This window comes from Mesorhizobium sp. WSM4816 (assembly GCF_055811535.1).
On the sequence record NZ_JBVVQR010000009.1, the window covers coordinates 9,880 to 118,220 of the forward strand.

Here is a 108,341-nt window from a genome sequence, read left to right on the forward strand (position 1 = left end):
ATTTTCGGAAAGCACGATGCGACGATTAAAGCTGCTAGAGCGTACTTTGCGCGTCCAAGTGGACGCGCGTCGCTCTATCGCATCGGCGCGAAAATCGGAATCGATTTTCGGAAAGCACGATGCGACGATTAAAGCTGCTAGAGCGTACTTTGCGCGTCCAAGTGGACGCGCGTCGCTCTAGACGTTTCAATGTGGAGTTTCAAAGCCCTTCCGCGCTTGCCCACATGCCATGCCGACCTGCCGGGCCAGTCTGGACAGCGACGTTCCGATCGGGCAGGAGATCGCCCATGCGCAAGCTTCTCGTCATCGGCATCGGCGCCGGCAATCCCGACCACATGACCGTGCAGGCGGTCGACGGCTTGAACCGCGCCGACGTGCTGTTCATTCCCGACAAGGGCGCAAAAAAGAACGATCTCGCAGAACTGCGCCGCCAGATCTGCGATCGATTCGTCACCAATCCAGACTCGCGCCGGGTCGAATTCGACGTGCCGGTGCGGGCGGAGCCAGCGCCCTCCTATCGCTCGGCCGTCGATGACTGGCACGAGGCGATCGCCGCGATCTATGAAAGCCTGATCCGCGACGAGCTTTCGCAAGATGGCTGCGGTGCGTTCCTGATCTGGGGCGATCCCTCGCTCTACGACAGCGCGCTACGCATCCTGGAGCGGGTGCACATGAGCGGCAATGTCGCGTTCGAGCTCGAGGTGATCCCCGGCATCACTGCCGTCCAGGCGCTCGCCGCCAGCCACAAGATGGCGCTGAACCGCATCGGCGATGCGGTTCAGATCACCACCGGCCGCCGGCTCACCGAGGAAGGTTTGCCCGACAATGCCGGCAGCACCGTCGTCATGCTGGACGGCAAATGCGCCTTCAACACGCTGGACGACAACGACCTCCTTATCCACTGGGGCGCTTATCTCGGCACGCCCGACGAGATCCTCATTTCCGGCCGCCTTGGCGACGTCGGCGACGAGATCGTCAGGACCCGCGACGAGGCGCGTCGGAAAAAAGGCTGGATCATGGACACTTATCTGCTGCGCAAGCCCGGCGAGCCGGAGGAGTAGGCTCCGCCGATACAGGTTCCACCAACCTCACCCGGCGAGGAGTAGGCTCCGCCGATACAGGTTCCACCGCCTCACCCGGCATCGATCTCCGCCTGTAAAGCTTCCAGATGCGCCGCCGCCGCGGAAGCCGCAGCCCGTTCGATGGCGCGAAAGCGGCTGACCACCGCAAGCCCCGCCGGCGTCAACTGGGCGCCGCCGCCCTTTTTGCCACCGGTCTGCGCCGCGACCAGCGGCTTGCCGAACACCCGGTTCATGTCCTCGACCAGATCCCATGCGTGTTTGTAGGACATTTCCATGCCGCGCGCCGCCGCCGAGATCGAGCCGAAAGCGGCGATCTGCTCCAGAAGCTCGATCTTGCCCGGCCCGATGCGCCCTTCTGGATCGAGGTTTATCCGCAAGCTCAGCGACGGCATTCTCTCCTCCACAGTCCCGCCATCCATCCTAGAAGCTCTCCGGCGCTACCGCTATTCCAAAATGATATAGCGACGATCATCCGCGGGTCATCCATCCGCCTCGACTGGCAGGCCGGCGCTCAGGTTCGCCGGGTCGAAGCTAACCGTCTTGACCACCGCGAAGACCTCTCGACCAAGCCGGAGTTTCAGCGCCTGTCGCGATTGCTCGGTGATCCGGGCAAGCACGGTTGCGCCATGGCAGTCGATGCCGATCTCGACTGCGGGACCCTCGCCCGGCGCCATCGTCACGATCATGCCCTGCAAGATGTTGAGCGCGCTGAGACCCGTCGGCTGTTCGGTGGCGATCATCACATCGCGGGCACGGATGCGAATGCGCATCGGCGCACCGACCGGCACCGCCAGAAGCGGCACGCAGATCTCGCCCGCCACCGAGCCGAGCACGGTCATGCCAAAGACATTGTCGTGGCGCAGCACCGCGGTATCCAGCACGGCGCCGCCCTCGCCGCGCTCCTCCGCCGGCAACAGGTCGAGCCGCTGCATGATCGCCCCGGTCGGGCCGCAAGCAGCGACTTTGCCTTGCGCCAGCACAACGACGTTGCTTGCCAGCCGCGCGACCTCTGAAATCGAATGGCTGACATAGACGATCGGGATTTTCGTCTCGTCGCGCAGCCGCTCGATATAAGGCAGGATTTCTGCCTTGCGGGCCTCGTCGAGCGAAGCCAGCGGCTCGTCCATCAGCAACAGTTTCGGGCTGGCGAGCAGCGCCCGGCCGATCGCCACGCGCTGTTTCTCGCCGCCGGAAAGCTTTGCCGGCCGCCGGTCCAGCAAAGCACCGATGCCGAGAAGGTCGACCACCGCATTGATGTTCGCATAGCGTTCGGCCGTCGGCGTGAACCAGCGGCCGTAGCGCAGATTGCTGGCCACGCTCATATGCGGAAACAGCCGCGCGTCCTGGAACACCATGCCGATGCGGCGCTTGTGCTTCGGCACGAACCGACCCGCATCCGTATCGACCAGCACGCGGCCGTCGGCCTCGATCCGCCCCTTGTCCGGCCGGATCAGGCCGGCAATCATGTTGATCAGCGTCGTCTTGCCGGAGCCCGAGGGCCCGAACAGCGCGGTCAGCCGCCCGGCGCTCTCGAAGCGGGCGTCGACCTCGAAGTCGCCAAGCCGATGGCTGATGTCGACCACAACCGTCATTCGATATCCATCCGCCTGCCGACGCGCCGCGCCAGCACCTCCGATGCGACAAGTGCTGCCATCGAGATGACGATCGAGATCAGCGTCAGCCTGAGCGCGCCGGCATCGCCGCCCGGCACTTGCGTGAACGTGTAGATCGCCGACGGCAGCGTCTGTGTCTGGTTGGGGATGTTGGAAACGAAAGTGATCGTTGCGCCGAATTCGCCCATCGCCTTGGCGAAAGACAGGATCGCGCCGGTAATCAGGCCGGGCAGGATCAGCGGCAGCGTGATCGTCCCGAATACCCACAACGGATTGGCGCCAAGCGTCCCGGCCGCCGCCTCGATTCTGCGGTCGACCGCCTCGATCGACAACCGGATCGCCCGCACCATCAGGGGAAAGCCCATGACAGCGCAGGCCAATGCGGCACCCGTCCAGCGAAAGGAGAAGACAATGCCGAAATGCTCGGCCAGAAACGCCCCGACCGGGCCGCGCCTGCCGAAGGAGAGCAGCAGCAGATAGCCGATAACCACCGGCGGCAGGATCAACGGCAGATGCACCAGCCCGTTGAGCAGCGTCTTGCCCCAGAATTGGCCACGGGCAAGCACAAGCGCGATCAATATGCCGGGCGGCAGGCTGGCGACCATCGCCACTGTCGCCACCTTGATCGACAGCCGGACCGCGTTCCATTCGTCGGGAGTGAGGTCCAGCAACCAATCCATCTTTTGGCGTGCCTCAGTTGCTCGGCGTGAGGACCGTAAAACCTTGCGCCTTGAAGAGGTCGCCTGCCTTGGCGGATTGCAGGCACTTTAGGAATGCCGACGCATGCTTGTCCTTCGAATTCGCGATCTGGGCAACCGGGTAGACGATCGGCGGGTGCGAATCCTGCGGGAAGGTGCCGATCACCTCGACGCCGGGCTCGGCATGCGCGTCGGTGGCGTAGACGATGCCGAGCGCTGCCTCACCTGTGGAGACCAGCTTGAGTGCGGCACGCACGTTCTCGCCCTGCGCCAACTTGTCTTCGACCGAGGACCAGACGCCGAGCGATTCAAGCGCCGCCTTGCCATATTTGCCGGCCGGCACCGCCTTGAAATCGCCCATCGCAAGCCTGCCGTCACCGATCAGCCCGGCAAGATCAAAACCCTTTTCGATCCTGGTTTCGACCGTCGAATCCTTCGGCGCCACCAGCACGATCTGGTTGCCGAGCAATTTCACCTCGGAACCCGGCTTGGTCAGCTTCTTGTCGGACAGATAGTTCATCCAGTCGCGATCGGCCGAGATGAAGACGTCGGCCGGCGCGCCGCCCTCGATCTGCTTGGCCAATGCGGAGCTTGCCGCATAGGAAATGGTCGCCGCCTCGCCGACATCGGCGGCGCAGGCGGTGTTCACTGCATCCAGTGCGTTCTTCATGCTTGCGGCGGCAAAGACGATCAGCCTGTCATCGGCATGGGCAACCGGCATGGCGGCGATCAATATCGCAAGACCGCCAATGGCGGCCGCCTTCAATCCGAAACCCTTGCGCACCAGCATGAAACTCTCCCGGGGCTTGAAATCCGATCGGCGCGACCCTGCCAGTCGATATATCCACCTGAATATAACAAGGGAAGTTTTTTTGCCAGACTTTGGCCCAATGGCCCGCCGACGGCATTGCATGGCACCGCCACCGCTCGCGGGCGGACGACACAGCACCGGCAAGCAATTTGAGACAAAGCAAGAAGCCCGATGTTGCGGCTCACACCGCGATGGGCGCCTTGATCGTCGCATCGGCGAGGTAGTTTTCCAGCCGGAAATCTTCGAAGTGGAAGGCAAAAAGGTCCTTCACCTCCGGATTGATCCATAGCGTCGGCAACGCCTTGGGCGTGCGCTGCAACTGTTCGCGCGCCTGCTCGAAATGGTTTGCATAAAGATGCGCATCGCCCAGCGTATGGACGAAATCGCCGGGCTTCAGCCCCGTCACCTGCGCCACCATCATGGTGAGCAGCGCATAGGAAGCAATGTTGAACGGCACGCCGAGGAAGATATCGGCGGAACGCTGGTAGAGCTGGCAGGAGAGCCTGCCTTCCGAGACATAGAACTGGAACAGGCAATGACAGGGCGGCAGCGCCATGGCTTCCACTTCGGCCGGGTTCCACGCCGAAACGATCAGCCGTCTGGAATTAGGATTCTTGCGTATCTCCCTCAAGAGATTGGCAATCTGGTCGATGGCGCCGCCATGGCCGTCCGGCCAGGAGCGCCATTGCTTGCCGTAGACCGGGCCGAGATCGCCATTCTCGTCGGCCCATTCGTCCCAGATCGAGACGCCGTGGTCGTTGAGATATTTGATATTGGTGTCGCCGGCCAGGAACCACAGAAGTTCATGCACGATCGACTTCAGGTGAAGCTTCTTGGTGGTGGTGACCGGGAAGCCGCGCGCGAGGTCGAAGCGCATCTGGTAGCCGAACACCGAGCGCGTTCCGGTGCCGGTGCGGTCACCGCGATCGGCGCCGTTTTCCAGCACGTGCTTCAACAGGTCGAGATATTGGCGCATCGGCGATTCGGGGGCTCGATTCGGGTTAGGCAATCATAACCGACTGGCTGCCGGCCGAATATGTCAAAACGGCACCAGAGTCGCTTTCTCTTACCGGTCGTTTGCGCCGCCCCTCATTGCCCTGCCGGGCATTTCTCCCCGTATAGTGACGGGGAGAAAGAGCTGCCCGCGTCAGCATCCGCAAATTGACATGCGATCCTCAGAGGCTGGCGAGCTTGCCCAGCTCCTTGGCGACCAGGTAATAAAAGGTCACCCGGCTCTTGGTGTTATCGGCCTCCATCGCCTTGCAGGTCTTTTCGATGGCCGCGTCCGTCTTGCTGCCGTCGTCGACGCCGAGCTTTTTGGCAACCCAGCTGGCCTTGACGCGACCGAGTTCGTCGGGATCCGTGCAGGAGACCAGCGAGGAATCACGATTCCTGAGCGCAATGCCCAAATGCTTCACGATCTTGGCGACCGCGTCGGCATCCGCCGCGGCGTCGTACTTCTTCACGTCTGCGAGATAATCGGCCATCGAATTTTCCCCTCGTCGGCGCCACGGGATCCAGTCGATGAGGGTTGTGGCGCGCTGCCGCAAAATGTGCGCTAGTCGGTAACTCCTCACCGCCGCAAAGCTTCGGTTGAGAGCGTTGACAAGTCAAGCCTTTGGCGATGCTGTTTGAGACAGCGGACAAAGCATCATTGAGGCCTTTCATTTTTCACGATCGGTCCCTATATCTGTATCGTCGGCTCGACCGACTATGGCGATAAACAGGCGATGAAATAAGCCGTTCGGACCCGGGGGCGGTACCCGGCGCCTCCACCAAAAACCGCTCTGCGAAGAGCGGCTTTTGCTGGGGGCGAAATAGGATCGACGAAGGTGTAAAGATCGTACTTTTGCCCGGCATTGTACCACCGTTATCGGGCTGAACTTATAGTTGCCAACGACAACTATGCGGAAGCACGTCTCGCCGCGTAAGCGGTGCGATAGCTTCAAATCAAGCCCTAGTGGTTCGCACTTCTAGGCGGGGTTCGGAGGTACCTGGCAACAGAAACCTCCACTTCTCGTGCTTCGATTCCAACTTTCCCTCCGATCCCCATCTCACCTCGATACTGTGACGGCAGCAGGCTTGCTGGCCGCGCCGGCGCGCCCAGACGTGAAAAAGGCCGGACTGACCCGGCTTTTTTCATTGCTCTCACTGGAAAGCATCTATTCTGCCGGCGCTTCGACAACCTGCCGTCCGCGGCCGAGCGTCACCTTGGCCAGCGTGAACGAGATCACCGCGCAAAGCATGATGCCGGCCACCATAGGCAGCGGCGTGCCGTCGAAGAACACCCCGGCGATGCCCATGGCGACCGCGCCGATGGCGAAGTGCAGGGTGCCCATCAATGCCGAGGCCGTGCCGGCGATCGCGCCATGCTCCTCCATGGCGAGCACCGAAGTCGCAGGGATCACCAGGCCGAGGAACCCGTAGCCGACGAACAGCAGCGCCGCCATGACGTCGAGCCGATCGACGCCGGACGCCATCACCGCGAACAGCACCACCATCGTCGTCGCATAGCCGGCCACCGCGACCCGCACCACCGGCCTCAGCCCGAACCTTTCGGACAGCGTTCCCGTCAATTGCGACATGCCGATGAAGGCGACCGCGTTGATCGAGAAGAACACGCTGTAGACCGACGGCGACAGCCCGTAATGTTCTATCAGGATGAAGGAGGAGCTCGACAGATAGACGAAGAAGCTCGCCAGCCCGAAGCCGCCGATGGCCGCCAGGCCAAGGAAGTTGCGGTCGCCGATCAGGAAGCGATAGGCCGACAGCGCGGTGCCGAACGAACTGCCTGCACGCGCCTCGACCGGCCGCGTCTCCTTCAGCGAGGTCGCCAGCAGGATGGTGGCGAGCACCGCCCCACCGGTCACCGTCCAGAACACGGCACGCCAGCCGAAATTCTCGATAATGACGCTGCCGGTCAGCGGCGCCAGGATCGGCGACACCGAAAACACCAGCATCAGGAGCGACATCAGCTTGGCAGCTTCGGTGCCGGTGTGCAGGTCACGCACGATGGCGCGCGGCACCGCCATGCCTGCACTGGCGCCGAGCCCTTGCAGGAAACGGAAGGCGATCAGCCATTCGACCGAGGGCGCCAGCGCCGAGCCGATGCCGCCGACCATGAACAGGGCGAGGCCGCCATAGAGCGGCAGCTTGCGCCCGACCATGTCGGAGATCGGTCCGACGACGATCTGGCCAAAACCCATGGACAGAAAGAAGATCAGCAAGCTCATCTGCACGGCTGCGGTGCTGGCCTGCAGATCTGCGCCGATCGAAGGCAGTGCGGGAAGATACATGTCGATGGCGAACGGACCGATGGCCGACAACAGGCCGAGCACAACCGCGATGCGGAGGAATTGGGGATTCATGATAGCGGGCTTCTTTCAATCTGGTTTGCCGACCGGCGTGTAATCCTGGGACGTCCCATCCCATGGAATTCCTGCAGGGGAATTCCTCTAAATCTAAGTCCATAAATTTAGACACTCTTGTCTAATTCGTCAATCACCTCTATATAGTTTTCATGAAGCACGACGTTTCTCCTGACAGCATCCCGCCACGCGGCCATGAGGCAAAGCGCGCCTCGATCATGGACGCTGCCGGCGAGGTGTTCTGCCGCGAAAGCTTCGCCGGCGCCAATATCGACATGATTGCCGCCGAGGCCGGTGTGTCGCGCCAGACGATCTACAATCACCATGGCGACAAGGAGAAACTCTTCGTCGCCATCGTCCGCGACCTCACCGAGCGCTGCAATGCCGGCATCTTCGCCACCATTTCAACCTTTCCCGACCAGCCGAAGGATCTCGAGGCCGATCTGATCGCCTTCGCCGTGCGCATGACCCGCAACTGTATCTGCAGCCGCGACGGAAAGTTCCTGCGCAAGCTGATCCAGACCGAGGGCGAGCGCTATCCCGAGCTGTTTGCCGAATGGCGCGAACTGGGACCGGGCAGGACATGGCCGGCGATCGCCGGCCGTTTCGCCCGCCTCGCCCATGCCGGTTTCCTCGACATCGAGGACCCCGATGTCGCGGCGCGCCAGTTCCAGGCCCTCGCCAATGCCGAATTGCAGACGACCTTCATGCTCGGCGGCACGCCGACCGATGATGAAGTGCTGCAATCCGCGACACATGGCGTGCGCACCTTCCTGCGCGCCTTCGCCAAGCGGCAGCCGGCGGCCGATGCGCAAAAGCACAGCGCGCTCGCTGGCGCCTGAGCGATAAAATCTGAGGCATGCCCTCTCGCATCTGTGCTGCCGGCATCTATATCCGGTTTACGCCGCGCTCAAGCTTGATTACAGCTATGCGGACGATTCAACGGAACCCGACAGCGACATGGCCGACGACCACATTCGCTACGACATTCTGGCCCAGGAGGCACTGCGCGGCGTCATGCGCAAGGTCCTGGCCGAAGTCGCGCGCACCGGCCTCCCCGGCAACCATCATTTCTTCATCACTTTCCTGACCGGCGCCCCCGGCGTGCGCGTGTCTTCCCGCTTGCGGGAGCGCTATCCCGAACAGATGACCATCGTCATCCAGTTCCAGTATTGGGACCTGAAGGTGACCGACACCGGCTTCGAGGTCGGGCTGTCTTTCTCCGACGTGCCGGAAAAGCTGGAAATCCCGTTCTCGGCCGTGCGCGGCTTTTACGACCCGTCCGTCAATTTCGAGCTCGAATTCGACGTGAAGACGGAAACCTCGGCAGAAGGGGAATTGACCGGCAAGCCCGCTTCCGAACCGCTGGCCGTCGTCGCCGAGAAAAAGCCCGAGAAGAAGAAGAACGCTGAGGCCGAAACGAAGCCGGCGGCAGCCGACGCCGCCGCCAAGGGCGCCGAAGTGGTGTCGCTCGACGCCTTCCGCAAGAAGTGATCCGACGGGCCGCGCGACATGGCCGACATCGTCAACCTCCGCCAGGCCCGCAAGCAGAAGGCACGAGCCGAGCAGGAGCGCCTGGCCGAACAGAACCGGGCGCTGCACGGCCGCTCCAAGGCCGACCGGGAGCGTGACCGTTCGATCGCCGACAAGGCAGAACGATTTGTCGCCGGCCATCGCCGCGAAACCTCGGGCGATGCGGATTGCCCTGAAGTCAGACCGAAAAATGCGGCAGGGTTTTCGGACAAGTCCGATGCCTGAAGTGAAATGAGTCAGGTCCGGTGAGCCCGGTCGAGAAACGCTCGGTGACCATTCGCGGCCATCGCACCAGCTATTCGCTCGAAAAGCCGTTTTTCGACGATCTCGTCGCCATCGCCGCCGCGCGCAAACTGACTCTCGCAGCCCTCGTCGCCGAAATCGACGAGGCCCGGCCGCGCGATGCCAACCTGTCCTCGGCGCTCAGGCTCTACGTCCTGGATTGGGCGAAGCGAGGGATGAAACCGGTCTAGCCCGGATGGTTAGCTAGGGGCTATCCGCCGCCCAGCGACTTCAGCAGATTGTCGATCGACGAAGGTTCAAGCGTGGGTTTTGGCGCGGGTCCTGATGGCGGCGGGTTGTCATTGGCCGGCGGCTGACGCGCCCGCTCGATCTTCTGCGCCTGTTCGGCGGCAGCCCTGCGCTCGGCGTCGAGCCTTGCCTTTTGTTCCGCAGCGATCCGCCTCGCCTCTTCCGCCCGCCTCGCCTCTTCCGCTTTCCGACGTCGCTGTTCCTCGGCCTTCGCCGCCTCGTCCGCCGCTTTTTGCGCCGCCCTGGCTCTCGCTTCGGCATCCGCCTTAGCCTTGGCCTCGGCTTCAGCCTTGGCTTTAACCTCCTCTTCAGCCTTCGCCTGCGCCTCGGCTTCGGCTTTAGCCTCGGCTTCAGCCCTCGCCTGCGCATCCGCCTTGGCCTTCGCCTCCGCATTGGCTTGAGCTCTTGCCTCGGCTTCGGCTTTCGCCCTGGCATCCGCCTCGGCTTTCAGCCGCGCCGCCTCCTGCTGCCTGCGCAATTCTTCGGCTGCCCTGTCGCGCTCGGCTTGCACGGCCGCGTAGTAACGCACCTCGCGCCGCAACCGCTGTTTTTCAAGCAGCGCCGCCTGCATCGCCTCGACCCGCTGCTGCTCCTTTTCCAGCGCGCGCTGGGTCAGGAACTGCGCCAGCGGCTCACTGTCGAATCGCCGCTTCGCGGCGCCGAACGGCCCGTCGACGCTGAAATTCACGGTCGGATCGGAGCCGACCAGCGCTTCGTCGCCCGGCCGATAAGTGATCGAACCAATGGCAGCGACCATGCTGGCCTTCAGGTCCGCCGCGATGTCGGCCGACAGCGTCGCCGCCGGATTTTCAAGATTGACCGGCGGCGCCCTCAGCGTGCCACCGGCGATTGTGAAGGCGATGTCGGCATCCCCAGCCGGAAAACTGCCATCCGCGGCGATCTGCGGCGCGAAGCCGGCGGTCTTGGCCGCGTCGATATCACGCCCAATGGCGTCAGCCTTGGCGATGACGGCGCCAAAGGCGTCGGGATTGACGCCGGCAATGGTCAAACCTTTCAGCGCCGCCGTGCCGGAACCGGACAGCGCCGCAACCATCGCATCGACCGATTTGCCACTGGTCGAGAGCGCCGCCGAGAAATCGCCGGTTCCGCTGATGCCAGTCTCGGGCAGCACTGTGGCCAGATCGGCGCCGGCAAGTTTCAGCTGGCCGGAGAAAAACCCGGTGCCGTCATTGTTCTTCAGCTCGAACAGTCCGGAAAGCGCGCCGCCGGCGAACTTTGCCTTGAGGTCGGAAACGCGGATGCCTTCGTGGTCGAGCTTCAGCGAAAGCGCCGCGTCATAGGCCGTGGCCAACGGGCCGGCGACCAGCGACGCCGTGGTCAACTCGAGTTCAGCGGTGAACGGCAGGATGGGTTTCTGGCTGAATGGGGCGGCCGGCCAAGCCTTGCCGGAGCCCAGAAAGGCCTGGTCGCCAAACAGTGCCACCGCCATCGGGTCGAGATCCAGATCATCGAGCGCCAGCGCGCCGGCAAGATGCGGCAGCCCGTCGGTGACGCCGACATTGAGATCACCGGAAACCGCAGCCTCGTTGATGGCGCCGCTGAGGCTGGACAGCACCAGACGGCCGTTGCCGAAGTCGGCGTCGGCCGCAAGCCAAGTCGACATGCCTGTCCCCAGGCCCGGCAGTCCGATGCCTGTCGTCATCAGCCACGGCTCGATGTCGGCGGCTTCCAGGCTGATCTTGCCCTTGGCGGTGGCGCCTTGTGGCGCGCTGGCGATCGTCCCGTCGAAACCGGCTTTGAAATCGTCGCCGGTCAGGTTGAAGCTCGTCGCCATGCCGCCGCCAAGCGTGCCTTTCGCCGAAACATCAGTGGTCGCCTCGCCAAGCATGCCGAGCGGCAGCGCCGGCAGGCCGTAAAGCGCCAGAAGCGCGGTGGCGTCGGTATTCCTGGCGTTGAGGGTCACCGACACCGGCGCCTCGAGAAGCCGATCGGCCAGTCCTTTGCCGGACAGCGATGCTGAAAACGCCGAGCCGCCTGCCCTGCCTTGCGCGCTGATCGCCAGTCCCGTCGTGCCGTCGCCATTGGCGGCGGCACTTGTCACCAGATCGATGCGCGCATTCTGCAACAGCTCGGGATAGGCGGCGACACGCCCCGCCAGCCCTTTCAGCACGGCATTGTCGGGATAGTGCTTCGCCGCGACATCGACCAACGGCTTGAGATCGACGGCGACCACCGAGGCATCGAGCTTGCCGGTCGGGCTCGCTGGGAAATCCTTGATCCGGCCGGTGGCGCTGATCGAGGCGCCGGCAAGTCCGCCGACCGAGAGCCGGTCGATTTCAAGCAGCCCGTCGCGCAGCCTGAGCGCCGTATCGACCGTATCGGCGGTCAGTCCGCCGGCGCTGACCGGCCCGGCCTTGATCTGGAAATCGAGGTCGCGGTCGGAAAATCGGTTGGCGCCCTTGTCGCTGATGAAGATCGAGGCGAAGGCGGCGAGCCCGTCGACGTCGAGCTCGCCGCCGTCGAGCCGCATCAGCACCGACGGCCTGGCGTCGTCGCCCTGGCTGGAATCGATGCGGCCGGAAAATTTCGCCTTGCCGAGAACGAGTTCGAGGTCGCTGAAGGCCTGGCGGTTCCCGGACAGGTCGACCCTGGCCTTGAAGCCGGCGGCCGGAAGCCGGCGGATCGCCTCGTCGACATCCTTCGACAGCCAAGCGGCGAAGCCGGAAGGCTGCCCCACGGCCAGAAGCAGCGAACCGCTGAAGCCGAACTGATCCTCGAGACTGAGCATGCCGTTTGCTTCCAGCCTGGCGCGGCCCGGGAGCGTCGCGCCCAGCGACTTCACCGACCAGCCGGCATCGGCCGGCTCGGCCGAAAGGCGCACGTCACGAACCGTCGTGTCGCCGGCCACCACCGCCGGCAGCTTCACCTCGACGGTGCCCGGTATGGTCGGCTTGGGCAGGGCGAGCAGCGCCTGCTCCAACGCCGCGACGCGCTCGGACAGCGTCAGTCCGGTCGCGGCGCCGACGGCTTCATCGAACTGCACCTGAGCGCCATCGGCCTCGATTGAAAAGCGAGGGTTCGGCCCAAGGTCGACGGCAGCCTTGCCGTCGGCGGTGTAGGGATTGTCGAGTGGCCCGGTCTCGAAGCGGAATTCGTCGACGCCAAGCTTCCGGTGGTCGAGCGAGAACTTGCCGTTCAGCCTGAACCCCGGTTCCGGCTTGCCGGCGTTGGCCTTCTCACCGTCGGTGTCGTCAAGCTGTGGCAAACGCTTGTCGGCGCCATTCCTGTCAGAGCTTGTGACCCTGAACTGGCCCGAATAGATCGCGGCCCCGTCGACAATGCCGGCATTGCCATCCGCTTCGATGACCAGCGGATAGGCGTCTGGGTCGGCCTTGAGCCTGAGCCGCAATTGTCCGTCGCCACTGGCCTTGCCGGTGGAGACGACGACCATGCTGCGCAGGCCGTCGAGCCGCAGCGAACCATCCATCCGCCAGGGTCCGGCCAGCGATCTGGCAGAGATTGTCGAATTGATCTCGGAAAGACGATGGCTGCGGCCGCCGGCGGCATGGCGCAGCGCGATCTCTCCGTCGGTCACCGTCAGCTTCTCGATCGAGATCTGGCTGGGATCGTAGGGCGAGGACGGGCGTATCGCCCAGTCGACCGTGCCGTCGGCGGCAATGTCGATCGTCGCCTTCGGCCGCACCAGCCGCATGTCGAAGATCAGCACCTCGCCGCTCAGGAAGGGCGCCAGTTCGGCATCCATCGAAAAGGTCTCGACGGTCATTGCCGGCCGGCCGCCGGGGCCGCCGGCGACAGTGACATTCGAGAAGGTCACCGAGGGAAACGGCAGCAATTTCGCCGTTGCATCGCCCTGAACGGTGACCTTGCGGCCCAGAATGGCGCTCGCCTCGCGCTCGAAATCGGCCCGGTAGCCCGTCCAGTCGATAAAATACGGCACCACCAGCGCCGCACACAGCACCAGCACGAAAAAGCCACCGAAGATCACGAACAAGCGTGCGAGCATCAACCCCCAAGCAGTTGATTGAAAATCAGCCGCACTCTACCCGCATCAGCGTGTCGATAAAGAGGCAAATCGATCGCCCCAAAAGCAAAAGACTTTAGTCGGCCGGCAGTATCTTCCCAGGGTTCATAATGTTCTGCGGATCGAGCGCCTGCTTGATCGTGCGCATGATGTCGACGCTGTGGCCGAGTTCATGGCGCAGGAAGCCGATCTTGCCTTGTCCGATGCCGTGCTCGCCGGTGCAGGTTCCATCCATGCCGATCGCCCGCATGTTCAGCCGCGCGACAAACTCCTCCGTCCGCTCGATTTCCTTCGGATCGTCCGCGTCCATCAGCACCAGCACGTGGAAATTGCCATCACCGGCATGGCCGACAATCGGCGCGATCAGCCCCATCTCGGCGATGTCGGCCTCGGTTTGCGTGACGCATTCGGCAAAGCGCGAGATCGGCACGCAGACGTCGGTCGACAGCCCCTTGGCGCCCGGCCGCAGCGTCAGCGACGACCAATAGGCGTCGTGCCTGGCCTTCCACAGCTTCGTCCGCTCCTCGGCGACGCTGGTCCACAGGAATGGTCCGCCGCCATAGTCTTCGGCGATCGTGCCGAAGGTTTCGGCCTGCTCGGCAACGCCGGCATCGCTGCCATGGAATTCGACGAACAGGCACGGGCTTTCGGGATAGTCAAGTTTCGAATAGCTCTTCATCGCCCGCATCTGCAGCGCATTGACCAGTTCGATGCGCGCCACCGGAATGCCCATCTGGATTGTCGCGATCACCGCGTTGCAGGCCGCCTCGACGCTTGGAAACGGACAGACGCCGCCGGAAATCGCCTGCGGAATGCCCTGCAGCTTAAGCGTCAGCTGGGTGATGATGCCGAGCGTGCCTTCGGAGCCGATCAGGAGCCGCGTCAGATCGTAGCCGGCCGAGCTCTTTTTTGCGCGCTTGCCGGTCGTCACCGTCTCGCCGTCGGCCATCACCGCCGTCAGCGACAATACATTCTCGCGCATCGTGCCGTAACGCACCGCATTGGTGCCCGACGCCCGCGTCGCCGCCATGCCGCCGAGCGATGCATTGGCGCCCGGATCGATCGGAAAGAACAGGCCGGTGTCGCGCAGGTGCCGGTTGAGATCCTCGCGCGTCACACCGGGCTCAACCGTGCAATCGAGATCCTGCGGGTTGACCGCTAGGATGCGGTTCATCCGCGACGTATCGACAGAAATGCCGCCGCCCGGCGCGTTGGTGTGGCCCTCCAGCGAGGAGCCGACGCCGAAGGCGATCACCGGCACGCGGTGCGCGGCGCAGGCCGACACGATCTCCTGCACTTCCGCCGTCGTCTCCGGAAATGCCACGCCATCCGGCGCTTGGGTCGGAATGTAGGTGGTGGTATGCGCGTGCTGGGCGCGGATCGCCTGGCCGGTCTGGAACCGCTCGCCGAGCCGCTGCTTGAGGATGCCGAGCACCGCGGCAATGCCTTCTTCGTTGCGCTCGACCGGATTGAGGTCGCTCAGAGCCATCTATTCCTCCGCGAATGGACCAGCGTCCACCCTTGTTATGGACTTATGGTTGCCTATTGCATCGGCCCGAAAATCGAAATCGATTTTCGGAAAGCACGATGCGAAGATTCAATGTGCTAGAGCGTACTTTGTGCGTCCAATTCGACGCACGTCGCTCTAGTCTCCCCGACCACGTCCTGTCCAACCAGAAGGAAGTTTTCGATGTCCACCGCCGCCCCCTTCGCCTCTGCTCCCATGGCGATCGAAAAAGACTGGATCGACTATAACGGCCATCTCAACATGGCCTATTACAACGTGCTGTTCGACCGCTGTTCCGACCAAGCGTTCGAAATGATGGGGATGGGGCCGGACTATGCGAAGCAGCGCCGGCTGACCATCTACACGGCGGAAGTCCATGTCTGCTATATCAGGGAGCTACATCTCGACCACAAGGTCGATGTCTCGTTCCAGCTGCTCGACCATGACGACAAGCGGCTGAGAGCCTACCAGGAAATCCGCCATGTCGACGGCTGGCTCGCTGCCACGTCAGAATCGTTGTCGCTGCATGTCGACATGTCCGGACCGAAGGTGGCGCCCTTCCCGGCCGATGTCCTGGCCAAGGTCGAAGTCATGCGCGCCGCCCATGCGGCGCTGCCGATGCCTGAGCGCGCCGGCCGTTCGATCGGCATCAAGGCGCGCCGCGTTTGAAGAGGTTTTTGCGGCGCTCGACTTAAGTCATTGTTTTTAATCATACTGTTGCCCCAAAGCCACTACGCCCTGGTAAGCAATTGGCACTAGCCCGCAAGATCGCTTGAACCGCGACCCGGCCGCCGTTAACCTTACCAAGGTTTTAACGTGAACAAGCCGGATTGAGGCGTTGAACGACTCAGCGCGGCGGTCGAAAACCGTCCCCATCGAGTTGCGATACGGGCGGCTGGGCGGAAGCGGTTCGGGGAACGTGCATGAAAACCGACATAAAGGTCGAGGCGGACAAGCTGGCGGCCGACCCACGCATCAGCGATTATGATTTCTGGCGCTCGCTGAAGAACCTCAACTACGAAATTTTTACCATCGCCAACAGCAACGAGCCGATCCCTTTCGCCATGATCCGCTGGCGCGCCATCCTGAAACAAGCGCGGATAAAGCGCGGCCACGCCTGATCGGTGCGGAAAGAAGTAGGCTCGTTGTTCGATTGCTTTTTCTGGGGCGTTTGCGCCGCCCCTCATCCGGCTGCCGCCACCTTCTCCCCGTATAGAGACGGGGAGAAGGGAGCTTGCCGCAGCCTTGTCGCTCTTCCTGCAACACTGGAGAATAGCGAATTCCCGTCGTGAAGGCGTCCTTCTCCCCGTCTCTATGCGGGGAGAAGTGCCCGGCAGGGCGATGAGGGGCGGCGCGACGGTTCCAGTCAAGATGATGGACTGACGAGCGACCACCTCAACCATCAGGGCGGCTGCTTCACCGCCGCCAGCGGCGAGCGCGCCACCACCGGCGACGACTGGATGATCGCGGTATTGGTCATCGCAAACGGAATGATGCGGTCGATCACCTGTTCGAGTGCGGCCACCGAGCCGACATGTGCCAGCGCGATGAAACAGTCCTCGCCGGTCACCCGGTCGCACTGGGCGATTTCCGGCAAGTCGCGGATGATCTCGGCCACCACAGCCAGTTGCCCGGGCACCGGCCTGATCCGCAGCCATGCCGACAGTTTCATGCCGAGCGCAGCCGGATTGATCCGCACCGTGTAGGCCTCGATCACACCGCTCTCCTGCAGCCGCTTGATGCGCTCGGCCACACTCGGCGCCGACAGGCCGACCGAACGCGCCAGTTCGGCCGTGCTGGTGCGCGCATCCTTTTCCAGCAGCCGCAGGATTTTCAGATCAGCCGCATCCAGGTCGGTATTTTCGTTTCGAAGGCGTTTCAGACGAAACTCCATGGTTTTGGGGAAGAGATTATCTATTCGGCCGACTATCAGCCATATAAATCCAACAAACTGCCTGCGATAATGATCGCATGGATGATCCAGTGCAAGCCCCGGCTGCAATCCCTGCCCTCGCCGGGCCTGTCGTTGGCAAGCTGGCGACCTCGCTGCCGCCGCATGTCTGGTTCGGCGTCAGCGCCGTGTTCCATTATCTCGGGCCGGCTTTCGCCGTGCTGCTTTTCCCGCATGTCGGCGTGCTCGGCATGGCTTGGCTGCGCATCGTCACGGCCGCCCTCGTCTTCGCGCCGCTGATCCGGCCCTGGACGGTCTTCGCCCGCGCCGACCGGCCGACACGGCTGCTGCTTCTCGCCTTCGGCGCCTGCCTCGGCGTGATGAATTGCTCCTTTTACCTGGCACTCTATCGCTTGCCGATCTCGCTGGTCGCGGCGATCGAATTCGTCGGCACCATCGGCGTTGCGCTGATCGGCGTCAGAAGCCCGCGCAACCTCGCAGCGCTTGCCGTTGCCGTCACCGGCACCTTGCTGCTGATCGACGTCAAATGGTCAAGCGACCCGGTCGGGCTGTTCTGGGCCTTCCTCAACGGCGCGCTGTTCGTCGGCTACATCATGCTTGGCCATCGCGTTGCCCGCGCCGGCGCTGGCGACGGCATCGCCGGCCTGGGCGCTGCCATGGCGGTCGCCTGCCTCATCGTGCTGCCGATCGGCTTCACCGATGCGCTGCCGGCTTTCTCGGCGCCGCCACTGCTCATCGCCGCCATCGGCGTCGGCATCTGCTCCTCGGTCATCCCCTATATCTGCGACCAGCTTGCCATGTCGCGGCTGCCGCGATCGAGCTTCGCGCTGATGCTGTCGTTGCTGCCGGTCACCGCCACGCTGATCGGCGTCATTGTGCTCCGCCAGATACCCAGCCTTACCGATTGCATCGGCATCGCGCTGGTGGTGGCCGGCGTCGCTTTTCACAAACCGGCAAATGCCTGATCAGGCAAGCTTCTCCTTGAGAAAGGCGATCGTCCGGCCCCAGGCGAGGTCCGCCGCGTTCTTGTCGTAGCGAGCCGCCGACGTGTCAATGTTGAAAGCATGATTGGCGCCTTCATAGACATGGATCGTGTACTCGACTTCGGCTGCATCGAGCTCCTTCCTGAAGGCGTCGATACCGGCATTGATGCGGGTGTCGAGCCCGGCATAATGCAGCAGCAGCGCCGCCTTGATCTTCGGCACATCCTCGGCCTTCGGCTGCATGCCGTAATAGGCGACAGCGGCAGCCAGATCCGGCGCATTGGCAGCCAGTGTGTTCACCGTGGCGCCGCCCCAGCAGAAGCCGACCGCGCCGACCTTGCCGTTGCCATCCTCGCTGCCCCTAAGGAAAGCGACCGTTGCGACCGCATTGGCAGTGGTTTGCGCCGGATCGAGCTTGGAAAACTGCTCGCGCGCCTTGTCTTCGTCGGCCGGCGTGCCGCCGAGCGGCGACAGGAAATCCGGGGCCAGCGCAACGAAGCCTTCCAGCGCCACGCGCCGCGTCACATCGCGTATATGCGGGTTGAGCCCCCTGTTCTCATGCACGACGATGACGATGCCGAGCTTGCCGGACTGGCCGGCCGGCTTGACCAGATAGCCCTTCATCTCGCCACCGCTGCCGGGATAGCTGATGTCCTCGCCCGTCACGCGTGAATCGTCCTCGGCAACAATCGCCGCCCGGGCTGAATTCGCCGCCAGCAGCGGCGCGATTGCGGCGGCCGCCGCACCTGATCCGGCAAGCCTGGTCAATTGTTCCATGAAGCGCCGCCGGTCGAGCGTCAGATGCGTGTATTCGTCATAGGCGTCGATCATCGCCTGAGTAATGGCGGGTCTGTTGACGGCGGGGCTGGCAGGGCTCGGTTTTGTCATGGCGCTCTCCTCGGCTTCGGGAATATGTCCGCCGCGCAAGATAGGGTAGAAGCCCGCACGGTCCAGTCACGGATCGGTGAGGCGCTGCTGACGCGAGCGCAGGTCCGCCAGACCGGCGGCTGGTCCAGGATAACACCGTTCGACTGGTGCGCTGTCCCACTTTCTCCGACCCGCCGTGCCGGCGAGCAGGCCGGCGCTATTGGCTGGCGTGCCATAGGATTTGCAACTCCCCCGCCTGGACAGAGAACAAAACGGAGACACTTCTGGCCTTTCGCTGCCGAATCACTACATTCGGGGGAGATGTCCGGCTTTTCGGAAGATATGCCTTTTTTTGATGAACCGAACGCGCGGCCCGTGGCCCCGTCGGGCATTGCTGCGCGCGCCATGGCCGCCCGCAGCGGCCATGCCAATGCGCCCGATTATCTGAACGGGCTCAACCCCGAGCAGCGGCTGGCGGTGGAAACCACCGAGGGTCCGGTTCTGGTGCTGGCCGGCGCCGGCACCGGCAAGACGCGCGTGCTGACCACCCGCATCGCTCACATCCTCGCCACCGGCAAGGCCTTCCCGTCGCAGATCCTCGCCGTCACCTTCACCAACAAGGCGGCGCGCGAGATGAAGCAGCGCATCGGCCTGCTGATCGGCGAAGGCAATGTCGAAGGCATGCCGTGGCTCGGCACCTTCCACTCGATTGGAGTGAAGCTGCTGCGCCGCCACGCCGAACTTGCCGGGCTCAGATCCGACTTCACCATTCTCGACACCGACGACGTCGTGCGCCTGATCAAGCAGCTCATCCAGGCCGAAGGACTGGATGACAAACGCTGGCCGGCCAAGCAGTTCGCCCAGATGATCGACGGCTGGAAGAACAAGGGGCTTGGCCCCGCCGAGATTGCCGAGGGCGACGCCCGCGCCTTCGCCAACGGCAAGGGGCGTGAACTCTACAAGGCTTACCAGGAGCGGCTGAAGACGCTGAACGCCTGCGACTTCGGCGATCTCCTGTGCCACCCGATCCGTATCTTCCGGGCCAATCCGGACGTGCTGAAGGAATACCACAAGCGCTTCAAGTACATCCTCGTCGACGAGTACCAGGACACCAACACCGCCCAATACATGTGGCTGCGGCTGCTGGCCCAGCGGCCGGACGCCAAGCCGATCTCCCCCCTTGAGGGGGAGATGTCCGGCAGGACAGAGGGGGGTGCCTCGCGCCGACAGGCTGGAGGGACAGCGCCCCCCTCTGTCGCCTCCGGCGACATCTCCCCCTCTAGGGGGGAGATTGGGCGCTCTTCATCCGAAGGCCGAGCTAGGTCCACCATAAACATCTGCTGCGTCGGCGACGACGACCAGTCGATCTATGGCTGGCGCGGGGCCGAAGTCGACAACATCCTGCGCTTCGACAAGGATTTCCCCGGCGCCACGATCATCCGGCTGGAACGCAACTACCGCTCCACCGCGCACATCCTCGGCACCGCCTCCCACCTCATCGCCCACAATGAAAGCCGCTTCGGCAAGACGCTGTTCACCGAAAAGATCGCCGAGGACGACGAGAAGGTGCATGTCCATGCCGCCTGGGATTCCGAGGAAGAGGCCCGCGCCGTTGGCGAAACCATCGAGGCCTACCAGCGGCAGAAGCACAATCTCAACGACATGGCCATTCTTGTCCGCGCGTCCTTCCAGATGCGCGAGTTCGAGGACCGCTTCGTCACCCTCGGCCTCAACTATCGCGTCATCGGCGGCCCGCGCTTTTACGAGCGCCTCGAAATCCGCGATGCGCTGGCCTTCTTCCGCGTCGTCGCGCAAGGCGCAGACGACCTCGCCTTCGAGCGCATCGTCAACGTGCCGAAGCGCGGGCTGGGCGAAGCCACCATCCGCCAGATCCACGACACCGCCAGGGCGCTGCGCATCCCGATGCTGGAGGCTGCGGAAAAACTCGCTGAGAGCGACGAGCTGAAGCCAAAGCCGCGCGCAGCGCTGCGCGAAGTCGCCGCCAATTTCGAGCGCTGGCAGAAGGCGCTGGAGACCACGCCGCACACCGAGCTGGCCGAGACCATCCTGGAGGAGAGCGGCTACACCGACATGTGGAAGAACGACCGCTCGGTAGAAGCGCCCGGCCGGCTGGAAAACCTCAAGGAACTGATCCGCTCCATGGAGGAGTACGAATCGCTGCGCTCCTTCCTCGAACATGTCGCGCTGGTGATGGACGCCGAGCAGAACGCCGAGCTCGACGCCGTCAACATCATGACGCTGCATTCGGCCAAGGGCCTCGAATTCGAGACGGTTTTTCTGCCCGGCTGGGAGGAAGGACTGTTCCCGCATCAGCGCGCGCTCGACGAGGGCGGCCGCTCCGGGCTGGAGGAAGAGCGGCGGCTGGCCTATGTCGGGCTGACCCGCGCCAAGAAGAACCTGCATTTGTGGTTCGTCTCCAACCGCCGCATCCACGGCCTGTGGCAATCGACGATCCCGTCGCGCTTCCTCGATGAATTGCCGGAAGCCCATGTCGAGGTCGCCGAGAGCGGCAACTCCTATGGCGGCTACGGCAATGCCTATGGCGGTGGCTCCTTCGCCTCCGGACGGGGCGGCCAGGCGGCAGGACGGCAGAATCCTTACGGCGCTTCGCGCTTCGACAATGTCGGCGCAGAAAAATCCGGCGCCTTCTCCAGCACCTATGCAACGCCGGGCTGGCAGCGCGCGCAGCAGAACCGCACCGAGGCGACCGACCGCAACTGGGGCTCGCGCTCCGGCCACCAGGTCGAGCGCATCGGCTATGGCGAGACCGACAGTGGCTATGGCGCCGGCCGCACCTCGATCAAGGGCCGCACCATCGACGGCGAGCTGGTCGCCAAGTCCGTCGCCGACACGCCATCCCGCTTCAGCGTCGGCGATCGCGTCTTCCACCAGAAATTCGGCAACGGCAACATTTCTGCCATCGACGGCAACAAGCTGACCATCGACTTCGACAAGGCCGGCCAGAAACGCGTGCTGGACGGGTTTGTCACCGGGGTGTGAGTCTCCCCCTCACCGATACCGCGCCTGGTTCCATTTGTGGCCGAGCAACGACAGGATGATGATCAGCCCGTTGAAGAACTGGACATAGAAGCCGCTCAGGCCTGCCGCGACGACGCCGGTCTGGATGAAGGACACAGTGATGGCGCCGATGGCGCCGCCGACCACGGTACCGACGCCGCCCCAGGTCGGCGTGCCGCCAACGAACACCGATGCCAGCACCGGCAGCAAATAGCCGTCGCCAGCCGTCGGCCACCAGGTGAAGTTGATCATCACCGAGAAGGTGCCGGCGATCGCCGCCCCGATGCCGACGAAGACGAATACTTTCACCCGCACGCGCTTGACGTCGATGCCCATCTGCTGGGCGCTGTCGGGATTGTCGCCGACCACCTTCACCTGCGCGCCGAAACGATGCCTGTTGTAGAGCAGCGCCGACAGCACGACAAAGCCAATGACCCAGAAGATCTGCACCGGGATGCCGTAAAGCTGGCTGGAGAAGATCTTGTAGGCCCAGCTGTCGGCAAGGCTGGTCAGCGCCGTCGACCTGCCTTCGTTGATGATCTGGATCAGGCCGCGCAGCAGGAAATTCATGCCGAGCGTGGCGATCAGAGACGACAGCCCGCCATAGACGACCAGCGACCCGACCAGGAAGCCGAGCAACGTGCCCGTTGCAATGGCGGCGGCGATGCAGAGAAACGGGTCGTAGCCGGCTTGCACCACCAGCGCGAAGACCCATGAGGCAAAACCCATCGTCGCCGGAAACGACAGGTCGATCTCGCCGCAGGTGACGACGAAGACCAGCGGCACCACCACGAACAGCGCTACCGGCAGCGTGGTGAGCACGGAACTGTAGAGATACCAGGTGGTGAAGACGGTCGGGTTGGCGATCATGAACACCGTCATCATCACCACGAACACGGCAAGCGTGCCGAGTGCGGCGCGGTTGTCGAGGATGAAGCCGCGCATCCAGTGATTGGATGGGTGTCTCCACTCTTTCCGGGGATTGCCGGGACGGGAGATGCCTGCGGACGGCTCGTGCAGATCGGGCTCCATCGTCTTGCTCATCGTGCTCTCTGCTCCGGGTCGCCGGCGTCGTGCAGTCCCGGCAATCCGCCCGGATGCGCGACGTCTTCCATGAAGTTGATGAGGTCTTCGGCCGACTTGACCTGGCTGCGGTCGGCGGTGAGCGCGACCTTGCCGCGGTCCAGCACGACGAAACGATCGGCGATGTCGAAGACGTGGTGGATGTTGTGGCCGATGAACAGGATCGACCGTCCGCTCGCCCGCACCTGGCGCACGAAATGGAAGACTTTGGCGGTCTCGGTCAGCGACAGCGCCGTCGTCGGCTCGTCAAGGATGATCAGGTCGGCCTGCTTGTAGATGGCCCGCGCGATCGCCACGCCCTGGCGTTCGCCGCCGGAGAGCTGGCCGACGATAGACTGCGGCGTGAACACTTTCGAGGTGAAGCCGATCTCGCGCATCAGCCGGCTCGCCTCTTCGATTTCCTTGTTGACCTTCAGCCAGCCGAGAAAGCCGGTGAGTTCGCGGCCCATGAAGATGTTGCGCACGATCGTCTGCTGCACGGCCAGCGCCCGGTCCTGGAATACCGTCTCGATGCCGGCGTCGCGCGAGCGCGCGGCGCTCCAGCCGGTCACCGGCTGGCCGCGGATGAGGATCTCGCCGCCGGTCGGCTTGACCACGCCGGAGAGAATCTTGATCAGCGTCGACTTGCCGGCGCCGTTGTCGCCGATCAGGCCGACCACCTCGCCGCGGTCGACGCTGAGATTGACCCCGCCCAGCGCATAGACCTGGCCATAGGACTTGCTGATGTCGCGCAGCTCTATAAGGCGTTCTGCCATGGCGATCCTCACTTGGTTCCGGCTGCGGTCGGAAGACCGGCAGCCGTGTCAAAAGGTCAGCGCAGCGCCTGCTTGGCGAGTTCGGCGACGATCTCGTAATTGTCAGGCGTGACGAAGCCGGCGCCGGTGTCGACAGTCATTGGCGCCAGGCCCAGCACCACCTGCTGGCAGAGGCTGAGGATCGGCAGATAACCCTGCAGGAACGGCTGCTGGTCGGCCGTCAGCTGGACCCAGCCGCCCTTGAAGCCCTCGACGATCTGCGGGCTGGTGTCGAAGCCGAAATTGAAGATATCGCCAGCCTTCCTGCCTGCCGCCTGCATGTAGGTCGGGACGTTGCCCAGCATCTGTCCGCCGGGATAGCCAACCGCCTTGACATCGGGATTGTTGAGGAGTGCTGCGGTAATCACCGGAATGGCCAGATTAGGGTCGGAAGCCCATTCGCCGCTCGGCGGCGAGGAGAGCTGGATGACCTCGACGCCCGCCTCTTTCAGGGCGGCCACCGTGCCGCGCTCGCGCGCGCCGCGGCTCTCGTTCTCGAACGGGCCGATCATGATCGCCTTGTCGCCGGCCTTGAGCCCGGCCAGCTTGAACGCCTCGGCGCCAAGCGCGCGGCCCTGCTCTTCCTGCTGGGCGCCGACATAGCCGCCGCCGAACGCTGCCGTGACCTTCGGCACCGGCACGTTCTGGTACATCATCCTGATGCCGTCCTTGTGCGCCTGTTCGGCCAGCGGCATGATCGAAGCATCGCCCGGGTGGCCCATCATGGCGATGCCGCCGGGCTTGACCGCGACGGCCTCGCGCAATTGCTGCACCATCTTCTCGACATCCCACTGGGAGAAGATGTAGTCGACCTTTGGCCCAAGATCGGCCTCGGCCTGCTTGGCGCCATTGTAGACGATGGTGCCGAAGGCGTCGCCCTCGGCGCCGCCGACGAAGAAGCGGATGTGGACGTCCTTGCACCACTGGGCATCGAGCGCCTGGGCAGGCAAGGTGGAGATTGCGGCGGCGAACGCCGTGGCGGCCGCCATGACGGTCGAGCGCAGAACTGTCCTTCTCATCGTGATGCTCATGCACGTTCCTCCCTTTGTTCCCTCGCAAGCCGAGGGGTCTTCGACGAATGCTCCGGCTTCTCGCCGCAATGCTTCGCTGTCCGGCTCCTCGCCAGCCGGATCCTCACGCCGGGTTCGGCAGATACGTCGCACCTCCCCGGCATTGCTTGAGGTAGTCCAGCGCCCGAAGTTGCCCTGTGATCTCAAGGTCGCCGCGATAGACCGGGTCGTGCCAGCCTTCGATGTCGATGGCGCCCCTGTATCCGGCCAGCCGCAATTCGCTGATCACCCGCGTCCAGTCGCTGTCGCCGAAGCCAGGCGTGCGCATTTGCACGAACGGCAGCCGGCCGAACACGCCATGCTCGCGGATCACGTCCCAGCGCACCGTCGCGTCCTTGCCGTGGACATGAAAAATGCGCGGCGCCCATTTGCGGATCTGCGGGATCGGATCGATCAGGTAGACGAGCTGGTGGCAGGGCTCCCATTCCAGGCCGAGATTGTCGTCTGGCAATTCGTTGAACATCAGCTCCCAGGCGTCCGGATTGTGGGCGATGTTCCAGTCTCCATCGGCCCAGTTGCCGTCCATCGCGCAATTCTCGAAGGCGATGCGCACGCCCTTGTCGGCGGCGCGCCGGGCCAGTGGTCCCCAGACCTCGCGGAAGCGCGGCAGGCTGTCGGGCAGCGACTTGCCGCGGAGGCGGCCGGTGAAGCCGCTGACCATCGCGGTGCCGAACAGATGCGCATGGTCGATGGCCGTTTCCCAGGCATCAAGGACGCCGCGATCGACATCGCCGCTTTCCAGCGGATTGCCGAAGACGCCGAGCGAGGAGACGACGACATCGGCGTCACCGATCGCCTCGCGGATCTGGCCGGCCAGCCGTGGAATATCCTTGCCGCCCAGCGTCTGCCAGAAGAAGGGCTGGATGCTTTCGAAGCCGAGCGGCAGGATGGCCTTGATATAGGCGGCCGGGTCATCGAGATTGGCCCGCACCATGGTGCCGATCCTGATGTCGAGAAGCGGGTTCGGCATCGTCACCCTTCCCAGAGCAAGATGAGGTTAGTTTTGGTCATTCTGCCGGGCTGGTTTGGGCCAAATCCTTCGAGCTCTGGCTCGGGTGTAGCACCACTACGCCCTTCGCCAGACCCCTCGACCTTGTCCCAAACCATCACCGGCAGAATGACCAAAACTAACCTCGTCTTGCTCTATGCGATCGCGACCCGGCGCCCGGTTTCGGCGCTTTCGATCGCGGCAAAGACCATGGCCAGGCTCTTGATGTTGTCGGCGCCGCGCGTCTCCGGCTCGCTGCCGGTTTCGACGGCACGCACAAAATCCTGGATGATGCCGAGATGGCCGCCGATGCGGTCTCTCGGATCGAGCGGCGGCACGGCGAGCGGCTCAGTGCGATCGAACAGGCCTTCACGGATAGGCCGCGCGACTTCCGCCATCAGTCCGTCCTCACCGTCCCAGACCAGGCTGCCGTGCTCGGCGACGATGCGCCATGTGCTCTCCCAACTGGTGCGGAACCCGTCGGCGCACCAGGAGCCGGCATAGGTGAACAGCTTGCCGCCGCCGAGCTCGAAGATTGCGGTGGCCGACGATCCCTGCCGGTACCAGGAATTGACCGGCTCCCATTCCTGGCAGTAGACGCTGGCCGGCGCGCCGCCGACCATGTAGCGGGCGGCGTCGAAAGTATGGATCGCCATGTCGAGCAGCAGGACATGGCGCATCTCCTCGCGAAACCCGCCGAAATGCGGCGCGACGAAGAATTCGGCGTGGATGCTGGTTGGCGCACCGATGGCGCCGGAATCGAGAAAACGCCTGATGCGCCTGACGTTGGCGACATAGCGGCGGTTCTGGACGACGGCGTGCACGCGCCTGGCGCGTCGGGCAGCCTCGACGATGGCGCGCGCGTTCTCCGGGCTGTCAGCCAGCGGCTTCTCCGTCAGGAGATGGCAATGATGGGCAAAGGCCGAAAGCGCGACATCGCGCCGGGCCGCGGGAACCACGACGTCGAACACAGCGTCGGGCCTGGTCTGGTCGAGCACGGCGTCAAGATTGGTCCCGACAATGGCGCCGGCAAGCTCGTATTCGCGCGCCCTTGCCGTCGCCCTGTCGGCGTCGAGATCGACAAGGCCGACAATAGCCAACCCGTCGATCTGCCTCGCCGCATCGAGCCAGTGCTTGCTCATCGCTCCGCAGCCGACCAGGACGACATTCATCATCCAGCGCTCCTCCTCCGCTCGGCCCCTCCAGACCGGTCGTCACGCATTCACGGCATGACCGTAAACGTTTTTCCGTAAACGTTTACGACAACACACCGGAAGGCGTAGAATGTCAATTGGCCGCTCGCGAAAATCACCTAGATCACCTTGGCCTGAAGAGCGGTCGATGATAGCCAGGCAAGGGGGAGAACTGTCCTTTGGCGTCCAGCATTCACGACCTTGCGCGTCACCTGAACATTTCGATCGGCACCGTGTCGCGCGCGCTCAACGGCCGTGCCGACGTCAATGCCGACACCCGCCAGCGCGTGCTCGATGCGGCGGCAAAGCTGAACTATTCGCCGAACCAGTCCGGCCGCAGCCTGCGCCGCGGCGCCACCCACTCGATCGCCTTCATGCTGCAGCCGCACCCGGGCGACCAGCAATATGGCGAGCCGTTCTTCATTCCGTTCCTGACCGGGCTGCAGGCGAAACTCGCCGAAAGCGGGCTCGACCTGATCGTGGTGATGGGCGCGCCGGGCGACTACCAGCAGGAGCGCCTGCGCCGGGTGGTCGAGACGCGCCGGGCCGACGCCGTGGTGCTGGCCTACACGCGTCGCGAGGACGAGCGCATCGATTACCTGACCAGGGTCGGCTTTCCGTTCGCGACGCTCGGCCGCAGCCGCTCTGGCGGCAAGACCTATCCGTCGCTCGACCTCGATTTCGAAAAGGCCGGGGCCGACGCGGTCGACCGCCTGGTGGCGCGCGGCCACCGCCGCATCGCCGCCATCCGCCCGTCTCTCAACCTCAATTTCGGCTATCTGTTCCTGGCCGGCTATCGCAAGGCCTTGCGGCGGCACGGCATCGAGGTCGACCCCGGGCTGATCGCGAAAGGCTTCATCAACGAGGCCGGCGGCGACGCGGTGACGCCGCAGGTCATGCGCTCCAAGGACCCGCCGACCGCCATCATCTTCAACAATGACGCGATGGCACTCGGCGGCTGTAAGGCGCTGGCCGAGATGGGCATAAAGCCGGGCCATGACATTGCGGTGATCGTCATCGTCGACACGCCGCTCTGCCGCTATTTTTCACCGGCACTGACCGGCTTCCGCCCTCGCCTGGAGCCGATGGGACGGCGGCTTGCCGAAATGTTGCTGGCGTCGATCCCTGCCTTCGCCGGCCCCGAAGGTACGCGGATCATCCGTGAGGTCTGGCCGCTGGAGCTGATCGCGCGCGACAGCGATTGATGATGGCGTATTTGTCTTCTCCTGTGGGATCTAGGCCCCCGATTGGGTGAGACGCAGCGGTCCCACACCGTGCAACGTGTCGACGGCCGCGTGTCGTGGTCGCCGCAATCGCGCTGAACCTTCGTCAATCAACGGATTAGCGTCGCGCTCTATGTGCGGATTGCCATGATCCGGTGCGTCCAGACAGAAGATTCGAAAAGCAGATCGAAAAACAGGTACCGCCCTATCCCCGCATTGCTTTCAGCTTTTCGGCCACCGAGGCGGCGAGGTCGGCATAGCGTTCCTCCAGCCGCTCGGCCGCCTTGATCACCGAAAAATCATGGCCGAATTTTTCCAGCGCCATGCGCAGCTTCTCGACGAATTCCGCTTGTTTTTCGAGCGCCGAAAACAGCGTTCTCACCTGCGCTTCGCTGATGTCGGGATTGGCAAGCATTTGCGGCACCTCACGGCTCATCTGGTCACCGGCGGCGGTCTGTTCTTTCAGGATCTCGATCCAGTCGGTCAATCGGTAATCTCCTTCTTACGCGGACAGCATGCGCAGCGCCTCCCGATGTGGTCAACCCAAGGGCGCCCAAACGGGGCTTGCGCGAGCCTGTCGCCGCGTTAAGTTCGGCGCAACCTGAACGAGGACACTATCGATGACCACCGACGCCGAAATCCAGAGCGCTTTGCCTGCCCTTGGCTCCGGCAACGTTGCCGTCATCACCGGCGGCGCCAGCGGCATCGGCCTTGCCGCGGCCAGGCGGCTGGCGGCAATGGGCCTGAAAATCGTGCTTGCCGACATCGGCGGCGCGCGGCTCGACGAGGCTGCCGGCGCGGTTGCAACCATTGCCGGCGACAGCGCGGTACTCGCGGTCGCCACCGACGTCTCGAAAGCCGACGAAGTCGACCGGCTGGCCGAAAAGGCATTCGATGCCTTCGGCGGCGTGTCGCTGTTGATGAACAATGCCGGCGTCGGCAACAATCCCGGCAAACCCTGGGAGAACCGCGACGCCTGGAAGCGGCTGCTGGACATCAATTTCTGGGGCGTCGTCCATGGCGTCGAGGCCTTCGTACCACGCATGCTGGCTGCAGGAAAACCGGGCCTGATCGTCAACACCGGCTCCAAGCAAGGCATCACCACGCCGCCCGGCAACCTTGCCTACAACGTCTCCAAATCGGGCGTGAAGAGCTTTACCGAAGGCTTGGCGCATGCGCTGCGCAACGAGCCCGGCGGAAAGATTGCTGCGCATCTGCTCATTCCGGGGTTCACTTTTACCGGCCTGACCGAGGGTGCAACCGAAAAGCCCGCCGGCGCCTGGACCGGCGAGCAGGTGATCGACTTCATGCTGGCCGCGCTGGTGCGTGGCGACTTCTACATCCTGTGCCCCGACAACGAGGCGACGCGGCCTATGGACGAAAAGCGCATGGCCTGGGCGATCGGCGATATCATCGAAAATCGCCCTGCTCTGTCGCGCTGGCACCCGGACCACAAGGACGCTTTCGCGACGTTCATGGAAAGCTGACGCTCACGCCGCATGCGTCTTCGAGCCGCGCTTTTGTGCAGTGGCTTTCATGCCCGCCGTATCATGCCGTTTCGCCGCCTGTTCACATTTTCTACGGATCTCCTCGACCTCGGATTCGGTCAGGTGCTCGATGCCGATAAAGGTATTGTGAGCTTTGCCGACCCGGATCAACTCGTCGAGTTTCGTCTGAATCGCCGTGCCATCGCGGTTCTGGGTATTCTGGATGAGGAACACCATCAGGAAGGTGACGATCGTCGTGCCGGTGTTGATGATGAGCTGCCACGTATCGGAAAACCCGAACATCGGTCCGCTTGCCGCCCAGACGACGATGATCAGAAAACAGACGGCGAATGTCGCCGGCAGACCGGCAAGATGGGCAACGTAGGTGGCGATCCTGGTGAAAAGCTTCTCCATCATGGCAGGAGAAACAACCAGCATCCGCTCCGGGTTCCCTCCTTTCACCGACGTAGCCGTTCAGAGACCCGCAAGGATCAGGGGATTTCGTGCTCCCAGCGGTCGAGAAAGGCCTCGATGGAAAGCGCCTGCATGTCGGGAATGGCCCTGGCGAGTTTTTCGACCGACCAGTCCCACCAGCCGAGGCTTTCAATCCGCGCAGCGGTTTTCTCGGCAAAACGCTGGCGCAGCGGCTTGGCCGGAACGCCGGCGACGATCGCATAGGCAGGTACATCGCGCGTCACCACCGCATTGGCGCCGACGATCGCGCCATTGCCGATGGTCACATCAGGCATGATTACCGCGCCATGGCCGATCCAGACGTCGTGGCCGATGGTGACGGACGTCGCCCGCCGCCGTTCGCGGAACGCCGCGTCGACGCCCAGCCAGCGAAAATACTCGTTTGGCCGGTAGCTGACCTTGTGCTGGGTCAACCGCTCGATCGGATGCTCGAGCGCGTTGATACGGCTGTTGGCGGCGATCGAACAGAACTTGCCTGTTGTCGTGTAGATCGCCTCGGCATGGCGCTCGAAATAGGAGAAGTCACCGACTATGACTTCGCGCAGGATGACCCGCTCGCCGATCGAGGCGTAGCGCCCAAGCTTGCATGCCTTCAATTCCGCGGTCGGATGAATGCGCGGCTCGGGGTCTTTCAGGACAAGATTTTCGGGAGGGTCCATGCCGGCGGCTTTACGCCCGAGCGATTAGTCCCGCAAGCGGGGACCAATCGTTGTCACCTGTTTCCAGAGCCTATTTCGGCTTGCCGTTGGTCCACACCACGTTCTGGCCATAGAGCGGCACCGTGGTGACCGACATTTTCGCCGAACCGTCCTGCACCTGGCGCGAATGCGACAGATAGATCAGGGTCTCGTTGGTCTTGTCGTAGATGCGGTTCACCACCTGTTTCTTCCAGATCAGGCTGATGCCTTGCTTGAACACCTCCTCGCCGGCCTCGCTCATGTCGATGTCGCCGATGGTGATCGGCCCGGTTTGGCGGCAGGCGATCGAGGAATCGGATGGGTCCTCGAACCAGTTGCCCTTTTGCAGGCGGTCGATCACGCCACGGTCGAAATAAGAGACATGGCAGGTCACGCCTTCGACCTTCGGGTCCTTGATCGCCTCAACGATGATGTCGTTGCCGAGCCAGTCGACGCCGACTTTGCCGACCTCCTGGGCGACAGCCGCACCAGCACCGACGACAAGGCACGCGGCCAGAGCGCCGCCGATCAGTTTTCGCCCAATCAGTCCTGGCCCAATCAACCTTTGCAAACGAAGCCTCCTGCCGTTCGAGTTTTGCCGACCTCAGGTGGGACGGCGGGCAGCACTTTGCAAGCGGATCATTTTTTAAGAGAAAGCCGGTTGCGGCAACGCGACATCTTTGCGCGAGCGAGATCAAACCGTTAAGAGTGTTCGCCCAACAAGCTCCAAAGGCGCCGACACGGCGCCAATGAAAATCGCGACGGACAGCCAATTGATGATGCGTTCAATACTGGTCGGCATTCTCGTCCTGATGGCGGCGGGCATCGGCTGGCTCACCTTTGAATGGTACCGCGGGCATTATGGCGGCGAGCCGTTCGGCGCGCCGTTCACGCTGGTCGACCAGAAGGGCGCTCCAATCACCGAGGCTGCCTTTCGCGGCCAGCCCAGCGTCGTCTTCTTCGGCTTCACCCACTGCCCGGAAGTCTGCCCGACCACGCTGTTCGAACTGGCCGGCTGGCTGAAGACGATGGGCGACGATGGCAAGAACCTGCGCGCCTATTTCGTGACGGTCGACCCGGAGCGCGACACGCCCGAAATCATGAACGCCTATATCAGCAACTTCTCCGATCGCATCCTCGGCATCACCGGCGACCCGGACAAGGTCCGCGCCATGGCCAAATCCTTCGGCATCTATTCGAAAAAGGTCGATACCGGCAACGGCGACTACACGATGGACCACACTGCTTCGGTGCTGCTGCTCAACGCCAGGGGCGATTTCGCCGGCACCATCGCCTATGGCGAAAGCCCGGACGCCGCCATCGCCAAGCTCAAGCGGCTGGCGGCAGGTTAGTGCATGGTCCCGAACCGACGGTCCGCGCCAGCGAAAAGTGGGAACCGGTTTTCGGACAAGATCATGCGCACGAAGAAAATCGTTTGATGACCCAAACGCGGCTTTATTTCAGCACTGGAAAGATCGAGGCCGACCGTATCTTCGCGGCGTTCGAAGCGGCATTCGAAGATGAGGGCCTGCCGATTGGCTTGGTCGAAGTCGACGAGGACCGCGACATCCACGAAGTGTCACTCTATGCCGACGGCGATGTCGATTCCGTCGAGGCGCGCTTGAAGGAGATCCTTGCCGGGCTGGCCCTGTCGAGGCCGATTGCGCGCGAGCCCGTGCCGGATATCGACTGGGTGACGCGTTCATTGGAGGGACTGAAGCCGGTACGCGCCGGCCGTTTCTTCGTCCACGGCGCGCATGACCGCAGGAAGCGCCACAGCGGCGAACTCGCCATCGAGATCGAAGCGGGCCTGGCTTTCGGCACCGGCCATCACGGCACCACCGCCGGATGCCTCGAAATGTTGGAACAGGTCGTGCGGCGCGAGCGCCCGCGCAACGCGCTCGACCTCGGCACTGGCAGCGCGGTGCTGGCCATCGCGCTGGTCAAGCTCGCCCATATCCCGGTGCTGGCGACCGACATCGATCCGGTCGCCACAAAAGTCGCCGCCGCCAACGCGCGGCTCAACCACGTCAAGGCGCTCGTCGAAACGGTGACGGCGCCGGGCTTCCACCATCCGATTTTTGCCGCGCGCGGGCCTTTTGGCCTCATCGTCGCCAATATACTGGCGCGGCCGCTGATGCGGCTGGCGCCCGAAATGGCCAGGCATGTCGGTTTAGGCGGCTCGATCGTGCTGTCGGGCATCCTCGACCGGCAGCGCGACGCGGTGATCTCCGCCTATGTCGGCCAGCGGTTCCGTCACGTCAGGACGTTGCATCGCGAAGGCTGGGTGACAATCCACCTCAAGCGGTGACGCGCAGCGCCTTCAACCGCACGCCGCAAATTCGCTCAGACATAGCGCGACCTTGCCGCCTTCTTCAGTTCTTCGCGATCGTAGCCGTTGGCTTTCAGCGTTTCGTCGTCAAAACCAAGCAGAACGCCGCTCACATAGCGGCTCGCTTCGCGCTGGCGCGCTTCGATGAGAGCGTTCACGGCGCTTCTGAAAAATCCGCGTCTGGCTGAAATCGTGGACATGATGGTCTCCTTTGCAGGGCAGTAAGACTCGTTCCTCCACGCCAAAAAGGTAAGCTCTGCTGACCTTTTTTTAAATCGCTGATTCTGCATGGCGTCCATGCGCAAAAGCGCACGTCGATGACCACTGTCGATGCCGGCGCCGCCCCTCATCCGCCTGCCGGTACCTTCTCCCGTCACTATACGGGGAGAGTCCGGTCCATCCTCCGCAGCTGCTGCGGAGGACGGGCAGGGCAATGAGGGGCAGCGCAGACCTGAAGCGATTGCCCTGCTGGACCGAATCCGGCCTGCGCCTGGCGCAGCAAAAGTCGATTCCGATTTCCGGGGTCATGCGCTACGGTCGCGCCAAAGCATCGGGCCCAAAAGTGGAAACCGGTTTTGGGAAAACCCGATGCTCAAACAAAAAAGCTAGATGTGAGCGGCGGCACGGTTCGACTTGAAAGTCCGCCGCTCACATCTAGCATCCGAGGAGAGGCCATGATGTTCCAGACCTTTGAATCCGCAGGCGACCCCGCCGTCGGCAAGCCGCGTGTGGCGTTGCTGCGTCAATGGCTGGCGGCCAACGGGCTGGACGGCTTCATCGTGCCTCGTGCCGACGAGCATCAGGGCGAATATGTCGCCGACCGCTCGGCGCGGCTGAAATGGCTGACCGGCTTCAGCGGCTCGGCCGGCGTCGCCATCGTGCTCGGCGACCGTGCCATCATGTTCGTCGACGGCCGCTACACGCTGCAGGTGCGCCACGAGGTCGATCTCGACATCTTTTCGATCGAAAGCCTGGTCGACAATCCGCCCGGCACCTGGATCAAGGACAATCTCGGCAAGGGCGTGCGGCTTGGCTTCGACCCGTGGCTGCAGACGATCGGCGACGTGAAAGCGCTGAAAGCGTCGGCCGAAAAATCGGGAGCGACATTGGTGCCGCTCGAGAGGAATCCGATCGACGCCATTTGGGAGAACCAGCCCGAACCGCCGCTGGCGCCGGTCGAGCTTCATCCTATCGGCTTTGCCGGCGAATTGGCCAAGGACAAGCTGGCGCGGCTGGCCGAGTCGATCGGCAAGGACGGCGCCACCCATGCCGTGCTGACCGACCCGTCCTCCATCGCCTGGGCCTTCGACATCCGCGGCAGCGATGTGCCGCACACACCGCTGGCGCTCGGCTTCGCTGTGCTCGCCGCCGATCGATCGCACCTGCTTTTCATGGATCAGCGCAAGTTTTCACGCACTGTCGCGGCCTACCTGACGCAGCTCGCCGAATTGCACGAACCCGGTGAATTCGAAGCTGCGATCGCAGCCCTGGCCAAGGGCGGCGCGAAGATCGCGCTGGATCCGGTGCTGGCGGCGGAGAGACTGAGAATGCTGGTCGAGGACAATGGCGGCACCGTCATCACCGCGCCAGACCCTGCCCGCATTCCACGCGCGACGAAAAACCAGGCCGAAATCAACGGCGCCCGCGCCGCGCACCGCCGCGATGGCGCCGCGGTCGCCAAGCTGCTTTGCTGGCTCGACCGCCAGGAACCCGGCAAGCTCGACGAGATCGCGGTCGTCACCAAGCTCGAGGAGTGCCGCCGCAGCACCGGCGAGGAAACGCAGATGCCGCTGCGCGACGTGTCCTTCGATACCATCGCCGGCGCCGGCCCGAACGGCGCCATCATGCACTACCGCGTTTCCCGCGCCACCAGCCGAAAGCTTCAGTCTGGCGAACTGTTCCTGCTCGATTCGGGCGGGCAGTATCAGGACGGCACCACCGACATCACCCGCACCGTGCCGATCGGCACACCGACCGAGGAAATGCGCGAACGCTTCACGCTGGTGCTGAAGGGCATGATCGGCATTTCCATGCTGCGCTTTCCCCCGGGCACGCGCGGCTCCGAGATCGACGCCGTGGCGCGCCTTGCCCTGTGGAAACACGGTTGCGATTTCGCCCACGGCACCGGCCACGGCGTCGGCTCCTATCTGGCCGTGCACGAGGGCCCGCAACGCATCGCCAGGACCGGCACCGAAAAGCTGCTGGCGGGCATGATCGTCTCCAACGAGCCGGGCTACTACAAGGAGGGTTCTTACGGCATCCGCATCGAGAATCTCATCCTGGTGACGCCGGCCGAGCCGATAGAGGGCGGCGACATCGCCATGCACGGCGTCGAGACGCTAACCTTGGCGCCGATCGACATCAGGCTGGTGCGGTCTGACCTTTTGACGCGCGATGAGCTGCATTGGCTCGACCAATACCACGCCCGCGTGCTGGCCGAGATCGGACCGATGCTCGACGGCGAGACGCTGGCCTGGCTGGAGAAGGCAACCGCACCGCTGCCGCACGACCAGAAGATTTGATTTCTCGGAAAGACTGGTGGCTCAGCTAGGGACCCAGGATGCCGGTCCGCAGGCAATGGCCTGCGGCCTTATCGCTGCCTTCTACCTCCAAGGGTCGCCGACGGATTTCATAGCGAAACTCGTTGAAGACACATGGCGGGTGCAGGGTGACGGTCGTGTCGGCACAAGGTCTGGCGTGGTGGAACGAGAAGGCAGAGCGTGGGCGAAACCGACGAGCGGCTGCTGGCGCTGATCGCTCAGAACAATGCGGCTGCGGTGGAAGCCATGGTCGAGCGCAAGCCGCCGCGGCTGATCCGTCTCGCCACGCGAATGCTGGGCGACCGCGGCGAGGCCGAGGATGTCGCGCAGGAGACGTTCTTGCGCATCTGGCGGGCGGCTCCGGGCTGGCGCGCCGGCGAGGCGAAGTTCGACACCTGGCTGCATCGCGTCGCACTCAATCTCTGCTACGACCGGCTGCGCAGGCGGCGGGAGACGCCGGTGGCGGAACTTCCCGATCGCCCCGACGAACGCCCGGGCGTGGAAGCGGATATGCTCGCGGCCGACGATCAGCACAAGGTGCGGCGCGCGCTGGCCGAGTTGCCGGAGCGCCAGCGCGAGGCGATCGTGCTGCAGTATTATCAGGAGCTTTCGAACAGCGATGCGGCAGAGGTCATGGGGATCAGCATCGAGGCATTGGAAAGCCTGTTGTCGCGGGCGCGGCGGCAGCTGCGCTCCAGGCTCGGACGAGACAGGGACGAAATGACATGACTCCAGATAGGTTTTCCGAGCTCGTTGCCGCCTATGGCGGGTCGCCGCAGCGCTGGCCTGAAAACGAGCGCACGGCAGCGCTGGACTTCATCGCCGCCAATCCGGCTCAAGCCGAAGCCGCACTTGCACCGGCGGTGGAGCTCGACGATCTGCTGTCGCGCCATCGCGTGGCAGCTCCGGACGACGCGCTCGCGCGAAGGATCATCGCCACGGCGCCGTCTGCGCTTTGGCGCCGCACCCAACTCGTCTGGCGGTGTGCCGGATTGGCCGGCATCGGACTGGCGGGCGCGCTGGCCGGGGCGCTGACAGTCGCCGTGCTGCTGCCGCCCGACAGCGCCCCTGACGATGGCGACACCTATGCGCTGACCGCATTCGGCGACATGCAGGGGGACGTGCAATGAGCGAACGCAGCATCAGGATCCTGCTTGCCGTCTCGCTGGCACTGAACGTCTTCGTGCTCGGCGCCGCCGCCGGCGCTGGCTATATATGGCAGGCGCAGCAGGGGCAGCGCGACAGAGCGGGCGACCAGCGCGGCCTGCGCTTCGCCGCGGCCGGCCTGCCGCCCGACCAGCGCAAGGCGTTCCGCCAGGCGCTCGCAGAGGCGCGGCGCCAGTCGGCTGCCGACATCGAAGCGGCTCGGGTCGGCCGCGAGGCGGTGGCGCGCCTGATCGAGGCTGAGCCGATCGACGCAGCGGCGGTCAATGAGACGCTCGCCTCGGTCCGGCAAGCCGATATGGCGCTGCGCGGCCGGCTCGAACAGGCAATCGTGACCTTCGCGACGGGACTGACGCCAGCCGACAGGGCGCGACTTGTCGACGGCCTGCGCGGCCGCAGCAACATGCTGCGCCGAGCGGGCGAAAAATAGAGCTGGAAACAGCGACGGATTCCAGTCGCTGCCGCGTTGAAGCCTCCAAAAGCAATGCTGACGGAGGCACCATTGGCAAGTCCGAGCGATGTCGCGGTTGCGCTTAACCGCTTCGGCCTGGGCGCCCGGCCCGACGACGAGGCGCCGGCCGACCCGAAATCCTGGCTGATAGCGCAGTTCGAAAGCTACGACGCAAACCCGGCGGTCTTTTCCGGCGCGCAGGACTCGGCCACACTCGGCGCCGGCTATGCCGAAGCGATGCTCGAGGCCAAAGACGCCGACGCGGCCGCAAAGATGGCCGCCCGCAAGGCGGCACGCCAGGAGGCTCAAGCGCTTTATCGCGACGAGGTCGACATGCGAGCACGCGCAGCGCTCGAAACATCGACCCCCTTCGTCGAACGGCTCGTGCATTTCTGGTCGAACCATTTCGCCATCTCGGCGGAGAAACCGCAGGCGACCCTGATCGCCGGCGCCTTCGAGCGCGAGGCGATCCGCCCACATGTGCTCGGCCGCTTCGAAGATATGCTGCTCGCCGCCGAGCGCCACCCGGCGATGCTGTTCTATCTCGACCAGGTGCGCTCGATCGGTCCCAACTCGAAAGTTGCCAAACGCGCCGCAAAACGCAGCGCCAAGCGCAAACCCGGCATCAACGAGAACCTGGCCCGCGAAATCATGGAACTGCACACACTCGGTGCACGCTCCGGCTACAGCCAGGCCGACGTGACCGAATTCGCACTGGCGCTGACCGGTTTCAGCACCGGACGCGCTAAAGGGCGAGGCCAGGCCGGCGCTTTCACCTTTCGACCCGGGCTGCACGAACCGGGCCAACGCACGATCATCGGCCAGACCTACGACCAGCGCGGCGACAAACAGGCGCTCGCCGTGCTCGGCGACCTCGCGGCGGCCGAGGCAACCGCAACGCACATCGCAACCAAGCTGGCGCGCCACTTCATCGCCGACGAGCCGCCGGCCGCGGTCGTGACGCGGCTCGCCGAAGCCTTTCGCCGGTCAAAGGGCGATCTCGTCGCGGTCTACCGCGCGCTCCTCGACAGTCCAGAAGCCTGGCAACCAGCAGCGGCGAAGTTCAAGACGCCGTGGGAATGGACGATCTCGGCGCTGCGCGGCCTGGGCCGCAGCGAACTCGGCAAGCCGCGTCTGGCGCAACTGCTCAACCAACTCGGCCAACCGGCATGGCGGCCGAGTTCGCCGGCCGGCTATGACGATGTTGCCGGGAGCTGGGCAGCACCCGACGCACTGGTCCGCCGGGTCGAGGTGGCGCAGCGCCTCGCCGCGCAGGTTGGCGATATCCATCCGCGAGATCTCGCGCGAAAACTCTTTGCCGGCTCACTCAGCGACCTGACGATGGCCGAGATCGAGCGCGCCGAGAGCCGGCGCACCGGCATCGCGCTGCTGCTCGTGTCGCCCGAATTCCAACGAAGATGACTTTCAGCGAAGATGATTTCCAGAGGAGATGACCAAGATGGAACGCCGTCAATTCCTTACTCTCGCCGGCGCCGGCCTCGGCTCGATGCTGATCGCGCCGCGCATCGTCTTCGCCAATGTGGAAACCGATCGCCGCTTCGTTTTCATCATCCAGCGCGGCGCCGCGGACGGGCTGGACACCATCGTTCCCTATGCCGACCTCGCCTACCGCGCACTGCGCGGCCCATTGGCCATCGACGATCCGATAAAGCTTGACGGCACGTTTGGCCTGCATCCTTCGCTCACCGGTCTCCGCAAGCTGCATCAGGACAAGCAGGCGCTGTTCGTCCACGCGGTCGCTTCGCCCTATCGCGAGCGCTCGCATTTCGATGGTCAAAATGTGCTCGAAAGCGGCGGCAGCTCGCCCTATGAGCGCAAGGACGGTTGGCTGAACCGGCTGGTCGGCATGCTGCCGAAGTCTCGCGGCGAAGCAATCGCTTTTGCACCGATCATCCCGCTGGCGCTGCGAGGCGAGGCAGACGTCACCTCCTATGCGCCGTCCGCCCTGCCGGAGGCGCCGGACGACCTGATGATGCGCGTCGGCAAGCTCTATGACGCCGACGAACAGCTGCATGCGCTGTGGAGCAGCGCGATGGAGACACGGGCGTTGGGCGCGGTGAACGCGCAGCGCAAGGATGCAGCGAGCGTCGGCCGCACCGCTGCGGGCTTCCTCTCCAAGGCCGACGGCCCGCGCGTTGCCATGATCGAAACCAGCGGCTGGGACACCCATAGTGGCCAGCAAGCCAGGCTGGCCAACCAACTCAGAGCGCTCGACGCGCTCATCGATGGGTTGCACGTTGGCCTCAGCGATATCTGGAAGGATACGACCGTGCTGGTCGCCACCGAGTTCGGCCGCACTGTCGCCGTCAACGGCACTGGCGGCACCGACCACGGTACGGCATCGGCTGCGATGATCGCTGGCGGAGCGGTGAATGGCGGGCGGGTGCTGGCCGACTGGCCGGGACTGTCTACCGGTGCACTCTACCAAGGACGCGACCTCGCCCCGACGCTCGACCTCGACGCGCTGATTGCGGTGACATCAGCCGAAACGTTTGGTCTCGATCCGCAAGAGACGATGCGCAGGCTCTTTGCAGGAGGTCGATTCGATCCCGCGATCTCCAACATCGTGCGCAAATAGGACTGGCGTACTCAGCCGGTCCGGTTATCCGACGAATTGCCGGGCCAGCACCAGCACGACGGCGCCGGCCAAAAACATCGCCATAAGCCCGCCGCGCAGCGAGACCAGCCCGGCGACGATCAATGCCGCCCATTCCGCCGGCCCGCCGCCAAGTGCTGCCGGCGCCACCAGCGTCGTCAGCACTGCGGCAGGCACGGCGTTCAGCCCGGCCTCGACGCGCGGATGGATGTTTTCGAAGCGCGAGATCACCAGATGGCCGCCGATGCGGGTCAGATAGGTCGCGATCGCGCCGGCGATGATGATCCACAAGGTCGTGCTCATGGCCGCGCCTCCACGCCGCTGTGGCGCGGCGGCAGGATGACCGCGAGCAGCACGCCAGCCACGGCGCCAATCGAGACGTGCCAGGGCGAGCCCACCGTCTCGTAGGCGATGATGGAAGCAGCAGCACTGGCGACGACCACCGGCAGCCACAGCGGCCGTTTGCGAAAGCCCATGACCAGTCCGAGGAAATAGATCGGCAGCAGAAAATCGATGCCCAGCGCATGGGTATCGGGAATAAGCCTGCCGAATACCGCGCCAAGCGCGCTTTCGGTCACCCAGAACACATAGACCGGCAGGCCAAGCCCCATATACCAGGCGAAGCCGACCGTCTCGCCAGCCTCCACCTTGCGCTCGGCCACGGCGAACTGCGGATCGGTGAGCAGGAAATAGCCGACCGCCTGCTGCAGCGGCGGCCAGTGCGCGATGCGCCGGCCGATGCCCGCGGAGTAAAGTACATGGCGGAAATTCACGGCGAAGATCGACAGCACGATCAGCCATGGCGCGACATGCTGCCCGAACAATTCGATGCCGACCATCTGGCTGGCGCCGCCGAAAACCATGGCGCTCATCAGCAAGGCTTCAAGCACCGAAAATCCGTTGTCGACGGCGAGCGCCCCGAACAGCAGTCCAAACGGCGCCGCCGCCACCACGACGGGCATGCTGAGCCGCACGCCTTGCCAGAAATCGCTTTTTGCGCGGTTTTCGGAGATTGCTTCCGCCGACATCAGCCACTCCTTAGAGCGCCGCTCGTCCTTTTGGACGAGCAAAGGACGCTCTAACACCCACAGAGCGCCGCTCGTCCTTTTGGACGAGCAAAGGACGCTCTAACACTTTGAATCCACAGAGCGCCGCTCGTCCTTTTGGACGATCAAAGGACGCTCTAACACTTTGAATCCACGCGTCGGGCCATCCGAAAATCGATCCCGATTTTCGGGCCGATGCGGGGGAAAGCTGGTATGTAGGGAGCGCTGTCAGCCTTGTCACACCAATTCGCTTGAGCCAACGATCAGCGGAAGTGATCCTCGTCGCAGGTTCAGGCGTGCGCGTTTCGGCCAGTGCTCAGTCCACCGGGACCTTGGCTTCGATCGCCCTGCCCCAGTCGAGCAGCGGCTTGGCCCGCAAGGCGAAATCGACCAGCTCGTCGACCAGCGCCGGCCCGTGGATTCCCGCAGGGTCGATTTCGTGCCGGACGGCGAAATGCCGGTTGCGGATGGCCGCCGCGAGATCGGCCGCCGTGACATGCTCGAAGCCGCGTGGCGCGCGCTTCATGCAGCCTTCCGCATCGAGTTCGAGGCGGTTTTGCTTCAGCGCCTCGATCAGCGCCCGGAATTCACCCGGCCGCGTCGCGATGGCGTTGCGCATTGCCAGCAGCAGCGCCGGTCCGGGCTGCCACCAGGCGACGCCGGCAAAACAGCGCTCAAGCCCGATATGGATGAAGAACACGCCCTGTTCCATCTTGGTGCCATCAGGCGAGAGGATTGCCGACAGATGCCGGTTGTAGGGCCGCTTGTCCCTGGCGAAGCGCACGTCGCGATTGATCCGGAACAGCGACTTCTTGCGATCGCCGCGCAAGCCCAGCCCCGCTGCCGCGAAGCGCTCGGAGAGCGTTTCGACCAGATCGCCGAAGGGGTCGCGCAGCTCGCTTTCGAAGAGGTCGCGGTTTTCCAGAAACCACTCCCGGCTCTGATGAAAATCGAGCGCCTTGAGGAAGGGAATGGCCTTTTGGCCGAAACCGCTGAACGCCACCGTCACGCCTTGCCGATCCGCGCCAACCAAGCGTCTTCGTCAATCACCTCGATGTCGAGTTCGGTGGCAAGCTTGAGCTTGGAGCCAGCACCTGGCCCGGCAACGACGAGATCGGTGTTCGCAGAAACCGAGCCCGCGACCTTCGCGCCGAGACGTTCCGCCATCGCCTTGGCTTCGGGGCGTGTCATCTTTTCCAGCGTGCCTGTAAACACGATCGTCTTGCCGGCGACCGCGCTGTCGGCCGAGACGTTTACAATGTACGGTTTCGGGTGGACCTGCGCGAGCAGCGCTTCAAGCACGTCGTCGTTGCGTTCATTGCCGAAGAAATCGCGAAGCGCACCTATCACCGTGTCGCCGATGCCGTTGATAGATGGGAAAACGGTGTGTGGATCGGCAGCCGCTGCTGTGTCCTTGCCGATGCGGATCAGCTCCTCAATGGTCGAGAAGGATCGGGCAAGCACAGCGGCCGTCGTTTCACCGATATGGCGGATGCCCAGCGCGAAGATGAAGCGATCTAGTTCTGGTTCGCGGCGAGCGTCGATGGCGGCGAAGAGCTTGTCGAGACCTTCGTAGTTGCGTTCCTCGACACCGCGTACATTCTTGCGCGTCTTGCCCGATGCGGCCTCGCGCTGTCTGGCCTGCTCCTCGCGCCGCTCAGCCAGAGCCTTGGTGACTGCGGGACGGCGATCCCTGAGAGTAAAGATATCGGCGGCTGTTTTGATCAACCCCGCATTGAAGAACAGGTCTATGTATTCGGCGCCCAGGCCTTCGATATCCATGGCGCCGCGTGACACAAAGTGGCGCAATCCTTCGACGGCCTGCGCGGGACAGATCAGTTCGCCGGTGCAGCGTCGGCGGGAATCTTCCTTGCCGGTCTTTTCGTTGATCTCGCGCGTCGCCGGTGAGCCGCAGATCGGACATTTGTGCGGGAATTCGTAGGGCACGGCATCAGGCGGACGCTTGTCGATAACGACGCTGACGATCTGCGGAATAACGTCCCCTGCCCGCTGGATCACGACTGTGTCGCCGATACGTACGTCATAACCGTCGCGGATCGGCTGGCCGTTGCTGTCCAGACCCTTGATGTAGTCTTCGTTGTGAAGCGTGACATTTTCGACCACCACGCCGCCAACGGTGACGGGAGCTAGCCGTGCAACGGGCGCCAGCGTGCCGGTACGGCCAACCTGAATGTCGATCCTAAGCACGGTCGTCATCGCCTGTTCAGCCGGAAATTTGTGGGCGATGGCCCAGCGTGGTTCGCCGGTGACGAAACCCCATCTACGCTGCAACTCCAACTGGTCGATCTTGTAGACGACGCCGTCGATGTCGTAGCCAAGCGATGAGCGCTGGGCCTCGATAAGGTGATAGTGCGCGACCAGTTCCTCGACCGACTTCGCCCGCACCATCAGCGGACTGATCTTGAACCCCCACTCCGCGAATCTTTGCACTGAATCGTATTGGGTCGGAGCTGGGTCCTCGGATGTATAGCCCCATGCGTAGGCAAAGAAGTTGAGTTTGCGGCTGGCGGTAACGGACGGATCCTTCTGGCGCAAGGATCCGGCCGCCGTATTGCGCGGATTGACGTAGTCCTGGCCGCCGACCGCTGCCGACCGTTCCTTCAACGCCTTGAATTCTGCATAGGTCATATAGACCTCACCGCGTATTTCGATGATATCAGGCCAGCCTGAGCCCTTCAGTGTCTTGGGAATGTCGGCGATTGTCCTGAGATTGGCGGTGATGTCCTCCCCAACGGAGCCGTTGCCGCGCGTTGCTCCCTGCACGAACACACCACCTTCATAACGCAAAGAAGCCGATAGCCCGTCGATCTTCGGCTCAGCCGTGAAGGCGATATCGAGATCCTTGTCGCGATCAAAGAATCGCCGGCCACGTTCGATGAAGTCGGTGACGTCCTGGTCGGTATAGGCCTTGGCGAGACTGAGCATCGGCACCGCATGGCGCACCTTGGCAAAGCCTTCCGCCGGTGGCGCGCCCACTTGGCGCGATGGCGAATCCTCTAGCACCAAAGCGGGGAAGCGCTGTTCGATGGCGAGGTTGCGCCGCGTTAGCGCGTCATACTCCGCGTCCGTTATAATCGGTGCATCCTCGGTGTGGTAGCGCCGGTCATGCTCGGCGATCTCAGCCGCCAGCCGCTTTAGCTCGCTTGCGGCCTCGCTTTCGCTGAGCGAATCAACTGGTTTTTCGGCCATGCATTGCTCCCTTCCCGATGGCGCGACACAATAGAACAGGATTCTCTCATGAGGGAGAGACCGGGCACGAAAAAATCATTGCTGAACAGCGGGATGGAGCCACATCCTGACTCGATCCACGACGCCGAGCATGAGCTCCGCTATGCTGCGGTGTTCTCTCGCAGCAGCCGCTCGGCGGCCGCGCGCGCCTCGTCGGTGATGGTCGCCCCGGCAAGCATCCGCGCGATCTCTTCCTGGCGCGCCGCCCGGTCCATCTCGGCGATGCCGGTGGCGACGCGATCGGCGCCGCCGGATTTGGAGATCAGGAAATGCGTCGCCGCGCGTGCCGCCACTTGCGGCGCGTGCGTGACCGAAAGCACCTGCACGCGCTTCGACAGCCGCGCCAGCCTTTGCCCGATGGCGTCAGCCACCGCGCCGCCAACGCCGGTGTCGATTTCATCGAACACCAAGGTCGGCGCCGAGCCGCGGTCGGCCAGCGCCACCTTCAGCGCCAGCAGGAACCGCGAAAGTTCGCCACCGGAGGCGACTTTCATCATCGGGCCCGGTCTTGTGCCGGGATTGGTGCGCACCCAGAACTCGACCTGATCGATGCCGTCTTCCATGCGGCTCTCGGCCTCGCTTGTCATTTCGACGATGAAGGCTGCCCGTTCGAGCTTCAGCGCCGGCAGTTCGGCCATCACCGCCCTGGTCAACCCGACTGCCGCCGCATGGCGAAGCGACGAAAGCTGGGCAGCGGAAATGTCATAGGTCTCGCACGCGGCGGCGGCCTGCTTCTGCAGCCCGTGCAGGCGCTCCTCGCCGGCGTCGAGATCGGCGAGATCGGCGGCCATCGTGTCGCGCAATTGCGCCAGATCGTCGACCGCCACACTGTGCTTGCGTGAGGCGGCGCGCAGCGAAAACAGCCGCTCCTCGGCCTGTTCCAGCCGCCGCGGATCGTATTCGGTGGCGCGAAGTGCCGCTTCCACGCCCGATTGCGCTGCGTCGAGCGACAGCATCGCCTCATCGAGCGATTTGACCACGTCGTCGAGCAGGCCGGGCGCCTCGGTCACCTTGCGCTGCAGCCGTCGCAACAGGCTGGCGAGTTGCGGCAGGGGCGAAGACGGGCCCGAGAGCACATCTTGCGCATCGTGGATTTCCGAGGCGATCTTTTCCGCCCGCATCATCGAGGCGCGCAACTCGGCGAGGTCGGCTTCCTCGCCTGGCTGGGGATCGAGCTTCGTCAATTCGGCGACCGCGGCGCGCAGATAGTCGGCCTCGCGGGCCGCCGCTTCCACCTTGGCACGATGCCGCGAAAGTTCCAGTTCGCAGGCCCGCCAGTACCGCCATGCCTCGCCGGTCGCCCGCACAGCGCCGAGATGACCGCCAAAACTGTCGAGCAATTCGCGATGGGCGCCGGGATCGACCAGGGCACGCTCGTCATGCTGGCCGTGGATCTCGACCAGCGCGTGACCGACATCGCGCATCAGTGTCACGCTGGAAGGCTGGTCGTTGACGAAGACGCGGGTACGGCCATCCGCCGTCTGCACGCGGCGCAGGATGATGTCGCCATCGTCCTCGATAGCGTTGTCGGCAAGCAGCATGCGGGCAGGATGGTTGCGCGGCACGTCGAACACGGCGATGACCTGGCCCTGTGCCGCGCCATGCCGCACCAACGAGGCGTCACCGCGGGCGCCAAGCGCCAGCGACAGCGCGTCGAGCAGGATGGATTTTCCAGCACCGGTTTCGCCGGTCAGCACCGAAAGACCGGACGAGAAGTCGATGTCCAGCTTCTCGATCAGAACGATATCGCGGATCGACAGTCTGGAAAGCATGCTGACGCGCCGCTCAGGCGCCGGTGATCAGCTTCCCGGCCTTGGCGATCCACGAGCCCGCATTCTCGCGCGGCTCGAGCCCACCAGTCTGCAGGAGCTTGTAGGAATCCTTGTACCACACGCTGTCGGGATAGTTGGTGCCGAGCACAGCAGCGGCAGTCTGCGCTTCCGATGTCAGCCCCATCGCGTAATAGGTTTCGGTAAGACGCGCGAGCGCTTCCTCGACATGGCGCGTGTTGGAATAGGTCTCCACCACGACGCGGAACCGCTTGACGGCGGCGATGTACTCACGGCGCTCGAGATAGTAGCGGCCGATCTGCATCTCCTTGCCGGCGAGCTGGTCGTTGGCGAAGCGGATCTTTTCCTTGGCGTCGTCGACATATTCGGAATCGGGCCAGCGCGTCACCAGATCCTGCATCGTCTGCACGGTCTGACGCGCTTCCTTCTGATCCTGGGTGACATCCCTGATTTGCCGGTAATAGCTCAGCCCGATGATATACTGGGCATAGGCAGCGTCGTCGGTCGACGGATAGAGCGTGAGATAGCGCTTGGCCGAACCGATCGCCTCGGTATAGTTGCCCTGGCGATAGTCGGCAAAGGCGCCCATCACCATCGATTTGCGGGCGTATTCGGAATAGGGATGCTGGCGGTCGACCGCACCGAATTTGCGGCTCGCCTCCTGCAGGCGCCCGGCATTCAGATTGGCGAGGCCCTGATTGTAGAGAACGTCTGCCGGCTCGGTCTGCTCGACATAGGTCGACAGGTCGACATCCTTTTCGGACGACATGCAGGCCGACAGGAACAGCGATGGAACAACCACCGAAAGCGCCAGGAAAACAGCCCGATGCGGCGCTTTCGATTGACCAATTCGCTTGAAGAACATGATTGGATTCCGCCCTTTCGGCGTCATTTCAGTCGACATCTCGCCCTGGGGCAGCAGGCATAACCATAATCGCCGTGCCCGGCAACGCTATCTCCGGCCATTCGCACATTTTTGTGGCAGCCTGGCGCAGCCCGCACACTTGCGTGATTTCGCCGGCCGATGGTGCATTCATGCAACACAGGCCGGCGGCCATAAAACCCGAGAAACGTTAAGAATCAGATCATCCAGGGCGCGTAGACAGGTGCATAGACGGCGCTCTTTTCGACGATGCGACCGCGCTCGCGGCGTGTCGTCTCGACGATCTCGAACGCCGAACGGTCCGACAAAAGGCGGCGCAGCGCTGCTGCATTCAGCCTGTGGCCGCCGCGATAGGAACGGAAGCAGCCAATGAACCGGGCGCCGGCCAGCGCCAGATCGCCCATGGCATCCATCGTCTTGTGGCGCACGAATTCGTTGGGATAGCGCAAGCCTCCGATGTTGATCACGCGGTTGTCGTCGCCGATCACCAGGGAGTTTTCCAGCGAGGAGCCGAGCGCGTAGCCGGCTGCCCACAGCCGCTCGACGTCCTTCATGAAACCAAAGGTGCGCGCCCGCGCGATATCGCGGCGAAAAATGTCGGCGTTCATGTCGGATGCAAACAGCTGACGGCCGATCGCCGGGCTTTCGAAATCGATCTCGATTTCGAAGCGCGTGCCGTCATAGGGCCTGAACTCCGCCCAGGAGGCACCGTTCTCGATGCGAACCGGCTTCACCACCCTGATGTAGCGGCGCTTGACCGGCAGCGTATCGATACCCGCCTGGTCGATGGCCTCGACGAACGCCATGGCGCTGCCGTCGAGGATCGGAACCTCTCGGCCGTCGATCTCGATGACGACATTGTCGATGCCGAGCCCGAAAACCGTGGCCATCAGATGTTCGACTGTGGCGATGTGCTCGCCTGCCGGATCGCCGAGCATGGTGCACAGATCGGTGGCGCCGACCTCGGAAACCAGCGCGCGGAACTCCCGGACTTCGCTTCCATTCGAAAGCTGGAACACGACACCCGTATCAGCGTCTGCCGGCAGGAAATGAACGGTAACGGAATTGCCGCTGTGAACGCCGGTGCCGGTCAGCGTCGCACGCGATCTAAGTGTCGTCTGATAGTCGTGCAAAACAAACCCCATAGCCCATACTGCCTACGTCCGCTTCATAAGCCCAAGGGCGCGGCTCTTTGATCGGCAGGCAGGGCCACTTCCCCGAATCCCAGCAAACCGAAATTGATCGCGGCGAAGATAGTGGTCCGGCAGGAAGTCTCCAAATCACGGTTTCTTACTCTGTGTAACCGCGATCCGAAGCGGATGCAGTCTCCTAACTCCTTGTTTTACACGCACTTTTAACATTAACAGGCAAACAATTTCTTGTCTGCCTGTTAACAACTATTACGGACCGTTAACAGGTCAGTTGGCCTGGCGGCGCAGGAATGCCGGAATCTCCAGTTGATCGTCTTCCTGGACAGCCCTGCTCTGCGGCGTCAGCCGGCCCTGGTCGTCCAACTGGCCGCGGCGTGGCGCGTAAAGCTGCGGATCCTGGCTGGCAAGGCGGCGCACTTCGGGTGCCGCCTGGCGCAGTTTCGGCTCGCGCGGCTGCGCCGGCTGCAGCCGTGCAGGCTCTTCTTCGCGACGGGTAAGGCCGTTGGTCAGGCGCTTGAGCAGTCCCATCGGTCCGCTGTTCTCGTGGTCGGCCGGACGGCTTTTGGCTTCCACCTCGGCTTTCACCACCGGCGGAAAGTCCTCGACGCGCGGCATGCGCTGGGGCGCTGCCGGCTGAAGCACTTCACGCTGAGGCGCGGGCTGCATCGTTTGCTGGACCATTGGCTGCAGCATCGGCTGCGGCTGGGCCGGCGGCGCCTGGAAGATCTTGCTCTGCGGGCGGAAATCTTCCGCCTGGGAGGCCGGCGCGGAACGCGCCATCGCCGCCGCATTCGCCTCGGCGAGCTGGATTGCCTCGGCGACAGGGTCGGCGGCGCGCGGCTCGTAGCCTCCCTGCTGGACAGGCGCCGGACGGCTTTCCGTGACCGGAGCGGCCGGGCGGCTGACCGGCTTTGGCGGAGCCGTGCGGATGGCGATCGGCGCGGCAGCGATTTCTGCCGCCGATTTGTCGATGCCGGTAGCAACCACCGAGACGCGGATGACGCCTTCGAGATCCTCGTCGAACGTCGCACCCAGGATGATGTTGGCTTCCTGGTCGACCTCCTCGCGAATTCGGGTCGCCGCCTCGTCGACTTCGAACAGGGTCAGGTCGCGGCCGCCGGTGATCGAGATCAACAGCCCCTTGGCGCCCTTCATCGAGGTCTCGTCGAGCAGCGGGTTGGCGATCGCGGCTTCGGCGGCGGCCATGGCGCGACCCTCGCCGGAAGCTTCGCCCGTCCCCATCATCGCCTTGCCCATCTCGCGCATGACCGAGCGGACGTCGGCAAAGTCGAGGTTGATCAGTCCTTCCTTGACCATCAGGTCGGTGATGCAGGCGACGCCGGAATAGAGCACCTGGTCGGCCATGGCGAAAGCGTCGGCAAAGGTCGTCTTGTCATTGGCCAGCCGGAACAGGTTCTGGTTGGGGATGACGATGAGGGTATCGACGCATTTCTGCAATTCCTCGATGCCCAGATCCGCCGTCTTCATGCGGCGCTGGCCTTCGAAATGGAACGGCTTGGTGACGACGCCGACGGTGAGAATCCCCTTCTCGCGCGCCGCACGTGCAACGACCGGCGCGGCCCCCGTGCCGGTGCCGCCGCCCATGCCGGCAGTGACGAAGCACATATGGGTGTTGGAGAGATGATCGACGATCTCGTCGATGCATTCCTCCGCCGCGGCGCGTCCGACTTCCGGCTGCGACCCCGCACCCAGGCCCTCGGTGACATGCGCGCCGAGCTGGATCAGGCGATCCGCCTTGGACATGGTCAGCGCCTGCGCATCGGTATTGGCCACCACGAACTCGACGCCGCGCAAGCCGGCGGTGATCATGTTGTTGACGGCATTGCCGCCGCCGCCGCCGACACCGAACACGGTGATACGCGGCTTCAGCTCGGTGATGTCCGGCTTTTGCAGATTGATGGTCATTGTCTCCGTCCTTTGCCTTTCCCGCCGCTTCGCCGCTGCGGCCGCCTATGGGGCTGTCCCCGTCAATTTAAAAACTGTCTCTCAACCACTGACTCATTCGATGCAGTTTTCCGCCTGTCCCGGTCATCCTGAGACCAGAAATTCCTTTCGCCGGATGGCTCTCGAAATTCGCCATCTGCGGGTAGATCAGAAGCCCGACCGGCGTCGAGAAAGCCGGCCCCTTGGCCGCCTCTGGCAGGCCCGCTACACCGAGCGGACGGCCGATGCGCACATTGCGTCCGAGAATGCGGCGCGCTGCCTCGGGCAGGCCGGAAAGCTGGCTGGCCCCGCCGGTCAGCACGACGCGCTTGCCGGCGGCGTTGCCGTAGCCGGACCTGTTCAGCCGGTCGCGCAACAGTTCGAGCGTCTCGTCGATGCGCGCCCGGATGATACGCGTCATCACCGAACGCGGGATCTGAAGCGGCACCTCACCGTCCTCGCCGATCGGCTGTATCGAGACCAAGTCGCGGTCGTCGGCACTGCCGGGCAATGCCGAGCCATGCATCACTTTCAGCCTCTCGGCGGCGTCGAGCGAGGTTGACAGGCCCTTGGCCATGTCCAGCGTGACGTGGTTGCCGCCGATGGCGATGGCGTCGCCATGAACGAACTTGCCTTCCGAAAACATCGAGATCGTCGTGGTGCCGCCGCCCATGTCGATGCAGGCTGCGCCCATCTCGAGTTCGTCGTCGACCAGTGCGGCAAGCCCGCTGGCATAGGGCGTCGCCACCATGCGCTCGACCGACAGGTGCGAACGGTTGATGCAAAGCTCCAGATTGCGCAACGGTGCCGCGTCACCCGTCAGCACGTGCATGTCGACGCCGAGCTGGTCGCCGACCATGCCGCGCGGATCACGCACGCCGCGCTCGGCGTCCAGCGAAAAGCCGACGGGAAGCGAATGAATCACTTCGCGCTCGGCCCGCAGCGCCTGCTTGGCGCCGGCGGCAAGCACGCGCTTGATGTCGGCCTCGTCCGCCTCATGGCCGCCAAGGTTGATGGTTGCCGAGAAGCTTTCGCTCTTCAGCCGGCCGGCCGTCATGTTGACGATCAGCGAATCGACGGTCAGCCCGGCCATGCGCTCGGCGGCATCGACGGCAAGGCGGATGGCGTGCTCGGCCCTGTCGAGATCGATGACGACACCCGATTTCACGCCTTGCGATTTCTGGTGGCCGATGCCGATCACCTGTATGCGATGCGATCGCCCGCGCAGCAGCATGCCGTCCTCGCGCGGCTTGAGCTTGGCCACCACGCAGCAGACCTTGCTCGAGCCGACATCCAGCACCGTCATGATGCCGGACCGGCGCGACGAGGCATCGCTGTTGCCGCCAAGCCAGCTCATATCTTCGTCTCCGGCTTGCGCTTCGGCATTTTCGGCTTTTCATTGAGCGCGGCCTGACGCTGCGTCGCCGCCTCCGGCGTCAACTGGACGACGAGGCGATCGGAAAGGCGCATGTCGACGGCGGCGATATCGCGCGTCAAAAGCCCGTTCTCTCGGTCCATCCTGAGCAGATCGGCGATCGCCTGGTCCTCGCCATCCTCGGGGAGCTTGACCGTGATGCCGTTTTCCAGCTTCAGGTCCCAACGCCGTTCGCCGATGCGGATGTAGCCTTTGATCCGTGCGGCAAGCTCTGGGTATTTCTTGATCCTGGCCAGGAAATCCGGCGCCTTGGCCGGGGCGCCGGTGCCGACGATCAGCGGCAGCAGCGACTGCTTGCCGCCGGAGAATGGCGCGATCACGGCGCCGGAGCGCTCGATGACCGAAAGCTCGCTGCCCTGCTGCCAGAGCGCGAACGGCTCACGCTCCTCGATGCGCACCTCCAGCGTGTGCGGATAGACCTTGCGCACCGCCGCAACCTCGACCCAGGGCAGCGTGGCGATGCGTTCCCGCGCGGCTTCGGCATCGAAGCCGATCAGCGACGTCCAGCCATCGAGCTGCATCCTGTCGAGAATATCGATCTCGGAGGTTGCGCGGTTGCCGACGACCTTGATCTGGTCGACGGCAAAGCCGGTGCGGGCGGTGATGCCCTGGACGATAGCGTCGACATGCCCGCCGAGATAGGCGCCATAGGCACTGCCCGATACGAGCAGCGCCGCCGACAGCACGGCTGCGGAAAACGGCGGCACCTCGAAGTCGTCCTCGCCCAGACGCGCCAGCATGCGCGCCGGCCGGCGAAGCAGGCGCGGCAGCACGAAATGGTCGAACGACAACGCCACACCGAACAGCGTCGGCCCGGCCGCGCCCTTCCCCTTGCCCTGTCCCCACCTCAACGCAGACACGAAGCGTCCTCCACCATCCAACTCAACAAATCGCCGAACGAGTGTCCCGCCTGCGCGGCGATCTCAGGCACCAAGGATGTCGGCGTCATGCCGGGCTGAGTGTTGACCTCGAGCCAGACAATTTCGCCGTTCTCGGAGTGTCGATCATCATAACGGAAGTCCGACCGGGAAACGCCCCGGCAGCCGATAGCTTGGTGAGCCCTGAGCGTCAGTGTCTGTATTTTTTGGTAAATATTCGGTGAAATTTTTGCAGGGCATTCGTGTTTTGATCCGCCCGCGACGTATTTTGAATCATAGTCGTAGAAGGAATGGCCGGTCGGGATGATCTCGCAGACGCCAAGCGCCACATCGCCCATCACCGCGCAGGTCAACTCCCGCCCGTGCACATAGCGCTCCGCCATGACGGTATCGCCATACTTCCAGTCGGACGAACCGATGACCTGCGGCGGATGCGACTGCCCTTCGTGCACGATGACGACACCGAAGCTCGACCCCTCATTGACCGGCTTGACGACGTAGGGCGGCTTCATCGGGTGCTTGTTCTGGATGGCGAAGCGATTGACCACCTTCGATTCGGCAACCGGTATGCCGACAGACTTGGCGATCTTCTTGGCTTGCTCCTTGTTCATGGCAAGCGCGGAGGCGAGCACGCCGGAATGGGTGTAGGGGATGGCAAGATATTCGAGGATGCCCTGGATGGTGCCGTCCTCGCCGAAAGGACCATGCAGCGCATTGAAGGCAACATCAGGCTTGAGCTCGGCAAGCACCGACCCAACATCGCGCGAGACGTCGACGCGAGTGACCTGGTAGCCTTCCGTCTCGAGCGCATCGGCACAGGCTTTTCCCGAAGACAAGGACACGGGCCGCTCGGACGAGAATCCACCCAGAAGGACGGCCACGTGCTTGCTTTTCATTTCCCGTCATTCCCTATCACGGCGGGCCCTTTCACTGCGGGTCTGCATCTCACACGCCCCGGAAAGGGCCATACACTCAAACGCTCGGAGCAGTCCCTGCTCTGATGATTTCTGCACCATCGAGTCCCCGAGTTTCCCGGCAGGCAGCCCCTGACGGAAAAACGCTGGTGACGCGTCGAAACGACTCAAATCAGGAAACGCTTCAGGCAGAGAATCAGAGAGTTGAATCGCTGGCAAGTCCTTACGATTCCGCGAGATTCACTTTCCGCAAAAACGGCCGCGAAAACTGTGTTGTTGGGTCCTTACAGCAACTGTCCGAGGAATTCCTGGACCTCGTGCCCCGGCCGGAACTTGCCGATGCGCTTGATTTCCCAATGCAGCCGGATGCCCGACCGTTCGAGCACGCGCGCGCGCACCGTCTCGCCAAGATATTCAAGGTCGTAGCCGGTCGCGGTTCCCGTGTTGATCATGAAGTTGCAATGCATCGGCGACATCTGCGCGCCGCCGATCATCAGCCCCCGACAGCCCGCTCTGTCGATCTCCTTCCAGGCCGAGGTGCCCTCCGGATTCTTGAAGGTCGAGCCGCCGGTCTTTTCGCGGATCGGCTGCACGGTCTCGCGATGGTGCTGGACGGCGTCCATTGCCGCCTTGATCGCGGCCTTGTCTGCCAAAACGCCTTCGAATACCGCTGACGTGAAGATCAGCCCGGCAGGTGCTGCCGAATGGCGATAGGCGTAGCCCATATCGGCGTTGCTCAGCGTATGCACATTGCCCTTGCGGTCGAGCGCCCGCACCTCGACAACGCGCTCGCGCGTCTCGACGCCATTGGCGCCGGCATTCATCCTCAGCGCACCGCCGATGGCGCCCGGAATGCCGTGGTAGAACTCAAAGCCGCCTATGCCAGCCTGATAGGCGACAGCGGCAAGGCGTTTGTCGGGCGTCGCCGCACCCGCCTTGATTGTGGTTGGCGCAATCACTTCGGCTTCGCCAAAGCCCTTGGCCGAAAGCCGGATGACGAAGCCCGCAATACCGCCGTCACGGACAAGCAGGTTCGAGCCGATACCGACGGTGGTCAGTGGTATCTCTTCGGGCACTGCTCCCAGGAACGCAACGAGATCGTCTTCGTCGGCCGGCTGGAACAGCGCGTCGGCCAGCCCGCCGGCGCGGAACCAGGTGATCTTGTCCATCTCGGCATTGGGCGTGATGCGGCCGCGCAGGCCGGCAAGCCGGCCGCCAAGCTTGTCGATCAATGCCTGGCCACGCATCATGAGGCAGTACCGCCGAGTTCCCTGGGCAGCGCGTAGGCCCATTGCGTGATATTGCCGGCACCGAGGAAGACGATGAAATCGCCTGGTTTGGCCAGGTCGCGGATAACCGGCGCAATCGCCGCGGGGCCTTCGATGTAGCGCGCGTCGCGATGGCCGCCGGAGCGGATGCGCGACACCAATGCCTCGGACGTCACGCCGTCGATCGGCTCTTCGCCTGCCGCATAGACCGGCGCCACCATCACCGTGTCGGCATCGTTGAAGCAGACGGAAAACTCGTCGAACAGGTCGTGAAGCCGGGTGAAGCGGTGTGGCTGGGCAATGGCGATGACGCGGCCCTTGGTGGCATCGCGCGCCGCCTTGAGAACCGCCGTGATCTCGACCGGATGGTGGCCGTAATCATCGAACACATCGACGCCGTTCCACGAACCGGTACGGGTGAAGCGCCGCTTGACGCCGGCGAAGGACGACAGGCCCTTCCTGATCGCCTCGGCCGAAAGGCCGAGTTCATGCGCGACGGCGATCGCCGCCGTCGCATTCGCGACGTTGTGACGGCCGGGCATCGGCAGGCGCAGGCCTGATATCGTCGACTGGCCGCCGGTCTTGCGGTCGCGGATCACCACGTCGAATTCCGAGGTCGGGCCATCCATGCGGTGATTGATGAAACGCACGTCGGCCTGTGCGTTCTCGCCATAGGTGATGACGCGCCGGTCCTCGATGCGGCTGACCAGCGCCTGCACCTCGGGATGGTCGGTGCACATGACGCCGAAGCCGTAGAACGGTACGTTTTCGACGAACTGGCGAAAGGCCTCGCGCACCTTGTCGAAGGAGCCGTAATGGTCGAGATGCTCGGGATCGATGTTGGTGACGACGGCAATCTCGGCCGGCAGCTTCAGGAACGTACCGTCGCTCTCATCGGCCTCCACCACCATCCATTCGCCATCGCCCATGCGGGCGTTGGTGCCGTAGGCATTGATGATGCCGCCATTGATCACGGTCGGATCGAGCCCGCCGGCCTCGAGCAGCGTCGCCACCATCGAGGTCGTCGTCGTCTTGCCATGCGTGCCGCCGATGGCCACCGCCTGCCGGAAGCGCATCAGTTCCGCCAGCATCTCGGCGCGACGGACAATGGGGAGCAGTTTCTCGCGTGCGGCCTTCAGCTCCGGATTGGATTTCTTGATCGCCGTCGAGACGACGACCACTTCGGCATCGCCGATATTGTCGGCATGATGACCGACAAAGCACTCGATGCCCTTGTCGCGCAGCCGCTGCACATTGGCGCTGTCGGCCTGGTCGGACCCTTGCACCTGGTAGCCGAGATTATGCAGCACCTCGGCGATGCCGCTCATGCCGATACCGCCGATGCCGATGAAATGCACGAGGCCGATCGTCTGCGGCATCTTCATACGTGCGTCTCCTTCCTGAATTCCGATACGCTTTTCTTCGACGCAATAGCCTCTGTCAGATCAGCGAGCAACCGTGCCGCGTCCGGTTTTCCGGCCGATTTGGCCGCCGCTGCCATTGTGGTCAGCCGCTCCGGATTGTCCATCAGCGCTCCGACGAGCGCGGCGATGCGCTCGGGCGAAAGCGTCGATTGCGGATGCACTTCGGCGCCGCCTGCCGCCGCCAATGCCGCGGCATTGGCTGCCTGGTCGTGGTCGAGCGCATGCGGATAGGGCACCAGCAGCGCCGGCCGGCCGATCACCGCGATTTCCGATACGGTCGATGCGCCGGACCGCGACATCACCAGATGCGCCGCAGCCAGGCGCGCCGCCATGTCGGTGAAGAAGGGCGACACCTCAGCCTCGACGCCAAGGGCGGCATAGGCCGCCTTCACCCGCCCGACATCGTCGGCACGCGCCTGCTGGGTGATATCAAGCCGCCCGCGTTGTGCATCGGAAAGCTGTCGAACCGCCGCCGGCACCGCATCGGAAAAGAATTGTGCGCCCTGACTGCCGCCGAACACCAGGAAGCGGAACCGCTGCTCCCCGGTCGACGCCGCATAGGGCGTCTTTGCCGCCTCCAGCACTTGCGGCCTGACCGGATTGCCGGTCGTCACCGTCTTGGCGCCTGCAGCGCTTGAATCTTCCGGCAAGAACCCGCCGGCGATGGCATCGACACGGCCGGCGAGCGCCCGGTTCGCGCGCCCCATCACCGCGTTCTGCTCGTGGATCAGCGTCGGCACCTTGCGCCGCGTCGCCGCGTAGAGCGGCGGCAGCGTCGGATAGCCGCCGAAACCGACCACGACGGCTGGCTTGACCCGACCGATCACGGCCGACGCCTGCCGCACGCCGCCCCAGATCTTCCAGAAGGCGGCGAGCACGGCGAACGGGTTTTTCGAGCCGATGGTCGCCGACTGGATCGGATGGATGCCCGCCGCCGGGAACTGGCCGGCAAAACGCTCGGCACGATCATCGGCGGCCAGATGCACCGTCCAGCCGCGCCTGATCAACTCGTGCGCCAGCGCCTCGGCCGGGAAGAGATGCCCGCCCGTGCCGCCGGCCGCCAGAAGGATCGCGCCCCTCGACATTTCACTCCGCCGGCATGGCGCGCCGCGACGGCGCGAAGCCCAATTGCTTGCGCTTTTCCGGCCGCTTGCGCGTCAGCGCCAGCACCATGCCCATCGAGATGGCGATGGCGATCTGCGAGGAGCCGCCATAGGAGATGAACGGCAAGGTCATGCCCTTGGCCGGCATCAGCTGCAGATTGACGGCCATGTTGATGACCGACTGCAGACCGAAGACCGTGACCAGGCCGCCGACCGCATAGCGTGTGAAATCGTCCTGCTCCTTGAGCGCGGTGCCGAGGCCGCGCAGCACGATGAAGGCGAAGATGGTCATGATGAAGAAGCACATGATCAGTCCGAACTCCTCGCCGGCCACCGAGTAGACGAAATCGGCATGGCTGTCGGGTATCACCCGCTTGACGGTGCCCTCGCCCGGCCCGACGCCGAACCAGCCGCCATTGATCAGCGCATCGCGGCCCATATCGACCTGGAACGTGTCGCCCTCGCCGGTCATGAAGCGATCGATGCGGCCGGCGACATGCGGGAACACGGTGTAGGCGGCAAACACGCCGCCGACGCCGACAGCGCCCAGCGCGATGATCCACAGCCATGGCAGCCCGGCCATGAAGAACATCACCCCCCAGGTGCCGAGCACCAGCATGGTCTGGCCGAAATCGGGCTGCGCCACCAGCAGCGAGATGACGAGGGCCAGCAGCAGCATGGCGAACAGATTGCCTGGAATGTCGGGCTGGCGCTTGTGTTCGGCAAACAGCCAGGCGCAGATGACGACGAAGGCAGGCTTCAGGAATTCCGACGGCTGCAGCGACACTCCGGCGAGCGACACCCAGCGACGCGCGCCCTTCACCTCGACGCCGATGTAGAGCACCGCCACCATCAGCACCAGCGTGATGCACAGCATCGCCAGGGCCATGCGCCTGATCTGCCGCGATTCCAGGAAGGAGACGGCCAGCATCACGCCAAGTGCGGGAATGGTGAAGATGATCTGCCTCGTGGCGAAGTGGAAACTGTCCAGGCCGATGCGCTGGGCCACCGCCGGGCTTGCCGCGAAAGACAGCACTATGCCGAGCCCCATCAGCGACAGGAACGCGGCCAGGAACCAGCGATCGATCGTCCACCACCAGGTGGCAACCGGGCTTTTGTCGAGACGGCTTTGCATTATCGTGCCCCTCCGATGAGCTTCACGCCATCAATAGTGCTCGCAGCTTGCCTGAAGGCTTCGCCGCGCACTTCGAAATTCTTGAACTGGTCGAAACTGGCGCAGGCCGGCGAAAGCAGCACCACCACCTCGCCATCGCCATCGTCCCTGGCCGCATCGCTTGCCGCATGCTCGACTGCTGCGGCCAGCGTGCCGGAGATCTCGTAGGGCACCGCCTCGCCGAGCGTCGCCGAGAAGGCTGGTGCGGCCTCGCCGATCAGATAGGCCTTGGCGATGCGCGGAAAGAGGCCGCGCAACGGCTCGATGCCACCCTCTTTCGGCAACCCGCCGGCGATCCAGTAGATGCGCGGAAAGGAGGACAATGCGGGCGCTGCCGCATCGGCATTGGTCGCCTTGGAATCGTTGATGAACAGCACATGGCCCTTGCGGCCGACCTGCTCCATGCGGTGCGCCAGCCCGGGAAAGCTCTCCAGCCCCGACTGGATCTCGCCCAGCTCGAGCCCGACCTTGAGGCAGGCGGCGAGAGCGGCCAGCGCATTCTGCGCATTGTGCTGGCCGCGCAGCGAGCCGACGCCCTCGAGAAAGGCAACCCGGCTGTAACGGCCGTGCACCGCCTCCATCAGATCGGTGCCGTCGGCGAAATAGCCGTCGGTCAGCGGCAGGCGCTTCGAAATGCGGATGACGTGCCGGCCTGCCCGCTCCAGCCGGTCGGCGAGCTGGGCGCACCAGGAATCGTCGACGCCGACGACGGCCGTTTCGCTGCCGGCCGCCAGCCGTTCCTTGATCGCGGCGTAGTGCTGCATCGTGCCATGACGGTCGAGATGATCGGGCGTCAGGTTGAGCAGGACGCCGGCGGTCGGATTGATCGAGGGCGCCAGGTCTATCTGGTAGGACGAGCATTCCACGACATAGTGCCGCCCCGGTTCCGGCGGATCGAGGGTCATCACCGCGCGGCCGATATTGCCACCCATCTGCGTGTCGCGTCCGGCCGATTTCAGGATATGCGCCGTCAGCGCCGTGGTCGTCGATTTGCCGTTGGTGCCGGTTATGGCGATGAAGGGTGCAGCCGGCGCCAGCAAGGTCCGCTGCCGGCAGAACAGCTCGATGTCGCCAATGATCTCGACGCCTGAAGCGCGCGCCAGTTCCACCGTCCAGTGCGGCTTCGGATGCGTCAGCGGCACGCCGGGCGACAGCACGAAGGCCGAGAACTTCGCCCAGTCGGCGCCACGCAGGTCGCCGGTTCCGATACCGACCGCCGCGGCATTGGCGACACTGCCGGGATTGTCGTCCCAGGCGAGCACCTCCGCCCCGCCCTCGATCAACGCGCGCGCAGTGGCGATCCCCGAGCCGCCGAGCCCGAAGAGCGAAACGCGCTTGCCTGCGAAGGATGCGGCGGGGATCAAGCGGCCTCCTATCGGAGCTTGAGGGTCGACAAGCCGACCAGCGCCAGGATGACGGCGATGATCCAGAAGCGGATCACCACCTGGCTTTCGGTCCAGCCGAGCTTTTCGAAATGATGGTGGATCGGCGCCATCAGGAACACCCGCTTGCCGGTCATCTTGAAGTAGCCGACCTGGATGATGACCGACAGGATCTCGACGACGAACAGGCCGCCGACGATGACCAGCACGATTTCGTGCTTGGTGGCAACCGCAACCGTGCCGATCAGCCCGCCAAGCGCCAGCGAGCCGGTATCGCCCATGAAGATCGCCGCCGGCGGTGCGTTGAACCACAGGAAGCCGAGGCCGGCGCCGATCACTGCGCCGAGGACCACCGCCAATTCACCGGTGCCGGGCACGAAATGGATCTGCAGATACTCGGCGAACACCGCATTGCCGGACAGGTAGGCGATGACGCCGAAGGACGCCGCCGCGATCATGATCGGCACGATCGCCAGGCCGTCGAGGCCATCGGTCAGGTTCACCGCGTTGCCGGCGCCAACGATGACGAAGCACGAGAACGGGATGAAGAACCAGCCGAGATTGATGAGGAACTCCTTGGCGAAGGGGAAGGTCAGCGACGACGAGAACGGCGCCTGGCCGTTGTGCATGATCACCCAGGCGGCGATGCCGGCGATGACGAACTCAAGCCCCAGCCGCGCCTTGCCGGAAAAGCCGAGATGCGATTGCTTCGTCACCTTGAGATAATCGTCGTAGAACCCGATCGAGCCGAAACCCAGGGTCACCAGCAGCACCACCCAGACATAGATGCTGGATAGGTTCGCCCACAGCAGCGACGAGCCGATGATGCCGCACAGGATCATCAGCCCGCCCATGGTCGGCGTGCCGGCTTTCTTGAAATGCGTCTGCGGCCCGTCGGCACGGATCGGCTGGCCCTTGCCCTGCCGCAGCCTCAGCGAATTGATGATGGCCGGGCCGAAGATGAAGACGATCAGCGCCGCGGTGATCAGCGCGCCGCCGGTGCGGAAGGTTATGTAGCGGAAGACGTTGAAGACCGAGATCTTGTCCGCGAATTCGACGAGCAGTGTGAACATGCGATTCGGTCCCCGGACCTGGCTCTAGGTCTGTTTGGCGGTTGCGGCTGCCGCCGGAAATTTGCTGAGCAGTGCGTCGACCAGTTTGGAAAACCCGATGCCTTTCGACGATTTGATCATCACCACGTCGCCCGGCTTCAGCGCCGACAGAAGCACCAGTTTCAGATCCTCTGCGCCGGCGCGATACTCTGTCTCGATCTCATCAGGCAGGATGTCAGCCAGCGCCCGCATTTGCGGGCCGGCGAGAAACACCGTGCGCGTCTCGGTGCCGATGATGAGATCGGCAAGGGCAGCGTGCAGCTTCGCCGAATGATCGCCGAGCTCGAGCATGTCGCCGAGCACCGCGATGCGCCTGCCTTCGCCTGACACCGGCGTCGCATTGAGCAGCGCCATCGCTGCGCTCATCGACGCCGGATTGGCGTTGTAGCTCTCGTCGATCAGCGTGATCGGACCTTTCGGGTGGCGCAGCACATGGCGCTTGCCGCGTCCGCGTTCGGCCGAAAGATCGGCCAGCGCCAGCGCCACCCTGGCGATGTCGGCGCCGACCAGGTGCGCGGCGCCCAGCACAGCCAGCACATTCTGCACCATGTGTCGGCCCGGCGCGCCGACCCTGACGGTGATCTCCTGACCGCCGATCTTGGCGGTGATGACGGAATGATCGGCATGCAGCGCGCATGTCAGCAGCTTGAAGGTTGCACGGGCATTCTCGCCAAAGCCGTAGATGTGCTCGACGCCGGCGGCTCTCGCCATCTTGTCCAGAAGCTTCCAGCGCGGGTCGTCGCGGTTGAGAAGGACGGCGCCGTCCGGTTCCAGCCCTTCGAAAATCTCGGCCTTGGCCTTGGCGATCTCGTCCAGATTGCGGAAGAAGCCGAGATGTGCCGCCGCGATCAGCGTGACGATGGCGACATGCGGTCGGACCATTCTGGCCAGTGGCCGGACCTCGTCGGGATGATTCATGCCGATCTCGAACACGGCATAGTCGCAATCCACAGGCATCCGCGCCAGCGTCAGCGGCACGCCCCAGTGGTTGTTGAAAGACTGCGCCGATGCGTGCACCTTGCCGGCCACGGACAGCACATGGCGCAGCGCTTCCTTGGTGGTGGTCTTGCCCGCCGAACCGGTCACCGCGATGATCTTGGCATTCGAGCGCGCGCGGGCGGCCAGCCCCAGCTTTTCCAGCGCGGCCAAGACGTCCTGCACGACGATCATCGGCGCCGTCAGCCGCCCGAGCGACGGCAGCTTGCCCTCGGCGACGACCAGCACGCCGGCGCCGGCCTTGATGGCGGCGGTCGCGAAATCATGGCCGTCCATCGCCTCGCCCTTGATCGCGAAGAAAGCATCGCCCGGCTCAAGGCTGCGGCTGTCGATCGAGATGCCGCTGATACCCTCCGGCATCGGACCGAGCGGTCGTCCGCCCATGGCGGCGACGAGATCCTCTGAGGTCCACAGGAAGCTCATGCGGCGTGCTCCTGGAGCGCGGCGCGGACTTCCTCATGGTCGGAAAAATGCAGCGTTTCGGCGCCGACGGTCTGGCCTTCCTCATGCCCCTTGCCGGCCACGATCAGCGTATCGCCGGCATGGAGCATGGCGACTGCCTGGTGGATCGCCTTGCGCCGGTCACCGATCTCGATGGCGCCGGGTGCAGCGGCAAGAATCGCGGCACGGATCGTTTCGGGCACTTCCGAGCGCGGATTGTCGTCGGTGACGATGACGACATCGGCGAGCCGCGTGGCGATCTCGCCCATGATCGGACGCTTGCCACGGTCGCGGTCGCCGCCGCAGCCGAACACGACGATGACGCGGCCGGTGGTGAACGGCCGGACCGAAGCCAACACGTTTTCCAGCGCGTCCGGCTTGTGCGCGTAATCGACATAGACGGGCGCACCGTTGGCAGCGGTGCCAACAAGGTCCAGCCGGCCCGGGGCGCCCTTCAATTTCTCCAACGCCATCAGGGCTTTGGCGGCAGGTGTTCCAGTAGAAATGGCGAGGCCCGCCGAAACCAGGGCATTGGCGATCTGGAAATCGCCGGCCAGCGGCAGATCGATCTCGTGGAGAACGCCATCGACTTCCACCTCGGCACGCTGGCGGTGGCGCTCGTGCTCGACCCGCTTCAGTGTCAGGAACCCGCCGTGGCGGCCGACCGTCAGCACATCCAGTCCCGCGGCCCTTGCCGCCTGGATCGTCGGCTCCGACCAGGGATCGTCGGCAAAGATGACGGCCGGCGCGCCCTTCGGCAGCAGCGCGTCGAACAGGCGCAGCTTGGCGCGATGATAGTCCTCGACTGTCGGATGATAGTCCATATGATCGCGGCCGAGATTGGTGAACCCGCCGGCTGCGAGTTTGACGCCGTCAAGCCGGCGCTGATCGAGACCATGGCTGGAGGCCTCCATCGATGCGTGGGTGACGCCGGCATCCGCCAGTTCGCGCAGCAGCCTGTGCAGGTCGACCGGGTCGGGGGTGGTCAGCGAGCCGTACTCGTTGCGGCCCGGCGCCACCACGCCGGTCGTGCCGATCGAAGCAGCGGCAAAGCCTGACTGCTCCCAGATCTGCCTGGTGAAAGCCGCAACCGATGTCTTGCCGCTAGTGCCGGTCACCGCGACCATGGTTTGCGGCTGCCTGCCGAAGTAGCGGGCCGCACTCAGCGCCAGCGCCAGGCGCGGATCGTCGACAGCGAAAACCGGCACCGGCAGTCCGGTGACGGCGCCGCTGCCCTTGCCGGTCACGATCGCCGCGGCGCCGCGCTTGGCGGCATCGGCGGCATAGGCCGCGCCATCGGTCTTGGTGCCAGCGAGCGCGAAGAAGACCACGCCCGGTCCTACCTGGCGGGAATCCGAAGAAATCCCGGTAACCTCCGCATCGAAGGACGCTGTCCCCTCGACAGGCAGGATACCGGCTAGGTCTTTCAGCTTCATCGAACCCCGTTCATAGCAACAAAATAGCGCGCAGTTGCCGGCGCGCCCTCAGAATCACTGATAGGAAACCAGCGTTGCGCCATTTTCATGGCTGAAATCTGGCTTCACGCCAAGCATGGAAGCCGAACGTCGGATAATGTTTGCAGCCATGGCGCCAGCATTCGAGGCGGCCGTCGCACCCATGCCGGGTTTTTCCGGCTTCGGTTCGTCGGCGATGGTAAGCACGATGTATTGCGGATCGTCCATCGGGAACGCCGCGACGAAGGCATTGAAGTTCTTGTCCTTTGAGTAGCGGCCGTTGACAACCTTCTCGGCCGTTCCCGTCTTGCCGCCGACGCGATAACCTGGAACCCTGGCGTTCCTGCCTGAGCCTTTCTCGGCATTGAGTGCATAGAGATAGCGCATGTTCTCGGAGGTCTTGTCGCTAACGACTTTCTTGGCCACCGACATCGCCTGTTCCTGCGCTCGTCTCAGGAATGTCGGCTGGATCAGATAGCCGCCGTTCATCAGCGCGGCACAGCCAACCGCCGTCTGCAGCGGCGTCGTCGACACACCGTGACCAAAGGCGATGGTGATCGAATGGACCTGTTTCCAGACCTTTGGCTCGGTCGGGCGGGCGACCTCAGGCAGTTCCGTCTGCATTCTCTCGAGGATGCCCAGGCGATGCAGGAATTCGCGGTGCCCCTCGATGCCAACCGCTTCGGCTTCCTTGGCCGAACCGATGTTGGACGAATAGATGAACACTTCGGGCACCGACAGCACCCGGGACTTGCCATGAAAATCATGGATGGTCTGGCGGCCGATCCTGATCGGGCGCGTAGCGTCGAAACGGCTTTCCAGCGTCACTTTGCCGGAATCGAGCGCCATGGCGGTGGTAAAGCTCTTCAAGGTCGAGCCCATCTCGTAGAGCCCGGCCGACATGCGGTTCAAGCGGTCCTTGTCGTGCGCATTATAGGGGTTGTTCGGATCGAAGTCCGGAACCGAGGCCATCGCGACCACTTCGCCGGTCTTGACGTTGAGAACGACGGCGCCCGCCGCGATTGCGCGGTATTTTTCCATCCCGGTGGCGACCTCGTCACGCACGATATGCTGGACGCGCAGGTCGATCGAGAGCTGCACCGGCCTCAGATCCTTGGCCACCGCCAGGCCGGACGCCTGAAGATCGCTCAGCCCCTGTTCGTCGATGTATTTCTCCATGCCGGAGATGCCCTGGTTGTCGATGTTGGTGAGGCCGACAATGTAGGACGAGGTTTCGCCGGCCGGATAGAAACGGCGCTTTTCGGTGCGGAAGCCGATGCCGGGAATGCCGAGCTGCAGAATCTCAGATTGTTGCTTGGGCGTCAGTTGCCGCTGCAGCCAGACGAAGCCGGCGCCGCTCTTCAGCTTGTGATAGGTCTGCTCGTAGTCGATTTCGGGAAGCACCGTCGCCAGTTTTTCGATCGCCTCGTCGGCGTCGACAATGCGGCGCGGTTCGGCAAACAGCGACGCCGTCTTGATGTCGGTCGCGAGAACTTCGCCGTTGCGGTCGACGATGTCGGGCCGCGACGCCGTCACCCGGCTCTGCGGACCGCCGGACAGGTCGGGGTTCTGGAAACCGAGATAGACCAGCCGCCCGGTGATGGTCAGATAGATGCCGAAAAACACCGCCATCGTCATCACGACGCGGGTCCTGCCCTTGCCGCCTGTCGCCTTGCGGGCGCCTTCGACCACAATCGATCCGTCGTCGCCGGACTTGGCGCGGCGCGTCAGCAGACTGGTGATCACTGGAAGTCTGGCGATCATTGGACGATGCCTCCGGTGACCACGGGGTCGTTGCCCATCGGTTCCTTGCTGGAACTGTCGGCCATGCCGCCCAGCCGCTCGGACGAAAGGTCCTCGATGGTGAGGGGTTTTGCCGGCAGATCGTCCAGCCCGATGATCTGGCGGGCGCTGACCGGCTCGAGCTCGAGTTGCGATTTATAGGTCTCGGCCAGCTTTTGCAGGCGCGACGGTTGGGTAAGCAGGCTCCAGTCCGCCTTGAGGAGATCGATCGTGTCCTCCTCGTAGCGGATCTGCGCCTGGATTTTGTGCACCGCCGCCAATTGTTCCTCGGCCTCGCGCTTGGTCTTGAAGGTCAAGGCCGCGGCCGAAACCATGACGGCGATAAGGACTATGTCGCTGGTACGAAACACGTGCTCACCTCTCTCCCGGCCGCTCGGCACCGGGAAGTTTTGGGTCAGGAAGTTTTGGAAGACCGAAAATCGAAAAATCGCCGGCGCGCGCCGGCGCGTCGGTGCGGATCGCAGCGCGCAGCCTTGCCGAGCGTGCCCGCGGATTGGCCGATATCTCGGCCTCACCGGGCGTCACGCCGCTGCCCACCTTTTTGAATGTGGCGCTGCGCGCCTGCGCCTCGGGCAGGTGCCGCGATCCGGTCGCCGCATCGGCGCGATCGGCGATGAAGCGCTTGACGATGCGGTCTTCCAGGGAATGGAACGTCACCACGGCCAGCCGTCCGCCCGGTTTCAGCACGCGTTCAGCCGCAAACAGCGCTTTGGCCAGTTCGCCGAGTTCGTCATTGACGAAAATGCGCAGCGCCTGGAAGACGCGGGTCGCTGGATGGATCTTGTCCTTCGGCGCGCGGCCGATATGCGTCTCAATGGCGTCTGCAAGGTCGAGCGTGCGCTCGAACGGATGTTTTTCGCGACGGCTTTCAATCATGCGGGCGATGCGGCCGGCATGGCGCTCTTCGCCAAGAAACCCGAAGATGCGGGCAAGATCGCCCACCTTGAAAGAGTTGACGACATCGGCGGCGCTGAGGCCAGCCTGCGCCATGCGCATATCGAGCGGTCCGTCGGCACGGAACGAAAAACCGCGCTCCGCCTGATCGATCTGCATGGAGGAGATGCCGATGTCGAGCACGACGCCGTCAGCGCTTTCGACATGCTCGTCCAATGTCGAGAACGGCGCCTGAACAAGCCGGAGCCTGCCGCCCGATTGTTGCTCGAGAACACGACCGGCAGCAATCGCATCCGGATCGCGGTCGATCGCGACAACCGAGGCGCCGCTCGCCAGAATGGCTTTGGAGTAGCCGCCGGCGCCGAATGTGCCGTCGACGACCACCTCGCCCGTCTTGGGCGAAAGCGCCTCCAGCACTTCGGCAAGGAGGACCGGAATGTGACGGGCTGGTCCGCCAACGGCGTGAGGGTCATCGCCGTAGCCCGCCATCATTCCGGCCGCTCCCCAGGCTTCGTCCCCTGCCGAAGCTGCAGAAGCCGGGCGCGTGCTTCCACCCCATAGGCGGTGAGCCGTCCAGGTTCCCAGATCTGAAAGAAATTGCCGCGGCCGACAAAAGCCGCTTCTGCGGAAATGCCGGTATGCTCGCGGATGAAATCGGTCATCGAGATGCGGCCGTCCTGATCGAGCTTGAGAAAGGTTCCATCGCCATGGCAGAAGAACGACATGTCGTCCGAGGTCTGCAGGAAGGGGTCTTCCTGCGCGATGCGCTGCTCGTAGCGGTCGAGCAGGTCGAGCCCGCCGACATCCATCGCCGGACGGTCCAGGCAGCGCAGCGCATAGAGTTCCGAATAACCGCGCTTCTGCACAACCGCACGGAAATGCGCTGGAACGGACACCCGCCCCTTCGCATCGATCCTGTTCACCGCGCTTGACAGAAACCGGTCCATTACGCGTTACGGCCGCTTGCGCCGCCGCACCCCTCTGCATCTTCCCGCCCGCGCCGCCGCAGCGCGGTCCCTGCCCAAAACTCACTTCGTTCCAGACGGCAAAAACAGGCGAACGCGCAGCCGCCGCGGCTGCCCGATTGGCGTACGCTTCACCCTGACGCGGAACGAAGGCTTGAATATCTGAATGGGATATCATGGGGTACTATGGGCGTCAACGGGAATAGGCTTCACAAAAACGCGCGCCACAACCGATGAGGGCAGCTTTGACGGCACTCCCGCGTTTATGCTCCATTAAGCCTAACGAACCGTTTAGAGCCGATTGGCCTGACCGGAGGCGGCTTGCCGCGGAGCGCCACCACGCATAGCGTTGGCCTGTCTTTTCTCGGTCAGAAACAGGTTCTTTTCTCGGTCAGAAGGTGGAAAATACATGTCCGAAACAGCCAAGTCGCGCGCGGCCACCCTCGCCCATTTGCGTGGCGTCAAGCTCGCCAAGGGCGACCCGGTCTCGCTGCCGCTGACAATGACGACCACTTTCCATCTGCCCGGCAATCCGGCCGGCGTCAGCCAGTACGGGCGCTACGACAATCCGACATGGGAAGCGGTGGAAGACATGCTCGGCCACCTCGAGGACGCGCCGACCGTAGCGTTCCCGTCGGGCATGGCCGCGATCGCTGCGGTCTTCTTCGCGCTGCTCAAGGCGGGCGATCGCATCCTGTTGCCGTCCGATGGTTACTACACGCCGCGCCTGCTTGCCGAGCGCTTCCTCAAACCTTTCGACCTCCCGTTCGACACACGACCGACCAAGTCCTTTGTGGACGGCGGTTTTTCCGGCTACCGGCTGGTGTTCGTCGAGACCCCATCCAATCCTGGGCTGGACATTTGCGACCTGGCCGGCGTGGCGCGCCTTGCGCACGAGGCCGGCGCGCTGGTCGTCGCCGACAACACCACGATGACGCCTTACGGTCAGCGCCCGCTCGACCTCGGCGCCGATATCGTCGTTGCCGCTGACACCAAGGCTCCCAATGGCCATTCCGACGCGCTGTTCGGCCATGTCGCCAGCCGTGACGCCGGGATCATCTCCGCCATCCGCGAGTGGCGCAAACTGTCGGGCTCGATCCCCGGGCCATTCGAAGCCTGGCTGGTCCATCGAGGCCTCGAGACGCTGGAAGTCCGCTTCGAGCGCATGTGCAAATCGGCCGAACTGATCGCCCGACGCCTGACAAATCATCGGGCCGTGAAATCCGTCCGCTTTCCTGGACTGGAGGATGACCCTTCGCACAATCTGGCGACCACCCAGATGCAACGTTTCGGCTTCCTTGTCGGCCTCGACCTGGGGAGTGAAGCCAGGGCCGAAGCGTTCATCGGCGCCTGCGCGCTGATCCAGCCGGCGACCTCCTTCGGCGGCGTCCACTCTTCGGCCGAGCGGCGCGCCCGCTGGGGTGATGCGGTGCCGCCCGGCTTTGTTCGCCTGTCGGTCGGCTGCGAGCCGGTGGAAGCGCTTTGGCAGGCGATCGATGCGTCGCTGGCCCGGGGGCTAGACGGCGTCGACGGTTGAGCGAACCGATCACGAAGCCAGATCGTCGGCTTCGATATTGCGCCGGCCATGCAGCACACGCAGGATCTCGACTGCATCCTCGCCGACACGGTACAAGGTGAGGTATTCGCCGACGACCAGATGCCGGATGCCGGGCGCAATGTCTTCGCGCGGTGCGCCCGAGAAAGGATAAGTCGTCAGTTGCTGCCAGCGCGCTTCGATCCGGTCGAGCAGCCGGTCCGCTGCAGCCTCGTCGCCTCGCGCGATATGAAGCCAGATCGCGATCAAATCCTCTTCTGCATTTGCAGTTCGGACGATGGGCAGCAAATTCATGCTGCGTTATCGGATTTCAATCGTCTACGTGCTTCGGCCTTGATTTCATCGATCAACGCAAATCGTCCCGGTCCGCTGTCGATCCCCTCCTGCACCAGCTTGCGCAACTCCTCGACCGTGTAGCCGTGCAAGTCACGGCGGTCCTTCCATTGCCTGAGTGCGTCGCGGATCACCTCGCTCGCCGAAGCATATTCGCCTGCGGCGACCACATCGTCGACCGCCGCCGCCAATTCCGGCGAAAGCGTGATGCTGCGCTTGTCGACCTGACCCATGGTGCGCTCCTGATACTGCCCGTACTAATGCATGTCGCGCAAAAGTGTGCAGCGGTTCTGCGATAACGACATGCATAAACAACAACCCAAAGCGCGTCGCGAGAGGACGGTCGAACGCGACGCGCTTTAAGAAAGTACGATTTAATCGCACCAGTTTCAAGAAACGCTTGCTCCATGCACAGCCCAGTAAAAGCTGATTCAGTCAATGAAGCGCCTGAACCAGCAAGCGCGCCCGAAGACGCAACCTGCTGATATCAGGGAGTTTCCCCCAAGAACCTGGACGAAAACGTAGAATTTGGACGAAAATTGCCAGCTGGCCTGTAAGCCGGGTTCTGTATGGCCCTCGCCCCTTGCGGCGCGAGAACGTGGCGGCCATTCATCTTGGGCGCATATTGCCATGCGCCTCACGCAACCTACCCGGGCGGTGAGCCGGAAACAGCCCTCGAGGGTTTCCCCTCGCACCGCCCCTATTCGGTCTTGCTCCCGGTGGGGTTTACCGTGCCGCTCCTGTTGCCAGTCGCGCGGTGGGCTCTTACCCCACCCTTTCACCCTTACCACGACGGATCGTGGCGGTTTGCTTTCTGTGGCACTTTCCCTAGGGTCGCCCCCGCCGGCCATTAACCGGCACCGTGTCTCCATGGAGCCCGGACTTTCCTCACCCGCAGCCTTTCGGCTTCGCGGGTGCGGCCGCCCGGCCAGCTGGCAAGGCGTATAAAGGGATTCACATTCGAAAACGCAAACAAAAAAGCAGGTCCCAGTCTATTACGATCTATTACGCCGGCGCTCCAAGCGCGGCCAGCTGCACTTTGACCTTGCCGCAATAGGCCGCGGAAATCGGGTTCATCCGCTTGGCGCCATGGCCGGCATTGTACTTCAGGATCGTGCCGCAGGTCGTGCCGTCGCCGAGGTTGCGCGCCATGGCGAGGTATTTCATGCCGTATTTGATGTTGGTCTCGGGATCGTGGAGACCCTTGATCGAGCCGCTGTAACCCATCATCCGCGCCGTCGACGGCTTGATCTGCATCAGGCCGATCTCACCGGCGCGGCCGACCTGGTTCGGCTGAAACCTGCTCTCGATCATGATGACGGCCTTGGCGAGCGAGACCGGCACACCATTGCTGGCCGCATGACGCTCGATGATCGTCGAATACTGGCCGCTATCGCCAGCGGCCGCCGGCTTCGGCGCCGCCGCCCGGCTTTGCCGGCCGATCGACGCCGTCGTCGCCTGGTCGATGCGGGTCCTGTTGCGCTTCACATGCCGCTTGGAGACTGACTTCTTTGCAACGGCTGCCTTCTTTGCAACGACTGCCTTCTTTGCAACGACTGCCTTCTTTGCAACGACTGCCTTCTTTGCAGAGACCTTTTCCGCCTTTGCGGATGCTGGCTTTTTCGCTTTCACCACAGCAACTTTTTTCGCCTTTGCGGAGGCTGTCCTTTTTTCTCCGGCATCTTGCCCGGCTTTCGGCGTGGCAGTCTTATCGGACGCGGTCATGAAACCCTGGTCGGCCCGCTGGCTCAAAGGCGCGCCATTGGCCGCACCGATGGCAAAAGTCATTACGCCGGCAGCAACAGCTGCCGTTAAAACGGTCAATTTCTGCATGGGATCCTGTTCTGTTTGAACCGCGCGAAGAACTTCACGCAGCTACGCCAATCAACGTCGGAACATTTGGGAGGCTGTAGGTCCGACAACTTGCACGGATCGCCTTTGACGGTCGAATTGGCGGCAAAAAAGGCGGGGCAAGTCACTTTAAATGACAGGCTGTAACTTACAGCCAGGAAAAGACTACTTGGACGGAACTGCCCTCACCGAGCCAAGCAGCCGTTCCAGCGTGCGAATTGTCGATCCGTCGGCCACGCCATCCACTTTGCGTTGCCGGAAATGCCTCTGGAAAGCCTCGACCACGATTTCGGTTTGCCGGTCGAAAGCGCCTGATATCTCCACGCCATAACCGTAGAGCGCCAGCATCGACTGCAGCGCCTCGACCTCGGCAGATGCGTCGCCGGCCTTCAGCACCGCGCCGCGCCTGACGGATGCCGCTTCGACAAGATGGCCGACACCGGCCTCGAACAGGGCCTTCCATGGGAATCTCTCGCCCGGGTCGATCTTGCGTCCTGGCGCCACGTCGGAATGCGCGAGCACCCGTTGAGCCGGGATGGAATGGCGCTGAACAATCCCCTTGCACAGGCCGATCAGGGCATCGATCTGCCGTTTCGGAAAATTCCGGTAGCCCAGCGAATGTCCCGGATTGACGATCTCGATGCCGACCGAACAGGAGTTGATGTCGCTACGTCCGAACCAGGAACTCTTGCCGGCATGCCAGGCACGGTCGCTTTCCCTGACCATCTGGACGATGCGACCGTCCTCATGGACGAGGTAGTGCGACGAAACCTCGCTGGCTGGATCGCACAGCCAGGCTTCGGCGCCGGCGCCGGTCTCCATGCCGGTGTAGTGCAGCACGATCATGTCGACTGTCTCGCGTCGTGGACCGAAATTCGGCGATACCCTGACCTCGGCGCTCGGCTCGTCGGGCAGGAAGCCGCTCATGCGTGCCGCAGGCCCCGTTCGATCATCTCATAGGCCGCGTTGATCGCCGCTATCCTGCTGGTTGCGATCTTGATGAATTCCTGCGGCAGGCCGCGTGCGATCAGCCGGTCGGGATGGTTGTCCGAAACCAGCTTGCGGTAACGCTTCCTGACCTCCTCGAAGGTTTTTCCCCGCTCGATGCCGAGCACGACATAGGGATCGGCCGCACCCAGATCGACGTGCCGGGCCAGAATGCTCTGGTAATGCGCCTCCTCGATCCGGAAGATCTCGGCGATGCGATGCAGGAACTGACCTTCGCGCTCGTGGACCAGCCCGTCGGCCTTGGCGATATGGAACAGCCCGTCGAGAATGTCCTCCAGCATCGCGCAGTTCGAATGGCCGGAGCCGCAAAGCTGCGCCATGCGCGCGGCATAGGTCTCGAAGCCGGCGATGTCGCGCTTGGCCAGATCGTAGAGCCGCGCCACATTGCGCGTCTGCTCCTTCGGCACTTCGAATATCTGCTGGAAGGCGCGCACCTCGTCCTGGGTGACGATGCCGTCGGCCTTGGCCATCTTGGCCGACAGCGCGATCATCGCCACCGAGAAGGCGACGCGCCGGCGCAGGTCGGGGTCGCCGGAGAAAACCGTGCGCACAGCCTCGACCACGTCGGCGACGCCGGACGAGGTTGAGGACGAAACGCGGGTGATGAAGTCGCCGAGGCGATCCCAAATCGACATGGGCACCTATTAGGGCTAACTGGCCGCCGCTATCAAGCCCACCGCTATCAAGCTGAAGACAATGCCGCAGGGCCGGCCCAGCCGATTTCGCGCCCTCCTGAGCAGGCGGCCTCCCTGAGCAGCTGGCGCAACCGTCAATCATGGAAATTAGCAGGCAGCAACGGCCATGGCGCGCGAAACTGCAAGCCTTCGTCACCTCGCCATTTCGGCCCCTTCTGCTGGGCCAAAAAGTGACACGCGAAACCGAGCTTGCGGCGGCTGCCCGCAAGAAGACTGTCCTGAAGTCAGAAGGCCGGCAGGATGCCGGCCTTCCGTTCATCACATAAGAATTACTGCGCCGGCGCAGATGGCTGTGCCGGAGCCGGCTCGGCCGGCTTGGTCGCGTCGGGAGCCGGCTGCATCGGCTGTTCGTTCGCCGGCGGATTGGTGCTCTGCGTGGTGGTAGCGTCCCCGCCCGTGCCGCTGTCGCTGCAAGCCGCAACGCCAAGCAGGGCAAGCGCCGAAACCGACGCAAGAATGAGTTTCTTCATGACATCTCTCCTCTAATCACGCCTCCGCTACCGGTGACGATCGAGGACAGAATGCACCAAATGCCCCATGGGTTTCATAACGTTGCATTTCCGTATGTAACATCATCTGCTTTTGCGTTGCCGGCGAAGCCATGGCGAATTAACACCAGACCATGGCGAATTAGCACATTTGAATCAATAAAATGCCCGGGAGAGCTGCCGTGACCGTCAAATGGGATTTCTGGATCGACCGCGGCGGCACCTTCACCGATGTCATCGGCCGGGACCCGCAAGGCGGGCTGCACCCGCGCAAGCTGCTATCCGAAAATCCCGAAGCCTATGCCGACGCCGCCATCCAGGGCATTCGCGATCTGCTCGGGCTAAAATCCGGCGCGCCGATCCCATCCGGCCTGATCGGCGACATCAAGATGGGCACCACCGTTGCCACCAACGCGCTTCTGGAGCGCAAGGGCGACCGTGTGCTGCTGCTCATCACCAGGGGATTTCGCGACGCGCTGAGGATCGCCTATCAGGCGCGGCCCGATATCTTCGCCAAGCAGATCATCCTTCCCGAACAGCTCAACGAGCGCGTCATCGAGGTCGACGAGCGCGTGCGCGCCGACGGCCGCGTCGAAAGGCTGCTCGACATCGCCGCCATGCGCCCGGCCATCGAACAAGCCAGGGCCGACGGCATCGACGCGGTGGCGATCGTGTTCATGCATGCCTGGAAATATCCCGACCACGAAAAGGCGGTTGCAAAAGTCTGCAGGAAACTGGGGTTTTCGCAGATCTCGGTCAGTCATGAGATCTCGCCGCTCATCAAGCTGGTCGGCCGCGGCGACACGACCGTGGTCGACGCCTATTTGTCGCCGATTCTGGCAAGGTATGTGCAGAGGGTGGCGGAAGAGCTGGGCGTCCTCTCCCCCCTCGAGGGGGGTGAGGAGCGGTCGGCCAAAGGCCGAGAAAAAGCCAACGATTTGGCTTTTTCAGCGACGAACGCCCGGAGCCATAGCGAAGGGCAGGCTGCGCAGCAGCCAGAGAGTGTCATCTCAGAAGGCACCGCCAGAGCGTCGAACCCAGTCGAACCGACCCCTCCCGGCGGCTTCACCGCCACCCTCCCCACGAGGGGGAGGGAATCCCCTCGCCTGATGTTCATGATGTCATCCGGCGGCCTTACCGCCGCCGATATGTTCCAGGGCAAGGACGCGTTGCTGTCCGGTCCGGCCGGCGGCGTCGTCGGCATGGTCGAGACAGCAAAGCTCGCCGGTTTCGACAAGGTCATCGGCTTCGACATGGGCGGCACCTCAACCGACGTCGCCCATTATGACGGCGACTATGAGCGCGCCTTCGACACCGAGGTTGCCGGCGTGCGCATCCGCGCGCCGATGATGCGCATTCACACCGTCGCCGCCGGCGGCGGCTCCATCCTGCACTTCGAGGCCGGCCGTTTTCGCGCCGGGCCGGATTCGGCCGGCGCCAATCCCGGCCCGGCCGCCTACCGACGCGGCGGCCCGCTGGCCGTCACCGACGCCAATGTCATGCTGGGCAAGCTGCAGCCCGACTTCTTCCCGGCCATTTTTGGACCCGGCCAGGACGAGCCGCTCGACGTGCAAATCGTGCGCGAGAAATTCGCCGCACTCGCCGCCGAAATCGGCGACGGCCGCGCGCCGGAGGCGGTCGCCGAAGGGTTCGTCACCATCGCCGTCGAAAACATGGCCAACGCCATCAAGAAGATTTCCGTGCAGCGCGGCTACGACGTCACCAAGTATCTCCTGAACTGTTTTGGCGGCGCCGGCGGCCAGCACGCCTGCCTCGTTGCCGACGCACTCGGCATGGAGGCGGTGCTGATCCATCCCTTCTCCGGCCTGCTGTCGGCCTATGGCATTGGATTGTCCTCGATTTTTTCGTCGCGCCAGCAGGCGCTGCTGAAACTGCTGGCGGAAGTGTCCAGGCCGGCAATCGACGAGCTCATCGCGACGCTGCGCAACGCCGTCATCGACGAGCTTGCCGCGCAAGGCATTGCCGAGGACGCCGTCGCCTCGAAACCGGTGCTGCAGATCCGCTACGACGGCACCGACACCGCGCTGCCGGTGAATTTCGGGCACGGTTCGATCGCACGGGCCAAGGCGGATTTCGAAGCCGCCCACAAGGCGCAGTTCGGCTTCGTCTATGACGACAAGCCGATGATCGTGGAATCGGTCGGCGTCGAAGGAATCGACAGCGGCGACGCCCGCCGTGAGGAAAGTGATTCAATCCTTGAGGACATCGCCGCAAGCCCTTCGGAAAATCGGCAAATCTTCATCGACGGCACCTGGCGAGACGCCGGCATTTTCCGCCGCGAGGCGCTTAAACCGGGGCACAAGCTAGGCGGCCCTGCCCTGGTCATCGAACCGAACCAGACCATCGTCGTCGAGCCGGGCTGGCAGGCCGAAATCACCGCCAGGAACCACGTGCTCCTGCGTCGCATCGAGAAAAAGCGCCGGCTGGCGGCGCTCGGCACCGAGGCCGATCCGGTCATGCTGGAGGTGTTCAACAACCTGTTCATGTCGATCGCCGAACAGATGGGCGTGACGCTGCAAAACACCGCCTATTCGGTCAACATCAAGGAACGGCTGGATTTCTCCTGTGCCGTCTTCGACCGCAATGGCGCGCTGGTCGCCAATGCGCCGCACATGCCGGTGCATCTCGGCTCCATGGACCGTTCGGTGGAAACCATCATCCGGCTGAACTCCGGCGACATCCACCCCGGCGACGTCTTTGCACTGAATGCGCCTTATAATGGCGGCACGCATCTGCCTGACATCACCGTGGTGACGCCGGTCTTTGAGGATGGGCGCCCAATCTCCCCCCATGTGGGGGAGATGTCGGCGAAGCCGGCAGAGGGGGGCGCTGTCCCGCCAACGCCTCCAATTGGCGAGCCGGCATACCGCGAAGCTGAGCGCTCGACGTTGCCCCCCTCTGCCCTGCCCTCTTTGTCACCACTTGGCATCTCCCCCACAAGGGGGGAGATCGGCCAATCGCCAAAGATCCTCTTCTACGTCGCCTCGCGCGGCCATCATGCCGACATTGGCGGCACGGCGCCCGGCTCGATGACGCCGCTCGCCACCACCGTCGACGAGGAAGGCGTGCTGTTCGACAATTTCCGCATCGTCGATCGCGGCCGGTTCCGCGAGAAGGAGCTGGAGACGCTGCTCACCGGCCACCCCTACCCGGCGCGCAATCCGCACCAGAACATCGCCGACCTCAAGGCGCAGATTGCCGCCAATGAAAAGGGCGTTGCCGAGTTGCGCGAGATGGTCGCGCATTTCGGCCTTGGCGTGGTCGAGGCCTATATGGGCCATGTCCAGGACAATGCCGCCGAAAGCGTGCGCCGCGTGCTGGAGCGGCTGCCCGACAGCTCCGTATACGAGTATCCGACCGACACCGGCCAAATCATCAAGGTGAAGATATCGGTCGACCGGCAAAAGCGCGAGGCAACCGTCGACTTCACCGGCACATCGCCGGTCATGAAGAACAACTTCAACGCCCCCGAGCCGGTCGCCCGCGCAGCCGTGCTCTATGCGTTCCGCGTCATGGTCGAGGACATGATCCCGATGAATGCCGGGTGTCTGAGACCGATCAACATCATCATTCCCGAAGGTTGCATGCTGAAGCCGACCTACCCGGCCGCGGTCGTCGCCGGCAATGTCGAGACCTCGCAGCATGTCACCAATGCGCTGTTCGGCGCCATGGGCGCGATGGCCAATGCGCAAGGCACGATGAACAACCTCACCTTCGGCAACAAAAAGTACCAGTATTACGAGACGATCTGCTCCGGCTCGCCGGCAGGCCGGATGAACAGCGGTCGCGGCTTTGCCGGCACCTCCGGCGTCCACACCCACATGACCAATTCGCGCCTGACCGACCCGGAAGTGCTGGAGTTGCGGTTCCCCGTCCTGCTCGAGGATTTCCACATCCGCGAAGGCTCCGGCGGCAAAGGCAAATGGAGTGCCGGCGACGGCACCGAGCGCACCATCCGTTTCCTCGAAAAGATGGAATGCGCGATCCTGTCCTCACATCGCAACCGCCCGCCGCAAGGCCTGGACGGCGGCGGCGATGGCGAGGTCGGCTCGACCAAGGTCCGTCGCAAGGATGGCCGCATCGAAGTTTTGAAGGCTTGCGACCAGACGCTGCTCAAGGCCGGCGAGGCCGTCATCGTGACGACGCCGACGCCGGGCGGATTTGGCAAGACCTGAACTCGCCTCAACAGACTGTCACCGGCCTGTCATTCACCTGCGCTACCCGCTTGCGGCAAAGCAAACGGGGAATCGCCTTGCCATGACCGACATTTCCGGAGAACTGGTTTTTCGCCGCGGCAAGCAAGTTGGCAAGGCCGTCTACCAGAACCGCCCGCTGTCGAAGGCCGGCCTCTCCGAGCGGCTCTTCGCCTTGCTGTTTTCCGGCCTCGTCTATCCGCAGATCTGGGAAGACCCCGACGTCGACATGGAGGCGATGCAGCTTGGCCAGGGCCACCGCGTCGTCACCATCGCCTCGGGCGGCTGTAACATCCTTGCCTATCTCACCCGGTCACCGGAACGGATCGACGCCGTCGATCTCAACGCCGCCCATATCGCGCTGAACCGCATGAAGCTCGAAGCGGTGCGCCATCTGCCGTCGCAGGGTGACCTGTTCCGTTTCTTCGGCGCTGCCGAGACCCGTCACAATTCGCAAGCCTACGACCGTTTCATCGCGCCGCATCTCGACCCGGTCAGCCGTCATTACTGGGAACATCGCAACTGGCGCCGGCGTCGCCGCATCGCCGTCTTCGACAGCAATTTTTACCAGACCGGGCTGCTCGGCCTGTTCATTGCCATGGGCCATCGCACCGCCAAATTCTTCGGCGTCGATCCGGCCGGCATCATGGAAGCCAAAAGCCTCGTCGACCAGCGCCGCTTCTTCGACGAGGAACTGGCGCCGGTTTTCGAAAAACCGCTGCTGAAATGGGCAACATCGCGAAAAGCCTCGCTGTTCGGCCTCGGCATTCCGCCGGCGCAGTACGATTCGCTGATCACCTCGGGCGACGGCACCATGGCCAGCGTGCTGAAGTCCCGGCTGGAAAAGCTCGCCTGCGACTTTCCGCTGGAGAACAACTATTTCGCCTGGCAGGCTTTTGCCCGCCGCTACCCCAATCCCGGCGAGGCGGCGCTGCCTGCCTATCTCGAAAAGCGCAACTACCAGGCGATCCGCAACAATGTCGACCGCGTCGCCATCCACCATGCCAATCTGATCGAATTCCTTGCCGGTAGGGAGGCCGGTTCAGTCGACCGCTTCGTCCTGCTCGACGCGCAGGACTGGATGACCGACGACCAGCTCAATGCGCTGTGGGCCGAGATCACCCGCACCGCGTCGACCGCTGCTCGCGTCATCTTCCGCACGGCGGCCGAACCCAGCCTGTTGCCCGGCCGGGTCTCGAAGTCGCTGCTCGACGAGTGGAGCTATGCGGACGAGGCCTCGCGCGAATTCTCGGCCCGCGACCGTTCGGCCATCTATGGCGGCTTCCACCTCTATGTGAAGCAAGCCGCATGAGCGCGACCGACCTGCCGGCCAGGCACGGCGAACCGCCGGCCGGGCACGGCGAACTGATGGACGGCGTCTACCGCTGGCAGCGCCACGTCTACGACCTGACCCGCAAATACTACCTGCTCGGCCGCGACCGGCTGATCGCGGGGCTGAATGTGCCCGCCGGCGGCACCGTGCTCGAGCTTGGCTGCGGCACCGGCCGCAACATCGTCCTCGCCGCCCGGCTTTATCCCGACGCGCGCTTCTTCGGTCTCGATATTTCAGCCGAGATGCTGGAAACGGCCACCGCTGCCATTGCCCGCGAAGGTCTCTCCGGCCGCGCCAAGCTGGCGCGCGGCGACGCCACTGATTTCGACGCGAAGGCGCTATTTTCCGTCGAAAGCTTTGACCGCATTTTTGTCTCCTATTCGCTGTCAATGATCCCCGGCTGGGAGAAGACGATTTGCGCGGCACTTGCGGCCCTGTCACCCGGCGGTTCGCTGCACGTCGTCGATTTCGGCCAGCAGGAAGCCCTGCCCCGCTGGTTCCGCACGCTGCTGCGCGGCTGGCTGAGAAAATTCCACGTCGAGCCGCGCGAGGCCCTGCGGGACGTCCTGGAATCGGAATCTGCAAAGATCGGCGGAACCCTTCGGTTTAGAACGCTTTTTCGCGGTTACGCCTGGCTGGCTGTGATCAAGATCGCCGTCTAGCTCCTCAGCACGGAGGATTTGGCTTTTGACTGACGGGCGCTGACGACCGGCCTGCAACCGCCAATCTCCAACGTCTGCGAATAGCCATAAGCCCCCGCGCCTTCGTCATCCTAGGTCAAGCAAGGAGCGAAGCGACACGGCGCAGAACCTGGGATCCATCCCGTGACATCAGCCGAAGAATGCAGCGGCTCAGAACGAAAACAGCAGTGATCCGTCGCGCCCCCCTCTGTCCTGCCGGACATCTCCCCCACTTGGGGGGAGATCAGATGTCGCGTCCGGCTTCGCCAATCTTCAACGTTGAAAGAAGGGTGAGGCGCGCGAGCTGCCAATCTCCCTCCTTGTGGGGGAGATGTCCGGCAGGACAGAGGGGGGCGCCTCGCTCCGCGATCGAAGGTTCTGCACCTCAGCAGCGCTCCAAGGTCACGGAATCCCAAGATCGGTCGCGTCGCTTCGCTCCTCGCCCGACGGGCGGGCGCGTGTTGATCGTGCACGGCCTTTGGCGACAGCTGCATAGACCCTGCGGCGAGCGATCGCCGCATTCCTCTAATGCAGCGCCTTCACCAGCGCTGCCACCATCTTCTGCGGCCGGTAGCCGAGCTTGGCCGGCGTCAGGCCGAGCCGCACCACCACAAGCTGCTCCGAGGGGATGATGGCGACCGTCTGCCCGTCATGGCCTTCCATCCAATAGCTATCCCTTGGCAGGCCCGCAGCGGTGCCGGCGCCCGGGCTCTCCTCGTCGCCCGGACCCTCGATCCACACCTGGCCCCTGCCATAGACTTTCGAGGCGGGTGCGGCTTCCCGCATCCAGGCGACGAAGCCCGCAGGCAGGATCTCCTGGCCGTTCCAGACACCGTCCTGCAGCAGGAACTGGCCGAAGCGCGCCCAGTCGCGGGCGGTGGCGTAGAGATAGGACGAGCCGGCGAAGGTGCCGTGCTCGTCGGTCTCCAGTACCGCGCTCTGCATGCCGAGTGGGTCGAACAGTGCAATCCTTGGCCACGCCAGCGCCTTGTTCTTGTCGCCGATCGCATCCTGCCAAAGCCGCGACAGCATCGCTGCCGTGCCGCTTGAATAGGAAAATACCTTGCCCACCTCGCCGGTCAGCGGCTTGGATCCGGCAAAGCCCGCCATATCAGGCTCGAGATAGAGCATCCGCGTCACGTCGGTGACGTCGCCATAATCCTCGTTGAACTCCAGCCCGCTCGACATCGCCATCATGTCGGCGAGACTGATGGCGGCGCGGCCGTCCGTTTTCCAGGGTCCGAACAGGCCCTGGTTGGTCATCACCATCTTGCCGTCCTTCACCACCGCGCCGACGATCGCGGCATTGACCGTCTTGGTCATCGACCAGCCAAGCAACGGCGTCTTTTCGGTAAAACCTGCGCCATAACGCTCGGCGATGACGCGGCCGTTTTTGACCACCACCACCGCCCGCATACCGGCGCCGGTCATCGCAGGATCGTCGAGGATTTTCGCGATCTCGGGGTTTTGCGATGCGTCGACCTTGTCGCCCTCCGGCCAGAGCGCGTCGAGCCGCGGCGCCGGTGTCAGCGCCGGCCCGGCGACTGCTTTGGCCCGGGCGATGTCGCCGCCCGGAACCGCGGTGCAGCCAAGCCCGTCTCGAACGACGGCGACGCTCTTGCCGAACACGCCGAATAGCCCGGCCCAAACCGTGCCCTGTTCCTTGTCGACGGACATCCTCATCAGCCGCAGCAGTGGATGGCCCGGCGCCTGCACGTCGACTGCGAGCACCTCATCGGCATCGCGTCCGGCGATGAAGACATTCGAGCAGACGATCTTGGCCGTATAACCCGAGCCGACTCGGATCAGTTCCGGCGGCGCGATGTAAAGCCAGGCGGCGAGTGCTGCGACCGCCAATACGGCCAGCCCGAGCAGCCACTTCACCAGCCTCAGAGCAATCTGCATTTTCCGATTCCCCCGGACGCTCATCTATGCCATCGATTTGCCGTCATTGCTTCGGCAAAATCGCGGTTCTGGTCGAGCGCTGTCAACGGAATATCAACCATGATCAGCGATATACCAGGGATAGGAGAGCGGTCCTGTGGGGCGATCGCTTGGGGGCACGGTCGAGGGACCACCTGCAGCAACAACCCATCAGCGGCCGGCTGAAACCGGTTCAGGAGTAGCGATGCGCCGTTTCGCGGCTTTCATCTTGCTGACGCTGCTGGGCGCCTGCTCGACCGTCGACGATCTTGCGCCTCCCTCATCGAGCGCCCCGAGCGTTGCGGTGCGCGCACCCCGTTTTGACGACTCCGACCCGCATGAGTGGGACAGCGGCGCCCCTTGGAGCTATGCCGTTCACGGCACCGACGTCTCCAAATACCAGACCTCGGTTGATTGGCCGGCGGCCAGGGCCAGCGGCATTTCCTTCGTTTTCATCAAGGCGACGGAAGGCGGCGATCGCTTCGACGCATATTTCAACGAGCATTGGAGCCGCACGAAAGCCGCCGGAATCCCGCGCGCCGCCTATCATTTCTACTATTTCTGCACACCGGCCGCGACGCAGGCGCGCTGGTTCATCCAGAACGTGCCCAGAGACCGCTCGGCAATGCCGCCGGTTCTCGACATGGAATGGAACCCGCAATCGCCGACCTGCAAGCTGCGTCCCAATGCGGCCACGGTGCGCAGCGAGATGAGCACTTTCCTCGAAATCGTCGAAAAGCACTATGGCAAGAAGCCGATCATCTACACCTCGATCGATTTCTTCGATGACAACGGCCTGTCGGCCTTCCGCGGCTATCCCTACTGGCTGCGTTCGGTGGCCGGCCACCCGCGCAAGAGATACGGCAGCCACCCGTTCACCTTCTGGCAGTACACCGGAACCGGTATTGTGCCGGGCATCTCAGGGAAGGCCGATATCAACGTGTTCAACGGCACGGAAGCCACCTGGAACAAATGGCTGCGGCAGAACACCCGTTGACAGCGGGCCTGCAGCCTGCTTTTCGACACAGCCAATGAAGGACGCCTGCAACCGCCGGTAATCTTCTCGGAGGATGGCGATGCGATTGCGCTTGGAAATTCTCGCGGCGCTGTTTCTGGCCGCCACGGCGGCGCCGGCGGTGGCACAGCAATGCGGCGGCGATTTCGAGGCATGGAAGCAGGGCGTTGCGGCCGAGGCGAAGAACGCCGGCATCGGCACTGCCGGACTTGAGGCGCTGGAAACCGCCGCTCTCGATGGAAAGGTGCTGGCGCGCGATCGCGCCCAAGGCGTCTTTACCCAGACCTTCATCGAGTTTTCGAACCGCATGATATCGGCCTATCGGCTGAAGCAGGGCGCGGTCATCTTAAAGAAATATGCCGACGTGTTTGCCCGCGCCGATCGCGAATTCGGCATTCAGGCCCCGGTCATTGCCGCCTTCTGGGCGCTGGAAACCGATTTCGGCGCCGTTCAGGGCGATTTCCAAACGCTGAATGCATTGGTCACGCTTTCTCACGACTGTCGTCGCCCGCTGCTCTTCCGGTCCCAGATCGTGCCATTGTTGACGCTGATCGATCGCGGCGTGGTCCCGGCCGACGTCACCGGCGCCTGGGCGGGCGAAATCGGCCAGACGCAGATGCTGCCTTCCGACTATCTCGGCCGAGGCGTCGACGGCGACGGCGACGAAGTGATCGACCTGCGCGGCAGCGCGCCTGATGTGATCATGACCACCGCCAACAAGATCACGTCGCGCGGCTGGAAACGCGACCAGCCCTGGATCGAGGAAGTCCGCGTGCCCGACGACTTGCCATGGGACCAGACCGGCCGCACCAACAAGCTGCCGCTGACGCAATGGGCTCAGTGGGGCGTCACCAACCCGAACGGCACGCCGCTTGCCGACAACGGCCTGAAGGCAGGCCTCGCGCTGCCTATGGGCCGCAACGGGCCAGCCTTCCTGGTCTACGACAATTTCGACGTCTATCTCGAATGGAACCAGTCCTTCACCTATGCGCTGACCGCGGCAAATCTCGCCGCGCGGCTGGCGGGTGCGCCGCAATTCGACCCGCGCAATCCCGAACCCGGCCTCAACGGCGACCAGATGAGGGCATTGCAGACAAAGCTCGAGGCCAGAGGCCATGACGTGGGAACAGTCGACGGCATCCTGGGCACCAACACCCGCGAGGCGATCCGCAAGGAGCAGATGCGGCTAGGCCTGCCGGTCGACGGCTGGCCGACACCAGAGCTTTTGGCGAAGCTGTAGCAGGTTAGTGAATAGTAGTGAGTAGTGAGTAGTGAATGGTGAATGGTGGTGAGTGGAACTAGGTACTCACTACTGACTACTGACTACTGACTACTGACTACTGACTACTGACTACTGACTTATTCACTATTCACTATTCACTATTCACTATTCACTATTAACCATTCACCATTCACTAATCCGTCATCGCCTGGCAAGCAGGAAGTCGATAAACACACGCAAGGCCGGCGGAACCTGCCGGGAGCTCGTATGATATAGATAAAAACCCGGAAATCTCGGCGACCAGGCTTCGAGAAAACGGATGAGCTTGCCGGTTTCGATCCACGGCCGAACCGATGCGTGGAACATTGATACGCAGCGAGCCTGCCGGTCGATCGCGTGATGCATGCGCGTCGGCGACAGCCCCTTCGAGTTCGCTGAATGCCGGAGCGAGGCGGGCAAACAGCGTTTCGCCTGCAGCGGTCGGCGACACGCTGCGGGTCGTGCGGTTGAGCAGCCGGACACCGACACGCTCCTCCAGCCCGCGTATCGTCTGGCTAAGCGCCGGCGGCGAAATTCTGAGCCTGGCCGCGGCGCGGACAAAGCTGCCTTCCTCGACGATCGTCGCGAACGCCTTCAGCTCGGAAAACTCGGTCCCTCGCATCATGTACTCCAGACTTAACAAGCCTGTTCGATCATAGGCTATTATCTGATCAATAGCATGCCCCTAACTTCCACATGGAACGCCGCCGCTCAATTTGGAACGGCCGTAGCCAGACGAGAAAGGGACAGCTATGTATCATTCGCTTGAAGGCAAAATCGCGCTCGTGACCGGCAGTTCGCGCGGCATCGGCCGCGCCATCGTCGAGGGGCTCGCGGCAAACGGCGCGGCCGTGGTCGTCAATTATGTCGGCAACGAGAAAGCCGCTCAGGAAGCCGTTGCTGCCATACGCGACAATGGCGGCAAGCCGTCGCCATTCAGGCCGATATCTCCCGCGCTTCCGACATTCGCCGGCTGTTCGATGAAACCGAGAAGCAGATGGGCGCGATTGACATCGTCGTCGCCAATGTCGGCGTCGCCGTCATAAAGCCGTTCGTCGAGGCCACCGAAGCCGACTTCGACCAAGTCTTCGGCGCCAATGCCAAAGGCACCTTCTTCACGCTTCAGGAAGCGGCGCGCCGCGTGCGCGACGGTGGCCGCATCATCGCGGTTTCCACCGGTGGAACCAAGATGTTCTTCACCCAGACCGCCCTTTATCTCGGCAGCAAAGGAGCCGTCGAGCAGTTCGTCCGCGTCCTCTCTCGCGAACTCGGACCGCGCTCCGTTACCGTGAATGCGCTTTCGCCAGGCTTTACCGACACCGACCTGCTCCCGCAGCGGGATCGCGCGATCGCCGCCGGGATGTCGCCCTTCGGCAGGATCGGAGCGCCGCGCGATGTTGCCGATGTCGCGGTTTTCCTCGCCTCCGACGAGGGCCGTTGGCTGACCGGCGAGAACATCCAGGCCGGCGGCGGCGTTGCTTAGTGGGTAGTGAATAGTGAATGGTAGGGGCAGTGGAATTAGGCAGTCACCGCTGATTAATGACTATTGACTACTGACTACGCACTATTCACTATTCACTATTCACTATTCACTATTCACTATTCACTATTCACTATTCACCATTCACCATTCACTAATCCGCCATCGTCTCCAGGCTAGCAAACCCCTGTGGCGCATCGCCCTCATCGAACGGCGTCGTCACCTCGACAAACGTGTCGGGATAGAAGCCGTTGAACCGTGTCCTCAGCGACAGCGAATAGGCGCCGATATGGCCGATCTCGATCCAGTCGCCGGTATCGACCGTTTCCGGCAGCCAGAACGGCCGCGACAGGATGTCGACGGAATCGCAGGTCGCGCCGCACACCTTGAACGGCACGATGGTCTTCTCCTCGCCGTTGCGCGAGCGGATCGCCGGGTCTGGAATGAAGCGCGCCGGCAGCGTGATCTTGCCGGTCCATGAATCCGACAGCGACGCCCAGATGCCGTCATTGATATAGAGCCGCTTGCCCTTGCGCAGCAGCACGCGCACGATCAGCGACAGGCAGCGCGCCACGATCACCCTGCCCGGCTCCGCCACCAGCGGCATCTGGTCGAACTGGTATTCCTTCAGATCGCCCGACAGCCGCGACATGATCTGGCCGAGCGACGGCATCTCGACCTGCTTGCGGTTGGGATCATGGCCGTATTCGGCGGGAAAACCGCCGCCGACGTCGAGCCCGGCAATGTCGAAGCTGACGCGGTTGCGCACCCAGTCGGCCGAGGCCAGCGCCCGCTCATAGGTGTCGGGATCCTCGATCTGACTGCCGACATGAAAGCATAGCCCGACCTTGTAGCCGGTCCGGTTCAGCCGTTCGGCCAGTTCGACCGCATTGGCCGGTCCTGCGCCGAACTTCTTCGACAGTTCGTAGGCGGCCGATCCTTTCGTCTGGATGCGCACGAACACGGTGATCGCACCCGGATCGATATCGAGCGCCCGCACCACGCGGGTCAGCTTGGTGATCTCGTCCTCGTGGTCGAGCGAGATGACCCGGATCCCATATTTCTCCAGCGCCAGCTTGATGTCCGACTGTGCCTTGACCGGATGCATGTAGAGCATCTCGGCGTCCGGCGAGACCGCGCGCACGGCGGCGAATTCGCCGGGCGAGGCCACGTCGAAAGCGCCGACGCCGGCCTCGACCAGCGCCTTCAACACGATCTGCTCGCCGTTGGTCTTGACCGCATAGGCGGTCTTGCCGGGAAACATGCCCATGAACTGCCTGGCGTCCGCCTTCAGCACCTGCGGGCGGAAGCAATAGATCGGATCGTCCGGGCGAAGCGCCAGCGCCGCTTCGCGCGCATTTTCGAATTGCTGCATGGACGAATCCCTTGGCTTAGACTGCGCACAATTAATCCAACCTATGCGGGAATGAAAACAATTCTGTGTCTCGCACCCCTGACGCTGCGGCGCTACGGCAGATGATGCAATGCTAGTCCACTGATCTGGTTTCGGGTGGCCCTTGCCATCGAACAGGATATGGCCTGGACAGACGCCTGATTGACTTGGCATTCAGAACCATCCGGGAGGATTCTCCATGGCGATCACAACCACGACGGCAATGCGCGGCCCCATGGTCTTGAAAGACTGGGCGCAGCTTCTGCTGCTCGGTGCGATCTGGGGTGGCTCGTTCTTCTTTGCCCGCATTGCGGTTGCCGAGATTCCGCCGCTGGTGCTGGTGCTGTTTCGCGTCGCCATCGCGGCGCTTGCGCTGCATCTCTATCTCGGCCTGCGCGGTCCGTCCTTCCGCATCGCCTTGCCGCATGCCGGCCTGTTCTTTCTGCTGGCGCTCGTCAACAACGTCATACCGTTCTCGCTGATCTTCGCCGGCCAGACCGAGCTTGGCGCCGGTGTCGCCTCGGTGCTCAATTCGACGACGCCGTTCTGGACGTTGATCCTCGCCAACGCGCTGACATCAGACGAAAAGCTCTCCTGGAACAAGCTTGCCGGGATCGCGCTCGGCATCGTCGGCACGGCGGTGATGATCGGTCCCGGCCTGCTTGCCGGGCTGGGCGGTCCGGTCTGGGCGAAATTCGCGCTGGTCGGCGCCTCGCTGTCCTATGCGGTGGCCCTGATGATCGCCCGCCGCTTCAAGGGTGTGCCATCACCGGTCATCGCCACTGGACAATTGACCGCTTCGACCATCATCATGATCCCGATCGTGCTGCTTGGCCACGGCACTGCCAACCTGTTTTCGGCCTCGCCGCCGGTCTGGGCGGCGGTGTTGGCGCTGGCCCTGCTGTCCACCGCCTTCGCCTACATCCTCTATTTCAACCTCGTCGCCTCGGCCGGCGCCACCAACGCCTCGCTGGTCACGCTCATCGTGCCGGCCAGCGCGATCCTGCTCGGCTTTCTGTTCCTGGGCGAACGGCTCGAATTGTTCGAGCTCGGCGGCATGGCGCTGATCGCGATCGGCCTCGTCACCATCGACGGCCGCCTGTTCGGCCGACGCTGATGCATATCGCCCAAAAGCACGCCCTCGGGCTTGAACCGAGGGTGCGTAGCGGTTTGCGATAACGACATGCATGACCAACAAGCTGAAGCGGGTCGCTTCCCAGGCCTGACACGCTTGAGGGTCCAATCGGACGCCCAAACGACGCTCCAACTTGTCGAATCTTCGTACCGACGCGAAAATCGATTCCGACTTTCAGCGGCGGTAGCGCTGCCATACCCATTCTTGCCCCAGCTCCGTCACATTTTGTACACAGGGCCGAAGCGGGATTTTGCCGAAGAGTTTCAATGCCTAACGGCAAATGGCCTGTCGCAAATTCCACATTGTCGTCGCATTGCAGCATAGTTTCCGCTTGCCTGTGGCAGAAATGCCCCTAGACTCTGGCCATAGCTCTTTAAGAGGAGGCTATGACATGGGGCTTACCAGGCCAATCAACGCATTGATGATTTGTGCTGCATTTGCATTCATCGGGGCGCTGATTATGGGCTTTCTTCCGTAGACCCGCCAAGCAACGGAAGCAGCACAAAATAGTCCAAGTCATTGAAAAGGTCGGGTTTTTTACCCGGCCTTTTTGCATCCCGGATTTGACGGGGAGTTACGCCGCGGCGGACCCCGCGGCTTCAGCCTCGTGCGAGCGGATGCCGATCATGTGGCAGACGGCGAAGACCAGATCGGCGCGGTTCATGGTGTAGAAATGAAAATCGCCGACGCCGCGCTCGACAAGGTCCAGCACCTGCTCGGCCGCCACCGCGGACGCCACCAGCGCATGCGTCTGCGGGTCCGTCTGCAGCCCGTCGAAGCGCTCGGCCATCCACGCCGGCACCAGCGCGCCGCAGCGCGCCGAGAAATTGGCGACCTGAGTAAAATTGTGGACCGGCAATATGCCCGGCACGATCGGTATGTAGATGCCGGCCCGCCGCGCCCGTTCGACATAGCGCTCGTAGAGGTCATTGTCGAAGAAGAACTGGGTGATCGCCCGCGTCGCGCCATTGTCGACCTTGCGCTTCAGCATATCGATGTCGGTGGCGAAATCCGGGCTCTCCGGATGCTTTTCCGGATAGGCCGAGACCGAGATGTCGAAATCGCCGACACCTTTCAGCGCCCCCACCAGTTCGGCGCCATTGGCATAGCCGTCCGGATGCGGACGATAGGCGGCGCCGACGCCCTCGGCCGGATCGCCGCGCAGGGCGACGAAGCGGGTGACACCCATGTCGGCGAATTCCTGGATGACTTCATCGACCTCGAGACGCGCCGCATCGACGCACGTCATGTGCGCCGCCGGCGTCAGCGTCGTTTCGTTGAGGATGCGCTTGACCGTGCGCGCCGTGCGCTCGCGGGTCGAGCCGCCGGCGCCATAGGTGACGGAGACGAATTTCGGCTTGAGCGGCTGCAGCCGGGTGACGGTGTCCCACAGCCTTGCTTCCATCTCGTCGCTCTTCGGCGGGAAGAACTCGAACGAAACCCTGATCTTGTCGCCAATGTCAGGGCGGCGGGAAAAGCGGAACTGGTTCATCAGGCGGTTTCCCCTATCGGAAAGGCATTGGCCGGTTGTGCGTGGTTGGAAGGATCGGCGATCAGCATGCGCTGGTCACGGCCGAGCCACAGTTTTACGGTGAGCCTGGGTTCGTTGCCGGCGCGCGGCTCGAATTCCTGGCTCTCCTCGAGGTCGAGCCCGGCCTCGGAAAACCACTCGGTGATCTGCCGGTCGGCAAAGCCGAGCCGCACATGCGCGTGGGCGTCGCGCAGGAATTCCAGCGAATGCGGAGCGAAATCCACGATCACCAGCCGGCCTGCCGGACGCAGCAGCCTTGCTGCCTCGCGGATGGCGCGGGCGGGATCGTCGAGATAGTGCAGCACCTGGTGGATGGTGACGAGATCGAAGGCGTCGCGCTCGACCGGCGGCGCAAAAATGTCGCCCTGGCGCACCTGCGCATTCGAAATGCCGGCCTTGTCGAGATTGGCGCGCGCCACCGTCAGCATCTCGCGCGACATGTCGATGCCGATGCCGCGCCGGTAGAGCGGCGAAAAGATCTCGAGCAGCCGCCCGGTCCCAGTGCCAAGGTCGAGCATCGACTGGAACGGCCGCTTGCCGACGAGCTTGAGCAACGCTGCCTCCACGGCGCGGTCCGGCACATGCAGCGAGCGGATGTGATCCCAGCTTGCGGCATTTGCGGAGAAATATTCGGCGGCGCGATCCTGCCGCTTGCGCTTGACCGCCGCCAACCGCTCGAGGTCACGCTCGACCTGCGGATCGGCACCCCGGATACCGGAGACCAGCCTGAGCACGAAACCCCGCGCCGCATCCGAATCCGACAGCCGGAAGAAGGCCCATGAGCCCTCCTGATAGCGGCCGATCAGCCCCGCCTCCAGTAAAAGCTTCAGGTGGCGCGAGACGCGCGGCTGCGACTGGCCGAGGATTTCGGTGAGATCGGAAACGGTGAGGTCGCCGCGCGACAGCAACGCCAGGATGCGCAACCGGCTGGATTCGGCCGCCGCCTTCAATGTATCTACCATGGTGTCGAGCGCGACATGCATGCGAGCATTCTCTTTGAAAAAGATATAAACATATGTTTATGTCGATTTTGATTGGCTTGCAAGCGCTATGTCGCTCCCGGACAAGAAAATGACGCATGCGGTGCGGATCGCCAACAGCCGGATGCATGATCGGGTGGAAAACCATGTTCGAAACGCGCAGCGGCGAAAAGCTTCTGGAAACTGATCCCGCCGATATGCCGCCGGACGGCCATGTCGTCTTCATCGGCCGCATCGCCTCGCCCTGGACCACGCGGGAAACTTGCCCCAAGAACATGAAGGCCGCGCGGGAAACGGGACGGCCGGCGGTTCTGACGATCGAGCTGCCTTATCGCGATGGCCTGCTCGGGCTTGAACGCGCCAGCCACGTCATCATCCTGTCCTGGCTGCACCACGCACCGCGGACCTTGATTGTTCAGAAACCCCGCCATGCGGCTGAACCGAAAGGCGTTTTTTCGCTGCGCTCCCCGGCCCGGCCGAACCCGGTCGGGTTGCATATCGCAAAACTCGTCGCCCTCGACATCGAAACGGGCCGTATCGATCTCGATGCCATCGACGTGCTCGACGGCACGCCGGTCATCGACATCAAGCCTTATTTCGCTTCGACCGATGCCTTTGCCGACGCGACCATTGCCGGACTGGACGAGCCCGGACAGGTCATGCCAGGACAGGTCGGGCGATGAACGCGCCGACCGGTCGCCGCCGCGCCATCGCCAAGGCGCTGACAGCGCTTTTGCCGCTGGCGCCCTATGCCGACATGGAGAAGATCCGCGCCGACGCCGGCGGGGTGCATATGAAGAGCTTGCCGCCGAGCATTGCCGTATGGCTGGCGACAATAGCCCACATCCGTCACATGCACACCGACTACGAGAAGCTGCTGGCCGAAGGATATGACCGCGATTCCGCGCGCTTCTTCGTCATCGAACAGACCAACACAGTGCTGACCCGCTGGCGCGCCACCCGTCTGCTCCAGGATGAGGACGAGGAATAACCAGATACCCCGATGGCTCATCCGCAACCCCGGCCTGTGTCTTGTGCCAACCGCCGCAGCGCTCTATCGCGTTCGACGAAGTCGACCTGACGGAGAACGTGATGAGCAACTTGATCGATCCGCACACCAAACCACTGCCCTCGCTCTCCGCCCATCACATAGACCCGCACTCCTACCCCCATGGTATTGCCTTCCTGGACGGGCAGTATCTGCCGATGTCGCAAGCCAAAATCTCGATGCTGGATTGGGGCTTCCTGCATTCCGACGCCACCTACGACACGGTGCATGTTTGGGACGGTCGTTTCTTCCGCCTCGATCTGCATCTCGATCGCTTCTTCGGCGGGCTGGAAAAACTGCGCATGACGGTCCCGTTCGACCGCGATGGCGTGGCCGAAATCCTCCACAACTGCGTGGCGCTGTCGGGTCATCGCGCCGCTTATGTCGAGATGCTGTGCACGCGCGGCGCCTCGCCGACCTTCAGCCGCGACCCGCGCGACGCGATCAACCGCTTCATGGCGTTCGCCGTTCCCTTCGGCTCGGTTGCCAATGCTGAGCAATTGCAGCGCGGCCTGCATGTGGCGATCAGCGACAAGGTGCGCATCCCACCAGCCTCGATCGATCCGACAATCAAGAACTACCACTGGCTCGACCTGGTGCGAGGCCTCTACGACGCCTATGACCGCGGCGCCGAGACCGCACTGCTCCTCGATTTCAACGGCAATGTCGCGGAAGGCCCCGGCTTCAACATCTTTTGCGTGGATGACGGCAAACTGTTGACGCCGGCTGTCGGCGTGCTGCCAGGTATCACCCGCCGCACCGTCTTCGATCTCTGCGCGGAGGCAGGGCTTGCCGTTGCCGCGGCCGATGTCAGCGTCGCTGCCCTGCGTCAGTCCGATGAGGTCTTCATCACCTCGACCGCCGGCGGCATCATGCCGGTAACGATGATCGACGGTGTTCCGGTCGCGGACCGCAAGGTCGGTGCGATTACCAGGCGCCTCATGGCGATCTATTGGCAAAAGCACGGAGATCCGGCCTGGTGCAGCCCGGTGCACTATCCCTGACCATCCCTGGCCTCAGGCCCGGTAAATCCACTGCTCGGGCACACGCACCGAAATCGCCTCGCCGGCCGTGATGCGGCCTGGTTTTTCCACCCAGGCGACAAGGCCGCGCAACCGCTTTGCCGCCTTCGGGAACAACAGCGCGCCGGCTTCACGGTCGGCCATTCCGGCATTTTCGGCGACCGATCGCCCGGCGATGCGGCAAGGTCCGTTCTGCGCGTCGACCTTGACGGTGACGCCGCCTTTGAAGAACAGCAGCGTGCCGGACGGCAGCATCGAGAGATGCGGCAGACCTTCGATCAACAGATTGGCGCCGATCCACTCCGGCTTGATCTCGGCGATGGCCATCCGCCCTGCCACGATCGCCAGCTCGTCCGCGGCCACGATCGACAGCTGGCGCTCGTTGCGCATCTCGGTGCCGCGTGGATACCAGGGCTCGCGCCCGCCGGAGCGCCGCGTCGCGCCAGCGTGGAAATCGCCGTCGATGCCGTCGAAGCCAAGCCGCAATTCGTCCACCGCGCGTGTCTCGAAATGATCCGATGGCGCGACGTAAAGCGCGGCCACCCGCGCGGCAAGCTTCCGCGCCGGGATGATTTCGACCGGGTTGTCGGTCTCGGGGAAGAGGTCCAGCACAGGCTTCGCTCCTTGCAAGATGCCAAGCAATTAGCCGCAGTGAGCTCATTAGGTCCAGTCGAAAGCGCTGATGCTCCAATCAAGCAGGCTGATGCGATTACACCGGCGCCTTCCAATGCCGGTGCAGTTCGCGCCAAGATCGATCAGAGCATGCGCAACAGCGCCCCGCCGATCGAGTAGCCGGCGCCGAAGGCGCAGAGCAGGCCATAGTCGCCGGCGTTCATGTCGGCGTGGTTTTCCGCCAAGGCGACGACTGCACCGGCGCCGGCAGTGTTGCCGAGGCGCTCAAGCACCATCGGCGCGCGGTCATGGTCGACCTCGTGGCCGAACGACAGCTTCAGGATCATGGCGTTCATCCGGGCATTGGCCTGATGCAGCCAGAAGCGCCGGATCGCTTGCGGCGTCAGCCCATGCTCGGCCAGGAACTCGACGATGAACTTGTGCCCGGCGACGGTGACTTCCTTGAACACCTTGTTGCCGACCTGCTTGATCAGGTTGCCTTCCAGGTTGATCATATACGGATCGTCCTGGGTGGTGCGCGTGTAGTAGCCAAGATTGGTGCGGATGTTGTTGGACATCTGCGTCCAGGTCCGGGTGTCGAGCACCTCGAAGCGTCCCGGCCGCTTGTCGCCCTGGGCAAGCCCCTCGACGACCATCGAGACCGAAGCGTCGCCGAAGATGAAATGCGTCTGCCTGTCGCGGAAGTTGAGATGGCCGGTGATGATCTCGGGCGTCGTCACCAGCACGCGCCTGTGTGCGCCTGCCCGCACCAGATTGACCGCAATATGCAACGCCGCCGCCGCCGACGAGCAGCCAAGGCCCATGTCGAAGCCGGCGCCCTTCGTGCCCATCGCCTGCTGCATCTCGATGGCGATCGCCGGATAGGGCCGCTGGTGATGGGAGGCCGAGCAGATCACCAGGTCGACATCAGGTGGCTCCAGGCCGGCATGGTCGAGCGCTTTCCTGGCCGATGCGATACCGAACTCGGCTTCCAGCGACAGCGCGTCGTCCGGCCGCGCCGGAATGCGCGGCGCCATGCGGGTCGGGTCGAGAATGCCTTCCCGCTCGATCACATGGCGCGTCTGCACGCCCGAAGCATGGACGATGAAGGCGCTGTCCGATTTCTGCAGCAGCGTCTCGCCCAAAGCCTGGCGGCGGACATTCTCCATCTCGACCCAGGCATTGAAGCTGTCGACCAATTCCTCATTGGTGATCGAAGGCTCGGGGATTTCAACGCCGATGCCGCTGATGATGACGCGATGCATTTCAGTTCGTCCCATGCGCAGGCGCTGCGGCTTGATGTGGGCGCCGCGAGAGTTCGGCGCAACATGATTCGCATCAAGCTAGTTTAAGCCGGCTTAAATCAAGGGCCTGAGGCAAAAGACCACAACCTTGCGTGGCTGAGATGCGCATTGTGGCGAAACCGAATCAAGCGCAGCCAGGCAGTGCGTCTCGGTGTGGCCAATCGTTTCTAGGCAGCGCGCCGTGCTACGATGAAAAGGCGCGGGAAACGCAGCAACACCTTGCCGTTCGCCGTCTTCGGATAGGCTTCGGTTATCCCAGCGGTGTAGCGCTTGAGAAAAAACCGTCGCTCGTCCGCGTCGAGCGGATCGAGGAACGGCTTCAGCCCCGTCGACTTCAGCCACTCGACGATCGCCCCGGCATCGGCCAGCGGATGATTGTAGGCGGTGTGCCAGATGTCGAGCCGGTCGGAGAGCGGCGACAAAAGATCGTAATAGAACGACACCGGCGGCAGCGGCCCGCGCACAGCACCCTCGAGCTTTTTGGCAAACGGCATTTCGGCCGCCGTCTCGCGCATCAGCCGGTGCGACGGCTCGCCCATATTGTCGGGCATCTGCACGGCAAGCGCGCCGCCCGGCGCCAAAAATCCCATCAGCCGCTGGAAGATCGCCGTATGCTCGGGCAGCCACTGGAACACCGCATTGGCGAAGATCACGTCGACCGGCTCTTCGGGCTGCCACGCCGCCGCATCCGCCAGTTCGAAGGCCACTTCCGGCAGACGTGCCCTCGCCTTCTCGATCATGTCGGGCGAGCTGTCCAAACCGCTGACCTCAGCGCTCGGCCAGCGCTCGACCAGCAATTGCGTCGAATTGCCCGGCCCGCAGCCGATATCGACCACCCGGCGCGGCACCGCCACCGGCACCTGCGCGACGAGATCGCGCGCCGGCCGAGTGCGCTCGTCCTCGAATTTGAGATATTGGGCGGCGGACCAGTCGGGCTTTGCTTTTGCGACTGTATTCACCGATGGACGTCACAGCTGTCGCTTGCATCGTCCAATCCCAGTCGTTCCTTGACTTCGGCCAGAGAAAGCCAGTCACCTTCATCATCGTTAAGACGTTCGAGGGCGATCAGTCCGTCCTCCAAATCCTGAATTTGCTCGACAATGGCGGCAACGACCACGTCGTGTTTTGTCCGGCCAGTTTTCCTTGCCACGATCTCAAGGCGCTTTTGCAGCGCGGTAGGAAGCTCGACATTAAGCATGTTTGTCTCCTTCCGGTGATTCTACGAGCAGCCTGGGAGGCTTGCAACCAATCCGTTGCTACCGCGTCAGCCGCTTGTACGTCATGCGGTGCGGGTTGATGGCGTCGGGGCCGAGCCGGCGGATCTTGTCCTGCTCGTAATCCTCGAAATTGCCCTCGAACCACTCGACATGGCTGTCGCCCTCAAAGGCAAGAATGTGCGTCGCCAGCCGATCGAGGAACATGCGGTCGTGCGAGATGATGACGGCGCAGCCGGCGAAGTTTTCCAGCGCGTCTTCGAGCGCCGCCAGCGTTTCGGTATCGAGATCGTTGGTGGGTTCGTCGAGCAGCAGCACATTGCCGCCGGTCTTCAGCATCTTGGCCAGATGGACACGGTTGCGCTGGCCGCCGGACAGATTGCCGACCTTCTGCTGCTGATCGCCGCCGCGGAAATTGAACGAGGCGCAATAGGCGCGGGTGTTGGCCTCGAACTTGCCGAGCTTGACCACTTCGGCGCCGCCCGAGATTTCTTCCCAGACGGTCTTGGTCGGGTCGAGCGCATCGCGGCTCTGGTCGACGTAGCCGAGCTTGACCGTCTCGCCGACGCGGATCGTGCCGGCATCCGGCTTTTCCTGGCCGGTGATCATGCGGAACAGCGTCGTCTTGCCGGCGCCGTTCGGGCCGATGACGCCGACGATGCCGCCGGGCGGCAACTTGAATTCGAGGTCGTCGATCAGCAGCGTGTCGCCAAAGCCCTTCGACAGGTCCTCGACCTCGATCACCACATTGCCGAGCCGCTCGCCATGCGGAATGACTATCTGGGTGTCGCTCGGACGCCGCTTGTCGGCCGCATCCAGCAGATCCTGGAACGCCTGGATGCGCGCTTTCGACTTGGTCTGCCGTGCCTTCGGGCTGGACTGGATCCACTCGCGCTCGCGGCCGATCGCCCGCTGGCGCGCATCGTCCTCGCGGCCCTCCTGCTTGAGCCGCTTGGCCTTGGCTTCGAGATATTTGGTGTAGTTGCCCTCGTAGGGAATGCCGCGGCCGCGGTCGAGCTCGAGGATCCAGCCGGTGACATTGTCGAGGAAGTAGCGATCGTGGGTGATGATCATCACCGCGCCGGGATAGGCGCGCAGATGCTTTTCCAGCCACGCCGTCGTCTCGGCGTCGAGATGGTTGGTCGGCTCGTCGAGCAGCAGAAGGTCGGGCTGGCGCAGCAGCAGCTGGCACAGTGCCACGCGGCGGCGCTCGCCGCCCGACAGCTTGGTGACGTCGGCTTCCTTGGGCGGGCAGCCCAGCGCTTCCATCGCCATCTCGACCTGCTGTTCGAGATCCCACAGGTTGAGCCGGTCCATCTCGTCCTGGAGCTTGGCCGACTCGTCGGCCGTCTCGTCGGAATAGTTCATCATCAATTCGTTGTAGCGTTCGATGATCGCGGTCTTGGCGGCGACGCCTTCCATGACGTTCTCGAACACGGTCTTGCTCGCATCGAGCGCCGGCTCCTGCGCCAGGTAACCGACGGTGGCGCCTTCGGCCAGCCACGCCTCGCCGCTCCACTCCTTGTCGATGCCGGCCATGATCTTGAGGATGGTCGACTTGCCGGCGCCGTTCGGCCCGAGGATGCCGATCTTGGCGTCCGGGTAGAAGGAGAGGTGGATATTCTCGAGCACCTTCTTGGTGCCATAGGCCTTGTTGAGGCCGGCCATGTGATAGATGAACTGGCGTGCCACGCGCGCTTTCCCTGAAAAGTCGACTGGAATGTCGGATTGAATGGAAGTTGCGCGCTATGTAGGCGATGCCGCGCCGAACGGCAAACTGTTTTGGCATTTCGGATTTGTCTTCCGGCCGAGACGGGCGCGATCGGCATCGGCGCATAGGCATCCAGTGTCACTGGAACTCGATCGGATCGATGATGCCTTTCGGACAGCCGGCATTGTTCGTCGGCACTGAGGCCAGCAGCAGCTCACTGAGCGAAGAGTTCGGACCGATTGGGCCGGTCAGGCCGAGCGTCAGTTCGCCGATCAGCCGCCTGCCGCTCGAAGGATCGTTCACGCAGGAGACGCGAACCCGATCGCCGGCACCGGGACCAAAGGCACTGTCGAAGGCGGCGCGGATCTGGTCGGAGGTCAGATCCCGGCCAATTTTCTGCGTGAAAAGATCACGCACCGATGACGCATTCACCGCGCGCGTCAAGTTCAGCGCATCGGAAAAATACGCCTGCTGGCTCTTGCCGTAACAGGTGCCATGCTTGATCCACTCATGCCTGTGGAGAGCGGATGCGGTGCCTGGCATGACCTGATCGAGCTCCGACCGGGTGTTCGGCTCGAGCTCGACCGGCGGCAGGTACTGCCAGTGCGCCGGATTGTCGTTCGCCTTGTCGGCCGCTGCCACCTGGCAATAGAAATTCCCGTTCGGCTGCGGCCACAGCCCATGCAAGGTGAAATGCGTCGCCTCAAAACCGGCCGCGGTCTGCGCCTTGCATTCGGTCTTGCCGGGCCTGGTTTCGCAAAACGCCGGCTGCCAGTTCAGCGCGAGGACATATTCGGGCTTTCGCGAAGCCGGCTCAGCAGGCTTCTCCTGGTCGGCCGGCACAGGAGCTGCCGGTTCCGTGGACGCGCTGCCGCCCGAAACATGGCCGCAATCGACCTTCACCCAGCGGCGCTCCGGATCGGCCCCGGGCACGCGGATCAGATAGTGGGTGGGAGCATCCTTGTTGCCAGCCAGAAGCTCGTAGCTCTGTCCCGCATCGGTCGCGATATTGCCCGGGTTCTTGCCGCTCCTGATGGCCTGGGTGGCTGGACAGATGGCGTCGGCGACGAAAGAGCCGCTCATCTTGACCTCGGCCCGCACAGCACCCGTCAGCGACGCGGCGACAAGCGCCGATCCAAAAACAAGATCTGTCAGCGTACGCATGGGTACTCTCCGGTTGAATAATGCTGGGCAACAGACTGCCGCTCTCTCGGTAGCAAATTCTCCATGTCAGAATTGCGATACCCGCGTTGCGACGCAAGAACAGCGCTGCAAAACACCGCGAACGGATTGACGCAAAACCGGCGTCGGCGCACACAAACGTTCGCAGGCGCTAAAGACGCGTTGGAGACGAAGCGACAATGTCATTCAGCCAGCAGCGCGTGCTGCGATCGCCGACCGGCGCCGAGCTCAACCTTTACGTGAAACGCGCCGAGGGCCGCCCGCGCGCGGTCGTCCAGATCAATCACGGACTGGCCGAACATGCGGCGCGCTATGTCCGCTTCGCTACCTTTCTGGGCGAGTGTGGCTTCCATGTCTATGCCCATGACCATCGCGGCCATGGCGCAACCAAGGCGCCAGACGCTCCGCTCGGCACATTCGCCAAAGTGGATGGCGGCGCCAAGGTCATCGCCGATGTCGCGGCGGTGCACGACCTGATCGCCGGCGACCATCCCGGCTTGCCGGTCATCGTCTTCGGCCATTCCATGGGCGGCCTCGTCGCGCTGAATTTCATGCTTCATCATTCGAACCGGCTGCACGCCGCAGCCATCTGGAACGCCAATTTATCCGCCGGGCTCGCCGGCCGTGCCGCACAAATCATCCTGGCCTGGGAAAAATTCCGGCTCGGCTCCGACATGCCGTCGCGCCTGCTGCCGAGACTGACCTTCCAGGCCTGGGGCAAAGCCGTCCCCGATCACCGCACGCCATTCGACTGGCTGTCGCGCGACGCGGCCGAAGTCGACAAATACATCGCCGATCCGCTGTGCGGCTGGGATGCCTCGGTGTCGATGTGGCGTGACCTGTTCGGCTTTGTCTTCGACGGCGCCGACGACACCAAATTTTCCGGCATCCGCAAGACCCTGCCGATCTGCCTGGTCGGCGGCGAAAAGGATCCCGCCACCGGCGGTGGCAAGGCGGTCAGCCATCTCGCTGGGCGCCTGCACAGGATGGGCTTTTCGAATCTCGTTTCAAAGGTTTACGCCGAGACCCGCCACGAAAGCCTGAACGAGGTGAATCGAAATATCATCATGGACGATTTCGCCGCATGGGCCGACAGCGTACTGAAACAAGCCTGACCGAGATTGGCACGGTCCGGTTGGCCCATTGCAAGAACCGTGACTTCGGCACGCGGGATTGATAGTGCATGTTGCCCAAAAGTGCGCAGCGGTTTTGGGATAACGACATGCATAAAAAGAAAACCAGAGCCTGCGCCTTCGATCAATCACGGTGATCCATGACCGAGCCTCCGCTGAAAGGCATCCGCGTAATCGAACTCGCCCGCATCCTGGCCGGGCCGTGGGCGGGGCAATTGCTTGCCGATCTCGGCGCCGACGTGATCAAGGTCGAGAGCCCTGATGGCGGCGACGATACCCGCAAATGGGGTCCGCCCTTCGTCATGAGCCATGACGGCGAAAACCTCTCGGCCGCCTACTACCATTCCTGCAATCGCGGCAAGCGCTCCATCGCCGTCGATTTCTCGACGCCCGAAGGCGCCGAGACAGTGCGCCGGCTGGCTGCGACATCGGACGTGCTGATCGAAAACTTCAAGGTCGGCGGCCTGAAGAAATACGGCCTCGACCATGACAGCTTGCGCAAAATCAACCCGCGGTTGATCTATTGCTCGATCACCGGCTTCGGCCAGGACGGGCCGTATGCGCCACGCGCCGGCTATGACTTCATCATCCAGGGCATGGCCGGCATGATGTCGATCACCGGCGAGGCCGGCCGCGAGCCGCAAAAGGCCGGTGTCGCCATTTCAGACATTTTCACCGGCCTCTATTCGGTGATCGCCATCCAGGCCGCACTTCGCCATGCCGAGAAGACCGGCGAAGGCCAGCATATCGACATGGCGCTCTACGACAGCCAGATCTCGGCGCTCGGCAACCAGAACCTCAACTATCTGGTCTCGGGAAAATCGCCGGTGCAGATGGGCAATGCGCATATGAACATCGCGCCCTACGAGGTGGTGCCGGTCAAGGACGGCCACATCATCCTGGCCATCGGCAATGACGGCCAGTTCGCCAAGTTCTGCGCGGCTGTCGGGTTGGACAAGCTGCCATCCGACCCCGATTTCGCCACCAATCCCGCCCGGGTCGCCAACCGGGCGACGCTGCGCGAGCATATAATCGAGGCGCTGAAAACCTTCGATCGCGATCCGCTGCTGGCCAGGCTGGAGGCGGCAGGCGTGCCTGCCAGCCCAATCAACACGATCGGCGAGATGTTCGCCGATCCGCAGACCATCGCGCGCGGCATGCGGCTCGACCTCGACGACGGCCATGGCAATCTGTTGCCCTCAGTGCGCGCGCCGATGGTCATGTCGGGCACGCCGCTGGTCTATGAGCGGCCCTCACCGCGTCTCGGCGAACACACCGAAGAAATCCTTGCCGAACTGGAGAGGTCTGGAAAATGAAGACCGGCGGACAACTGATTGTCGATGCGCTCGAAGCCAACGGAACGGACCGTATCTATTGCGTGCCCGGCGAATCCTACCTTGCGGTGCTCGACGCGCTGCACGACTCGCCGATCCGCACCATCGTCTGCCGCCAGGAAGGCGGCGCCGCGATGATGGCCGACTGCCATGGCCGCCTGACCGGCAAGCCAGGCATCTGCTTCGTCACCCGCGGCCCCGGCGCCACCAACGCCTCGGCCGGCATCCACATCGCCATGCAGGATTCGGTGCCCGTCATCCTGTTCATCGGCCAGGTCGCCAGCCACGCCAAGCAGCGCGAGGCTTTTCAAGAGGTCGACTACGTCAGGTTCTTCGGCGACATCGCCAAATGGGTGGTCGAGATCGACGACGCCGCGCGCATCCCCGAATTCGTCACCCGCGCCTTCGCGGTGGCGACATCCGGCCGTCCCGGCCCGGTCGTCATCTCGCTGCCGGAAGACATGCTGACCAGCCTTGCCGAGGCGCCGGCAGCCCTGCCCCACACGCCGGTCGAAACGCGGCCGGGCGAGGCCGAGCTCGATGCTCTGGAAAAGCTTCTCAACAAGGCAAAGCGCCCCTTCGTCATCCTCGGCGGCACGCGCTGGGATGCGGAGGCCGTCGCGCGGATGCGGACGATCGCCGAAGCCTGGTCGCTGCCGGTCGGCTGTTCCTTCCGCCGCCAGATGCTGTTCGATCATCTCCACCCCAGCTATGCCGGCGATGTCGGCATCGGCATCAACCCGAAGCTGGCGACCGCCATCAAGCAGGCCGACCTCGTGCTGCTGATCGGCGGCCGCATGGGCGAGATGCCGTCCTCCGACTACACGCTACTGAAGAGCCCCTACCCGGACCAGTCGCTGGTCCATGTCCATGCCGACGCCAGCGAGCTCGGCCGTGTCTACCGGCCGACGCTGGCGATCAACGCCTCGCCGTCCGCCTTCGTCGAAGCCTTTGCCGGGCGCAAGCCGGCCGCCTCGCCGGTCTGGGCGGATGAAACACCGAAGCTGCACGCCGCCTATCTCGACTGGTCGACACCGCCCGAAAGCGGCCCCGGCGCCGTCCAGATGGGGCCGATCATGAACTATCTCGAAAAAATGCTGCCCGACGACGCCATACTCACCAACGGCGCCGGCAACTACGCCACCTGGGTGCACCGCTTCCACCGTTCCCGCCGCTTTGCCACGCAGGCAGCACCGACCTCCGGCTCGATGGGCTACGGCACGCCGGCAGCGGTCGCCGCCAAGGAATTGTTTCCCGAGCGCGACGTGATCGCCTTCGCCGGCGACGGCTGCTTCCTGATGAACGGCCAGGAATTCGCCACCGCCGTGCAGTACGATCTGCCGATCATCGTTGTCGTCGTCAACAATGGCATCTACGGCACCATCCGCATGCACCAGGAACGCGAATATCCCGGCCGCGTCGTCGCCACCGACCTGAAGAATCCCGACTTCGCGGCGCTCGCCCGCGCCTATGGCGGCCATGGCGAAACCGTCGAGAAGACGGCCGACTTCGCGCCGGCCTTCGAACGCGCCCGTGCCAGCGGCAAGCCGTCGATCGTCGAGATCAGGCTCGACCCCGAGGCGATCACGCCGACCCGGACGATGACCCAGATACGGGACAGGTCGTGAGCGCAGAGGCATAAGCTGGAGCGCCCTTCGGCGGCCTATGCTACATCGTCGCCGCCTTCTCGATCTGCCCGCGGATCTCGCCGTCCTTGTGGGCCGCCGTATGGATGTTGATGTAGTATTTGCCGGCCATCAGGTCGGCAGCCTGCGCGTCGGTCAGGATCGCCGCCCCCTTGAACGGGCTTTTCGGAGCGCCCTTGAACGGGACGACGACGTCGGCATTTTCACCCTTTGCTGCCGGACCGTGAATATGTCCGGCCGTCGCCGGTCCACTGAGACCTGAATACATCACGTTCCAGGTGAGCTGTTTCGTGTCGGTGTCGAAGCCGAGAGTGGCCTCGCCTTTGCCCTCCGTGGTGACGGCTGGATTCTGCTGAGCGCCATCGAGCGTCGCCTTCATCTTCATCATGTCGGCCAAGGCCGGTGAAGCGCACAGGAAGGAAGCCGAAATGGCGAGCGCCGAAAGCATCGGCGAGAAGGATTGCATGCGCATGGAATTCTCCGTTGTGGCGATGACATCCGCTGAAGCAGGATGCACTGGAACAACGGTTGTGGCGAGCGGATGTTTCCACCGGTAACGGCTATTTTACATCCAAAAAGGGGGCGGTCGCCCGTCCCCTTTTTTCAAACTGCGGACCCCAGAGGCCCTGGTTGACGGCTTACTTGATGGCCTTGTCGGTGATGGCGGTCGTGTAGGCGCCGGTCGGCTCCTTGGTGATGATCTTCTGGTCGAGCAGCGCCTTGGCGGTGCGCGCGTAGGTCGCCGGGTCGAGCTTGCCGTCGGCATTGTCGATCAGCTTGGCGACTTCGCCCATCATGCGCTTCTGGTGGTTCTCGTCCTGGCCGCCATTGTCCATCACGATGCCGGCCGCCTCGTCGGAATTGTCGACGGCGTATTTCCAGCCCTTCATCGAGGCGCGCACGAAACGCACCATCTTGTCCTCGAAGGCCGGATCCTTGAGCTTGTCCTCCAGGGCGTAGAGACCGTCCTCAAGCAGGTCGTTGCCCATGGCCGAGTAGTTGAACACGATCAGCTCTTCCGGCTTGTAGCCGGCATCGATGAGCTGCCAGTATTCGTTGTAGGTCATGACCGAAATACAATCCGCCTGCTTCTGGATCAGCGGCTGCACGTCGAAACTCTGCTTCAGCACGGTGACGCCATCCGGGCCGCCGTCGGTCTTCAAGCCGAGCTTGTTCATCCAGGCGTAGAACGGATACTCGTTGCCGAAGAACCAGACGCCGAGCGTATGGCCCTTGAAGTCGGCTTCGGTTTTGACGGGGCCGTCCTTCGGGCAGACCAGCTGCATGCCGGCCTTCTTGAACGGCTGGGCGATATTGACCAGCGGCACGCCCTTTTCGCGTGCGGCCAGCGCACCGCCCATCCAGTCGACGATGACGTCGGCGCCGCCACCGGCGATCACCTGCTCGGGCGCGATATCGGGGCCGCCCGGCTTGATCTCGACGTCGAGGCCCTCGGCCTCATAAAAACCCTTGTCCTTGGCGACGTAGTAGCCGGCGAACTGGGCCTGCGTGACCCATTTCAGCTGCAGCGTCACCTTGTCTGCGGCCATCGCCTGGAACGCGGCAAGCGACATCGCGCCGGCCAGCATCGAAACAACAAGTCTTTTCATGCTTTTACCCTCTGGAGTTAAGTGTTCACCCTTTTAGGACCAGGACCTTCAATCCGACCCTGATTCCAAACCCGCCACCGCCCTATCCACCACGGACGGAGGGATGCCAAAACGTGACTGCTCTCTCGAAAAGAGCGACCACGCCATAAAAGACCGAACCCGCAAGTGCTGCAACTGCGATTTCGGCCCAGACCATGTCGATATTCATCCGTCCGACTTCGGTCGAAATCCGGAATCCCATGCCGACCACCGGCGTGCCGAAGAACTCCGCGACGATGGCGCCGATCAGCGCCAGCGTCGAATTGATCTTCAGCGCGTTGAATATGAAGGGCGCTGCCGCCGGCAGCCGCAGCTTGAACAGCGTCTGCCAGTAGCTCGACGCATAGGTGCGCATCAGGTCGCGTTCCATATGGCCGGAGGCGGCAAGCCCGGCGACCGTGTTCACCAGCATCGGGAAGAAAGTCATGATGATGACGACGGCGGCCTTCGACTGCCAGTCGAAGCCGAACCACATGACCATGATCGGCGCCACGCCGATGATCGGCAGCGCCGACACCATATTGCCGATCGGCAAAAGCCCGCGGCGCAGGAACGGCACGCGGTCGGCCGCGATGGCGGCGAGGAAGCCAGCACCGCTGCCAACCACATACCCAAAGATCACGGCCTTGAAGATGGTCTGCCGCACGTCGGCGGCCAGCACCGGCAGCGAATTGGCGATGCGCACGCCGATGGCGCTTGGCGGCGGCAGCAGGATGAAAGGAATGCCCGCACCGCGCGTCACCGCCTCCCAGATGATCAGGATCCAGGCGCCGAAGATCGCCGGAATGATCAGCCGCAAGGCGGTCGCCGCCCAGCGCGAGGCCGGGCGAAGCGCTGACAGCACCGTCACGCAGCGCCAGGCCAGAAGCCATGCCGCGGCGAGCAGCAGATAGAACGAGGCGCGAGCGGTGCCTTCGTTGCCGGTTATGCCGGCGAGCAATAGCCACGCTGCGCCATGCGCCCCAAGGAACAGACAGGTCGCCGCGATTGCAGGTGGAAATTGATCCACCTGGATCGCAAACAGCAACAGGATGAAGATCAAAGCCACCGTCGCGATGTCATAGCCCGGCGTAGCAGTGACAAGCGGCGCCGAAAAAAGGCCGACGGCAAGCAGGGCGAGCGCAGCATACCCTTGCCACGAGCGGGGCGTGATCGACGCAAGGCTGAGGAGATCGCTCATGCCGGTCTGCCGCCCATGGCGCGGTCGACGAGGCGCCCGGCTATGCCGACCACCATCACCAGCAGCGCCGCCACCACCGAGCCGGCCACCAGCGCCGACCAGATGTCGATGGTCTGGCTGTAGTAGGCGCCGGCAAGCAGCTTGGCGCCGATGCCGGCGACGGCACCGGTCGGCAGTTCACCGACAATGGCACCGACCAGGCTGGCGGCCACCGCCACCTTCATCGAGGTGAACAGGAACGGCACCGAAGCCGGCACCCGCAGTTTCCAGAAGGTCTGCGAGGGGCTGGCATTGTAGGTGTGCATCAGGTCGAGATGGGTGAGTTCGGGCGAACGCAGCCCCTTGACCATGCCGACCGCCACCGGAAAGAACGACAGATAGGTCGAGATCAGCGCCTTCGGGATCAGGCCGGTGACGCCGATCGCCGCCAGCACGACGATGATCATCGGCGCCACCGCCAGGATCGGAATGGTCTGCGAGGCGATGATCCACGGCATCAGGCTGCGGTCGAGCGTCGCCACATGGACGATGCCGACGGCAATCAGGATGCCGAGCGCCGTGCCGAAAGCGAAGCCGAGCAGCGTCGAGGACAGCGTCACCCAGGCATTGTAGACAAGGCTGCGATTGCTGGTGACCTTGCGCAGAAACGTGTTCTCGAAGAAATTCACCGCCACCTGATGCGGCGCCGGCAGCGTCGGCTTGGGCTGCGACATCGTCTTGCCGATGAACTCCACGATCCCCGGCGTCTCGCCGGCACGGCGGTCGAGATCGCGCTGGAACGGCGCGTTGAGGATGACGGCGAAAACATACCAGACGACCACCACGCCTGCGAGGATCGAGGTCACCGGAACGATCTTGTCGCGAAAGGAGTCCATCAGCGGCCCTCGCCAGACTGGCGCCCTCCTCTCCCCAACGGGGAGAGGGTGGCCGGAGCGAAGCGGAGGCCGGGTGAGGGGGTAGAAATCTTTCCGTCGAGGCAAGCCAGGATCGTATCAAGGACCGCTCGGCGCTCGGCCAAAACTTCATGGTTCCAGAACCGGAGAACGGAATAACCATGGCCATTCAGCCAGGCCGTCCTGGCGGGGTCGGTTGGTGACTCCGCATGCTGGCTGCCATCGAGTTCGACAATCAGACCCTTCTCGCGACAAACGAAATCCGCGATGAAAGGTCCAAGCGGCACTTGTCTCACAAATTTGTAGCCGTTGAGATGACGTCCTCTCAGTTCCCCCCAAAGTCGGTACTCAGCTTCGGTTTCGTCGACCCGCAGCTTTCGAGCGCGAGCGGTTGCCCCGACATTTCTTTTCGTCGGATCTGTCGGCGCCGCCCCCTCACCCGACCTCCGCTTCGCTCCGGCCACCCTCTCCCCGTCGGGGAGAGGAGGGAGCCCATCCCGCTCAATCCTCATAGCTGTGCCCTGCCCTGCGCCGCGTCGCTTCGCTCCTTGCTTCGCCCTAGGATGACGAAGGCGTGGGTGGTCGCGCTCTCGATGAACGCCGCTTCGCGGCGGCTCCGCCCTAGTCTTACTGAGTAGACGAAGGCATGGGTGGGCCCGCTGGCCCCGTCGGGGAGAGGAGGGAGCCCATCCCGCTCAATCCTCATAGCTGTGCCCTGCCCTGAGGCCGTCACGGACCCGCGCCGCGATCGCCAAAAACTCCGGCGTCTCGCGAATGTCGAGCGGCCGCTTTTTCGGCAGCGTCGATTCGATGACGTCGCTGACGCGGCCCGGGCGCGGCGACATGACGATGATCCGTGTCGACAGGTAGACCGCCTCGGGAATGGAATGGGTGACGAAGCAGATGGTCTTGTTGGTCCGATCCCAAAGCTCCAGAAGCTGTTCGTTGAGGTGGTCGCGCACGATCTCGTCCAGCGCGCCGAACGGCTCGTCCATCAACAGAAGATCGGCATCGAAGGCCAACGCCCGCGCGATCGAGGCACGCTGCTGCATGCCGCCGGAAAGCTGCCACGGGTATTTCTGCTCGAAGCCGGACAGGTTGACGAGATCGAGCGTGCGCTTGATGCGCGCCGCCTGCTCTGCCTTCGACAGGCCCATGATCTCCAGCGGCAGCGCCACATTGCGCTCGATCGTGCGCCACGGATAAAGTGCGGCCGCCTGGAAGACATAGCCATAGGCGCGGGTTTCGCGCGCCTGCTCCGGCGTCACGCCGTTGACGGAGATGCTTCCCGATGTCGGTTTCTCGAGATCGGCGATGACCCGCAGCAAGGTCGTCTTGCCGCAGCCGGACGGCCCGATGAAGGAGACGAATTCGCCCTTGCCGATGGTCAGGTCGACATTCGACAGCGCCTGCACCGGACCGTCGCTGGTCTGGAAGGTCAGGCCGAGCTTGCTTGCCGAAACGACGGCTGGCGACTGTCCGGTCATAGGCCGCAGCCTGGCTTTTCGCGTCGCCGCCGCGGCGGCCGGTTACCCGTTGCTTTTGCCAAAATGCTGCTTTCCACTTATCTTGTCCCACTCGATCGAGAGTTTGCCCGATGTCATCCAAACCCACCTGCCATCTTATCCGCCCCGAGAGCTCTTATGAAGGCAAGCAGGGACTGAGTTATTTCGCCGGCATCGCCGCCGAAACGGTCGGCTCTACCGGTATCTGCATGCACCTGCTCACCATGCCGCCCGGTGCCCGCGCCAAGGCGCATATGCACGAAAGCCATGAAACGGCGATCTATGTGCTCTCCGGCGAGGTCCATACCTGGTATGGCGACCGGCTCGAGCAGCGGATCGTCGCCAAGGCCGGCGACCTCTTCTACATTCCCGCCGGCGTGCCGCATCTGCCGGCCAATCTGAGCGACAGCCCGGCCTCGGCGGTCATCGCCCGCACCGATCCCAACGAACAGGAAAGCGTCGTGCTGCTGCCGGAACTGGAGGGGCTGGTCGCGCGATAGGCGGGCTACCCGCCGGCCAATTGGTATCGGGCATAGAGACAGTGCAATCGCTTCAGGTTTGCGCTGCCCCTCATCGCCCCGGCCGGGCGGGCCGGGCGGGGGCGGGGGGGGGGGGGCCCCCGGGGCCCAAACAAACACCCCGGCACATACCGCCCTTGGGGCGCCAACACCCCCCGGGCCCCGCGAA

Annotated in this window: 101 protein-coding genes, 2 other RNA genes and 1 pseudogene; 36 read left to right on the plus strand and 68 right to left on the minus strand. The window is 63.6% G+C overall.

Annotated features, from left to right (window positions below):
- The first annotated feature begins 287 nt into the window (after positions 1–287).
- Positions 288–1,061: a precorrin-6A synthase (deacetylating) gene (gene cobF, locus AC0L3H_RS12735; protein WP_473585684.1), complete on the plus strand. Its 774-nt coding sequence runs from the start codon at positions 288–290 to the stop codon at positions 1,059–1,061.
- Between the two features lie 71 nt (positions 1,062–1,132).
- On the opposite strand, the gene AC0L3H_RS12740 is transcribed toward cobF, so the two are convergent.
- From AC0L3H_RS12740 to AC0L3H_RS12765, 6 genes are all read right to left on the minus strand, one after another.
- On the minus strand, positions 1,133–1,474 hold the full coding sequence (locus tag AC0L3H_RS12740; protein ID WP_023798788.1) for a winged helix-turn-helix domain-containing protein: 342 nt from the start codon (positions 1,472–1,474) through the stop codon (positions 1,133–1,135).
- 87 nt (positions 1,475–1,561) lie between these two features.
- The gene (modC, locus tag AC0L3H_RS12745) at positions 1,562–2,674 is read right to left on the minus strand and encodes a molybdenum ABC transporter ATP-binding protein (RefSeq protein ID WP_473585685.1); all 1,113 of its coding nucleotides are present in this window, start codon (positions 2,672–2,674) and stop codon (positions 1,562–1,564) included.
- Positions 2,671–3,375 carry a molybdate ABC transporter permease subunit gene (gene modB / locus AC0L3H_RS12750; RefSeq protein WP_027153742.1) on the minus strand — a complete coding sequence of 235 codons (705 nt, stop codon included), beginning with the start codon at positions 3,373–3,375 and terminating at the stop codon, positions 2,671–2,673. Before modB ends, modC begins: the two co-directional genes overlap by 4 nt.
- Positions 3,376–3,388: 13 nt before the next feature.
- Positions 3,389–4,183: a molybdate ABC transporter substrate-binding protein gene (gene modA / locus AC0L3H_RS12755; protein ID WP_473585686.1), complete on the minus strand. Its 795-nt coding sequence runs from the start codon at positions 4,181–4,183 to the stop codon at positions 3,389–3,391.
- A gap of 202 nt (positions 4,184–4,385) precedes the next feature.
- A complete protein-coding gene (locus AC0L3H_RS12760) occupies positions 4,386–5,180 on the minus strand; it encodes a thymidylate synthase (protein WP_473585687.1) in 795 nt (264 codons plus the stop codon).
- Positions 5,181–5,379: 199 nt separating this feature from the next.
- Positions 5,380–5,691 (minus strand): DUF2853 family protein, encoded by a 312-nt coding sequence (locus tag AC0L3H_RS12765; RefSeq protein ID WP_473585688.1) that lies wholly within the window; start codon positions 5,689–5,691, stop codon positions 5,380–5,382.
- A 171-nt stretch (positions 5,692–5,862) separates the two neighbouring features.
- Between AC0L3H_RS12765 and ssrA the strand changes: the two genes are divergently transcribed.
- Positions 5,863–6,219: a transfer-messenger RNA gene (gene ssrA / locus AC0L3H_RS12770) on the plus strand.
- Positions 6,220–6,366: 147 nt separating this feature from the next.
- Here the strand turns inward: ssrA and AC0L3H_RS12775 are convergent.
- Positions 6,367–7,572, minus strand: a complete 1,206-nt coding sequence (locus AC0L3H_RS12775) for a multidrug effflux MFS transporter (protein ID WP_473509077.1) — start codon at positions 7,570–7,572, stop codon at positions 6,367–6,369.
- A 152-nt stretch (positions 7,573–7,724) separates the two neighbouring features.
- On the opposite strand from AC0L3H_RS12775, the gene AC0L3H_RS12780 reads away from it, so the two are divergent.
- The 4 genes from AC0L3H_RS12780 (at position 7,725) to AC0L3H_RS12795 (ending at position 9,578) form a co-directional block, all read left to right on the plus strand.
- On the plus strand, positions 7,725–8,414 hold the full coding sequence (locus tag AC0L3H_RS12780) for a TetR/AcrR family transcriptional regulator (RefSeq protein WP_473585689.1): 690 nt from the start codon (positions 7,725–7,727) through the stop codon (positions 8,412–8,414).
- A gap of 118 nt (positions 8,415–8,532) precedes the next feature.
- On the plus strand, positions 8,533–9,066 hold the full coding sequence (locus AC0L3H_RS12785; RefSeq protein WP_473585690.1) for an SspB family protein: 534 nt from the start codon (positions 8,533–8,535) through the stop codon (positions 9,064–9,066).
- 18 nt (positions 9,067–9,084) lie between these two features.
- Complete coding sequence (locus tag AC0L3H_RS12790) at positions 9,085–9,330, plus strand: DUF4169 family protein (protein WP_128167101.1); 246 nt, start codon at positions 9,085–9,087, stop codon at positions 9,328–9,330.
- A 20-nt stretch (positions 9,331–9,350) separates the two neighbouring features.
- Positions 9,351–9,578: a ribbon-helix-helix domain-containing protein gene (locus AC0L3H_RS12795; RefSeq protein ID WP_023798778.1), complete on the plus strand. Its 228-nt coding sequence runs from the start codon at positions 9,351–9,353 to the stop codon at positions 9,576–9,578.
- 20 nt (positions 9,579–9,598) lie between these two features.
- Here AC0L3H_RS12795 and AC0L3H_RS12800 read toward each other — a convergent pair whose 3' ends face one another.
- Together AC0L3H_RS12800 and AC0L3H_RS12805 are read right to left on the minus strand one after the other, a co-directional pair.
- The gene (locus AC0L3H_RS12800; protein ID WP_473585691.1) at positions 9,599–13,621 is read right to left on the minus strand and encodes an AsmA family protein; all 4,023 of its coding nucleotides are present in this window, start codon (positions 13,619–13,621) and stop codon (positions 9,599–9,601) included.
- A 94-nt stretch (positions 13,622–13,715) separates the two neighbouring features.
- Positions 13,716–15,128, minus strand: a complete 1,413-nt coding sequence (locus AC0L3H_RS12805) for an FAD-binding oxidoreductase (RefSeq protein ID WP_473585692.1) — start codon at positions 15,126–15,128, stop codon at positions 13,716–13,718.
- 201 nt (positions 15,129–15,329) lie between these two features.
- Here AC0L3H_RS12805 and AC0L3H_RS12810 point away from each other — a divergent pair, with 201 nt between their 5' ends.
- Together AC0L3H_RS12810 and AC0L3H_RS12815 are read left to right on the plus strand one after the other, a co-directional pair.
- Positions 15,330–15,815: a thioesterase family protein gene (locus tag AC0L3H_RS12810; RefSeq protein WP_473585693.1), complete on the plus strand. Its 486-nt coding sequence runs from the start codon at positions 15,330–15,332 to the stop codon at positions 15,813–15,815.
- Positions 15,816–16,069: 254 nt separating this feature from the next.
- Positions 16,070–16,267, plus strand: coding sequence for a hypothetical protein (locus tag AC0L3H_RS12815; protein WP_473585694.1), 198 nt, complete (start codon positions 16,070–16,072; stop codon positions 16,265–16,267).
- 281 nt (positions 16,268–16,548) lie between these two features.
- Here AC0L3H_RS12815 and AC0L3H_RS12820 read toward each other — a convergent pair whose 3' ends face one another.
- Entirely contained in the window at positions 16,549–17,040 is a 492-nt protein-coding gene (locus AC0L3H_RS12820; RefSeq protein ID WP_473585695.1) for an Lrp/AsnC family transcriptional regulator, read from the minus strand.
- Positions 17,041–17,117: 77 nt separating this feature from the next.
- Between AC0L3H_RS12820 and AC0L3H_RS12825 the strand changes: the two genes are divergently transcribed.
- A complete protein-coding gene (locus AC0L3H_RS12825) occupies positions 17,118–18,023 on the plus strand; it encodes an EamA family transporter (RefSeq protein WP_473585696.1) in 906 nt (301 codons plus the stop codon).
- Here the strand turns inward: AC0L3H_RS12825 and AC0L3H_RS12830 are convergent, their stop codons facing one another.
- Positions 18,024–18,929 carry a dienelactone hydrolase family protein gene (locus AC0L3H_RS12830; RefSeq protein WP_473585697.1) on the minus strand — a complete coding sequence of 302 codons (906 nt, stop codon included), beginning with the start codon at positions 18,927–18,929 and terminating at the stop codon, positions 18,024–18,026.
- A 300-nt stretch (positions 18,930–19,229) separates the two neighbouring features.
- Between AC0L3H_RS12830 and AC0L3H_RS12835 the strand changes: the two genes are divergently transcribed.
- Positions 19,230–21,929: an ATP-dependent helicase gene (locus tag AC0L3H_RS12835; RefSeq protein ID WP_473585698.1), complete on the plus strand. Its 2,700-nt coding sequence runs from the start codon at positions 19,230–19,232 to the stop codon at positions 21,927–21,929.
- Between the two features lie 9 nt (positions 21,930–21,938).
- Here the strand turns inward: AC0L3H_RS12835 and AC0L3H_RS12840 are convergent, their stop codons facing one another.
- The 5 genes from AC0L3H_RS12840 to AC0L3H_RS12860 form a co-directional block, all read right to left on the minus strand.
- Positions 21,939–22,991: an ABC transporter permease gene (locus AC0L3H_RS12840; protein ID WP_473585699.1), complete on the minus strand. Its 1,053-nt coding sequence runs from the start codon at positions 22,989–22,991 to the stop codon at positions 21,939–21,941.
- Positions 22,988–23,785, minus strand: coding sequence for an ATP-binding cassette domain-containing protein (locus AC0L3H_RS12845; RefSeq protein ID WP_473585700.1), 798 nt, complete (start codon positions 23,783–23,785; stop codon positions 22,988–22,990). The genes AC0L3H_RS12840 and AC0L3H_RS12845 overlap by 4 nt, the downstream gene beginning before the upstream one ends.
- A gap of 56 nt (positions 23,786–23,841) precedes the next feature.
- On the minus strand, positions 23,842–24,855 hold the full coding sequence (locus tag AC0L3H_RS12850; protein WP_473585701.1) for a substrate-binding domain-containing protein: 1,014 nt from the start codon (positions 24,853–24,855) through the stop codon (positions 23,842–23,844).
- Between the two features lie 103 nt (positions 24,856–24,958).
- Positions 24,959–25,864, minus strand: a complete 906-nt coding sequence (locus AC0L3H_RS12855) for a sugar phosphate isomerase/epimerase family protein (protein ID WP_473585702.1) — start codon at positions 25,862–25,864, stop codon at positions 24,959–24,961.
- A gap of 173 nt (positions 25,865–26,037) precedes the next feature.
- Positions 26,038–27,057 (minus strand): Gfo/Idh/MocA family protein, encoded by a 1,020-nt coding sequence (locus AC0L3H_RS12860; protein ID WP_473585703.1) that lies wholly within the window; start codon positions 27,055–27,057, stop codon positions 26,038–26,040.
- 197 nt (positions 27,058–27,254) lie between these two features.
- Between AC0L3H_RS12860 and AC0L3H_RS12865 the strand changes: the two genes are divergently transcribed.
- Positions 27,255–28,280, plus strand: coding sequence for a LacI family DNA-binding transcriptional regulator (locus tag AC0L3H_RS12865; protein WP_473585704.1), 1,026 nt, complete (start codon positions 27,255–27,257; stop codon positions 28,278–28,280).
- A gap of 223 nt (positions 28,281–28,503) precedes the next feature.
- Here the strand turns inward: AC0L3H_RS12865 and AC0L3H_RS12870 are convergent, their stop codons facing one another.
- Positions 28,504–28,785 carry a hypothetical protein gene (locus AC0L3H_RS12870; protein ID WP_473520120.1) on the minus strand — a complete coding sequence of 94 codons (282 nt, stop codon included), beginning with the start codon at positions 28,783–28,785 and terminating at the stop codon, positions 28,504–28,506.
- Positions 28,786–28,918: 133 nt separating this feature from the next.
- Here AC0L3H_RS12870 and AC0L3H_RS12875 point away from each other — a divergent pair, with 133 nt between their 5' ends.
- Positions 28,919–29,785 carry an SDR family NAD(P)-dependent oxidoreductase gene (locus AC0L3H_RS12875; protein ID WP_473493978.1) on the plus strand — a complete coding sequence of 289 codons (867 nt, stop codon included), beginning with the start codon at positions 28,919–28,921 and terminating at the stop codon, positions 29,783–29,785.
- Between the two features lie 3 nt (positions 29,786–29,788).
- Here AC0L3H_RS12875 and AC0L3H_RS12880 read toward each other — a convergent pair whose 3' ends face one another.
- The 3 genes from AC0L3H_RS12880 to AC0L3H_RS12890 all read right to left on the minus strand — a co-directional run bounded on the left by AC0L3H_RS12880 (position 29,789) and on the right by AC0L3H_RS12890 (position 31,507).
- On the minus strand, positions 29,789–30,199 hold the full coding sequence (locus AC0L3H_RS12880; RefSeq protein ID WP_473520158.1) for a low affinity iron permease family protein: 411 nt from the start codon (positions 30,197–30,199) through the stop codon (positions 29,789–29,791).
- A gap of 77 nt (positions 30,200–30,276) precedes the next feature.
- Positions 30,277–30,918, minus strand: coding sequence for an LbetaH domain-containing protein (locus tag AC0L3H_RS12885; protein WP_473493977.1), 642 nt, complete (start codon positions 30,916–30,918; stop codon positions 30,277–30,279).
- A gap of 70 nt (positions 30,919–30,988) precedes the next feature.
- Positions 30,989–31,507, minus strand: a complete 519-nt coding sequence (locus tag AC0L3H_RS12890; RefSeq protein ID WP_473585705.1) for a CreA family protein — start codon at positions 31,505–31,507, stop codon at positions 30,989–30,991.
- Between the two features lie 205 nt (positions 31,508–31,712).
- Between AC0L3H_RS12890 and AC0L3H_RS12895 the strand changes: the two genes are divergently transcribed.
- The gene (locus tag AC0L3H_RS12895) at positions 31,713–32,288 is read left to right on the plus strand and encodes an SCO family protein (RefSeq protein ID WP_128246426.1); all 576 of its coding nucleotides are present in this window, start codon (positions 31,713–31,715) and stop codon (positions 32,286–32,288) included.
- Between the two features lie 86 nt (positions 32,289–32,374).
- Positions 32,375–33,247 (plus strand): 50S ribosomal protein L11 methyltransferase, encoded by an 873-nt coding sequence (locus AC0L3H_RS12900; protein WP_473585706.1) that lies wholly within the window; start codon positions 32,375–32,377, stop codon positions 33,245–33,247.
- Between the two features lie 35 nt (positions 33,248–33,282).
- Here AC0L3H_RS12900 and AC0L3H_RS12905 read toward each other — a convergent pair whose 3' ends face one another.
- Entirely contained in the window at positions 33,283–33,468 is a 186-nt protein-coding gene (locus AC0L3H_RS12905) for a hypothetical protein (RefSeq protein ID WP_029351430.1), read from the minus strand.
- 477 nt (positions 33,469–33,945) lie between these two features.
- Between AC0L3H_RS12905 and AC0L3H_RS12910 the strand changes: the two genes are divergently transcribed.
- From AC0L3H_RS12910 to AC0L3H_RS12935, 6 genes are all read left to right on the plus strand, one after another.
- Positions 33,946–35,790, plus strand: coding sequence for an aminopeptidase P family protein (locus AC0L3H_RS12910; RefSeq protein ID WP_473585777.1), 1,845 nt, complete (start codon positions 33,946–33,948; stop codon positions 35,788–35,790).
- Positions 35,791–35,988: 198 nt separating this feature from the next.
- Complete coding sequence (locus AC0L3H_RS12915; protein ID WP_473585707.1) at positions 35,989–36,537, plus strand: RNA polymerase sigma factor; 549 nt, start codon at positions 35,989–35,991, stop codon at positions 36,535–36,537.
- Positions 36,534–36,938: a hypothetical protein gene (locus AC0L3H_RS12920; protein WP_473585708.1), complete on the plus strand. Its 405-nt coding sequence runs from the start codon at positions 36,534–36,536 to the stop codon at positions 36,936–36,938. The genes AC0L3H_RS12915 and AC0L3H_RS12920 overlap by 4 nt, the downstream gene beginning before the upstream one ends.
- On the plus strand, positions 36,935–37,402 hold the full coding sequence (locus tag AC0L3H_RS12925; RefSeq protein WP_473585709.1) for a periplasmic heavy metal sensor: 468 nt from the start codon (positions 36,935–36,937) through the stop codon (positions 37,400–37,402). Before AC0L3H_RS12920 ends, AC0L3H_RS12925 begins: the two co-directional genes overlap by 4 nt.
- A 72-nt stretch (positions 37,403–37,474) precedes the next feature.
- Entirely contained in the window at positions 37,475–38,845 is a 1,371-nt protein-coding gene (locus AC0L3H_RS12930) for a DUF1800 domain-containing protein (protein ID WP_473585710.1), read from the plus strand.
- A 37-nt stretch (positions 38,846–38,882) separates the two neighbouring features.
- Entirely contained in the window at positions 38,883–40,022 is a 1,140-nt protein-coding gene (locus tag AC0L3H_RS12935) for a DUF1501 domain-containing protein (protein WP_473585711.1), read from the plus strand.
- 24 nt (positions 40,023–40,046) lie between these two features.
- Here the strand turns inward: AC0L3H_RS12935 and AC0L3H_RS12940 are convergent, their stop codons facing one another.
- The 23 genes from AC0L3H_RS12940 to mraZ form a co-directional block, all read right to left on the minus strand.
- Entirely contained in the window at positions 40,047–40,343 is a 297-nt protein-coding gene (locus AC0L3H_RS12940) for an AzlD family protein (RefSeq protein ID WP_091594168.1), read from the minus strand.
- Positions 40,340–41,068, minus strand: a complete 729-nt coding sequence (locus tag AC0L3H_RS12945; RefSeq protein WP_473585712.1) for an AzlC family ABC transporter permease — start codon at positions 41,066–41,068, stop codon at positions 40,340–40,342. The genes AC0L3H_RS12940 and AC0L3H_RS12945 overlap by 4 nt, the downstream gene beginning before the upstream one ends.
- Positions 41,069–41,402: 334 nt before the next feature.
- Positions 41,403–42,095 carry a DUF2461 domain-containing protein gene (locus tag AC0L3H_RS12950; protein WP_473516926.1) on the minus strand — a complete coding sequence of 231 codons (693 nt, stop codon included), beginning with the start codon at positions 42,093–42,095 and terminating at the stop codon, positions 41,403–41,405.
- The gene (ligA, locus tag AC0L3H_RS12955) at positions 42,092–44,296 is read right to left on the minus strand and encodes an NAD-dependent DNA ligase LigA (RefSeq protein ID WP_473493966.1); all 2,205 of its coding nucleotides are present in this window, start codon (positions 44,294–44,296) and stop codon (positions 42,092–42,094) included. The genes AC0L3H_RS12950 and ligA overlap by 4 nt, the downstream gene beginning before the upstream one ends.
- A gap of 140 nt (positions 44,297–44,436) precedes the next feature.
- Positions 44,437–46,107: a DNA repair protein RecN gene (recN, locus tag AC0L3H_RS12960; protein WP_473585713.1), complete on the minus strand. Its 1,671-nt coding sequence runs from the start codon at positions 46,105–46,107 to the stop codon at positions 44,437–44,439.
- A 13-nt stretch (positions 46,108–46,120) separates the two neighbouring features.
- The gene (locus tag AC0L3H_RS12965) at positions 46,121–46,990 is read right to left on the minus strand and encodes an outer membrane protein assembly factor BamD (RefSeq protein ID WP_128174186.1); all 870 of its coding nucleotides are present in this window, start codon (positions 46,988–46,990) and stop codon (positions 46,121–46,123) included.
- 215 nt (positions 46,991–47,205) lie between these two features.
- Positions 47,206–48,153 carry a UDP-3-O-acyl-N-acetylglucosamine deacetylase gene (gene lpxC / locus AC0L3H_RS12970; RefSeq protein WP_473585714.1) on the minus strand — a complete coding sequence of 316 codons (948 nt, stop codon included), beginning with the start codon at positions 48,151–48,153 and terminating at the stop codon, positions 47,206–47,208.
- Positions 48,154–48,426: 273 nt separating this feature from the next.
- Positions 48,427–50,085, minus strand: coding sequence for a cell division protein FtsZ (ftsZ, locus tag AC0L3H_RS12975; protein WP_473493963.1), 1,659 nt, complete (start codon positions 50,083–50,085; stop codon positions 48,427–48,429).
- 67 nt (positions 50,086–50,152) lie between these two features.
- Positions 50,153–51,460 (minus strand): cell division protein FtsA, encoded by a 1,308-nt coding sequence (gene ftsA / locus AC0L3H_RS12980; protein ID WP_023798744.1) that lies wholly within the window; start codon positions 51,458–51,460, stop codon positions 50,153–50,155.
- Positions 51,457–52,398, minus strand: coding sequence for a cell division protein FtsQ/DivIB (locus tag AC0L3H_RS12985; protein ID WP_023798743.1), 942 nt, complete (start codon positions 52,396–52,398; stop codon positions 51,457–51,459). Before AC0L3H_RS12985 ends, ftsA begins: the two co-directional genes overlap by 4 nt.
- Positions 52,386–53,312: a D-alanine--D-alanine ligase gene (locus tag AC0L3H_RS12990; RefSeq protein WP_023798742.1), complete on the minus strand. Its 927-nt coding sequence runs from the start codon at positions 53,310–53,312 to the stop codon at positions 52,386–52,388. The genes AC0L3H_RS12985 and AC0L3H_RS12990 overlap by 13 nt, the downstream gene beginning before the upstream one ends.
- A 302-nt stretch (positions 53,313–53,614) precedes the next feature.
- Positions 53,615–54,580 carry a UDP-N-acetylmuramate dehydrogenase gene (murB, locus tag AC0L3H_RS12995; RefSeq protein ID WP_473585715.1) on the minus strand — a complete coding sequence of 322 codons (966 nt, stop codon included), beginning with the start codon at positions 54,578–54,580 and terminating at the stop codon, positions 53,615–53,617.
- Positions 54,577–55,983, minus strand: coding sequence for a UDP-N-acetylmuramate--L-alanine ligase (gene murC / locus AC0L3H_RS13000; protein ID WP_023798740.1), 1,407 nt, complete (start codon positions 55,981–55,983; stop codon positions 54,577–54,579). The genes murB and murC overlap by 4 nt, the downstream gene beginning before the upstream one ends.
- Positions 55,980–57,107 (minus strand): undecaprenyldiphospho-muramoylpentapeptide beta-N-acetylglucosaminyltransferase, encoded by a 1,128-nt coding sequence (gene murG, locus AC0L3H_RS13005; RefSeq protein ID WP_473585716.1) that lies wholly within the window; start codon positions 57,105–57,107, stop codon positions 55,980–55,982. The genes murC and murG overlap by 4 nt, the downstream gene beginning before the upstream one ends.
- A 1-nt stretch (position 57,108) precedes the next feature.
- Entirely contained in the window at positions 57,109–58,260 is a 1,152-nt protein-coding gene (gene ftsW, locus AC0L3H_RS13010; protein WP_091594150.1) for a putative lipid II flippase FtsW, read from the minus strand.
- On the minus strand, positions 58,260–59,663 hold the full coding sequence (gene murD, locus AC0L3H_RS13015; protein ID WP_473585717.1) for a UDP-N-acetylmuramoyl-L-alanine--D-glutamate ligase: 1,404 nt from the start codon (positions 59,661–59,663) through the stop codon (positions 58,260–58,262). The genes ftsW and murD overlap by 1 nt, the downstream gene beginning before the upstream one ends.
- An 8-nt stretch (positions 59,664–59,671) precedes the next feature.
- Positions 59,672–60,754 (minus strand): phospho-N-acetylmuramoyl-pentapeptide-transferase, encoded by a 1,083-nt coding sequence (gene mraY / locus AC0L3H_RS13020; protein ID WP_023798736.1) that lies wholly within the window; start codon positions 60,752–60,754, stop codon positions 59,672–59,674.
- A gap of 24 nt (positions 60,755–60,778) precedes the next feature.
- Positions 60,779–62,212 carry a UDP-N-acetylmuramoylalanyl-D-glutamyl-2,6-diaminopimelate--D-alanyl-D-alanine ligase gene (locus tag AC0L3H_RS13025; RefSeq protein ID WP_473585718.1) on the minus strand — a complete coding sequence of 478 codons (1,434 nt, stop codon included), beginning with the start codon at positions 62,210–62,212 and terminating at the stop codon, positions 60,779–60,781.
- A complete protein-coding gene (locus AC0L3H_RS13030) occupies positions 62,209–63,666 on the minus strand; it encodes a UDP-N-acetylmuramoyl-L-alanyl-D-glutamate--2,6-diaminopimelate ligase (protein ID WP_473585719.1) in 1,458 nt (485 codons plus the stop codon). Before AC0L3H_RS13030 ends, AC0L3H_RS13025 begins: the two co-directional genes overlap by 4 nt.
- A 54-nt stretch (positions 63,667–63,720) precedes the next feature.
- Positions 63,721–65,448, minus strand: a complete 1,728-nt coding sequence (locus AC0L3H_RS13035) for a peptidoglycan D,D-transpeptidase FtsI family protein (RefSeq protein WP_473585720.1) — start codon at positions 65,446–65,448, stop codon at positions 63,721–63,723.
- Positions 65,445–65,837, minus strand: coding sequence for a cell division protein FtsL (gene ftsL, locus AC0L3H_RS13040; protein WP_023798732.1), 393 nt, complete (start codon positions 65,835–65,837; stop codon positions 65,445–65,447). The genes AC0L3H_RS13035 and ftsL overlap by 4 nt, the downstream gene beginning before the upstream one ends.
- Positions 65,838–65,841: 4 nt before the next feature.
- Positions 65,842–66,873 carry a 16S rRNA (cytosine(1402)-N(4))-methyltransferase RsmH gene (rsmH, locus tag AC0L3H_RS13045; RefSeq protein WP_023798731.1) on the minus strand — a complete coding sequence of 344 codons (1,032 nt, stop codon included), beginning with the start codon at positions 66,871–66,873 and terminating at the stop codon, positions 65,842–65,844.
- The gene (gene mraZ, locus AC0L3H_RS13050; RefSeq protein ID WP_473585721.1) at positions 66,870–67,328 is read right to left on the minus strand and encodes a division/cell wall cluster transcriptional repressor MraZ; all 459 of its coding nucleotides are present in this window, start codon (positions 67,326–67,328) and stop codon (positions 66,870–66,872) included. Before mraZ ends, rsmH begins: the two co-directional genes overlap by 4 nt.
- A 427-nt stretch (positions 67,329–67,755) precedes the next feature.
- On the opposite strand from mraZ, the gene AC0L3H_RS13055 reads away from it, so the two are divergent.
- The gene (locus AC0L3H_RS13055; protein WP_473585722.1) at positions 67,756–68,883 is read left to right on the plus strand and encodes a cystathionine gamma-lyase; all 1,128 of its coding nucleotides are present in this window, start codon (positions 67,756–67,758) and stop codon (positions 68,881–68,883) included.
- A 9-nt stretch (positions 68,884–68,892) separates the two neighbouring features.
- On the opposite strand, the gene AC0L3H_RS13060 is transcribed toward AC0L3H_RS13055, so the two are convergent.
- The 4 genes from AC0L3H_RS13060 to AC0L3H_RS13075 all read right to left on the minus strand — a co-directional run bounded on the left by AC0L3H_RS13060 (position 68,893) and on the right by AC0L3H_RS13075 (position 70,722).
- The gene (locus tag AC0L3H_RS13060; protein ID WP_473493951.1) at positions 68,893–69,195 is read right to left on the minus strand and encodes a type II toxin-antitoxin system RelE/ParE family toxin; all 303 of its coding nucleotides are present in this window, start codon (positions 69,193–69,195) and stop codon (positions 68,893–68,895) included.
- Complete coding sequence (locus tag AC0L3H_RS13065) at positions 69,192–69,467, minus strand: type II toxin-antitoxin system ParD family antitoxin (protein WP_473585723.1); 276 nt, start codon at positions 69,465–69,467, stop codon at positions 69,192–69,194. Before AC0L3H_RS13065 ends, AC0L3H_RS13060 begins: the two co-directional genes overlap by 4 nt.
- A 305-nt stretch (positions 69,468–69,772) precedes the next feature.
- Positions 69,773–70,170: RNase P RNA component class A (gene rnpB / locus AC0L3H_RS13070), an RNA gene on the minus strand.
- Positions 70,171–70,239: 69 nt separating this feature from the next.
- Positions 70,240–70,722, minus strand: coding sequence for a lytic transglycosylase domain-containing protein (locus tag AC0L3H_RS13075; protein ID WP_329609676.1), 483 nt, complete (start codon positions 70,720–70,722; stop codon positions 70,240–70,242).
- Between the two features lie 7 nt (positions 70,723–70,729).
- Here AC0L3H_RS13075 and AC0L3H_RS13080 point away from each other — a divergent pair, with 7 nt between their 5' ends.
- On the plus strand, positions 70,730–71,086 hold the full coding sequence (locus tag AC0L3H_RS13080) for a hypothetical protein (RefSeq protein ID WP_473585724.1): 357 nt from the start codon (positions 70,730–70,732) through the stop codon (positions 71,084–71,086).
- Between the two features lie 164 nt (positions 71,087–71,250).
- Here the strand turns inward: AC0L3H_RS13080 and AC0L3H_RS13085 are convergent, their stop codons facing one another.
- The 3 genes from AC0L3H_RS13085 to AC0L3H_RS13095 all read right to left on the minus strand — a co-directional run bounded on the left by AC0L3H_RS13085 (position 71,251) and on the right by AC0L3H_RS13095 (position 73,258).
- Complete coding sequence (locus tag AC0L3H_RS13085; protein WP_473493948.1) at positions 71,251–72,012, minus strand: N-acetylmuramoyl-L-alanine amidase; 762 nt, start codon at positions 72,010–72,012, stop codon at positions 71,251–71,253.
- Positions 72,009–72,728 carry a J domain-containing protein gene (locus AC0L3H_RS13090; protein WP_023798724.1) on the minus strand — a complete coding sequence of 240 codons (720 nt, stop codon included), beginning with the start codon at positions 72,726–72,728 and terminating at the stop codon, positions 72,009–72,011. Before AC0L3H_RS13090 ends, AC0L3H_RS13085 begins: the two co-directional genes overlap by 4 nt.
- 329 nt (positions 72,729–73,057) lie before the next feature.
- Positions 73,058–73,258, minus strand: a complete 201-nt coding sequence (locus tag AC0L3H_RS13095) for a hypothetical protein (protein WP_023798723.1) — start codon at positions 73,256–73,258, stop codon at positions 73,058–73,060.
- Positions 73,259–73,458: 200 nt separating this feature from the next.
- Here AC0L3H_RS13095 and AC0L3H_RS13100 point away from each other — a divergent pair, with 200 nt between their 5' ends.
- The 3 genes from AC0L3H_RS13100 to AC0L3H_RS13110 all read left to right on the plus strand — a co-directional run bounded on the left by AC0L3H_RS13100 (position 73,459) and on the right by AC0L3H_RS13110 (position 79,485).
- Positions 73,459–77,472, plus strand: a complete 4,014-nt coding sequence (locus AC0L3H_RS13100) for a hydantoinase B/oxoprolinase family protein (protein WP_473585725.1) — start codon at positions 73,459–73,461, stop codon at positions 77,470–77,472.
- An 82-nt stretch (positions 77,473–77,554) separates the two neighbouring features.
- A complete protein-coding gene (locus AC0L3H_RS13105; RefSeq protein ID WP_473585726.1) occupies positions 77,555–78,802 on the plus strand; it encodes a BtaA family protein in 1,248 nt (415 codons plus the stop codon).
- Positions 78,799–79,485: a class I SAM-dependent methyltransferase gene (locus tag AC0L3H_RS13110; protein WP_473585727.1), complete on the plus strand. Its 687-nt coding sequence runs from the start codon at positions 78,799–78,801 to the stop codon at positions 79,483–79,485. The genes AC0L3H_RS13105 and AC0L3H_RS13110 overlap by 4 nt, the downstream gene beginning before the upstream one ends.
- A 543-nt stretch (positions 79,486–80,028) precedes the next feature.
- On the opposite strand, the gene AC0L3H_RS13115 is transcribed toward AC0L3H_RS13110, so the two are convergent.
- A complete protein-coding gene (locus AC0L3H_RS13115) occupies positions 80,029–81,408 on the minus strand; it encodes a serine hydrolase domain-containing protein (RefSeq protein ID WP_473585728.1) in 1,380 nt (459 codons plus the stop codon).
- 223 nt (positions 81,409–81,631) lie between these two features.
- Here AC0L3H_RS13115 and AC0L3H_RS13120 point away from each other — a divergent pair, with 223 nt between their 5' ends.
- Positions 81,632–82,423 carry a glycoside hydrolase family 25 protein gene (locus AC0L3H_RS13120; RefSeq protein WP_473585729.1) on the plus strand — a complete coding sequence of 264 codons (792 nt, stop codon included), beginning with the start codon at positions 81,632–81,634 and terminating at the stop codon, positions 82,421–82,423.
- 79 nt (positions 82,424–82,502) lie between these two features.
- Positions 82,503–83,681: a lytic murein transglycosylase gene (locus AC0L3H_RS13125; protein ID WP_473585730.1), complete on the plus strand. Its 1,179-nt coding sequence runs from the start codon at positions 82,503–82,505 to the stop codon at positions 83,679–83,681.
- A gap of 175 nt (positions 83,682–83,856) precedes the next feature.
- On the opposite strand, the gene AC0L3H_RS13130 is transcribed toward AC0L3H_RS13125, so the two are convergent.
- Entirely contained in the window at positions 83,857–84,324 is a 468-nt protein-coding gene (locus AC0L3H_RS13130) for a LysR family transcriptional regulator (protein WP_473585731.1), read from the minus strand.
- Between the two features lie 130 nt (positions 84,325–84,454).
- Here AC0L3H_RS13130 and AC0L3H_RS13135 point away from each other — a divergent pair.
- Positions 84,455–85,185, plus strand: a pseudogene (locus tag AC0L3H_RS13135) (SDR family oxidoreductase).
- Positions 85,186–85,336: 151 nt separating this feature from the next.
- Here the strand turns inward: AC0L3H_RS13135 and AC0L3H_RS13140 are convergent.
- A complete protein-coding gene (locus tag AC0L3H_RS13140; protein WP_287065047.1) occupies positions 85,337–86,557 on the minus strand; it encodes an alanine racemase in 1,221 nt (406 codons plus the stop codon).
- A gap of 217 nt (positions 86,558–86,774) precedes the next feature.
- Here AC0L3H_RS13140 and AC0L3H_RS13145 point away from each other — a divergent pair, with 217 nt between their 5' ends.
- The gene (locus tag AC0L3H_RS13145) at positions 86,775–87,692 is read left to right on the plus strand and encodes a DMT family transporter (protein WP_128167191.1); all 918 of its coding nucleotides are present in this window, start codon (positions 86,775–86,777) and stop codon (positions 87,690–87,692) included.
- 592 nt (positions 87,693–88,284) lie between these two features.
- Here AC0L3H_RS13145 and metF read toward each other — a convergent pair.
- Positions 88,285–89,202, minus strand: coding sequence for a methylenetetrahydrofolate reductase [NAD(P)H] (metF, locus tag AC0L3H_RS13150; RefSeq protein WP_473585732.1), 918 nt, complete (start codon positions 89,200–89,202; stop codon positions 88,285–88,287).
- Positions 89,202–90,224, minus strand: coding sequence for an ArsR/SmtB family transcription factor (locus tag AC0L3H_RS13155; RefSeq protein ID WP_473493937.1), 1,023 nt, complete (start codon positions 90,222–90,224; stop codon positions 89,202–89,204). The genes metF and AC0L3H_RS13155 overlap by 1 nt, the downstream gene beginning before the upstream one ends.
- A gap of 143 nt (positions 90,225–90,367) precedes the next feature.
- On the opposite strand from AC0L3H_RS13155, the gene tsaA reads away from it, so the two are divergent.
- The 3 genes from tsaA (at position 90,368) to AC0L3H_RS13170 (ending at position 92,273) form a co-directional block, all read left to right on the plus strand.
- Positions 90,368–90,904 (plus strand): tRNA (N6-threonylcarbamoyladenosine(37)-N6)-methyltransferase TrmO, encoded by a 537-nt coding sequence (gene tsaA / locus AC0L3H_RS13160; RefSeq protein WP_473585733.1) that lies wholly within the window; start codon positions 90,368–90,370, stop codon positions 90,902–90,904.
- Positions 90,901–91,212: a DUF2293 domain-containing protein gene (locus tag AC0L3H_RS13165; protein ID WP_473585734.1), complete on the plus strand. Its 312-nt coding sequence runs from the start codon at positions 90,901–90,903 to the stop codon at positions 91,210–91,212. The genes tsaA and AC0L3H_RS13165 overlap by 4 nt, the downstream gene beginning before the upstream one ends.
- 101 nt (positions 91,213–91,313) lie before the next feature.
- A complete protein-coding gene (locus AC0L3H_RS13170; protein ID WP_473585735.1) occupies positions 91,314–92,273 on the plus strand; it encodes an aminotransferase class IV in 960 nt (319 codons plus the stop codon).
- A 12-nt stretch (positions 92,274–92,285) separates the two neighbouring features.
- Here AC0L3H_RS13170 and AC0L3H_RS13175 read toward each other — a convergent pair whose 3' ends face one another.
- The 6 genes from AC0L3H_RS13175 to AC0L3H_RS13200 form a co-directional block, all read right to left on the minus strand.
- On the minus strand, positions 92,286–92,903 hold the full coding sequence (locus AC0L3H_RS13175; protein WP_473585736.1) for an MOSC domain-containing protein: 618 nt from the start codon (positions 92,901–92,903) through the stop codon (positions 92,286–92,288).
- 143 nt (positions 92,904–93,046) lie between these two features.
- Positions 93,047–94,168 (minus strand): beta-ketoacyl-ACP synthase III, encoded by a 1,122-nt coding sequence (locus AC0L3H_RS13180; protein WP_473585737.1) that lies wholly within the window; start codon positions 94,166–94,168, stop codon positions 93,047–93,049.
- A 206-nt stretch (positions 94,169–94,374) separates the two neighbouring features.
- On the minus strand, positions 94,375–95,166 hold the full coding sequence (gene tam, locus AC0L3H_RS13185; protein WP_473585738.1) for a trans-aconitate 2-methyltransferase: 792 nt from the start codon (positions 95,164–95,166) through the stop codon (positions 94,375–94,377).
- Positions 95,163–95,405 (minus strand): type II toxin-antitoxin system RelB family antitoxin, encoded by a 243-nt coding sequence (gene relB / locus AC0L3H_RS13190; protein ID WP_473585739.1) that lies wholly within the window; start codon positions 95,403–95,405, stop codon positions 95,163–95,165. Before relB ends, tam begins: the two co-directional genes overlap by 4 nt.
- A 58-nt stretch (positions 95,406–95,463) precedes the next feature.
- On the minus strand, positions 95,464–97,113 hold the full coding sequence (gene ettA / locus AC0L3H_RS13195; protein WP_091594088.1) for an energy-dependent translational throttle protein EttA: 1,650 nt from the start codon (positions 97,111–97,113) through the stop codon (positions 95,464–95,466).
- A 157-nt stretch (positions 97,114–97,270) separates the two neighbouring features.
- Positions 97,271–98,296, minus strand: coding sequence for a ribonuclease T2 family protein (locus AC0L3H_RS13200; protein WP_473585740.1), 1,026 nt, complete (start codon positions 98,294–98,296; stop codon positions 97,271–97,273).
- A 197-nt stretch (positions 98,297–98,493) separates the two neighbouring features.
- Here AC0L3H_RS13200 and AC0L3H_RS13205 point away from each other — a divergent pair, with 197 nt between their 5' ends.
- The 3 genes from AC0L3H_RS13205 to AC0L3H_RS13215 all read left to right on the plus strand — a co-directional run bounded on the left by AC0L3H_RS13205 (position 98,494) and on the right by AC0L3H_RS13215 (position 102,409).
- Positions 98,494–99,429 carry an alpha/beta fold hydrolase gene (locus AC0L3H_RS13205; protein WP_473585741.1) on the plus strand — a complete coding sequence of 312 codons (936 nt, stop codon included), beginning with the start codon at positions 98,494–98,496 and terminating at the stop codon, positions 99,427–99,429.
- A gap of 158 nt (positions 99,430–99,587) precedes the next feature.
- On the plus strand, positions 99,588–100,763 hold the full coding sequence (locus AC0L3H_RS13210) for a CaiB/BaiF CoA transferase family protein (protein ID WP_473585742.1): 1,176 nt from the start codon (positions 99,588–99,590) through the stop codon (positions 100,761–100,763).
- Positions 100,760–102,409, plus strand: a complete 1,650-nt coding sequence (locus AC0L3H_RS13215; protein ID WP_473585743.1) for a thiamine pyrophosphate-binding protein — start codon at positions 100,760–100,762, stop codon at positions 102,407–102,409. Before AC0L3H_RS13210 ends, AC0L3H_RS13215 begins: the two co-directional genes overlap by 4 nt.
- A 40-nt stretch (positions 102,410–102,449) precedes the next feature.
- Here the strand turns inward: AC0L3H_RS13215 and AC0L3H_RS13220 are convergent, their stop codons facing one another.
- The 6 genes from AC0L3H_RS13220 to AC0L3H_RS13245 form a co-directional block, all read right to left on the minus strand.
- Positions 102,450–102,899, minus strand: coding sequence for a CHRD domain-containing protein (locus AC0L3H_RS13220; RefSeq protein ID WP_473585744.1), 450 nt, complete (start codon positions 102,897–102,899; stop codon positions 102,450–102,452).
- 166 nt (positions 102,900–103,065) lie between these two features.
- Positions 103,066–104,037: an ABC transporter substrate-binding protein gene (locus AC0L3H_RS13225; protein ID WP_023798699.1), complete on the minus strand. Its 972-nt coding sequence runs from the start codon at positions 104,035–104,037 to the stop codon at positions 103,066–103,068.
- A gap of 82 nt (positions 104,038–104,119) precedes the next feature.
- A complete protein-coding gene (locus tag AC0L3H_RS13230; protein ID WP_473585745.1) occupies positions 104,120–105,256 on the minus strand; it encodes an ABC transporter permease in 1,137 nt (378 codons plus the stop codon).
- Positions 105,253–106,131 carry an ABC transporter permease gene (locus AC0L3H_RS13235; RefSeq protein WP_128180650.1) on the minus strand — a complete coding sequence of 293 codons (879 nt, stop codon included), beginning with the start codon at positions 106,129–106,131 and terminating at the stop codon, positions 105,253–105,255. The genes AC0L3H_RS13230 and AC0L3H_RS13235 overlap by 4 nt, the downstream gene beginning before the upstream one ends.
- The gene (locus AC0L3H_RS13240) at positions 106,131–106,661 is read right to left on the minus strand and encodes an endonuclease domain-containing protein (protein WP_473585746.1); all 531 of its coding nucleotides are present in this window, start codon (positions 106,659–106,661) and stop codon (positions 106,131–106,133) included. The genes AC0L3H_RS13235 and AC0L3H_RS13240 overlap by 1 nt, the downstream gene beginning before the upstream one ends.
- 183 nt (positions 106,662–106,844) lie before the next feature.
- Positions 106,845–107,636 (minus strand): ABC transporter ATP-binding protein, encoded by a 792-nt coding sequence (locus AC0L3H_RS13245; protein WP_473585747.1) that lies wholly within the window; start codon positions 107,634–107,636, stop codon positions 106,845–106,847.
- 110 nt (positions 107,637–107,746) lie between these two features.
- Here AC0L3H_RS13245 and AC0L3H_RS13250 point away from each other — a divergent pair, with 110 nt between their 5' ends.
- Positions 107,747–108,154, plus strand: a complete 408-nt coding sequence (locus AC0L3H_RS13250; protein ID WP_091600272.1) for a cupin domain-containing protein — start codon at positions 107,747–107,749, stop codon at positions 108,152–108,154.
- Positions 108,155–108,341 lie beyond the last annotated feature (187 nt).

Coding starts and splice junctions, on each gene's coding strand:
- cobF (WP_473585684.1), top strand. CDS start 288: ATGCGCAAGCTTCTCGTCATCGGCATCGGCGCCGGCAATCCCGACCAC.
- AC0L3H_RS12740 (WP_023798788.1), bottom strand. CDS start 1,474: ATGCCGTCGCTGAGCTTGCGGATAAACCTCGATCCAGAAGGGCGCATC.
- modC (WP_473585685.1), bottom strand. CDS start 2,674: ATGACGGTTGTGGTCGACATCAGCCATCGGCTTGGCGACTTCGAGGTC.
- modB (WP_027153742.1), bottom strand. CDS start 3,375: ATGGATTGGTTGCTGGACCTCACTCCCGACGAATGGAACGCGGTCCGG.
- modA (WP_473585686.1), bottom strand. CDS start 4,183: ATGCTGGTGCGCAAGGGTTTCGGATTGAAGGCGGCCGCCATTGGCGGT.
- AC0L3H_RS12760 (WP_473585687.1), bottom strand. CDS start 5,180: ATGCGCCAATATCTCGACCTGTTGAAGCACGTGCTGGAAAACGGCGCC.
- AC0L3H_RS12765 (WP_473585688.1), bottom strand. CDS start 5,691: ATGGCCGATTATCTCGCAGACGTGAAGAAGTACGACGCCGCGGCGGAT.
- AC0L3H_RS12775 (WP_473509077.1), bottom strand. CDS start 7,572: ATGAATCCCCAATTCCTCCGCATCGCGGTTGTGCTCGGCCTGTTGTCG.
- AC0L3H_RS12780 (WP_473585689.1), top strand. CDS start 7,725: ATGAAGCACGACGTTTCTCCTGACAGCATCCCGCCACGCGGCCATGAG.
- AC0L3H_RS12785 (WP_473585690.1), top strand. CDS start 8,533: ATGGCCGACGACCACATTCGCTACGACATTCTGGCCCAGGAGGCACTG.
- AC0L3H_RS12790 (WP_128167101.1), top strand. CDS start 9,085: ATGGCCGACATCGTCAACCTCCGCCAGGCCCGCAAGCAGAAGGCACGA.
- AC0L3H_RS12800 (WP_473585691.1), bottom strand. CDS start 13,621: ATGCTCGCACGCTTGTTCGTGATCTTCGGTGGCTTTTTCGTGCTGGTG.
- AC0L3H_RS12805 (WP_473585692.1), bottom strand. CDS start 15,128: ATGGCTCTGAGCGACCTCAATCCGGTCGAGCGCAACGAAGAAGGCATT.
- AC0L3H_RS12810 (WP_473585693.1), top strand. CDS start 15,330: ATGTCCACCGCCGCCCCCTTCGCCTCTGCTCCCATGGCGATCGAAAAA.
- AC0L3H_RS12815 (WP_473585694.1), top strand. CDS start 16,070: ATGAAAACCGACATAAAGGTCGAGGCGGACAAGCTGGCGGCCGACCCA.
- AC0L3H_RS12820 (WP_473585695.1), bottom strand. CDS start 17,040: ATGGAGTTTCGTCTGAAACGCCTTCGAAACGAAAATACCGACCTGGAT.
- AC0L3H_RS12825 (WP_473585696.1), top strand. CDS start 17,118: ATGGATGATCCAGTGCAAGCCCCGGCTGCAATCCCTGCCCTCGCCGGG.
- AC0L3H_RS12830 (WP_473585697.1), bottom strand. CDS start 18,929: ATGACAAAACCGAGCCCTGCCAGCCCCGCCGTCAACAGACCCGCCATT.
- AC0L3H_RS12835 (WP_473585698.1), top strand. CDS start 19,230: ATGTCCGGCTTTTCGGAAGATATGCCTTTTTTTGATGAACCGAACGCG.
- AC0L3H_RS12840 (WP_473585699.1), bottom strand. CDS start 22,991: ATGAGCAAGACGATGGAGCCCGATCTGCACGAGCCGTCCGCAGGCATC.
- AC0L3H_RS12845 (WP_473585700.1), bottom strand. CDS start 23,785: ATGGCAGAACGCCTTATAGAGCTGCGCGACATCAGCAAGTCCTATGGC.
- AC0L3H_RS12850 (WP_473585701.1), bottom strand. CDS start 24,855: ATGAGCATCACGATGAGAAGGACAGTTCTGCGCTCGACCGTCATGGCG.
- AC0L3H_RS12855 (WP_473585702.1), bottom strand. CDS start 25,864: ATGCCGAACCCGCTTCTCGACATCAGGATCGGCACCATGGTGCGGGCC.
- AC0L3H_RS12860 (WP_473585703.1), bottom strand. CDS start 27,057: ATGATGAATGTCGTCCTGGTCGGCTGCGGAGCGATGAGCAAGCACTGG.
- AC0L3H_RS12875 (WP_473493978.1), top strand. CDS start 28,919: ATGACCACCGACGCCGAAATCCAGAGCGCTTTGCCTGCCCTTGGCTCC.
- AC0L3H_RS12880 (WP_473520158.1), bottom strand. CDS start 30,199: ATGGAGAAGCTTTTCACCAGGATCGCCACCTACGTTGCCCATCTTGCC.
- AC0L3H_RS12885 (WP_473493977.1), bottom strand. CDS start 30,918: ATGGACCCTCCCGAAAATCTTGTCCTGAAAGACCCCGAGCCGCGCATT.
- AC0L3H_RS12895 (WP_128246426.1), top strand. CDS start 31,713: ATGATGCGTTCAATACTGGTCGGCATTCTCGTCCTGATGGCGGCGGGC.
- AC0L3H_RS12900 (WP_473585706.1), top strand. CDS start 32,375: ATGACCCAAACGCGGCTTTATTTCAGCACTGGAAAGATCGAGGCCGAC.
- AC0L3H_RS12905 (WP_029351430.1), bottom strand. CDS start 33,468: ATGTCCACGATTTCAGCCAGACGCGGATTTTTCAGAAGCGCCGTGAAC.
- AC0L3H_RS12910 (WP_473585777.1), top strand. CDS start 33,946: ATGTTCCAGACCTTTGAATCCGCAGGCGACCCCGCCGTCGGCAAGCCG.
- AC0L3H_RS12920 (WP_473585708.1), top strand. CDS start 36,534: ATGACTCCAGATAGGTTTTCCGAGCTCGTTGCCGCCTATGGCGGGTCG.
- AC0L3H_RS12925 (WP_473585709.1), top strand. CDS start 36,935: ATGAGCGAACGCAGCATCAGGATCCTGCTTGCCGTCTCGCTGGCACTG.
- AC0L3H_RS12935 (WP_473585711.1), top strand. CDS start 38,883: ATGGAACGCCGTCAATTCCTTACTCTCGCCGGCGCCGGCCTCGGCTCG.
- AC0L3H_RS12940 (WP_091594168.1), bottom strand. CDS start 40,343: ATGAGCACGACCTTGTGGATCATCATCGCCGGCGCGATCGCGACCTAT.
- AC0L3H_RS12945 (WP_473585712.1), bottom strand. CDS start 41,068: ATGTCGGCGGAAGCAATCTCCGAAAACCGCGCAAAAAGCGATTTCTGG.
- ligA (WP_473493966.1), bottom strand. CDS start 44,296: ATGGCCGAAAAACCAGTTGATTCGCTCAGCGAAAGCGAGGCCGCAAGC.
- recN (WP_473585713.1), bottom strand. CDS start 46,107: ATGCTTTCCAGACTGTCGATCCGCGATATCGTTCTGATCGAGAAGCTG.
- AC0L3H_RS12965 (WP_128174186.1), bottom strand. CDS start 46,990: ATGTTCTTCAAGCGAATTGGTCAATCGAAAGCGCCGCATCGGGCTGTT.
- lpxC (WP_473585714.1), bottom strand. CDS start 48,153: ATGGGGTTTGTTTTGCACGACTATCAGACGACACTTAGATCGCGTGCG.
- ftsZ (WP_473493963.1), bottom strand. CDS start 50,085: ATGACCATCAATCTGCAAAAGCCGGACATCACCGAGCTGAAGCCGCGT.
- ftsA (WP_023798744.1), bottom strand. CDS start 51,460: ATGAGCTGGCTTGGCGGCAACAGCGATGCCTCGTCGCGCCGGTCCGGC.
- AC0L3H_RS12990 (WP_023798742.1), bottom strand. CDS start 53,312: ATGAAAAGCAAGCACGTGGCCGTCCTTCTGGGTGGATTCTCGTCCGAG.
- murB (WP_473585715.1), bottom strand. CDS start 54,580: ATGATGCGTGGCCAGGCATTGATCGACAAGCTTGGCGGCCGGCTTGCC.
- murC (WP_023798740.1), bottom strand. CDS start 55,983: ATGAAGATGCCGCAGACGATCGGCCTCGTGCATTTCATCGGCATCGGC.
- murG (WP_473585716.1), bottom strand. CDS start 57,107: ATGTCGAGGGGCGCGATCCTTCTGGCGGCCGGCGGCACGGGCGGGCAT.
- ftsW (WP_091594150.1), bottom strand. CDS start 58,260: ATGCAAAGCCGTCTCGACAAAAGCCCGGTTGCCACCTGGTGGTGGACG.
- mraY (WP_023798736.1), bottom strand. CDS start 60,754: ATGTTCACACTGCTCGTCGAATTCGCGGACAAGATCTCGGTCTTCAAC.
- AC0L3H_RS13025 (WP_473585718.1), bottom strand. CDS start 62,212: ATGAGCTTCCTGTGGACCTCAGAGGATCTCGTCGCCGCCATGGGCGGA.
- AC0L3H_RS13030 (WP_473585719.1), bottom strand. CDS start 63,666: ATGAAGCTGAAAGACCTAGCCGGTATCCTGCCTGTCGAGGGGACAGCG.
- AC0L3H_RS13035 (WP_473585720.1), bottom strand. CDS start 65,448: ATGATCGCCAGACTTCCAGTGATCACCAGTCTGCTGACGCGCCGCGCC.
- rsmH (WP_023798731.1), bottom strand. CDS start 66,873: ATGATGGCGGGCTACGGCGATGACCCTCACGCCGTTGGCGGACCAGCC.
- mraZ (WP_473585721.1), bottom strand. CDS start 67,328: ATGGACCGGTTTCTGTCAAGCGCGGTGAACAGGATCGATGCGAAGGGG.
- AC0L3H_RS13055 (WP_473585722.1), top strand. CDS start 67,756: ATGTCCGAAACAGCCAAGTCGCGCGCGGCCACCCTCGCCCATTTGCGT.
- AC0L3H_RS13060 (WP_473493951.1), bottom strand. CDS start 69,195: ATGAATTTGCTGCCCATCGTCCGAACTGCAAATGCAGAAGAGGATTTG.
- AC0L3H_RS13065 (WP_473585723.1), bottom strand. CDS start 69,467: ATGGGTCAGGTCGACAAGCGCAGCATCACGCTTTCGCCGGAATTGGCG.
- AC0L3H_RS13085 (WP_473493948.1), bottom strand. CDS start 72,012: ATGAGCGGCTTCCTGCCCGACGAGCCGAGCGCCGAGGTCAGGGTATCG.
- AC0L3H_RS13090 (WP_023798724.1), bottom strand. CDS start 72,728: ATGTCGATTTGGGATCGCCTCGGCGACTTCATCACCCGCGTTTCGTCC.
- AC0L3H_RS13095 (WP_023798723.1), bottom strand. CDS start 73,258: ATGAAGAAACTCATTCTTGCGTCGGTTTCGGCGCTTGCCCTGCTTGGC.
- AC0L3H_RS13105 (WP_473585726.1), top strand. CDS start 77,555: ATGACCGACATTTCCGGAGAACTGGTTTTTCGCCGCGGCAAGCAAGTT.
- AC0L3H_RS13110 (WP_473585727.1), top strand. CDS start 78,799: ATGAGCGCGACCGACCTGCCGGCCAGGCACGGCGAACCGCCGGCCGGG.
- AC0L3H_RS13115 (WP_473585728.1), bottom strand. CDS start 81,408: ATGCAGATTGCTCTGAGGCTGGTGAAGTGGCTGCTCGGGCTGGCCGTA.
- AC0L3H_RS13120 (WP_473585729.1), top strand. CDS start 81,632: ATGCGCCGTTTCGCGGCTTTCATCTTGCTGACGCTGCTGGGCGCCTGC.
- AC0L3H_RS13125 (WP_473585730.1), top strand. CDS start 82,503: ATGCGATTGCGCTTGGAAATTCTCGCGGCGCTGTTTCTGGCCGCCACG.
- AC0L3H_RS13130 (WP_473585731.1), bottom strand. CDS start 84,324: ATGCGAGGGACCGAGTTTTCCGAGCTGAAGGCGTTCGCGACGATCGTC.
- AC0L3H_RS13140 (WP_287065047.1), bottom strand. CDS start 86,557: ATGCAGCAATTCGAAAATGCGCGCGAAGCGGCGCTGGCGCTTCGCCCG.
- AC0L3H_RS13145 (WP_128167191.1), top strand. CDS start 86,775: ATGGCGATCACAACCACGACGGCAATGCGCGGCCCCATGGTCTTGAAA.
- metF (WP_473585732.1), bottom strand. CDS start 89,202: ATGAACCAGTTCCGCTTTTCCCGCCGCCCTGACATTGGCGACAAGATC.
- AC0L3H_RS13155 (WP_473493937.1), bottom strand. CDS start 90,224: ATGCATGTCGCGCTCGACACCATGGTAGATACATTGAAGGCGGCGGCC.
- tsaA (WP_473585733.1), top strand. CDS start 90,368: ATGTTCGAAACGCGCAGCGGCGAAAAGCTTCTGGAAACTGATCCCGCC.
- AC0L3H_RS13165 (WP_473585734.1), top strand. CDS start 90,901: ATGAACGCGCCGACCGGTCGCCGCCGCGCCATCGCCAAGGCGCTGACA.
- AC0L3H_RS13170 (WP_473585735.1), top strand. CDS start 91,314: ATGAGCAACTTGATCGATCCGCACACCAAACCACTGCCCTCGCTCTCC.
- AC0L3H_RS13180 (WP_473585737.1), bottom strand. CDS start 94,168: ATGCATCGCGTCATCATCAGCGGCATCGGCGTTGAAATCCCCGAGCCT.
- relB (WP_473585739.1), bottom strand. CDS start 95,405: ATGCTTAATGTCGAGCTTCCTACCGCGCTGCAAAAGCGCCTTGAGATC.
- AC0L3H_RS13200 (WP_473585740.1), bottom strand. CDS start 98,296: ATGCGTACGCTGACAGATCTTGTTTTTGGATCGGCGCTTGTCGCCGCG.
- AC0L3H_RS13205 (WP_473585741.1), top strand. CDS start 98,494: ATGTCATTCAGCCAGCAGCGCGTGCTGCGATCGCCGACCGGCGCCGAG.
- AC0L3H_RS13210 (WP_473585742.1), top strand. CDS start 99,588: ATGACCGAGCCTCCGCTGAAAGGCATCCGCGTAATCGAACTCGCCCGC.
- AC0L3H_RS13215 (WP_473585743.1), top strand. CDS start 100,760: ATGAAGACCGGCGGACAACTGATTGTCGATGCGCTCGAAGCCAACGGA.
- AC0L3H_RS13220 (WP_473585744.1), bottom strand. CDS start 102,899: ATGCGCATGCAATCCTTCTCGCCGATGCTTTCGGCGCTCGCCATTTCG.
- AC0L3H_RS13225 (WP_023798699.1), bottom strand. CDS start 104,037: ATGAAAAGACTTGTTGTTTCGATGCTGGCCGGCGCGATGTCGCTTGCC.
- AC0L3H_RS13230 (WP_473585745.1), bottom strand. CDS start 105,256: ATGAGCGATCTCCTCAGCCTTGCGTCGATCACGCCCCGCTCGTGGCAA.
- AC0L3H_RS13235 (WP_128180650.1), bottom strand. CDS start 106,131: ATGGACTCCTTTCGCGACAAGATCGTTCCGGTGACCTCGATCCTCGCA.
- AC0L3H_RS13240 (WP_473585746.1), bottom strand. CDS start 106,661: ATGAGGATTGAGCGGGATGGGCTCCCTCCTCTCCCCGACGGGGAGAGG.
- AC0L3H_RS13245 (WP_473585747.1), bottom strand. CDS start 107,636: ATGACCGGACAGTCGCCAGCCGTCGTTTCGGCAAGCAAGCTCGGCCTG.
- AC0L3H_RS13250 (WP_091600272.1), top strand. CDS start 107,747: ATGTCATCCAAACCCACCTGCCATCTTATCCGCCCCGAGAGCTCTTAT.